The sequence below is a fragment of the Pseudarthrobacter sp. AB1 genome (assembly GCF_014926485.1).
Lineage (GTDB): Bacteria > Actinomycetota > Actinomycetes > Actinomycetales > Micrococcaceae > Arthrobacter.
Window position 1 is genome coordinate 1 of record NZ_PZKO01000031.1, and the last position, 102,946, is coordinate 102,946.

Sequence of the window (102,946 nt, forward strand, 5' to 3'; positions counted from 1 at the left end):
CGCCTACAACCGCACCGAACGCTTCGCCGCCGGCGAATTCCCCAACCAAGCCACCGGCGCCGACGACGGCCTGCACATCTGGACCCAAGCAGACCGGAACATCGTGGACCAAGACCTCGTAGTCTGGTACACCTTCGGCATGCACCACGTCGTCCGCCTCGAAGACTGGCCCATCATGCCCCGCCAAAACATCGGCTTCATGCTCGAACCCCACGGATTCTTCGACCAAAACCCCACCCTCAACCTCCCCACCAACGAAAACCGAACCCAAACAACCAACACCGAAACATGCTGCACCACCGACAAATAAGCCCGGACCAGCTTCAGGAAAGCAAAGAACCAGGCATCTGAGCTAAAGCTGGAAAAACGAACAACCCTCAAACAGGCGGTCCCCGGTGCTGTAACCAAAGCACCGGGGACCGCCTGCACCTAACCCAAACCCTGTAGCGAGAGTGTGATCCGCGTGTTCAATATCCCCGCAATTACCTGGACCCTCACAGCCGTCCTGCTGCTCAGCGGAAGCTACCACCTCCTGCAGGCCACCAAACCCGACCAATTCATCGAACGGGTCAACAACAGCCTCCACGCCCTCATGAACCTCCTAATGGCCGCCATGCTCTGGAACCTCGCACCCTCCACCGTGCTGGCCCAGATCGCCGTCCTCACCGGCGCAGCGCTCTGGTTCATTATCCAGGCCGTCGCCCGGCCCGAATTCAAAATACTCTGCACAGGCAGCCTGAGCCGCCTGAAATGCGTTTACCACAGCGTCAGCATGGCCGGCGCCGCACTCATGATCACCATGATGACGAGCCACATCACCCCCGGCGCCGCAGAAACCATGCCATTGCCCAACGCCCACCACGCAATGCCCCAGCTACCCCGCGCCACTGCCACCGCAACCCTCGATCATCTACCCAGCCTCGCCACCCCGCTGACAATCATCTTCGCAACCGCGGCGCTGATCTTCATCGCCCTTCTTTTGCGCACCCGGAAACCGGCAACCACGGAGCCCAAAAAGACCGCTCACTCCCCCCGGGAAAAACACAGCCTCGAAGCCCTCGGCGCCGCCATCATGGCCCTCATGTTCGCCACCATGGCTTAGGTGTTGATCCCCAGTGAACACTGCGGGAGGCCCCGGTACAAACCCACGGGGAGGTTGATCTTGAGACTGACTTCCGGCCCGGCCACCCGCCGTCGGGTCCTACAAGCGAGGCCAAAGGATCTGTTATGTCGTGGTTAATCCTCATTCTTTCCGGGTCGATGGAGGCCGTCTGGGCCGCCGCCCTGCACCGGACCTTCCAATCTTCCGGCCGGCGCCGTGTCCCGCCCGCGCTCCTCTTCCTGGTCTCCGCCGTCGCCAGCATGGGCGGACTCGCCCTCGCCATGCAGTCCATCCCTACCGGGACCGCCTACGCCGTCTGGGTGGGCGTAGGCGTGGTGCTGACCTCCGCCTACGCGATCATCACCAAAACGGAACGTCCGACGACGGCCCGCCTCCTGCTGCTCACCGGCATCGCCGCGTGCGTGGTTGGCCTCAAGGTGGTGGCGTAATGACCAAGCGTTCCGTCGCCTGGCTGCTGCTCCTCGCCTCCGCCGTACTGGAAGCCGTGTGGGCCACGGCGTTGGGCAATTCCGATGGTTTCACCCACCTGCTGCCCACCTTGGTCTTCGCGGTCACGGCCACCCTGAGCATGACCGGCCTCGGCCTGGCTATCCGCAGCATCCCGCTCGGCACCGCCTACGCCGTCTGGGTGGGAATCGGCGCTGCGCTGACGGTGGGCTGGGCGATGGCCACCGGCGTCGAACCCTTCAGCCTGTTGAAGGTACTCTTCATCGCCGGGATTGTGGGCTGCGCGGCGGGATTGAAATCCCTGCCGGCAGTCGCCACATCCCCTGCCGACCGTTCCGACCGTTCCGACACCAAGGTGCCCGCCTGAGGCCGCGCTGGTTCAGACGCCGGCTTTGAGGAGAAGTGCGTCAATCATCATAAAGAACTGGGCGCGATGATCGGCGGCCTTCGGGTCGGTCATGTATTGAATGGCCGCTCCGTCGTAAATCATCAAAAAAATCCTGACCAGCGTAGCGAACTCCATGAGGCACTGTTCGCCGGTGTTCTGGGCGGCGGAAGCGAACATATTTCCGAGTTCCACTTCATAGGCGGGATAAATCCTCCCGGCCAGCGGGCTGACGGCGGCATTGCGTGTTGCCCACAAAATGAGTTCAATCTCAGAAAGTATGCTTTCGGGCTCTTCCTCAAGGGCGCGCCAGTAGCCTTCGGCTACCTGTTCCACAGCCTTGCGAAGGCCTAAATGGACCGGGACGTCGCTTGAGAAGCGGCTCAAGTTCTTAAACCAAGCCTCGGCGGCCGCCTCCATCAGCTCCTCTTTGTTGCTGAAGCAATAGTGTGCTGTAGCCAGTGGAGCGTTAGCCTCCTTGGCAATGGCCCGGATGGTCACGGACTGAACGCCCTCACGACGCATAAGTTCAACTGTCGCTGAAATCAGCTGTTCTTTTCGATCTTCAGCGGATACCCGCATAGCTCACTCTCCAGTCTCCCGATTTCGGCCCGTCAGGGACACTTCCTCAAGACTATTGCCTGCGCGTTCGAAAAAAGGCCCAGGCCCCTCTTCACGAACGGTTGACTTGAACATTCGTGGTGTAACAGTCAAGCTTCTTCCTTCTTGCGTGCCGACATAGAGCAAGGAGTGCAACCAGTAGGGCGCGCCTCAGCGGACCCTTCGCCGCTGCTCCTGCACCCAGCCCCATCCACGCCGGGCCCAGTCCGAGGGTTTGCCCTCGATCAGCAGCTTTCGCGTGTGGATGTCCAGGACCAGGAGGTAGAACGTGAACAGCAGCGCCGTCACGAACGCCAAAGACGACGCGTCAATGGCCAGCTCTACAAAGGACCAGACCGAGAGCTGGTCTTGCGCGCCGAACACCACAAAGAACGTCACACCCACGTAGAGGCACCGGATCTGCCAGTCGTTCCGGATGCCGGTGGCAGCCAGGAACGGCACAAACCAGAGAATGTACCAGGGCTGGATGATGGGCGAAAGCATCACAACGGCAGCGAACGCCAGGGCCAGCCGGCGCACCGCCCGCGAGTAATCGCCACGGAACATCAGCAGCAGCACCAGGCCTATAGCCGCCCACTTCATGCCCGTCCGCAAAAGGTCCGCGATAGTGCCGCCCGGCAGTCCCAGCACATTGCCGAGGAACTCGACCTGCTGCCCCAGGAACCCCGACGGCGAATACCCGGTGTACCCCGGCGTCGGGTCCATGATGGCCCACACCCAGCCCAACCCGAGGTTGTAGGGGATCCCGCTGACGGCCAGCACGGCGAAACTAATTCCCGCCGTCGCGCCCCAAATGAGGAACTTCCGCGTCCACGAGGCGGCGGGCCCAGCCCACATCACCCCGATGAACGGGAGCAGCAGCACGGTGATCGGCTTGATCCCGATGGAGGCGGTGACCAGCAGGATGCCGGCCAAGTAGCGCTTCGTCGCGGCGAAATAGACACCGGCGACGGCGAGGCCCACCATCAGTGCGTCGTTGTGGGCGCTGGCCACGAAGCTGATGAGGAACAGTGGGTTGGCCACCGCGATCCAGAGCGCCCGCGCGCCGTTAATACTGTGCAGTTCTGCCAGCTTCGGCACGTAGATGACGCAGAGCAGAACCCCGAAGCCGGCGATCAGGCGGAAAAGCAGCACGGACACGTCGGGCTGGGCCCCTGTCAGCTGCACAACACCGCGGGCGAGCCACAGGAAGTAGGGCCCGTAAGGGGTCCTGTTCTCTGCCCAGGCCGGGTCCGCGCCAAGGGCGAACCAGTTGTTGAGTGTGGAGATGCCCACGGTGTAGGGATTTTGCCCCTCCATGACCAGGCGGCCCTGGCCGGTGTAGGCGTAGACATCGCGGGAGAAAATGGGGACGGCCAGCAGGAGCGGCAGGGACCAGGCGGAGATGGCTATGACCACCGACCGCAGCGAGTGTTCGCCCCAGTCACCCAGCCGCTGGCCCAGCCTGAGCCAGGACCGCATCAGGAGCATGGCCCCCACCGTCAAAAGCACGGTGGACAGCGTCACACCCCAGCCCTCGGTCCGCAGGGCGATGACCACCGGCTGGCGGATCATGGGTGAGCCGTTGGCGATCCAGCCCGTTCCGATCGAGCCAACAAACATCATGAGCGCGCCGAGGAACCCCTGCCCGGTGGCGACGTATACCCGGGGCTTCGTGGGGGGAACTGCAGCGGTAGCAGCCGACTTCGGGAACTCCGCGCCGGCGGCTGTCTTTTTCGACGGACCGGGGAAGTTCTTCGAAGTGCTGATGTGCGAACCGCCTGCCGTCATCTCTTGTGTGGTCCCCTACTTATGTTACGGCGCTGGCTGGACTAGCTATAGGCCGGTCTACAACCCAGCCATTTTAGCAGTTGGGCCGCGGCCTGCCCCAGCATGCTGGGGGCGGACGGACCCCCTGTTACGCAATGAGGCGTCGCGCCGCCCTTTGCACGCCGCAGCGGGAAATGATGCTTGGTCGCATTGGGTTCGGAAGGCACCGCGAACCTACTCCCGGTTAGGCTGGACCCACCACGTACACAGAGCGTGACCTGGGAGCAGCGGGCAGGGTTGTAATGAGCTGGCAGAGCCACCATGCGACCGAAGGATGCCCATGACTCACCACCAAAAGACCGCTCCCAGCACCGCTGGAGCCACCCGATGATGGCTCCAGGCAGCCTCACATCCTCTCGCAGGAGGAAGAACCGGATCCGCCACCCGAGGTTTGTTGTCGGTGAGCAGGTCAGCTTCGTCGAAGGAACACTCACCGGCACCGGGGTTGTGGATGCCGCCACGGCGGACTTCTCCATCATCTGGGTCTGGACCGATCACGGTGGCGGCCGAAAAATGTTCCTTCAGGGCCACGGTGCGATCGTTAAGTCCGCAAAGATCGGGTCACCTCAAAGTTCCCCTGACGACGGAGCAATGCACGCCGAATACGGAACCGTTACTGGCCCGGCGTGCGGATAATTCGCCGCTGCGTGCCCAGGGCGATGGCGGACGTCCGGTTGTCCACGCCGAGCTTGCCGTAGATGTGCACGAGGTGTGTTTTGACGGTGGCTTCGGAGATGAAGAGCCGCCGGGCGATGGCGCGGTTGGTCAAGCCGGTGGCCAGCAGTTCAAGGAGCTGGACCTCACGGGTTGTGAGGGCGGTTTCCGGGCTGCTGATCCGAGACATCAACAGTGCCGCAACCTTGGGCGCCAGCGCCGTCTGGCCGGCCGCCGCTGACAACACCGCCTGGCGGATCTGTTCCGGCGGGGCGTCCTTGATCATGTAACCACTGGCGCCCGCCTCAACGGCAGCCAGGATGTCCGCCTCGGTGTCGTACGTGGTCAGGATCAGGACCGGTGGCGGGGATTCCAGTTTGCGGATCGCTGCCGTGGCGGTAACACCATCCATCCCGGTGCCCATCTGCAGATCCATCAGCACCACGTCCACGCGCTCCCCCAGCGTCCGCAGCCGTGCGAGTTCGCGCAGCGCAGCGTCCCCGTCGGCGGCCTCGGCAGCCACGCTGAAGTCCTCGAATTCGGTCAGCATGGCGCGCAGGCCCGCGCGGACCACAGGGTGGTCATCCACCAGCAGAATGCGGAGCTCCCCCATCAGTTTTCCCCTCCCGGGCCGGGCAACTGCTGCCCGGGTATCGCCCCGCCTGTGAGCGGCAGCCGGACGGCGATGACGGTCCCCTCGCCCGGCGCCGTCTCCACGTCCACCGAGCCGCTCAGCTCACCCACCCGGGCAGCAAGCGAACGCAGCCCGAACCCACTGCCGTCCGCCCGGCCGGCCACGCCGGAACCGGGCGCCTCCGGCACAAAGCCCGTGCCGTCGTCGTACACGTCCAGTGTGACCTCGTCCCCGAGGAACGCGAGGGTGACGACGGCGGTGCTTGCCTTGGCATGAAGCCGGATGTTGGACAGGCTGGCCTGGGCGGCCCGGAGCAGGGTGACGCTGTACTGTGGCGGCAGCTCCGCGGGGTTGCCCACCAGCTCGAAGAGGCAGCGGAGTCCGTCACCGCGGGCGGCCGCCATGGTTTCGGTTTCGGCGCAGAGCCGCTGCAGGCTCTCCGGTAGCGACGACTCCTGGAGCTGCGGCGACGCGAGGCCGCGGACAAAGCTGCGGGCCTCCGCGAGGTTTTCCGACGCCGTCTGCTGCACCAGCGCGAACCGCTCGGCGGCGGCGGCAAGATCGCCGCTGGCCAGGGACTTCTCCGCCGCCCGCGCCACCAGGACGATGCTGGACAGGCCCTGCGCGAGGGTGTCGTGGATTTCGCGGGCCAGGCGCTCACGTTCAGCTGCGACACCGGCGTCGTGCTGGGTTTTGGCCAACTCGGCCCGGGTGCGCCGGAGTTCGTCCGCGGCCAGCCGCTGCGCCTCGCTCTCCTCGTAGAGAGCGCGGTATGCGAGCCCGGTGACTACGGCGAAAACGGCACCCAGCCCCGGTCCCAGGATTATGGGGAGGGTGGGTAACGGCAGTCCGCTGGCCACCCACTGCGAGGCAACAACGGCGGCCGTCATCGCGGCTATGGTGAGCAGCGCAATTCGTCGCGGGAGGACATGCAGGTGGAGGAAGAAAAGCGGAAAGGCGACCCAGGAAAACTCGGCGCTGCCCGCGAGGAGGATGCCCCACAGCACCGTGACAAGGCCCAGCCAAGGGGCGGCGTAGGGGTGCGGGTTGAAGCTGGAACGGCCGGCGGCGAAGCGCTTTTCCAGGATGGTGCCGGCGAGATACGCGGCCGCCAAGGCAAGTGCGAGTAGTGACCAGGCAAGGCGCTGGCTGGCTGCCGCGCCGTCCGCGCCAGCCGCCAAATGGAGCCGCAGGATGGCAACCAGCAGCAGCACGGCAAAACCGACATGAAGCGTCACCCGCAGGAACCGCAGGATGGCAGCCCCCGACGTGGTGGTCTGTGGGTCAGCGGCAGGCATTTGCTCAGCTTATGCGCCGGCGGGGACGTACGGATCAACCAAAAGGTTGACCGCCCCGTCAGCCCTTTGTCCCGCCCGGCTCAACCAAGTCCCCGATGCGGGTTGGGCGGATGCGCCGGAGAGTGGAATCAGAAGGAAATCCACCCCACTGAAGGAAGTACAACGTGTTTCTCGCTATTCGCGATATCCGGTTCGCCAAGGGCAGGTTTGCCCTGATGGGCGGCGTGGTGGCCTTGGTGACACTGCTGTTGGTGCTGCTGTCCGGGCTCACCGCCGGGCTGGGCGACCAGTCCACGTCCGCCATCGGGAAGCTGGGTGCCGGGTCTGGTCCTGGCTCCGGCGCTGAGGCCAAGCCGGTGGACAGCATCGTTTTTGGCGCCCCGGGCGCCAACCAGCCCACGGCGTCCTTCACCGAGAGCGAGGTGACGGCAGCGCAGGTGGACAGCTGGCAGGGCACCGCCGGGGTGGCCCGGGCCGAGGCCCTGGGTATCAGCCAGTCCCGCCTCCAGGGCGGCGACGGCGGCACCACCAACGTGGCGGTGTTCGGTGTTGCCGAGGACGGGCATCTGGCTCCGTCGCCGGTCAAGGCGGGGTCGGTGGTGATCGGCGCGACCGTCGCCGCAGATCTCTCGCTCGACGTCGGAGACAGCGCCACGGTGGGTGGCACTGAAGTGACCGTCACCGCCGTCGTGGATGACCAGTGGTATTCGCACACCGGCGTGGTGTGGACAGCGCTGCCCACCTGGACCGAGGTGGCGCACCTGGCTCCGGCTGCCGGCAGCACGCCGGGGAACACGCCCGGGAACACGCCCGTGGCGACCGTCGTGGCGGTCACCTTCCAGGACGGCGCCGAGGTGGACCAGGAGTCGGCCAATGCGATGGCGCAGACTGTCAGCACCACCCGCACAGGATCGTTCCAGGCGCTGGGCTCCTTTAAGAGCGAAAACGGGTCGCTGATGCTGATGCAGGCATTCCTCTATGGGATTTCGGCGCTGGTGATCGTGGCGTTCCTGACGGTCTGGACGGTTCAACGCACCCGCGATATCGCAGTCCTCAAGGCCATGGGCGCGTCCGGAGGTTACGTGCTCCGCGACGCCATGACCCAGGCCGCCATCGTGCTGCTGGCCGGCGCTGGCCTGGGCGGGGCGGTCGGAATTCTTGGCGGGTTCGCCGCAGCCCAGGCGGCGCCGTTCCTGGTCACGCCAGCCACCACGCTGCTGCCCGTGCTGGGAATTGTGGCCTTGGGCATGGCGGGTGCCGCGCTGGCAGTCCGCAAGGTGACCACCGTCGATCCGCTGATCGCTCTCGGCGGCAACTAACTCCTTTTTCACCCTCCGAAAGGTACTTCCCATGTCTGTCACACCTGCACTCCTGGCCACGCCAACTGCCGGCCCCGTCCTGGCCCGCCCGCCGCTGGCCCTCACCAACGTCACCCTCGAATACCCGGACGGCGGCGGAACCGTTAAGGCCCTGGACAGCGTCAGCCTCCAGGTCGCGGCAGGCCGGATGGTTTCGCTGGTGGGCCCGTCCGGCTCGGGCAAATCCAGCCTCCTGGCCGTGGCGGCAACCTTGGTCCGCCCCACCAGTGGGGACGTGGTCATTGACGGGACCAACACGGCGGGACTGAAGGACAAGGAACTGACCGCGCTGCGACGGGAGAAGGTGGGCATCATCTTCCAGCAGCCCAACCTCCTGGCCTCCCTGACCGCCGTCGAGCAGTTGATGATCGGCCACCACCTGCGCGGCAAGTCCCTGAAGGCCGCGCGTTCGCGCGCCGTGGAACTCCTGGATCTGGTGGGCCTGACCGGGTCCGCGGACAAGCGTCCGCATCAGCTCTCGGGCGGGCAGCGGCAGCGGGTGAACATTGCCCGGGCCCTGATGGGCAGTCCCAAAGTACTGCTGGTGGACGAGCCGACGGCGGCGCTGGACCACGCGCGCAGCGCCTCCATCGTCGGGCTGCTTCGCCGGGTCACGGACGAGTTCAAAGTGGCCACCGTGATGGTCACACACGACACGGAATTCGTGCCGCTGACCGACGCCGTCGCCGCAATGCGCGACGGCGGTTTGTCTGCACCGGCCGTACCCGGCGCCTTGCTTAATGCCTTACCCAGTGCCGGGGGCGCGGAGTAGGGTTCCGTCATGGACATCATCCTGGTACCCGGTTTCTGGTTGGACGCCTCATCGTGGGAGGAGGTGACGCCTGCCTTGGAGGCGGCCGGGCACACAACCCATCCGCTGACGCTGCCCGGCCTCGAATCTGTCGATACACCCCGGGCCGGCATCAGCCTTCAGGACCATATTGCCGCCGTCGTAAATTTTGTTGATCGCCTCGAGGGAAAAGTGGTCCTCGTGGGGCACTCCGGCGGGGGCGCGATCATCCACGCGGTGGCGGACGCGCGGCCAGACCGGGTGGCGCGGAACATCTACGTGGACAGCGGACCCCTGGGCGAAGGCGGCGCCATAAATGACGAGCTGCCCACCGACGGCGACGACGTGCCGCTGCCGCCGTGGGACGGATTCGAGGACGCCGACCTGGTGGACCTCACCGACGAGCTCCGCGCATCTTTCCGGGCCCGCGCCATTCCGCAGCCCAAGGGTGTGGCCTACGGCCGGCAGCGCCTGCATGACATCCGCCGCTACGACGTCCCCGCCACGGTGATCGCGTGCGAATTCCCGTCATCGCTCCTGACCGAATGGATCGACACCAGCCACCCCTTCACCGAGGAATTGGCTCGCATCCGCGACATCGAGTACGTGGACCTCCCCACCGGGCACTTGGCCCCAGTTCACCAAACCCGTGGAGCTTGGCCAGGCGATCCTGGCGGCGGTCGAGCGGGCGGGGTGACTTACATCCGGCCGATAACACCTGGACCACGCCGCCTGCTGACCAGCCCGAGGCAAAGGACGGCCGCTGCCGCGGAAACGGCTGCAACTATCCCGAACGGAACGGCGTCGGTGGCGCCGCCGATGCCCACCAAGGGAGCGGCGATCCCTCCGAAGGCGTACCGGGCCAGCCCCAGCAATGAGGAGGCCGTCCCGGCAATGTCGGGATAATCCTTGAGTGCCAGCGAGGTGGCCGGCGGGCTGGTCACAGCAACCCCGCTGACCATAGTGAAAAGGGACAAAATAATTGCACTCAGCGGCAGGTGCAGGAGCGCCGTCGCCAGCAGCCCCAGGGCGCCGGCCGCAGTCATAATCAGGCCCACGGTGAGTGTCCCCCGTTCGGACCACCGTTCGGCGAGCCGGCCGGCCATGAACCCGAAAACCATAAAGCCCAGTGAATTCAGGCCGAAGGCAAACGAGTAACCCTGCGGGGAGAGCCCATACGTGCCCTGGAGTATGTATGTTGCCCCGCTCAAATAGGCGAAGACCGCCGAGTACGTGAACCCGGTGATCAGCACGGCGCCGACGAACACCGGGTCGGCAAGAAGCCGGCGGAAATCCTGGATGGTATGGGAGAAGCCTCCGGTCACCCGCCGTTTCGCGGGCAGGGTCTCCTTGAAGATCACCAATGACGCCACCAGGACCGCGACCCCGACGGCGGCGAGGAACAGGAACACTCCGCGCCAGTCGGTCACGGTGGCCAGTTGCCCGCCAATGACCGGACCAATGATGGCGGCCAGTCCGCCGAGAACCGTGAGGCGGCCGTAGTAGCGGATCAGCTTGGCGCCCGAGTAGACGTCCCGTCCGGCGGCCTGCGCAATGACAATGCCCACGGCTCCGGCCAGACCCTGAACGAACCTCGCGATGATGAGCGTCTCCACGGTCGGGCTCAGCGCACAGAGAACCGAGGTGACTGTGTAGGCAACGACGCCGATCAGCAGCGGCATCCGCCGACCCAGCCGGTCGGAGAGGGGCCCGGCCACCAATTGACCGATGGCGAGGCCCAGCAGACACGCGGTGATGGTCAACTGGGCCACCGACGTCGTGCTTTGAAGCTCAGCGGTGAGCGCCGGGAGGACCGGCAGGTAGAGGTCCATGGAGATGGGACCGAAGATGGTCAGCAGGCCAAGCACAATCGCCAGGGGGCGGCCGACTGCCTGCTCGCGTGCGGGAATCGTGGTTTCGACGGCGGTCACGCTGGCTCCGTTCTTGGGGTGGGGGCAGGACTGGGGTTCACGTTCAATACAACCCGTCCATACCGGACCTAGCGAGGGCCCTCCCTATCAGGGGCCTGCCAATACCTCCCTCCGCTGCACCCGACGGGCGTGGCGGAGCGTCATTTTCGCTCTAATAGCGCTTATGTACGTTTCGGCGGATTGGGACTAAAATACAGTCATGAGTGAGATGACTGTGACCGACGCACGCAGCCGGCTTTCGGAAGCGGTCGATACCGCGCGGGTGAATCATGAACCGGTGTACCTGCTACGCCGGGGACGCCGCGTGGCCGCTTTGATCGACGCCGAGGATCTCGCCCGCTTGATCGAGGCTGCCGAGGACCTGGCGGATCTCCGCGCGGCGAGCTCTGCGCGGAACGAAATGGCCGAGACGGGCAACGGCCCCGTGCCTTGGGAGGAAGTCAAGGCGGAACTGGGCCTGGCGTGAGCTATGCCGTGCAGCTTGCTCCGGCCGCTGTCAGGCAGTTGCGCAAGCTTCCGCCCGACGCACGCCGACGCCTCCAAGCCGCCATCGAACTGCTCGCCGCGACGCCGCGTCCCCCAGGAGCCAAGAAGCTCTCCGGAAGCAGCGGCGACTGGCGTGTCCGTACCGGCGACTACCGGATCATCTACGAGATCCGGGACGCACAGCTGATCGTCTTGGTCGTCGCCATGGGCCACCGGCGCGACATCTTCCAACATCAGGTTTAAGAGCGTGCGCCCAACTGCGTCCGGGGCCGGGCCTGGACGGCGTGGATCACGCCCATAGTGTGCAACGCTGGTTGCATGGACCTGGAGGTATCGCCCGCGCTCACGATTCCCGCGTCGGAACTCCGCTGGCGGTTCTCGCGCTCGTCCGGGCCAGGCGGTCAGCACGTCAACACGACGGACAGCCGCGCCGAACTCTCGTGGAACATCGCCGGCTCCGCCGCCCTTTCGGATGACCAACGGCAGATGCTGCTGAGACGTCTGGGACCACGCCTCGTTACCGGAATCATCACCGTGGCTTCCTCCGAACAGCGCTCCCAACTGCGCAACCGCGAGACCGCCCTGGCCAAGCTCACCGAGCTGGTGGCAGAAGGCCTGGCACCCGAAGGCCCCAAGCGCCGGGCGACCAAACCGACCCGGGGTTCGGACCGCCGCCGCCTCGCCGCCAAGGAACAGCGGTCGGCGACGAAACGGCAACGGCAACGGCCGTCAGCCGAGTAGCGCCGCCCAACGGTCCCGCTGGCGGGACCAAGCCGCGATCCCGCCGTCGGGCCCTATCCCTGCGGGTTTGCGCCCGTTGTGGCTGAGGCGGATCCGCCGGCGCGGCGGACCCAGGTATACGCAGCCCAGATAAACAGCAACAGCGCCACGAGGACCAGCCCGGCGTGGCCCAGGTCGAGCTCAGCCAGGAAAGTGGTCACGGGGTCGGTGAGCCCGAGCATCGCGTGCAGTACACCGGCGATGGTGATGACCGAGATGAACAGGGCAGAGGCTGCGGACACACCGGTGATGACCATGTTGAAGCCGATACGGCGCCGGGGGTCCACAACGGCGCTTCGGTACATCTTCATCATGGCGACGCCGTTCACCGTATCGCACAGCGTCATCGCCGCCATGAAGCCGAAGGGCAGGGCCATCAGCGCGACCGGCGAGATGCCGGCGAGGGCGGCCGTCGCCGTGAGGAGCAGGAACGCGATGGTCGAGGCCGTGTCGAAGCCGAGGCCGAAAAGGAAGCCCAGGACAAAAATGTCGCGTGGGCGTTTTACCCGGGAGAGCGGCTTGTCGAGCAGGCGGGCCACCAGACCGGTCGGCGCGAGCGCCTCGCGGGTGACGGTTGCACCGTCCTTGACCCGGCGGTACAACAAGGCGGTACGTCGGCACGCGGCGGCGTTGTAAACGCCGATGGTCAGCAGGAACAGCCCCGAGACGGATGCCCCGGTAATACTCAAAACCATGTTCGCGGACGATCCGTCATTAAGTGCATCCTGAATGATGCCGGCACCGCTGACCACAAGGACCCCGGCGAGCACAACCACCATGCTGTGGCCCATGCTGAAGGCGAAGCCCACGCTGACGGGGCTGCGGCCCTGGGCCGCGAAGCGGCGGGTGGAGTTGTCGATCGCCGCAATGTGGTCCCAGTCGTAGCTGTGCTTCACACCGGCAAGGTAAGCGGTGATGAGCAGGCCGAGCACCACAGGGTTGTGGTTTGTCCGCAGGGAATCGGCCAGCAGCGCGAGCATCACCCCGTGAAGGGCGGCGACAGCCGCGAAGGTCACCGCCAAGCGGCGGGCCGTCGGGAGGGCTTCCCGCTCGTGGTGGTTCAAGACGGCTTTCATTTAGTACTTTCGAAGGTTAAGGCGGGGCTGGCCGTGCCAGCGGAAGCGCAGGAAATCGATGCCGGCGCGGATGACGGCGTCCAGCGGCTCGGTGGCGTGGGACAGGGCCCGGATGGCCAGGCCGCCGTCGAGCAGTGACATGCCCAGATTGCACGCGCCGGCCAGCGGCAGCAGCTGCTCATGCAGCTCGTTCAGGAGCGCGGCATCGACACGGGCATCCATGACCAGGAGGGAACCGACGTGGGTGTAGTCCTCGAGGAAGGCCATGCCGTCCAGCGGGGCGGCACCGGTCAGCGGGCGGATCAGCAGGTTGTCGAGCACCGCCAGGCGCCCGTTGACCGAGATCTCGTTCCGCAGACGGATCTCGTCGTAGCCGAACAGGGCGCCGTCCGGCGACCAGCCCGGGGTGACGATCTCGGCCATCACCAGCGAGGCGCTGCCGTCCATCTCAATCACAGTGGCCTGCCGGTAGGTTGCGCCGCGGTAGGCGATCAGCGGGTCCGGCACGGATTCCAGGCTCGCGTTGGGGCCGAGCCGGATGTGTGTCCGCTGCTCGGCCCGGTTCCCGGGCGTGCGGTAGACCTTCGTCGCTGACTGTGTGGTCAGCAGGAGCCGGGCCCCTGTCTCCACGGCGATGTCGATTTCATACTCGTCGCCACCGACGTACCCGCCCCCGGGATTGATCACCACGTAGCAGACCTGGCCGGTGTCATCGAGGTAGTGCGGGCGGAGAATACGCAGCGCCCCCTGGTGGTACTGGCTGGTGGCGATGCAGCGGTCGCCTCGCACACCCACGGTGAGGGCGAGCGTACCGGCGAGTTCGACGGCGGCGCGGCGCACCGGGAGTTCCGGCGCGGGTGCACCCGTCACTGGCGGAGATCAAGCATAAGCACGTCGCGCCTGATCCAGTTGATGACGTGCTCCAGGCCTTCGTCGGTTTTGAGGTTAGTGAAGCAGTACGGCTTGTTGCCGCGGAACTCGAGCGTGTCCGCTTCCATCACGGAGAGGTCGGCGCCCACATACGGGGCCAGATCCTTCTTGTTGATGATGAAGAAGTCGGACTTGATCATGCCCTGGCCGGCCTTGCGCGGGATCTTCTCGCCCTGCGCCACGTCGATGATGTAGATCGAGAAGTCCACCAGCTCCGGGCTGAATGTGGCCGAGAGGTTGTCTCCCCCGCTTTCGATGAAGACGACTTCGAGGCCGGGGTGGCGAAGCCGCAACTCCTCCACAGCGGCCGAATTCATCGACGTGTCCTCCCGGATGGCCGTGTGCGGGCAGCCGCCGGTTTCGATTCCGATGATGCGGTCCAGGGGCAGGATCCCGTTGGCCGCGAGTATCTTGGCGTCCTCGATGGTGTAGATGTCGTTGGTGATCGCGGCCATCGAAATCTCGGCGCTGAGGTGGCGGGTCAGGCGTTCCACGAGCTGGGTCTTGCCTGCGCCGACAGGACCGCCGACGCCGATTTTGATGAGTTTCATGGTGCTCCTTGCTATGTATTGGGTGCGGCGAACCGCGGACTGCTAAGACATAAACATGCGGACGCGCTGGCGTTCGTGGCGCATCTGGGCGATTTCGAGGCCGGGGGCCGTGATTCCGAAGTCGTCGGCATCGAGTGCCTGGATCCGGCGGACTGCGTCCATGATCTTCGGATGCGTTCCCAGCAGGACACGCTGCCCGGCATCCTGCCCGATGGGGATGGCCCGGATGGCATTTTGGGTCAGGGACGTGACTGCCGTGAAGAGATAGCTCGCCAGCAATTCCTCCAGCGGGACGCCCAACTGCCGGCCGGCAACGCCGAACGCGACAGCCGGATGCCCGGCGCAACGCCCAGATTCGACGTCGACCGCGTAGTCCGCGAGCCGTGTACCCGGCGCCACGGTTCCGGCGATGGCCAGCATCCGTGCGCCCATCTTGGTCCCTGCTTCGCGGACCTCCCGGGGCAGTGCCGCCGCGGCGATCATCCGGTCGACCCTGGCAATCCCGTCCACTGAGGACGCCTCGAACGCGAGGCGCAGGGCGAATCCGTCACTGTAGGTCAGTTGGATGCTCACAAACTGGCCCAGCCAGCTGGCGAAGCTCGCTTCGCCGTCGATGAGCCCGCGTTCCAGGAACGTCTCCATCCCGAAGGAATGACTGAACCCGCCCGTGGGGAGCGCAGAGTCAGAGAGCTGCAACAGCGGCAGCAGGTACGTCGGCGGCTCGTTCACGCGCTCAGTGGGTGTGTCCGGCATGGCGGAACGGCACAGGCACCACACGTTCCTGGCGCGAGTACGGCACGCCCGCGTGGATCAGGTAGTCCTCGATCGTGTGGTCGTACTGCACCACCATCACGTCGGCGCCGTACTCGCCATCGGCGTCGAAAAACTGCGCCTGCATGTGCCGGTTGCCGAGGTTGTGCGCCACGACCCCCATTTCACGGATGCTGCGGGCGGCAATAACAAGGACGTCCGTTGCCAGGGCTGTCACCACGATGACCGTTTTGTGGTCGCGGAACAGGATGTCGCCGTCGCGGAGATCCCGCACCGGGCCTGCGGAATCGCTGAGTCGGATGCCCAGCTCACGGCCGTGGTCCGTGGTCACACGCTGGATTTTTTTGACGAGTTCCGCGCTCGGCAGCAGGACCTGCTCCTCGTGGAGGCCGGCCAGCTCGCCGTCGGGGAGATCGTGCCGGTTGGCGATGATGTGGTCGATGATCATATATGCCCCCTTAGGGATATGTGTCTAAAAGAGGAAGTAGCGCTGCGCCATGGGCAGCACTGTCGAGGGCTCGGCCGTGATCGGCTCGCCGTCGACAGTCACCGAGTAGGTTTCCGGGTCGACCCCGATATCCGGTGTCGCCCCGTTGTGTTTCATGTCTGTCTTGGTGAGGGTGCGGATCCCGCTCACCGGCCGGATCACGCGGCGCAGGCCCAGCTCTTCGGGGACTCCGGCAGCGATGGCGGCCTGGGAAAGGAAAGTGATGGACGAGGTGTGTACCGCGGTCCCGAGTGCCCCGAAGTTGCCGCGCAGGGTGCGTGGCTGCGGGGTGGGGATCGAGGCGTTGGGATCCCCCATAACGCTCATGACCGTTTGCCCGCCCTTGAGCACGAGCTCGGGCTTGACGCCGAAGAACATCGGGTCCCAGAGCACGAGGTCGGCGAATTTTCCCTCCTCGATGCTTCCGACCGAGTCCGCGATGCCGTGGGCGATCGCCGGGTTGATCGTGTATTTGGCGACGTAGCGTTTGAGTCGGACGTTGTCTCCCACCTCGGGGTCGCCGTCGAGCTTTCCGCGTTGGCGCTTCATGGCGTCCGCTACCTGCCAGGTGCGCAGGACCACCTCGCCCACGCGGCCCATGGCCTGCGAATCGGAGCTGGTGATGGAGAAGATGCCCATGTCATGCAGCACGTCCTCCGCCGCGATGGTTTCCTTGCGGATCCGCGAATCAGCGAAGGCCACATCTTCGGGGATGTCCGGGCTCAGGTGGTGGCAGACCATCAGCATGTCGAGGTGTTCGTCGATGGTGTTGACCGTGTACGGCAGGGTGGGATTGGTCGACGCCGGCAGGACGTTGGGCATCGCCGCGATCCTGATGATGTCCGGAGCATGCCCGCCGCCGGCGCCTTCGGTGTGGAACGTGTGGATGACGCGGCCGCCGATGGCCCGAATGGTGTCTTCGACAAAACCGCACTCGTTGAGGGTGTCGGAGTGGATGGCCACCTGCACGTCATACTCATCGGCAACACGCAGCGACATGTCGATCGAGGATGTGGTGGAGCCCCAGTCTTCATGCACCTTCAGCCCGATGGCGCCGGCCCGGATCTGCTCCGCGAGGGGCTCGAATGCACTGGCGTGGCCTTTGCCGAGCAGGCCGATATTGATCGGCAGGTTCTCCACCGCCTGAAGCATGCGTGAAATGTGCCAGGCGCCCGGCGTCACAGTGGTGGCCTTGGTCCCTTCGCTCGGTCCGGTACCGCCACCGATCAGGGTGGTAACCCCCGACGCCAGCGCCACCGGCACCTGATCGGGACTCACAAAGTGCACGTGCGTATCAATGCCGCCCGCGGTGAGGATCTTGCCCTCGCCCGCGATGATGTCGGTGGCAACGCCGATGGTGATGTTCACACCCCGGGAAATCTGGGGGTTGCCGGCCTTGCCGATCTTGAAGATGTGCCCGTCCCGCAGGGCCACGTCGGCTTTGTAGATGCCGGTGTAGTCGAGCACGATCACGTTGGTGATCACGGTATCCGGGATGTCGTCGTCGCGGACCAGCTGCCCGTTCTGGCCCATGCCGTCACGGATGACCTTGCCGCCGCCGAACACCGCCTCTTCACCGTAGTTGGTGTGATCGTACTCAATTTCGAGGAACAGATCCGTGTCGGCCAGGCGAACGGCATCGCCCGTGGTGGGGCCGTAGAGGTCCGAGTACTGTTTGCGGCTCAGTTCGAAGCTCATTTGGTGTCATCCTGAAGGGAGATCAGTCCGCGGCTCGGCTCGAGCGGTCCGTTGATGCGGTCCCGGAACCCGTAGACCGCACGATCGCCCGAGAACGCGAGCAGGTTGACTGTCTTTTCATCCCCGGGCTCGAACCGCACCGCGGTACCTGCCGGGATGTCCAGCCGGAAGCCGTAGGCCGCCCCGCGGTCGAACTTGAGGGCATCGTTCACCTCGAAAAAATGATAATGGGAGCCCACCTGGATGGGGCGGTCGCCGCGATTGATCACGGCGAGCGCGCGGGGAATGAGGCCCGCATTGCAGGTGATGGGCTCCGGGCGGAGGATGTATTCGCCGGGTTTCATGGGGTTCTCCTTCGCCTAGCGAATGGGATTGTGCACGGTGACGAGCTTGGTGCCGTCCGGGAACGTCGCTTCGACCTGGACGTCCTGGATCATGTCGGCGACACCTTCCATGACATCGTCCCTGGTCAGGATGGTGGTGCCATAGCTCATGAGGTCAGCCACCCGGCGTCCGTCGCGGGCGCCCTCGACCAGCTCGTACGTAAGAATCGCGACGGATTCCGGATGGTTGAGCTTGAGTCCGCGCTTCTGCCGCCGTCGTGCGAGGTCGGCAGCAACCACAATCATCAGTTTTTCGCTTTCGCGTGGCGTCAGATGCATTAAAGGCTCCCAATCATTCGCGATAAATCGCGAGCTCCCACTCGTTATCTACAACCGGTCAAAAGGCGACCGGGAGGCCCGTGGATGACTGAAGACTATCAGAATCCCGTAGGGAAACGCCCCGGGCGACCGCTGTCGAATCAACGTCACGCATTGTGACCAGGTTGAGCGAATTCCTCCTGCCGGGTTTTCCTGATTAAGCCAGGCAGGCCCGAACGGCTCAGCCGATGATCGCCAGCACAGCCCCGGCGCTCACAACGGCGCCGGCGTCTGCGCGGATCCCGGTCAGCGTACCGGCGCGGTGCGCGGTCACCTGGGTCTCCATCTTCATCGCCTCAAGAACCACAACGGCGTCGCCCGCCGACACCTCGGCGCCCGGCTCCACGAGCCACTTCACCACAGTCCCGGCCATATCTGCCCGCAGCTCGCCGGGATCAGCGGCGCCAGCCCCGCCGTCGGCAGCGCCATCCAAACCAGCCCCATCCAAATCAGCCCCGTCAAGGGAAACACCGGCCGGAACGGCCGCACCGGAGCGCGCCCAGCCGTCCAGCAGGTCAGCGGGAAGGCCGACGGCGAGGCGCCGGCCGTCGATGTCGACGGTAATGGTGCGCCGCTCACCGTCCGGAACGGACGTGCCGAACTCCGGATCCGCCGCGATGGAATCCGCGAAGTCAGTCTCGATCCAGCGCGTGTGAATGCCGAGCGCGGTTTCGGAGGTGAAGTCCGGCGCCCGAACAACGGCCCGGTGGAACGGCAGGACGGTGGCCACACCGGTGATCTCCATTTCCGCGAGGGCGCGGCGGGCACGGCGCAGTGCCTGCTGGCGGTCGGCTCCGGTGACGATCAGCTTGGCCAGCAGGGAATCGAACTGCGGCGCCACGATGGAACCGGAGCGGACCCCGGTGTCCAGGCGGATGCCGGGACCCGTCGGGCCGCTGAAGGTCGCGATCGTGCCGGGCGACGGAAGGAAGCCCCGGCCCACGTCCTCGGCGTTGAGCCGGAATTCAAACGAGTGGCCGGACGGCGTGGGATCGGCGGTGAAGCGCAGCGGCTCACCTGCGGCAATCCGGAACTGCTCCTGGACCAGGTCCACGCCGGTGGTCTCCTCGGTGATGGGGTGCTCCACCTGCAGGCGCGTGTTCACCTCGAGGAACGCGACGGTACCGTCGGCGGCCACCAGGAACTCCACCGTCCCGGCCCCCGAATAGGAGGCTTCGCGGCACACTGCCTTGGCGGCGTCGTAAATCTGTTGGGTCTGCTCTTCGGTCAGGAAGGGTGCGGGGGCCTCTTCCACGAGTTTCTGGTGCCGGCGCTGCAGCGAGCAGTCGCGGGTGCCCACCACCACCACGTTGCCGTGCTGGTCCGCCAGGACCTGGGCCTCCACATGGCGGGGCCGGTCCAGGTACCGCTCCACAAAGCACTCGCCGCGACCGAAGGCCACCACCGCTTCGCGGACCGCGGAATCGAAGGACTCCTCGATCTGGTCCATCTCGCGGACCACTTTCAGCCCGCGTCCGCCGCCGCCGAAGGCCGCCTTGATGGCAATCGGCAGGCCGTGCTCCTCGGCGAACCTGCGGACCTCCGCGGCCGAATCCACCGGGCCGTCGCTGCCGGCCACCAACGGGGCACCGGCGCGGACGGCGATCTCGCGCGCCGTGATCTTGTTGCCCAGCTGGAGGATGGCCGCCGGGGTGGGTCCGATCCAGGTCAGGCCGGCGTCGAGGACGGCCTGCGCGAATTCGGCGCTCTCGGACAGGAAGCCGTAGCCGGGGTGCACCGCGTCCGCCCCGGACTCCGCGGCCACGCGCAGGAGGTTGGGGATATCGAGGTACGTTTCCGACGGCGAGTTGCCGCCCAGGGCGTAGGCCTCGTCCGCGGCGGAGACGTGCATGGCGTCGGCATCGACGTCGGCGTACACCGCCACGGACTCCAGTCCGGCGTCTTCGCAGGCGCGGGCGATGCGGACGGCGATTTCTCCGCGGTTGGCGATCAGGACCTTACGCATCAGATGCTCACTTTGTCTGGGGAATGTTCGGGGATGCTTCGGAAAAGCTGGTGGGCAGCCCGTAGCCGGGAGCCCAGCGGAACCGGATGGACCCGCCGATGGGAACCTGGGCTGCGAGGTCCAGCTGGGAGTCGACCACCACGGCGATCACCGGATAGCCGCCGGTGATCGGGTGATCGGCCAGGAAGAGCACTGGGAGCCCTTCCGGCGGGACCTGCAGGGCGCCGGCGACGGTGCCCTCGCTGGCAAGTTCGCCTTGGCGGGTGCGCTGCAGCGGGGTTCCCTGCAGGCGCATGCCGACGCGGTTGGACTGCGGATTCACTTCCCAGTCCTGGCCGCAGAAGGACGCCAGCGCTGCGGCGTCAAACCAGTCGGCGCGCGGGCCGGGAACGACGTCGAGCACGGTGACGCCGGCGCCCGGGAAGTCCGGCTGCAGTTCCGGGTGCCCGACGACGCCGGATTCGGCCTCCCCGCCAGCGGCGAAGAGCTGGCCGGCAGCCAGCGGTGCCGGGCCGATCCCGGACATGGTGTCGGTGGAACGGCTGCCGAGCACCGGGGCGATGTCCACGCCGCCGCGGACGGCGAGGTAGCTGCGGAAACCGCTCTGCGGCGCGCCAATGGTCAGCGTTTCGCCGTCGAGCAGGGCGAAGGGGGTGGCGATCGGGACGGTGCGCCAGGCCGGCTCGAGGTCATCCCCGGACGGCGACGCGATGGTCAGGTCCGAGGGGGCACCGGCGACGGCGAGGACCTGGTCCCCGACTGCCTGCACCGCGAGGCCTCCCGCGACGGTTTCGATGGCGGCGGCCGACGGCGCGTTCCCGACGAGGCGGTTGGCCCGGCGCAGCGACGCCCGGTCCAGCGCGCCGGCGGCGGAGACGCCCAGGCCGGAGTGGCCGTACCGGCCGAGATCCTGGATCAGGCTCTGCATGCCTGGCGAAACGACCCGCAGGCCAGACGTCATGTCGGAAGCAGCAACCTCGGCGGGGCGTCCCGGGGCCAGCGACACGGCGTCCCGGACCGCGCGGAACTGGACGCGGTGGCCGGGGGCGGCCAGGGCGGGCTGCTCCCGGTCCAGGTCCCACATGGCGGCGCCGGTGCGGCCGATCAGCTGCCAGCCGCCGGGCGAGCGTCGCGGGTACACGGCGGAGTAGTTGCCCGCCAGCGCCACCGATCCGGCGGGGACGGCGGTGCGCGGCGAGCTGCGCCGCGGCACCTCGAGGGCCTGGTTCTCCCCCACCATGTACCCGAAGCCGGGGGCGAAGCCGGCGAAGGCAACGGTCCAGATCTGCCCGGTGTGGGCTGCGATAACGCCCTCGGTTCCGAGGCCGGTGAGCTCCCCCACTTCGGCGAGGTCCTCGCCGTCGTACACGGTGTCAATGACCACCAGCCCGCCGTCCCGCTGCACAGGCGCGATGAGGTCGAACCGGAGCAGCCGCGCGGCGATCCGCCGGGCCGAGACCGGCGAGTCCGCCGTGACCAGCACCGTCTCGGCCGCGGCGAGGACGTCCAGCTGGCCCGGCAACGGGTTCTCCAGAAGCAGCGCCTGCAGTGCCAGCACGTCCTGGGTTCCGGTGAGCTCGGCGAGCACCGCGCGGGTTCCCACCGCCCGCACGGAACGGACTTTTTGTACTGCCGCTTTTTGTACTGCCAGGGTTTCCCCCGCTGTCTCAATCATCAGCTACCTTCATCGTTGCCGGTGCTTTGGTCTGGATCCGCGTCGCTTAGGCGTGGGCGAATGCGGCCGTGCCGATGCCGGCGGCGGTCAGGGCCTCGCGGACTGCGGCGGCCATGGTGACGGCTCCCGGGGAGTCGCCGTGCACGCAGATGCTCTCTGCGCGGATCTTCAGGATGGAGCCGTCAATGGTGCGGACGGCGGAATCGGAGGCCATCCGGAGGACATGCTCCGTGACCTCCGCGTGGTCGTGCAGGACCGCTCCGGGCAGCGTGCGGGACACGAGGGTGCCGTCCGGGTTGTAGGCCCGGTCCGCGAAGGCCTCGGTTACGGCGCGGAGCCCGGCGGCCTCGGCCAGGCGGAGCACTTCCGAGCCCGGCAGGCCCAGGATGGGCAGGTTAGGGTCGACGGATTTTACGGCGTCGACGACGGCTTTCGCCTGCGCGGTGTGCGCCACGATCGCGTTGTACAGGCCGCCGTGCGGCTTGACGTAGGTCACCTTGCCGCCTTCCGCGGCGGCCAGGGCCTGCAGCGCGCCGATCTGGTAGACGACGTCGTCCGCGAGTTCGATCGGGTCGATGTCCAGGAAGCGGCGGCCGAAACCCGCGAGGTCGCGGTAGCCGACGTGGGCGCCGATCACGACGCCGGCGGCCACCGCATCGCGGCAGGTCTTCCGGATCACGCTGGGGTCGCCGGCATGGAATCCACAGGCCACGTTCGCACTGGAAACCGAGCGGAACATCGCCGTGTCGTCTCCCAGGCTCCAGCGTCCGTAGGATTCGCCGACGTCACTGTTCAGGTCGATGGTTGCCATTTGTGATCCTCGTCTCATGGGGTTCCTCTATCTAGGATGCACCAAATCCCGGAATTGTTCAACAATTCTTCAATTCCACGATGTGACGATCGTGTAGATTCGCATCTATGACGAGCGCCGACTCAGGATTCCCTGGCATTCCCGGCTCAGCCCCCGCCGGAAGCAGCAAGGCCTCCGGCAAGGCCAGCGCGACCCTGGGGCCGGCGGCCCGACTGCGGGTGGCCACCCCCTCCGTGGCGGACCGGGTCGCGGCCGAGCTGCGGCTGCAGCTGGCGGAAGGGCTGCTGCTGCCGGGCGCGCGGCTGACCGAATCGACCATCTCCGAGGAGCTGGGCGTTTCCCGCAACACCATCCGCGAGGCCTTTGCCGAGCTCGCGGCCGAGCGGCTGGTGGTCCGGCATCCCAACCGGGGCGTGTTCGTCGCGACCCTGGGGCCGGGCGAGATCCATGACGTCTACACCGTGCGCCGGTTCATCGAGGTGACCGCGATCCGCGGCGGCGGAAGCCCCGAGCGGGTGGCCGCTGTCCGTGCGGCCGTGGAGGAAGGCAGGGCCGCGGCGGCAGCGGACGACGAGGAGGCCCTCGGTAGCGCGAACCAGCATTTCCACGGGGCCATCGTGGCGCTGGCCGAGAGCCGGCGCCTCAACTCGATTATGGCCCAGGTGCTGGCCGAGATGCGGCTGTTCTTTCACAAGGCCACCGTGGATGCGCACTTCTACCGCAGCTACCTCGACGATAACGAGGAAATCTTCAAGGCCCTGGAGGCCGGCCAACTGGACCGCGCCGGGGACCTGCTGCTGGCGTACCTGAATAATTCGGAGGAGAAGCAGCGCGCCGTCCACGGCGACTGAGCGACCTTACCCCAGGGCCGAGCAGTTCGCCGGGACCGGAACAGTGTCTTTATAATTGTTGAACAATTCCTTGCGCAGATTGTTCAACAGTCGGTACAGTTGCGGGAGACAATCGTTGTGACGCCAGTCACCCAACTGTTGGGACCCCCATGGAATCCACCACCATCAAGGCCGCCCTCAAACCGGCCGCCCGGCGTTCCGCCCTGCTGGGCGCCATGTTCCTCATGGCCACCAGTGCCATCGGCCCGGGGTTCATCACCCAGACCACAGCCTTCACCGTCCAGCTCGGCGCCGCCTTCGCCTTCGCGATCCTGGTCTCCATCCTGGTCGACATTGCCGTACAGGCGAACGTCTGGCGGATCATCGGCGTCTCCGGCCTGCGGGCCCAAGAGCTCGGCAACAAGGTCCTTCCCGGCGTCGGCTGGTTCCTCGCCGCGCTCGTCTTTGTGGGTGGGATCGTCTTCAACATTGGCAATATCGCCGGAACCGGGCTCGGCACCAACGCCATGATGGGGCTGGATCCCAAAATCGGCGGGGCCGTGTCTGCCGTCCTGGCGATCCTGATCTTCCTCAGCAAGAGGGCCGGCGTTGCCCTCGACCGGATCGTGGTGATCCTCGGTGCCCTGATGATCCTGATGACGCTGTATGTGGCAGTGGTTTCCGCGCCGCCGCTGGGTGAGGCCCTCAAGAACACTGTGATGCCCGAGAAGGTCGACTTCCTGGTCATCACAACCCTCATCGGCGGAACGATCGGCGGCTACATCACGTATGCGGGTGCCCACCGTATGCTGGACACCGGCGTCACCGGCGTTGAAAACGTCAAACAAATCACACAGAGCTCGATCGTGGGGATCCTGGTCACCTGCGTCATGCGCATCCTGCTCTTCCTGGCCATCTTCGGCGTCGTCGCCGGCGGTGTGGCCCTGACCGGCAGCAACCTGGCCGCCTCCGCGTTCCAGGCCGCAGCGGGAGATATCGGCATGCGGGTCTTCGGTGTCATCCTGTGGGCTGCCTCCATCACCTCCGTGATCGGCGCGGCGTACACCTCGGTCTCCTTCGTGACGAAGTCCAGCACCAAAGCCCGCACCCGCTCCCTGATCACCGTCGGCTTCATCGGTTTCTGCACCGTGGCCTACCTGCTGATCGGCCAGGCCCCGCAGCAGCTCCTCATCTTCGCGGGTGCCTTCAACGGCCTCATCCTCCCCGTCGGTTTCGGAGTGCTGCTCTGGGTGGCCTGGCGCCGCCGGGACCTCATGCAGGGCTACGTCTACCCCAAGGGCCTGCTTGTCATTGGCATCGTGGCCTGGCTGCTGACCTTGTTCCTTGGCTACAGCTCGCTGACCAGCCTGGCCAAGCTGTGGGCCTAGAACCCCTGAAACTACGTGAGGTGAACGTGCCGTCCACCGTCAGCCATCCCGCAAACCCGGCAGGGCTGCTCCCGGCGGAGGCGAGGGCCCTGTTCCGCGGCGGTCTCGTGACGCCCACCTCCGGCTGGAGCAGCGGTTACGCGCAGGCCAACCTGATCATCGTGCCCAAGGCGCAGGCTTTCGATGTTCTGCTGTTCGCGCAGCGCAACCCCAAGCCCTGCCCTGTCCTGGGCGTGCTGGACGCCGGCGCGACCTCCGGTGCGCTGCTGGCCGGAGGGGATATCCGCACCGATGTGCCCAAGTACGTGGTGTACCGGGAGGGCCGGAAGGTCGACGAACCAACCGACATCACGGACCACTGGCGCGATGACCTCGTGACATTCATTGTGGGCTGCAGCTTCACCTTCGAATCCGCCCTCCAGGACAACGGCATCCGGGTGGCCCATATCGACCAGGGAGTGAACGTGCCCATGTACCGCACGTCGGTCCGCTGCGAACCGGCCGGACAAATGGCCGGCCCTCTGGTGGTCTCCATGCGGCCCGTTCCGGCCTCCCAGGTGGCCGACGCCGTCCGCATCACTTCCCGCTATCCGGCCGTGCACGGTGCGCCGGTCCATGTGGGCAACCCCGCCGAACTGGGCATTGCGGATTTGGGCCTCCCGGACTTCGGCGACCCGGTTCGGATCCCGGACGGGCACATCCCGGTCTTCTGGGCGTGCGGGGTGACACCGCAGGCTGCCGTGATGGAGTCCCGGCCGGCACTGGCCATTGGCCATGCCCCGGGGCACATGCTGATTACGGACGCACGGGACACCTCGTACCAGGTGCCGTAGGCTACTGGGCTCCGATTTGCGCCAGAAGTTCGTGCTCGGCAACATCCAGGTACAGGCGCAACTCTGCCGCGGCCTCTTCCCGGCGGCCGGCGTGCAGCAGCGCTACGAGGGCGGCGTTGCGTTCCACGTACTGGCTGTGGAAGTCCGACGTGGTTGCCATGGCGTGGAAAACCAGCCGCATCTGGGCGAGGACCTTGTCCATAAGTTCATCTACTGACGCACTCCCGGAGAGCGCCACCAGCGCCTTGTGCAGGTCCTGATTGGCATCGGCCATCTCCGTAACGGCCCCCGCGCTCAGGGCGGCGCGGGCCCGGTCGATGATGGCATCGAGGGCATCCAGGGTCTGTGCGGGGCATTCCCCCCACAGCACGGCCGCCGGCTCGATCAGCCGGCGGACCCGGTAGATTTCACGGACATCCTCGGCCTGGGGCGCGGACACGAACACGCCGCGATTGGGAATGCGCTGCACCACGGACTCACCGGCGAGGACCGTGAAAGCCTCCCGCAGCGTATTCCGTGAGACGCCCAGGACCTCGGAAAGCTTCTGCTCGGACAGCTTCGTTCCAGGGGCGATTTTGCCGGCCGAGATACGCGAACGCAGCACCGCAGCCACCCACGATCCGGTGTGGGCGTGGGTGGCCTGGACCTCGTCGGAGATCCCTTCGAGCGCGGCATTCATCGGCATGGATCCAATCTACAGAAGAAGCGGGGACTCCCCGCGCCGCTTGCACCGCCGGCGGCGCATAGGGGTGCTGAGGCGGAGGGGTACGGAGTTATGTCTGCACACGCGAACGGCCGCCGCGCCTCTCCGTAATGGCAGAGTCGCAGCGGCCGCCGGCTGGCTGCAAGTGGGGCTACTTGGTCGTAGCCGTGGTGGTCAACCAGGCTCCGGTGGCGGGGTCGCTGACCGCGGCGATCCGCACCAGGTATTCGGTTTTCCCGAGGAGTCCCGTGATCTTGGCACTCGTCTCGTCACTGACACCGTCACCGAAGGTCTTCCAGTTCACGCCGTCGGTGGATGTCTCAATCAGGTAATCGGTGATGGGAAACCCGCCATCGGAGGCAGGTGCGGTCCAGGACGCCAGCAAAGACTTGCCCTGGACCTTTCCTTTACTACGGCACCGCGGGGGGCCTTGGCATACGCGTATGGCGCGTAATCGTCGGCGACCGCTGTGCGCGCCGCGTCGGTGTCGGTGGGACCAGTCGGCAGTGCGGCGACGGAGAGGTACCCCTTTCCGTCGAGGGTGCTGCTCAGTTTCGTCCCGGAGACAGTCCAGGCCGCGCCGGTGGGTGCGAACGCGACGTAGTCCCCGCCGCCGGAGCTGAACCCGATGCGCTCTCCATCTTGGAGCCAGACGCGCAGGTCGGCTCCGGCGGTGATGAGGCAATGGCGACCGAAACCACAAGGTTTATCTTTGGAATGCGTTCGGGAGGCTGGTTCAGTACCGGTTTCCGGCGCTGCTTCCGGGTTTGCCGCCTCCGGCTCAGGCGGGGCCTGTTGTGCTTGCGCGAACCACGAGTTGGGCCGGGTAGATCACGGGTTCCAGCCGTAATTCCGGGTTCTCGATCCCGCAGATCAGCAGTTGCCCGGCCGCCACGGCCATATCCACCATCGGCTGGGTCACCGTGGTGAGGCTGAGGCCGTTTGACGCCGTAAGCGCGTGGTTGTCGAAACCCACCACCGCCACGTCCCCGGGCACGTCCCGGCCCTGGCCACGAACAACTTCGATCACGCCCAGCGCCATGAGGTCCGACGCCGCGAAAACGCCGTCCAACTCCGGCATGTCCGCGAGCAGGCGTCGTGCAGCGTCCGTGCCGCCCGCCGTCGTGAAGTCCCCGTGGATGACGGGGCCGGCCTGCAGGCCGGCCTCAAGCAGTCCCTGCCGCCAGCCATCCAAGCGGTCCGCTGCAGCGGGCATGTCGGCCGGGCCGGCCACGGTTCCAAGCCTCGTGCGTCCAATGGACGCGAGGTGGCGGGCTGCCAGGCGGCCGCCCTCAAAATTGTCCAGGTCCACAAAGGGAACACCGAGCTTGTTATCCCAAGGCCTGCCAATGAAAACAGTGGGCAGGCCCGTCGTGCCGAGGGTCTCCGCCCAGTCGTCGGCACGGTGGTGGGAGACCACAATCGCGCCGTCCACGTGTCCGCCGCGCAGGTACCGGAGGGTCCTGGCCGAGTCGTCACCTGCCCGGGACATCAGGAGCACCAGCTGCATGTCGGTGCTGCGGAGCGCTTCATTAACGCCGGTAATGACAGCAGCGAAGAAGGGATCCATCATGACGCGCGCATCCGGCTCGGGAATTACCAAGGCAATTGACGAGGTCCGGCGGGTGACCAGGCTGCGTGCCGCCCGGTTAGGGGTGTAGGCAAGCGCTACGACGGCGGCGTCCACGGCCGCTTGGGCTTCCGGGCTGACCCGGGAACCGCCGTTGATGGCCCGCGAGGCGGTCGAGCGGGACACGCCCGCCGCCTTCGCAAGGTCTTCAAGGGTAGGGCTCGGCCTCGCCGGTTCTGGCCGGACACCCCGGTGGATCTGTTCGCTCATCACTTTGAGAATACGACATCCCCGGTCATCCCACGTGCGAGGCCACCTTGCCGCCCTGTATGGCGTTCGACGCCGCCACCTGCGCGTACCAGAGGCCACTGGCCTTGGGGATCCGCTCCAGGGTCTCGTAGTCCACCCGGACCAGTCCGAAGCGCTGGTGGTACCCGTAGGCCCACTCGAAGTTGTCCAGCAGGGACCACGCGAGGTAGCCGCGGACGTCCACGCCGGCGTCAATCGCATCCCGCACCGCGCGTAGGTGTGCGTCAAAATAGGCCAGCCGGTCCTGGTCGTCGACGAAGCCGTCGGCGTCGGGGGTGTCCGGGTAGGCGGCCCCGTTTTCCGTCATGTAAATCGGGACGCCGGCCGGACCCGTGTACTCCCGCTGGAGCCGCGTCAGCAGCCGAAACAGGCCCTCGGGCTGGACCTCCCAGCCCATGCCGGTCACCGGCAGCCCGCGCGGCACCGAGTGCACGCCGTCAGCGGAGACGAACGGTGACGCCGGGGTCCGGACCTCGGACTCCGGCGCGGCCTGTGCCGTGGTCGTCACGGTTTCCGGGCGGCCCGTGTGGTCTGCAGGGGACGCCGTCCTGGTGAGGGCTTCGCCCTGGTAATAGTTGACGCCGAGCAGGTCCAGTGCCGCTGAAATGACGGCCAGATCGCCTTCCTGGACAACAGCGTCGAAGCCGAGCCCGGAAACATCGTCGAGCACGTCCGCGGGGTATTCACCGCGGAGGAGCGGATCCAGGAAGATCCTGTTGTGCAGCCCGTCGATGCGGCGGGCCGCGTCACGGTCGATGGCGGAGTCAGGATCGGCCGGATCCGCAACCGTGAGATTCAGGGTGATGCCCAGTTTTGCGGCCGGGTCGCGCCGGCGCAGTTCGGCAACCGCGAGCCCGTGGCCGAGCAGCAGATGGTGGGCGGCGGCGAGCGCGGCTGCCGGTTCCTGCCGGCCCGGCGCGTGGACACCGGCGGCGTAGCCAAGGAAAGCCGAGCACCAGGGTTCATTGAGCGTGGTCCAGATCCGCACACGGTCGCCGAGGGCCTCGTGCATGACGGCGGCGTAGGCGGCGAAAAGCCGGGAGGTCTCCCGGTTGGCCCAGCCGCCCTCGTCCTCCAAGGCCTGCGGCAGGTCCCAGTGGTACAGCGTCAGCCAGGGGGTGATGCCTGCGGCCAGCAGTTCATCCACCAGGCGGGAGTAGAACGCGATCCCCTCCGGGTTCGGGGTCCTGCCGTCCGGCATGCAGCGGGCCCAGGACACGGAGAACCGGTACGCCCTGAGATGCAGCGATTTCATCAAGGCGACATCCTCGGCAGTGCGATGGTAGTGATCGCATGCGACGTCGCCATTGTGGCCATCGGCGACCGCTCCGGGAACCCGGCAGAAGGTGTCCCAGATTGAGTCTTTCCGGCCGCCGAGGTGGGCGGCCCCTTCTATCTGGTAAGCGGCAGTGGCCGCCCCCCACAGAAAACCCTCGGGGAATGAGAGCGGGGTGGTGTTCATCCTTTTACTGCTCCTTGCATGATTCCGGAAACGAGCTGGCGGCCTGCGGCGACAAATAGCAGCAACAGCGGAACGGTGGCCAGGACTGCTCCAGCCAGGACCACCGAGTAGTCCACAAAGTGTGCGGCCTGCAGCAGCTGCAACGCCACCGGCAATGTGGGATTTGAGGGGTCAAGGACGATGAACGGCCAGAAGAAGTTCGTCCAGGTGGCTACGAACGTGAACAGCGCCAGCATGGCAGCGGCCGGCCGGGCGGCCGGGAATCCTATGTACCAGAAGGACTGGATCATCGAAGCGCCGTCCATCCGCACCGCCTCGATGAGCTCGTCCGGGAGGGCGTCCCGCAGATACTGGGTCATCCAGAACACGCCAAAGGCCGTGACAACACCGGGAATGATGACAGCCCACAGCGAGCCGGTCCAGCCGAGCTTGGACATCACGATGAACAGCGGGACGACGCCCAGCTGAGTCGGGACGGCCATAGTGGCGACCACAAAGACCAGCAACCCCTTGCTCCCCCGGAACCGAAGCTTGGCGAAGGCGAACCCGGCGAGCGTGGAGAACACCACGACGGAAGACGCCGTCACGCTGGAGACGATGAGGCTGTTGCCCATGGCCTTCCAGAACGGGATGCTGTCGAAGACCTTCGCCGCGTTGGCAAGGAAGTTCCCGCCGGGCAGCAGCGGTATGCCGCGGCTCAGGACCGTGTTGTCATGGCTGCCAACGAGGAAGGACCAGTACAGGGGAAAAAGGGATGCGAGCAGGACGGCGCCGAGGAAACCGTACGTCAGGAAACCAGGCCGGCGGACGCTGGAGGAGCCCGTTTTACGCCCGACGCCGGGACCCCGCCGCGCCGCGGCCCGGGCGGCGGCCTTCCCTGCACTTTGTTCGATCATGGGGATGGAGCTCATTTGCGGCCTCCCTGGCTTGCTATGCGCTTGGATATGATGAAATTGAGCAGGGCGATGAGCACGATCATCACGAAGAGCAGCCACGCCACGGCGGAGGCCCTGCCAAAGTTCCGCTGGCCCCAACCGAGCTCCCAGATATACATAGTCAGGGTCTGCCACTGCCTGTCCGCCCCGCCCAGCCCGGACTGGTCGAAGACACGCGCCTCGTCGAAGATCTGCAGTCCGCCGATGGTGGACGTGATGACGACGAAAATCACCGTCGGCCGCAACATGGGAACAGTCACGGAGAAAAACTGCCGCAGCCTCCCGGCACCGTCGATGGTCGCGGCCTCGAACACGTCCCGCGGGATTGCCTGCATGGCCGCGAGGAAGATGAGCGCGTTGTAGCCCGTCCAGCGGAAGTTCACCATGGTGGCGATCGCCGTATGGCTGGCGAGCGAATCAGAATGCCAACGGACCGGGCCAAGCCCCAGTGCTTTCAAAATCTCGTTGATCAGGCCGAACTGGTCGGCGAAGAGATTGTTGAAGATCAGGCCCACCGCTACAGGTGCGACGACGAACGGCACCAGGATCCCCATCCGCCAGAATGTCCTGGCCCTCAGATTCGCGTCCAGCACCGCCGCTATTACCAGGGCAATGACGACCTGGGGAACGGAGGACAGGAGGAAAATGCTGAGCGTATTGCCAACAGCGTTCCAGAAGTAGGGCTGCGACAGGACGAAGCCGTAGTTCTCCAGTCCCGTGAACTTCCCCTGCCCGCCGATTAGGTTCCAGTTGTGCAGCGAAACCCAGCCTGTGTAAATCAGCGGAAAAAGTCCCGTGATGGCAAACAGGATGAAGAACGGGGAGATGTACAGATAGGGGGAGAGTTTCACGTCCCACTTGGAGACCTGCTGGGAGAGCGCCAGACGCCGGACGCTTTTGCTGCCGCCCGGCGGCGGTGGCACATCGCCTGCGCTCCGGGGCTTGACCTGGTCCGTGATCGTCATGGCTTACAGGGACTTTACGGCGGTGACGAACTTCTCCCAGGAGGAGGCGGCGTCGTCCGTCTTGTCGACGTCCACGCGGGTGAGGGCCTGCTGCATGGCGTCATTAATAGCGAAGAACTTGGTGCCCTTGAACGGGGTTACCTCAACGGCCTTAGCACGTTCGGCGAAGATCTGGCCCGTGGGTGCGCCGTTGAAAAAGGTATTCGTCTGGCCCAGCAACTCGCTGCTTTCCAGTGCCTGCTTCTGGCTCGGGAAGGTGCCCTTGGCAGTGAAGGCCTTGACCTGCTGCTCGGGGGCGGTCAGCCAGCCGGCCAGTTTCTTTGCCTCGGCCTGGCTGTCACTTTGTGTGGGGACAGTAAGGTAGGAGCCGCCCCAGTTGCCGCCGCCGCCGGGGAAGACGTTGGCGACGTCCCAGCCGGTAACTCCGGCCGCGTTGCCTTCAATGACACCGAGCATCCAGCCCGGGCAGAGGGTCGTCGCGAAAGCGCCTGTCTGGAATCCGGAGGCCCAGTCATCGCTCCACTGGCCGAGGTGGGCTGAGAGCCCGTCCTCCGCGGAGGCTTTCAGGACCTGGTTGTAGGTGTCCTTGACCTTCTGGTTTTCCGTGGCGATGACGGTGCCGTCCTCCTCCTCATAGACCTTCTTAAGCTGGTTGCTCATGCCCTGGTAGATCGCCCCGGCGGAGTCGAACCAGGCAGAGTCCGGGTTGGCTGCCTTGAACTTCTTGCCGGCCTCAAAGTAGCTCTCCCAGGTCCCGCCCAGCATCTTCGCAACTTCCCCGCGCTCGGTGGGCAGGCCCGCTTTTTTGAGCAGCTCGGCGTTGTAGCAGACCGCCTCGGGCCCGGAGTCGGTGCCGTAGCCCAGAAGCTTGCCGTCGGCGGTCTTCGCAGCGTCGGCCTTCCAGTCCAGCCAGCGTCCTTCGACAGCCGGGTCGGTCAGGTCGGTGAAGCGGTCGGGATATTGGAGCAGCTCGGGCAGCCAGTCCACCTCAACGGCTTCAATATCGGACAACCCGGACCCGGCTGCCAGCCGGGTGGTGAGGTTATCGCGGGCTTCGTTGGTGGTGGCCGCCTTCTTGTGCTCGATCGTGACGTTCGGGTTCAGCGTTTCGTATTCTTCAAAAAGCTTCTCGTAGCCGAACTCATTAAACGTGCCAACGGTCAGGGTCACCGGCTTGGAACCGGTGGCCCCGTCGGCGCCGGACTTCTCGGGGGCGGATGAACCGCAGGCCGTCAGCGATAGGGCCAGGCAGGCGGCCGCAGCGGACAGCACAGAGAACTTGTTTGGGTTTTTCACAGGTAAGACTCCTTCGTCAAGATTCCATCCGGTTCACAGCGCCGGAAGTCGCCGTGGCCGGAGAGGGGTCAGCCGCACCGTCTGCGGGCTGGGCGATCCGCGTGGGAGCGCTCTCACCGACATGGTGTCCCACCTCACATCGGCTTGTCAAGGCCGGGCTCCTCCGGGGAAACAAACCCTTGCCCGAGGCCTGGGGCGATGTTACGCTCCAGTGTGGGAGCGCTCCCACTATGGTGGTGACCCAGTCGGGATCAACCGTCTTTGCCGCCGAATGCGACGAAACCCGCCCTCAGAGAACAGGACCAGCAATGCCGCTAGCCCATTTCCCCGCTCGTTCAGCGGGCACCCCAGCCGACGTTCCGCAGCAGCCGCGTCTCCGGATCCGGTCCATTGCCGGCACTGCCGCACTCCTCATCGGCCTCATCGGCAGCGGCGGCGGCGTTGCGGCTGCCTCTGTGGCGGGAGCGCCGCAGACCCCCACGCCCGCACCCCGCCAGGCCGCCCCGCAGGCGGGCGACCCCGGCTTCGGCCCCAATGTCCGAATCTTCGACCCCAGCATGCCGGTGGCCGATATCCAGGCAACTGTCGACGCCATAGCGGCCGCACAGGTCGACGACGAAATGGGTTCCAAGCGGTACTCCCTTTTGTTTAAGCCCGGCACCTATGGCACCGCCGAGGAGCCCCTCATCGTCCAGGTCGGCTACTCGACCGAGGTCGCGGGCCTGGGCGCTTCACCCACGGATGTCACCATCAACGGGCACGTTGATGTGTACAACCGGTGCCTGACCGCGGACAACTGCATCGCGCTGAACAACTTCTGGCGCTCCCTGTCCAACCTCACCATCAACGTCACCGGCCTCGACGGCTGCCGGAGTTCGGCCAACTTCTGGGCTGCCTCGCAGGCCTCCCCCATGCGGCGGGTCAACATCACCGGCGGCAACCTGTCCCTGATGGACTACTGCACCGCCGGACCGCAGTATGCCAGCGGAGGGTTCATTTCCGACTCCAAGACCGGCACCGTGATCAACGGTTCGCAGCAGCAGTATTTCGTTCGTGACAGCAGCATCGGCGATTGGTCCAACGGGGTCTGGAACCAGGTCTTCTCCGGCGTGGACGGTGCCCCGGCGCAGTCCTTCCCGAATCCGCCCTACACCAACCTCGCGGGCACCCCGGTCAGCCGGGAGAAGCCGTACCTCACCGTCGACGCGGCGGGCCAGTACGGCGTCTTCGTTCCCGGGGTCCGCAGGGACTCTGCCGGAACCACATGGGAAAACGGTCCGACGGCGGGCCGCAGTATCCCGCTTTCCGACTTCTTCGTGGCCAGACCCGGCGATTCGGTCAAGACCATCAACTCCCAGCTGGCTCGCGGCAAAAACCTGCTGCTGACCCCGGGGGTCTACGACATCGACCAGAGCATTGAGGTCAAGCGTGCCAACACGGTTGTGCTCGGGCTCGGCATGGCCACCCTCACCGCCGTCAATGGCGCCGTGCCGCTGACAGTCGCGGATGTCCCCGGCGTCGATATCGCCGCCGTCACTGTGGATGCCGGCGAGGTGAACTCGCCCGCTCTGATGCGCATCGGCAAGGTCGCGGATTCTGCAGGCGGCGGCGGCGCCCAGAAGTCACTGAATCACAGCGACCCTTCCAACCCCACCACGCTGCACGACGTGTTCTTCCGCATCGGCGGACCGCACGTGGGCAAGGCTTCGCTGAGCCTGGAAGTCAACAGCGACAACGTGCTCCTGGACCACATCTGGGCCTGGCGGGCGGACCACGGCAACGGTGTCGGCTGGACCACCAACACGGCGGACAACGGCGTCATCATCAACGGCGACCACGTCACGGCCACCGGCTTGTTCGTGGAGCACTACCAGCAGTACAACGTCATCTGGAACGGTGAGCACGGCAAAACGGTGTTCTTCCAGAACGAGCTGCCCTACGATGCGCCCAACCAGGCCGCCTGGCAGCATGACGGAGTCCTTGGCTGGGCAGGCTACAAGATCGCTGATTCGGTCAAGACCCATGAACTCTGGGGCGGGGGGAGCTACGTCTACAACAACGTGGATCCAACGATTCACGCCACCCGTGGCTTCGAAGTACCGGTCACGCCCGGAGTGAGGCTCCGTGGCCTGCTGACCGTCAACCTCGGCGCAGGAACGCTGGACCACGTCATCAATGACACCGGTGCGCCCGTCTCGACGGACGCCGTCGGGGTGCCCAGCTACGTCGCCAGCTTCGGCTAAGACCACGCCGGCGGGCGGGATCCCATGTCCCGCCCGCCCGAGGGCCACGCCTGGCATGCTCTTTTGGCCACCCCCGACGACACGCCTTCTACTCCGCGCGGCGCTAAGTTCCTGCCGCTACCGGAGTACCGGCGCGCCAGGAATTTAGCGCGTCGTGGAAAGGTATCCGCGTCGCGGGCGTGACGTGGGCAGCCGCCCGCGCACGGAGGCCACTCCCCAGACCGTCAGCAGTCGCGGACGCAGATGGGACGGCGGTCTTCAGCCGGTCAAACGCCCGGCAGGCGCCGGCAGCCGGTCCGCGGCCAGCTTCCGCTCAGGAGCCCTTGTTAGGGTGCGTGGATGAAACTTCACCTCGCCGCCCTGTCCGCTGCCACCCTCATGATTGCCCTGACCGGTTGCGGCCAGGTGCAGGACGCCGCGAACAAGGCCGTCAGCGACGGCGCCTCCCAGGTCGCCACGGCGGCCGGCAGTGAAGTGAAGAAGCAGGCCTGCGCCCTCGTCGAGGACGGCCTGATCAGTGTCCAGGACAAGGAACTGCTGGGCGGTCTGGTTGCCGGCGCGGAGACCGCGGGCGCCCCCGCCGAGATCACCACCCCGCTGCGCCAGATCGCCGACTCCGGCGACCAGGTTCCGGCCGACTCCGTCAAGGCCCTCCAGGACGCCTGCGCCAAGTAGAGGCCCAGATCCTGGGGCAGCGCTTTAGCGCTTGCCCTTCTTCCGGGAGCCTTTGCCGCGGCCCTTGTCCGGATTCGGGGCGTACCGCTGGGCCACCTTCGGCTTCTTAACCGCGGGGCCGCGCCGGTCCGGCTTCGGTTCCTTCTTGGGCTTCTCCTGCTGGGCCGAGGGCTGCCGGGAGCTCGCCGCCGTGCGGCCGCGGACAATCCCGATGAACTCCTCGATGATGTCGTCCGTGGAATCGCTGGGCCAGGCCAGCGCGATCTCCGTGCTCGGGGCGCCTGTCAGCCGGCGGGCCACAGTGTCCTTGACATTGAAATGCCGGGCCACGGACATGGGCAGGATCACCAGGCCAGCGCCGGACGCCACCACCTGCATGGCCGCTTCCGGGCCACCCAATTCGGCGACATCCAGGAAAGACTCTGCCGACAGGTCGCCCAGTGCCACTTCCTCAAACACTGAAATCTCGTGCCCCTTGGGCGCCACCACCACGGGCTGCTCCTCATACAGGGGAATCACGTTGAGGCCCTCACGCTCCACCGGAAGCCGGACAAAGCTGAGGTCCGCAGAACCGTCACCTAATACGGAAAGCTGGGCGCCGTCGTCGGACATAAACGACTCCAGCGGGATGTCCAGCACGCGCTCTTCCCAGCGGCGGATCCACTTGCCCGGGGTCACGCCGGCCACATAGGCGAAGCGGAGCACGCGGGGCGCCTCCTGCTCCGGCGATTCGTCGGGACTGGCGTTCTGCGGGGATTTATTGTCTGCGGGCACGTCTTCACAGTACCGCCCGCGCGGCCCCGCAATACCGGAACTGTTGTTGAAATGGGGCGGGACTGGTACTGAGATGGTGCAGTATTGGTGCCTTTCAGGCGGGCAGCCGGATACCCTTGAATCATGACCTCTGCAAACTCCCAGTCCATGAAGCCGGCCACCGTTGCCAAGAAGCTTGGCATCTACCTGCCGGCAACACCGCAGGAGTTCCAGGATTCAACCATCAGCCGCGCCGATTTCGCCGAACTCCAGACCAACCCGCCGGAGTGGCTCGCGGAACTCCGCCGCAACGGCCCGCACCCCCGCCCGGTTGTGGCCCAGAAGCTGAACGTCTCCATCAGCGGCCTGGCCCGCGGCGGTGTTGAGGAAGCGCTGACGACGGCGGAAATCACCGCGCTGCTGCAGGCTCCCCCGGCGTGGCTGGTCACCGAGCGCTCCACCCACGCCGCCGTCCGTACCGAAGCCCAGCGGGTCAAGGACGAGGCAGCCAAGAAGGCCCGCGCCCAGGCCGAGTAGCCGCGCCGTTCATAGGCTTGTTCGCGGATCCGAACCTTGACTGTCCGGATCCGCGGACAAGCCTTTGTTGTTTTTGGGGAACGTCAGTCCTGGTGCAACTGCACGAAGTTGCCGCAGCCATCGTCGAAGACTGCATTGATCCCGGACGGATCCTCTGATGGTTCGCCCTGGAAGGTCACGCCTGCGGCCACCAGCCGGCCGTACTCGGCCTGCACATCCGGAACCCCGAATGTGATGGCCGCGATCCCGGCGTCGTGCAGGGCGTTCATGTAGGTCGCACCGATCGGGTTGTCACTGGGCTCCAGCAGCAGCCCCACGGACCCGGCATCGGCGCCGGGATCCTTGATGATGAAGAGGTTGTACTCGGGCATCGCCATCAGCGTCTCGAACCCGAGGGTCCCGGTGTAGAACGTGTGGGCTGCGGCCGGATCCTGGACATGGATGCTGCACATTTTCAGTCTCATGGTCCCAAGCTACCGGCCCGCGGCAGGGGCGGGAACCTCCGGCACGAATCCCGGAAGGCGGCGCAGAAGGTCCCGCCATTGACCCCGGCGTCCGGAGGGGTTGCAATGGAAGGAGCAACCCGGAATCCTGGGCCGGGTCTGACGCGGGGAGGTGTCGCAGTGCCGGCATTCGCAGAATCCGTCCTGTTTGGAGCCTTGCAGCTGGGCTTCTGGGGTGCAGTGCTGGTGTGCGCGGTGGCCGCCACTGTCCTGGCTGTCCGCCGGCATTCGACGCCGGACCCTGCCGTCCACGCCCCTGACCCCGTATTCTGGGACGTTTTTATGGGGTCTGCCGTGGCAATCCCGGCGATCCTCATTCCCACACTTGCGTCACCTTGGTCCGGCGCACTCCTGGCTGTGCTGGGGACAGGGGCGGGCGTGGCCGCGTACCGGGGCAGCCCCCAAATCCTGGCGTGGCAGGAACGCCGCCGCCAGCAAAGGCAGGACGGGCCCGTGCACACCGCCGCGCAGGCTGAACATGACGCACTTCTGGCCCGGTGGAGCCGCTACGAACTGGACCCCGCCTGCTGCATCGACTACCCCGCCATGACGGACGTCCGGCTGCCCGAGACGTCCGCGCTGATCCGCGCCATGAGGGAGGCGGAACAGCTGCGGACCGTGCCGCACCAGGGCTACGCTCCCGCCGTCGTCCGCTTTGGCCTTGCCCTCGCTGCGGCGGAACGGGCTGCCGGGATCCCTGCCGGACTTCCCGCCGTCGGACGTTAACTGCTGTGTCGCCGTCGCTGGAGTCCTGCGGCGGGGCGCCGTAGCATCCGAGGATGGAACCCACAGAAGCGGAAATCCGTGACCAGTTCGGCAGGCGCCTGGAGGATAAGGGGGCTTGGCGGCAAGCCATCACGCTGGCAGCGGCCGGGGAACTGACGGCGCGCTGGCTGGAGGGCAAGAGCGAGTACCAGGCGGCCACCTTTACTGTCCGCTACGACGCCGAAACGGCACCCATCGCGGCGGAGCTTGCCGCCCTGAACAGGAACGGGCTGTTCACCAAGGAATCCCAGCCCGGGCTGCGGACCGATGGCTCCGCCCAGCGGCAGTACGTGACCGGCTTCTGCAGTGCGGAGACGGCCGCGGAACTCCTGGCCCTCTCCACCCGGACTGAGCTGGTGACGGTGGCCCACGCCCCAGGCGAGGCCAGCAGCGGCGCCATCCCGGTTACGCTCGACGGCGGCGAGGTAGTTACCGTCCCGCAGCCGGACGAAGAAGTCGGGCACGTGCCCCCGGGAACCCTCGGTCCCGCGCGGCCACAGGAACGCGAACGGCTGGGACGCGACCCCAACGACATCCCGGTCATGGTCCGCCGAGAGCAGGAAGTCGCGCACCAGCAGGCTCTCGAACCCAACATGGGACCGGACCGTACTGGACCACCATCTGCCCTCGTAGTTCCGCTTGCCCGTCCACGAGAAGAACGCCCGCACGGGAAGCGCCGACTCAAGCCCGAGCGATGCAAGAGCCCCAGAAAGCGGCGTATTCGCCATACGCCCGTCCAGGCGCGCCAGCACACGGGTCCCGTCCGTCATGTTCGAAGGCAGCGCCCTCAGCGGCTTAACAGCATCCATGGTGGCCAGATTAACTGAGACAAACCCCAGAAATCCGTAGGTGGCCAGGTAAGTTGCGAAAATGGCCAACTAAATTGCGACAGGACAAGCGGCGTCGGAGGACAATCACTGCAGTTGAAGCTTCAACTGATTAACTTGACATAATTATGGTTATCGGCGTTCAAAGCACGGGAGTAGAAGTAGCTGCGAGAACTCCCGTTCCATGACTAATTCGGCGTTTTCGCAGGTCAGGCCGCCTTGCGGCAATGTATGCGTTCGGATGTCAGAACCCGAAATTGCTCCCGGATCGCAAAGCCACGGCTTGTGCAGAGTGCCCAGTTTGATTGAGAGCTTTTGTCCTGATTGCACAACGGGAAATCGCCCTTGTTCCTCTACGTTTAAGCAAAGCGTGGCGCGCATCACAGGCTCTTGCGGGCCCATCCGACGTCGGACCGCGCTACCAAATCACGAGCGAGGATGAAATGAAAGTCTCTCAACCTACACAAGTGCGGGATACGCTCCCACAGCATGCACAGCAGGGTACGTCCCTGCTGAAGGTCCTGGGCAACTGGGACGCCCTGGCGCTCGGTTTCGGCGCCATGATCGGTTTCAGCTGGGTGGTTCTCACCGGGGACTGGATCGCCGCAGCCGGCACCATGGGTGCGGTCATGGCGATGGTTACCGGCGGTGTAATCATGATGGTGGTGGGGCTGACCTACGCCGAACTGACTGCGGCCATGCCCCTTGCGGGCGGCGAGCACAACTTCCTGCTCCGCGGGATGGGCCCGCGCTGGTCCTTTATTGGATCCTGGGCCATCACCGGCGGCTACATCTCGGTCGTTGCCTTCGAGGCGGTCGCGCTGCCCCGAACGGCGCAGTACCTCTTTCCTGACCTGAGCCAGATCCCGCTCTGGGAAGTGGCCGGATACCAGGTGCACCTGACCTGGGCACTGGTGGGCGCCGCTGCCGCCGTGGTGATCACCGGAGTCAACATCCTGGGCGTCAAGCTCGCCGGAGTCGCCCAGACCTTCGTCGTGGTGTTCCTTCTGATCATTGGCCTCATGCTGGTTTTCGGTTCCTTCGTCGGTGGCTCGGCCACGAACATGGAGCCCTTCTTTACCGGCGGCCTCAACGGCTACTTCGCCGTCCTCGTCGTGGTCCCCTTCCTGTTCGTGGGCTTTGACGTTATTCCCCAGTCCGCGGAGGAAGTGAACATCCCGGCACGCCAGATCGGCAAGCTCGTCGTCGTTGCCGTCCTGCTCGCCACGGTCTGGTACGTCATGACCATCCTGACCACCTCCTCGGCCATGCCGGCAGGGGACATCGCCAAGGCGGATATTGCCACCGCCGATGCCATGGGTGCGCTGTTCGGCAGCGACGTCATGGCCAAGATCTTGATTGCCGGCGGTATTGCCGGGATCCTGACCTCGTGGAACTCGCTGCTGATGGGTGCCTCACGCCTCGTGTACTCGATGGCGCGCTCCGGAATGCTGCCGGCCTGGTTCGGCAAGCTGCACCCCAAATTCCGCACCCCCGTCAACGCGCTGCTGTTCATCGGCGGACTGTCGTTCCTGGCACCGTTCTTCGGCGTCAAGATGCTGGGCTGGCTGGTCGATTCCGGTGCACCGAGCATCGTCATGGCCTACATCCTGGTGGCCGTGGTGTTCGTGCTCCTGCGCCGCCGCGAACCCAACATGGACCGCCCGCTCCGCATCGGCGGCAAGGGCAACGGCGGCATCGCCATCGGCGTCACCGCTGTGGTCCTTTGCCTTGGACTGCTCAGCCTCTACCTCCCCGGCATGCCGGCAGCCCTCACCCCGCCGCCGTGGATCCTCTTCGGGCTCTGGTGGGTCCTCGGACTGGTCTTCTACTTCCGCATTCCGTCCGGAATCGCCCCCGGCGAGGACGCTGAGCACAGGCTGCTCGAACGCCTTGCGCAGCGGCGCGGCGCCACACGAGCCTGAACCTCGGCGGCCACCTGCCGCAGGAATATTCATAGCAAGAAAAGAAGACGGCCCGGCACTCCCAGCAGAGTGCCGGGCCGTCTTTGCTCGCTGCTGGCACGTCAAGTGGTGGATTGCACGGCAAACGGGCCCCAAAGTTGGATGCTTCATCGCCGGTAGTGGCCGCCCACGGATTCCCCGTCGCCGAGGCTCCTCGCATGGATGCCAAGAAGAACCGCGGTGTCGGTAAAACCGATGCCTTGGACGCCCACCGGATGGCCATTGCAGTTCTGTCGTTGCCGGTTGAGAAACTGCGCCGCCCCCGTCTGAATGAAGGGATCCGCCAGGGCTTGCGGATCCTGGTCACCGCCCGCGAGTCCATGACCAAGGGCCGTACCCGTTCGATCAACGCATTGAACGCTTTGGTACGCAGTAACAGTCTCGGAATTGATGCCCGCAGGAAGCTCACCCCAGTCCAGATCGAGGAGATCTCACGCTGGCGTGAACGCGAGGAAGAACTGGCTTTGAGTATCGCCCGCTCCGAGGCGGTCCGCCTCGCCAAACACATCCTGGACCTCGGTGAGCAGTTGAAGTCCAACGAGCAAAAGCTGGACGAGCTGGTCAAGGTCAGCGAGGCCGCACCCCTGCTCGAGGAGAAGGGCTTCCAGGCGGTCGCCGCGACGAAATGTTTGGTGGCGCGTGGTCGCACGAGGGACGGGTCCGTAGCGAAGCTGCCTTCTCCTGTCTGGCCGGCGTGAATCCCATCCCTGCATCGTCCGGGAACACCGTTCGACATCGGCTGAACCGTGGAGGCGATAGAAGGCTCAACAGTGCCCTTCACATGGCTGCGATCACCAGGATGACCTACGACTCTGAAACCTGCGACTACGTCGAGAAACGACGTGCCGAAGGTAAAACCGACAAGGAAATCCGACGTTGCGTCAAGCGCTATCTGGCCCGACGGGTGTTCAGAATTCTGACTGTCTCGGCTCAGGCCAAAAAGGTGCAGGAAACCGCTTGACAGACATAGAAGAGTCAACGAACGCCTGCACTCCGCCCTGGATCACCAGACGCCAGAGGAATTTGAGCAGACATATTATGATCTACAAACCGGCTCGTTACCCGACGACGCCGCCAACAAACAGGCGGCATGATTTCCCCGGACGGTTCAAGCAGATGCTTCCGTGCATGTGGGGCGGCGACGGCGGCCCCAACGAGATCACCAGCCGCGCCCTCGTCGAAGGTGAGCGCGGCCGCAGTGGAATCATCCTTCTGGCCAGAAGAAGATCATTCCTTTAGAGCTGCAACCGGCCGATGTGTGCCACATGGATCAGCTGAAGAATTAGGAATGAAAGGACCCGGAGGGGCGGGTCAACCAGTCACCACTTCTGCAGCATCAGGAGGCTTGTCATGAAGCGGATAGCTTTAGTGAACAGCGGACGTGACCGTCAGCCGTCCACTGAGAGCCTACGGTCACTACGACCGAACCAGAAATTGAATCCTGAGGACTGCCCGGCCTGCCGCTCCTCCCTCGACTTCCTCGGCTGTCCCTTCTGCTGGGGATCCGGGTCAGAAACACGGCCACCCGCTACGTTGTCCGCGGCCTGAGTAAGTCAGAGCGACGGGACCACAAGTTCCCGACCTCACGTCACAAAACAGACGCAACGTTCAAATTTATTGGCTAGTTGATCGCTTCAGAGAGGAAGCCATCATGGCCATCGACCTCACGACCGATCTGATTCGTCGGAATCTCGCCGTCACACTCCTGCCATCCCGGACCGCGCCCCGCCGTCACGCCCCGGTGAGCCTCCCGATCGCTGACGAACCCTCCCGGGATGAATACGTCCCTGGAGTGACTTCAATCCCAGCCCTGCCACCCATGCCTTCCTCGACATCATCAAGTAAGCAGAAACGGCGCAACTCCACAGCACGAATCCACCCAACCCCGGGCAGGTTATGGGGAAGCGTGGGGTGCAGAGGCCCAGTTCTCAGCCGAAGACGGCGCAGTCCTGCTGCGCAGGCATCTCATGGCGGCCCATCGGCAGTAGTAGTGGTTTTCGGCAAGGACGCATCGTACATGCGCAGTACTTCGAGTGCAAGGCGTTGGCATTGCCGGCAGCAACGGACGGACTTGTCCCCACTTGTAACTACCAGCGAAGAAAGCCGCGGCGTATGGCTTGCGCGACGGCGGAGGCCCGGTCGGAGACGTCGAGTTTGTCGTAGATGTGCTGTAAATGAGTTTTGACGGTCGTTAGGGAGATGTGGAGTTCACTGGCGATCTTTTGGCCGGAGTGCCCATCGGCCGCTAGACGGAGAATTTCGACTTCGCGGGAGGTCAGGATTGGTTTTTCGGTTGTGTTCTGGCGAGTACGGAGTTCCCGAGCAAGAACATCCTGCGCAAAAGGGGCGATGATGGTTCCGCCGGCGCCAATCTGCAGGACGGCTTCCGTGATCTCACTAAACGATGCTGCCTTCTCGAGGAATCCCCGAGCGCCGTGAGTCAAGGCCCTGTAGACGGTTGTACTGTCCATGTAGGCAGTTAGCACGAGGACACTGGTGGGCGAGTCCTCCGCGAACAGCAACTCCAGGACCTGCATGCCATCGAGTTCGGGCAGTTTCAGGTCCATGACGGCCACGTCGGGTTTCAACTGCCGGATGGCCTCGAGGGCACTTTTGCCATCCCCTGCCGAGCCTATGACGTTGATCTGTGGCACGCCCTCCCAATTCTGGGCGAGGCCTTCCCGGTAGACGGGGTGGTCGTCAGCAATGAATACGTTGATGATCTTCACGGCAGCGCCAATGCGCTGCGGATCGTGCGCGCGAAATGGTCGATTTCGAAAGGTTTGGTGAGGTAATCCAAGATGCCTATACCGCGCAGCTCTGCGATGCGGGCAGGAGTGGCATCTGCGGAGATAATGATGACCGGGACCTGCCTTGTGCGCTCGTCCTCCTGCAACTGTTTCACGACCTCGACCCCCGACATGTCGGAGAGGTTCAGGTCGAGCAGGATGAGTTGGGGCGACGCTGTTTGTGACAGAGCAATTCCTGATTTGCCGCTGGTTGCGGAGATCAGATTTAGCCCACCCATCCCCGCGATGATGTTCTCCACCAGGCGAATATTTGCGTGCGTGTCTTCAATGTGGAGGATTGTTGCATCGCGTCCACTAGGGATGGTTAAGGTTCCCGCACCCGGCATGGGCGCTATGGCATCAGCTTCTGGAGCCGACGCAAGAGGCATCTCAACAAAAAACGTCGAGCCCTCGCCGGGAGCGGTGTGTTCGATGCCCAGAACACCCCCCATTTCTTCGACGAGCTTCCTGGACAGCGCCAGCCCCAGGCCGGACCCTTCGACCTCAGCGGACTGGGGTAGTCGCACGAAGGGTGTGAACAATCGCTGGACATCGGCTTCGGCCATCCCGGGACCCGTGTCCATGATAAGGAATCGAAGGGAACCCTCTCTGAGTTCGCACCAGACGCGGACTACACCCTGCGCGCTGTTGAACTTCACCGCGTTTCCGAGCAGATTGAGGAAGACCTGCCGGAGCCGTTGTGTGTCAGCTAGAACGTAGAGGTGGAGGGCGCCATGGAGATCGCTGGCGATTTCGATGTCCTGCGCAGCCGCGAGCGGGCGCATGAGTTGGAGAGCTTGGTGTATGGATTCAATGGCAGGCACAGGTGCCGTGGCGATGCCAGGAGCCCCGGCTTCGATCCAGGTGATGTCCAGGACCTCGTTTACGAGTGACAGCAGATGGTTGCCGGCGTCGAGAATATGACGGGCACTTTCGGCTGCCGTGGGACTGAGTGGAAGGTTTTGAAGCAGCTGGGCGAATCCAAGGATGGCATTCAACGGCGTCCGCAGCTCATGGCTCATCCTGGACAAAAATTCGTTCTTTGACCGATTGGCACGTTCTGCCTCATGCATTGCATCGCGGGCTGCCCTCTCGGCGCGCTTGCGGTCGGTTATGTCGGTGGAGATCGCGCCGAGAGCGTAGGGGTTGCCCGCGTCGTCGAGGAGAGGGAATTTGATGGAGAGCCAGCGGCTGTCTTCGTCCGGGTCAGTCAGGTCGCCGATGGTGACCAGGGGTTCCTCGACTTCGATAGAAGTGGAGGTTCTGATCACCATGTCGTCGTTCTTCGTGTAATGGTCTGCGATCGGTTTGGCGAACAGATCGTAATCGGTAAGACCGAGGATTGATTCCGAGCTGACGCCAAAGCGTTGGGCGTAGTAGTGGTTGGCGATGAGGTACCTCCCGTCAAGGTCCTTGATGTACATCAGCGCAGTCGAGTTATCCAGAAGATCTTTGAGTTGCCGGACCGTTGAGTGCAGATCACGTTCCGTAGAGTTTTGCTCGCTAAGCGCCGTCAATTGGACTACCAAGTATTCAGCCGGATCCCCCGGCACACGGAACGGCTTGACCCGCGGACGGAAGGCTTCAAGATGATCACCCAGGTGGACGACCACGGTGAAGGGGTCGGACGTAGTGGAAAGTGAGGCGGTTACCAGCCGGGAAAGGGCTGCCCCGAGCTCCCCCTCTGTGCCTTGGTTGGGACTAGCGTTGCCCTGGACGAGCGAACCGAATTCGCTGTTGCCTCCAAGAAACACAAGCCGTTCGGAGGTCTCCCTGCGAAAGATGGCAGTCGCCAGCGGCGCCGCGTCGAAGGCGCCTTGTTTCAGCCTGCTGAGGGCTTCTGCGGAACTCACGGCAATAGTCTTTCACAACGGCATAGTTCATGAGCAGGCGCCCCTTTGTCACGAGTGCCTGATCCGTACTCGCAGGTCGGTGGTTGACCAGCGGAGAACCGTGATCCGGTACTACTACTGGACGGAAGCGCTTCAGTGGGCGGCTTTGACGCGGACATGAGCCAACAGACAATTTAAGCATTGGAAACCCGGGCCCTGCTGTGCGCGTACCTGTGCGGAGGCAACCAACTCCAGTGATACGAGGTGCCGGCAAAGCCGCGGGCACGTCAGGCTCGAGTTTAGGCGCGGCCGCAGCGGCATCATCCTTTTGGTCAGAAAAAGATCATTCCTTTGGAGCTGCAACCGGCCGATGTGTGCCACAGGGATCAGCTGAAGAATTAGGAATGAAAGGACCCGGCGGGGCGGGTCAACCAGTGGTACCCAATCCGCAGCATCCTGGAGGAACATAGATGTCCAATCTCAGAGTCGCCGTCGACGTCGGGGGAACATTCACTGACGTCTGCATTTTCGATGAAGAAACACAGCGCATGCGTGTCACCAAGGTCCCGTCGACACCAGCTGACCCCATGCTGGCGATATTGAACGGGGTGGAACGCGCCGAGATCAATCTGGCTGACGTGTCGCTGTTCTCACACGGCACCACGGTAGCAACAAACGCCCTGATTACCCGGAACTTTCCCCCCGCAGCCATGGTCACGACAAAGGGGTTCAGGGACGTCATCGAGATCAGGGACGGTACCAAAGACGACCTTTGGGACGCCTACAACGACGTGACCGGCCCCTACATCCGCCGCCGCGACAGGTTCGAGGTGACCGAACGTGTTGACTACGCCGGCAACATCGTCGCTCCCCTGGACGAAGAAGAAGCCCGCCGCCTGGCCGCGGTCCTCCGTAAGCGCGGCGTCACCACCATCGCCGTCTGCTTCATCAACTCCTACGCCAACGCCGAGCACGAAATCCGGATGCGGAAAATCCTGGAAGAGGAACTTCCGGAAGCCACGGTCTCCACCTCAGCCGAGATCCTGCCCGAAATCTTCGAGCACGACCGCTTCAACACCGCCGTTTCCAACGCCGTGCTGGGACCCCTGGTGTCCGGCTATGTCAGCCGTCTCGCCGAGGAGCTCAAAACCGGCGGTTACGACGGCGACCTGCTGCTCCTTCACTCCGGCGGCGGTTCCATGACCCCCCGCATGGTCAAGCGCTACCCCGTGCGCCTCGCAGCGTCCGGCATCGCAGCCGGCGCGATCGCAGCGAAACACATCGCCCAGCAGTGTGGCTTCGAAAACGCCGTGAGCCTGGACATGGGCGGCACGTCTACCGATATTGCCCTGGTCTCCGACGGTGAGCTCCGCATCACCAAAGAATGGCAGGTTGAATACGGCCACCCCATCGTCTTCCCCAGCATCGAGGTCCTCACCATCGGCGCCGGCGGCGGCTCGATTGCGCACATCGACATTGCCGGTTCGCTGCGCAACGGCCCGCAGTCCGCGGGCGCCGATCCGGGACCCGCCTGCTACAACATGGGCGGCGAAGAGCCCACCAACTGCGACGCCAACGTGGTCCTGAACAGGCTCGGATCCACCCTGGCCGGCGGCGCGAAGACGCTGGACCGCGGGCTCTCCCAGGCCGTGATCAAGCGTGCCATCGCTGAACCGCTGGGCATGAGCGAAGCCGAGGCCGCCCACGCCATCCTCCAGGTCGCGAACGCCAACATGGCTGACGCCGTCCGCCTGATCTCCATCCGCCGCGGCTATGACCCCCGCGACTTCGCGCTGCTCGCCTTCGGTGGCGCCGGCGCCCTGCACGGCGTCGAGGTGGCCAAGGAACTGAACATTCCCACCGTCGTCGTACCGCCCAACCCCGGCGTCACATCCGCGCTGGGCTGCCTCCTGGTGGATATCAGGCACGACCTGTCCGCGATGTACACGGCTGTTGCCGCCGACGCCGATCCGGAAGACCTGGAGAGCAAGTACAAGGCCCTCGAAACGGAGGCCACCGCCCGGCTCCGCCACGAAGGCGTATCCGCGGAGAATTCGATCCTGCAGCGGATCATCTCCATGCGCTACCAGGGACAGTGGCGTTCATTGGCCGTCAATATGGGAACCGGCGACGGTGCTCTGGAAGAAGCCATCCAGAGCTTCCACCAGCAGCACGAGCGCGAATTTGCGTTCCGCCAGGATGACCAGCCCGTGGAAATCTACCAGCTGCAGCTCTCCGCTGTCGGCAAGACGCCCAAGCCCTCCTTCGCTCCGGCCACGGAATGGGTATCCGAGCCTGGCGAACCCGATTCGGTCCGGCCGGTGTACTTCGGTGAGGACGGCTGGGTCGATACGCCCGTCTACGACCGCACCAAGCTCGGCGCCGGCGCGACTTTCCAAGGTCCCGCCATCATCGACCAGCTTGACTCCACGACGGTCGTGCCCCCGCGCACCACCGCCGAGATCGACGAGTGGCTCAACATCCGGATCCACCTCACAGAGTTCAAAGACGAGCAGGAAGCCTAATCATGACCGACGTGATCACCATTCCAGATCTCCATGTCGCCCACACCGATGCACGGCAGGCATCAGGCCTTGACCCCGTAACGTTCGAGGTGCTGAAAAACGCCTTCGTCACCAGCGTCGACCTGATGAGCGAGCAGATTCTCCGGACCTGCTATTCCTTTGTTATTTACTCCCGCGACTTCTCCTCCGCTCTCTGTGACGCGAACGGAAACACCGTCATGCAGGGCAGCGGCGACATTGCCGTCCACGTCGGTACCCTGCACTTCCAGTGCAAGGCCGTCATCGAAGAATTCGGCAAAGACATTCATCCGGGGGACGTGTTTGCCATCAACGACCCGTACCGGGGCGGCACACACTTCAACGACGTCAGCTTCATTCGACCGATCTTCTCCGACGGTGAGGTGATCGCCTTCGCCCAGAACAAGGGCCACTGGGCTGACATTGGCGGCAACGTTCCGGGTTCATTCGATGTCAACGCCAAGGAACATTTCGGCGAAGGCCTGCGGATCACTCCCGTGCGGATCTGGAGCAAGGGTGTCTTCCTTCACGACGTCGCCCAGCTCCTGGTGTCGAACACCCGGGCACCGCGCCAGGCGATGGGTGACCTGCAGGCCCAGTCAGAAGCGACTGCCGTGTGCGAGCGTGAAGTCCTCCGCCTGGTGGACAAATACTCCAAATCGACGGTCGTCGCCGCGATGCAGGAAACCCAGGACTACGTTGAACGGATCGTCCTGCGCCGCCTGGAATCCCTGCCGCAGGGAGTGTGGGAGACCACCGATTACATCGACTTCGACCCGGGCAAGGGCGAGGGCCTGGTGCCCATCAAAATCAAGCTGACACTGGACGGCAAGGGCATCCACTACGACCTGACCGGTTCCGCGCCCGCCGTCGAAACCTTCCTTAACTCCGGTTACGGCACAACCCACTCGGCCATCTACGCCGGCACCAAGACGTTCTTCCCGGACGTTCCGCTGAACTCCGGCTTCTACGCCGCCGTCGATGCGGAAATCGGGCCCGAGGGCACCGTGGTCAATGCCGGGTGGCCCTACGCGGTCACCGGGTTCTGCTCCGGTCCCTACGAAAAGCTCATGAACGGAATCTTCGAGCTCTGGTCCCAGATCATGCCCGAACGCGCCATGGCCTGCGCCTTCAACCTCGAGTACCTCCTGGTCGGTGGCCGCGACGGCCGCACCGACGATAACCCCTACTTCATGTGGTACGACTGGATGGCCGGCGGCTGGGGCGGACGAGCCTCCAAAGACGGAGCCAGCGCCACCGCCCCGGTCTTCGGACCCGGTTTGGCCGTCCAGCCCATCGAAGGTCAGGAGCGGCTGTCGCCGGTCCTGACCACCGTGCACCAGATCGGTACCGACTCCGGCGGACCCGGACGATTCCGCGGTGGCCTCGGCATCGAAAAGGGCGGCACCCTGGTCGACGCGACGAAGACCGTGATGAGCTACTGCTGCGACCGTGCACGCTCCATCACCTGGGGCATCGAAGGCGGCCTGCCGTCCATCCCGCACGGTGTCTGGATGAACAAGGGAACCGATCAGGAAAAGTTCCTCGGTTCCAACTTCTCCGCCGTTCCGCTGCACTCCGGGGACTCGTTTACCCGCCCGTCCGCTGGTGGGGGCGGCTACGGCGATCCCCTGGAACGCCCCTTCGACGAAGTCCTCGAAGACGTCATCGACGAGTACGTGTCGATCGAACGCGCAGCGAAGGACTACGGCGTCATCATCCGCGAAATCGATCGCGAACTGGACCAGTTTGAGATCGATCAAGCAGCCAGCCTCGAGCTGCGCCAGCAGATCCGTGGCGACCGCCTAGGGTGGCTGACCGCCGATCCGGTCGCCGTGGCGGAGAAGTACCGCGCCGGAGAGATGGACATGCTCGACGTGATCCGCCGCCACGGCGTCATCCTGGACTGGGGCACCGGGGAACTGTTCCCGGAGACCACCTCAGAGTTCCGCAAGAGCATGGAAAAGCGTTCGTCGGCCCACTGGCACTAAGCGCATTCTGACCAACACCGGGTCCGCCGGCGCTGATCGCGTCGGCGGACCCGGCATCGTCATTGCCCTGCAATCGCGACAGATCCGTGACCACGGTGAGGGAAGCAACTCAATTTGACAGGGAGCTAACGCCGGCACGAACCCGGAGGAGCCATGGCGGCTCCTCTCGAAACGATCTCCGGCCAAGCATCCCCCTCCCTGGCTTCTTCAAAGACTTGAAAGGTGCAAAATTGTCGTACTCAAATTACGTTCTACCCGCCACTGAGCGTGCCGGAAAATGGTCACTCACCATGGCTTGGTGGGCGGTATTCTCCGCCATGTTCTGGATCTACGTAGCTGTGGCCTCAGCAGGAGCAGTCGGTGTCGTGAACACCCTGATCGGAATGGCGCTCACCATTGTCACCTACGGTGCCATCAACACGGTTCTGTCGCGCTACGCGGCGCGGACAGGACTCACAGTCAGCCTCTTCTCCCGCACACTCTTCGGACTGGTCGGCTCCGCCCTGGCATCTCTGATCTTTGCAGCCACGGCCATCTACTACGCAGTGTTCGAAGGATCCATTATCGCCGTCGCATTCCACGAGTACTTCGGCGGCAGCATGGTCGTTTGGTATGGCATCGTGGTGCTCTACGCCATTCCCCTGGCCCTGGGGGGCGTACAGAACTGGCTGGACAAACTCAACGGTGTCCTGCTCCCGCTCTATGTTGCCGGCCTGATTGCGGTGGTCGTCGCCGCTACTCTCATCCGGGGAGTACCCACAGACTGGATTGGCCAGGCCGCCGTCTCATCGGCCCTGCCCGGCTGGCTCACTTCGTACCTTATCTACATGGGCGTCTACATCATGATGATGTACACCTTTGACTATGCCCGGCTGGGACGACAACAAGACGAAAAATTCCTCGGTACGGTGACATTTGGATGGGTCTTCTACGCATTCACGTTCGGGCTCAACGGGCTGGTCGGCATATACATCATGAGCGCATGGCGAATTGAAGCCTCAGAAACCGGGGTCGTCCAAGCGTTTATCTCATCGCTCGGACTGGTCGGCCTGCTCGTCATCCTTATCTCACAGACCCGCATCAATACCGCCAACTACTTCCTGGCATCCGAAAACCTCTCGGCATTTGCCAGTCGGGTATTTAGACTCAACCTGCCCCGCTATGTATGGGTTATCGTCTGCGGCGCTCTGGCCTTTTTGCTCATGCTCACCGATGTTCTGAGTTACCTTCTCAAGGCCCTGGCCTGGCAAGGCGTATTTGTAACCGCCTGGGTTGCCATCGCACTGGTATTTATTGCACTGAACTGGAAAACGCAAGATCTTGTCCCTGATATCCGCCCTGGAAATCTCAAAGCGGTCAGCCCCGGAGCAATCGCCTGGGTATTCGCTTCAGCAACCGGAATTGCACTCACTGAACAAACAGCGTGGCCGGTAATCTCCCAGCTTACGCCTTTGATCACCATGGCCTTGGCTGCAGGCGTCTATTACGGTGCCTATAAATTCTCCCCGCCGCGTCTAATCAATTCCGTAGATACGATTGACCCAGCCGATGAAGAATTGGATCCTGCCATTTCGCATCCCACCAGCTGAAGCCAAATCGCTAGCACGTGCGGCCGAACTCCATCGGACAAAGTTGTCCGGTGGAGTTCGCCCACGCCTCTGTTATCGTCCAAGCTCTTAGAGAAGACCCACAATTCCGCAGAGAAGCCGATCCAGCACCTCGGGAGGCACGCCATAGACCTGAGCCCGGTGAACGATGAACCGGCCAAGACTTGCCTTATGGGTAATAGCTCCGTAAACCCATCCGGTGCCGGGGCCGGGACCCAGACGTTGTCCAGTTGCCGGAAAACCTGCAGTGGCAGGTTCGACCCACTCCTGCGTCGTATGTCCAACCCGGTGCCACCGCTCGTTACACACAGCGGGCCTTCGCCGTGGCCTTCCTTGAGCTCAGCCCAGGTCATGCCCCCTCCGAAGGGCATCGTGGTCGCTCGTGTCACAAACCTCTTGTCGCCCGCTTTGCATGTCCGGGACTGTGTCGTCGACATCCGGCGCACTATCTGAAGCACCAACGCCGTCAAAATCCGTCAACGTCCCGCCCGGCGCGCGGTCAGGGTCAGAGTGATACTTCCCGACTGGGATGGCGGTCCGGAATGCCCTTATCTGGCCATTGACCACACAGACAAAAGGCAGGGCACGACGGGTACCGTTGGAAGCCTGCCTTGAAGGCCGTCGTCATCACATTCGAAGGAAAATCACCTAGTATCAAGCCGAATCCAACGCTAGACAAACACTCGCGGTCAGCCGGACACAAACTTTGTCTCCGCGCGATTTAGTGCTGGTACTCATGGGGTACCTTCGCGGTGACGGTCTGGCGGCGGTATGCCGCTTTAATAAAGCGTTCTCTTTCGGCGGGGGTCGTTGCTGCGCCGGCGATTGTCCAAGCCAGGGCGGTTGCTGCCTCGAACATCACGCTGTACGCCTCAGGGGAATCGGCAAATACTGCGAACTCGTGTGAGTGGATTGGTACATTCGCCCCGGGGATACTCAGCCAGGGATGCAGGGTGGGAATTACCTGGGAGACGTTGCCCATATCAGTTGACCCACCACTCATGTCGCCGGACGTAGATGTGTCCTTGCCGAACGTGAACATCGCGTCAGTCCAGTGTGCAGCCAGGGCGTTGTCTTGGAGTAACGGCTCATATGCGGGTTCTGTCGCCTCAATGATCAGCGTTGTTCCGGTGGCCAGGGCGGCCCCTTCAAAACAGCCGCGGACGCGCTCAAGCAGGGCTTCATATTCCCTCAAAGTGAATGCCCGGCACTCAAACTCGACTACCGCCCGTTCCGGGATGATGTTCGTGGCGTGCCCCGCCTCAGCGACAAATAGAGCTATTCGGTGGTCTCCAGGTATCTGCTGACGCAGTAACCCTACGGCGACTTGGCTCAGCACAGCTGCATCTGCAGCGTTTACGCCCAGGTGGGGGGCTGCTGCCGCATGGGCGGCCCTCCCAACGAACGTCGCCTTGTACCTGCCCATCGCCTGGGCGCTGGTACCTGCCGGGTTATAGGTCACCCCATCCTGGACAGGGTGAACCATCAGGGCGAGGCTGATACCGTCAAACGCCCCACGTTCAAGAAGAAGCGCCTTGCCGCCACCGTTTTCCTCAGCAGGGGTTCCAATGGCCTTCAGTGTGATGCCGAGCTCGTCTACATAGGGTCTCAGGGCAAGGGCAGCGGCGACTGACGCGCCAGCAATAAGGTTGTGCCCGCACGCATGTCCAATGTTTGGAAGCGCGTCGTATTCCACGCACAGTGCCACCTTTAAGGCACCGCTTCCGGCGGTAGCTGTAAAAGCTGTCGGAAGACCACCAGTGCCCCGCTCAACTGTGAAGCCGCCTTCAGCCAGGAGCGCCGCTGCTGCCTCCGACGAGCGGACCTCCTCGAAGGCCACCTCGGGGTTGGAATGAATTTCGTGGGCCATGGCCTGAACCCGCGGTTTCCACTCCTTGACGCCCTCCGCGAGGGCGGTGCGCACACTTGCCATAACGGTTGCTGTGCCTCCTGGTTCCATGAGTATCGCCTGCTTAGCAGGACATAAACGAGTCGGCCCTGGCTGCCTCGGGAAGGTCCGATCATCCGACTTCTAAGTGGGCTCGCTGAAGTGGCGACCATAGTCGTTCCTGAGCCTATACCTGTGAGGGCAGTACCACGGGTCAGGCGTTGGTGGGCAGGAGGTACTTACCGCAGGAAGCTGAGCGTTTTCATGACTTTGTTTAGGTATCCCCGGGCGCGGGAACCCGGGCCTCTAAAATTTGCACGCAGTTACTTCTGGACTGGATGGACTTGTCCGGGTCATCTCAACCCTCCATAAAGGGACTGTATCAAGGCCCGGGAAGGCGAAGACCAGCTGTTTCGGCGATCAGTACAGATAAAAGCGGAAGTCTTGACGAAGTGTACGGTGACTCGCGTGTGGGGCGTCCCTACGATCAGGGGACAGCCTGATTCTCCAAGCGGCATTCATGTACAGGCCTTCATTGTCAGGACCACGCCGAAAAAAGGGGCATCCGTGCTGCAGCTTCAGGTGAACCGCTCGAACAGTTCGACTATCAACGCAAGAACAGGGCACCACGCGCCTTGTAGTGGCTGGTGGGGACCCGAGGGTGCTCCTTTGCCCGTACGTTACCTGCAGCAAGGAGAAGTTATGCCACCGCTGCACGGCTCCCAGACTGTATGGACGCTCGTTCGCTTCGTATCACCGTCGATAAACGCGAACTCCCGAAGCACTTACTCCTGACGTTCAACGTCTTGCAGTTGCCCCTTTCGTTTACAAATTTTGAGAAGAGCAAAGCTCATGAAAAGCAGGATCCTCGTTCAGAGCAAGAACACCTCCCGGCGCCTCGGGTCCCCTGAAGAAGTGGTTGGAACTTCCCCGTCGGTTGCCGGTGTCCAGCAGTCCGGGTGGGTAAGCTCAGCACGTCAGCAGGAGCGCGCCGACCGGCGGTCAGTTGAATCGACGCACAGGGTCTCATACGGCAGTCAGAACCGATAGTAGAACTGCGCCGGACTCAAGAGGCCTGTCGAGCCGGGCGCATTCCCGCGGCCGGCAAGAGAAATCTCAGATGCCAATCACTTCGATTCTGCATCAATCAACAGCAACGACGGTGTTGGTTCGCCGCTCTTGTGGGGAGTGCATGGAGAACCAGCCTTCAGCGCCGTGTCACATCGCCGGAAGCTGGGTTTGATCTCAGTAGGAGCGGACGCTGAGCGGGGTGATCCGTCTCCCCTGCTGGCAACTATATGTCGTGGCCGTCGTGTCCGGAGAAGATGATGAGGACCTTGACCCCTACGGTTGCACCGACCAGTGTCTCCACGCCGCGTTCGGCGATGAGCACGTAGGGGTGCGCCGGTGGAGTGTGCGGAGGTGATGTTTCACGGAGCGCTGCTCCTCAGCCAGTCGATGACAGTCTCCCCTGGACTAGATCCAAAGCTCGCAGCCGAGATCTTTGTGGAAGTACTCCCGGCGGTCAGCGGCATCGGCTGCCAACCATAGGCCTGAACCGTCCGGCATTTCTTCTTCGACGATCCCCCGGCGAACAACGCGGTCGTTGGAGCGGATCTCTACGATGTCGCCCACATGGTCCTGCCAATCTACTGTTCGGCGGAGGTGTGTAGCGGTGTGCCACTGCTCGAACATCAGCGTTCCAGGAGCAGGGCGTCGCCCTGGCCCCCGCCTCCACATAGTGCAACGGCGGCCCGGCCCGTTTCGCGGCGGATGAGTTCGTGCACGGCAGTGACAACCAGCCGGGCTCCTGAAGCACCGATTGGGTGTCCGATGGCAACTGCGCCGCCGTGTATGTTGATCCGGTCCTCGGACACGCCGAGCAGTTCCCTGGAATGCGATGCAACTGAGGCGAAGGCTTCATTGATCTCGATCAGGTCGAGTTCTTCGGCTGTCCAGCCTTCGCGCAACAGGGCGGCGCGGATCGCTTTGGCGGGCTTGTCCGGCAGGGATGTGTCAGGCCCGGCGATTTGTCCGTGGGCCCGAAGGACTGCGAGGACATCCCACCCATGCCTCTGGGCGGTCTCCCGGGTGGTCAGTACAACTGCCGCGGCGCCATCGGTCAAAGGTGAGGCGTTGCCCGCAGTCACCGTCCCATCCGGGGAGAAGGCGGGGCGCAGACGGGCCAGCGACTCCTGTGAAGCATCGGGGCGGATGCCTTCATCCTCGGTGATTTCGAGGACGCCCTTTCGTGTGGGCACCTTCACAGGGATGATTTCCTGGGCCCACACTCCTGAATCTTGGGCTGCGGCTGCCCGCAAGTGGGAGGTGACGGCGACGGCGTCTTGGGTTGCCCGCGAAATGCCCAATGCCGAGTTGGCGCGGTCAGTGGCCAGGCCCATGGCCTCGTGGTCGAATGCGTCTGTTAAGCCGTCCTGGGCGGCTGCGTCCACCAGAGTGAGCGCTCCGTACGCATTCCCGGTCCGGGTGCCTGCGACTAGGCGGGGGGCTTGGCTCATCGATTCCTGGCCGCCGGCGACGACGACGGCTGCGTCGCCAAGGCGTAGCATTCGGGCGGCCTCGATTATGGCCGACAGTCCCGAGAGGCACACTTTGTTCACTGTCACGGCGGGTGCGCTCAGGGGAATTCCCGCGGCGACCGCGCTCTGCCGGGCCGGGTTTTGTCCGGTCCCTGACTGGAGAACTTGGCCCATGATGACGGCATCGACGGTATCTGCCGGGACGCTGGCCCGTGAGAGGGCGCCAGCGATGGCCGCTCCGCCCAGTTCGACGGCGGAAAGTGGTGCCAATTGGCCCAGCAGTCGTCCCTGAGCGGTGCGTGCTGCGCCGATAATGACGACATCCCTCGGGTCGGGTAGTCGGAAGTTAGATTCTGTTTTCACTGCGGTTGCTCCGGGATTTGTTGGTGGAGACGGCTCGAACTTACTTCGATTGGCCGTACCTCGTTTTGAACGGTTGTGCATGTTACGTCGCGAGGAGGCGTGTCAGGCCGCCTGTCGGGAAGTTGGCGCCGAGAGTCATGCAGCGGTTGATGTCCTCCCAGGTTGCGACGACGCCTTCGTCCAGCATGAGCTGGGCTTCTTGGGCCAATGCATGGCGGACGCGCAGCCGTACCCGGTCCGGGTCCACTCCGTGCGGCTCCGGGGGTAGGGTCCGTGCCGCGGGAGGAACTTTGCCGTTTTCGTCGAAGAAGCCCGGCAGTCCGGCTTTTACGACTGCCGTGAGAGAGGCTGACCGGTCGAAGCGGGCGGGGTAGGCGCGGTGCAGTGTGTCACAGATGTGCTGTTGCACCGAGGGGCCTATGTAGCCGATCAGGTGAAGGGGTGTCATGGGCAGATCCCACGGTGAGAGGGAACGGTCTACGGCAACGGGGTCCCCGCCTTTGTCGATTTCAGCGAGTATTTCGTTAAACAGGCGCGTGAGGAGTCGGTTGACGACAAAGCCGGGCGTATCAGTGACAGGTATGGCGGTCTTGCCGAGACCCGCGGCGAGGCTCCATGCTGTGGCGAGAGCGGTATCGGATGAGAGGGGGGTCCGGACCAATTCGACGAGCGGGAGGACAGCGACTGGATTGAAGAAGTGGAACCCAAGCACCCTGTCTGGGTGCTTGAGGCCACGTGCCATGTCGGTGACCGAGAGCGAGGAAGTGTTGGTGAGCAGGAGGGCATCCGGATCGATGTGCTCCTCGAGCTGCCGGAATACGCTCCGTTTATTCTTTTGGTCCTCGAAGACCGCCTCGATTGCGGCGTCGCACCCGCTGAACCTCGACGGATCGGTGGTGCCCCGGATTAGCCCGGCGATTTCGGCTGCCTCGCCTGGTCGGAGCTTGCCTTTGGCCTCCTGCCGGTCAAGATGTCCGCGCATTCGGTGGAGGGCCGCGGACACCCGGTCGGTGGAAAGATCGCTGAGGAGGACCGGGATGCGGAGCTTGTCCGCGACCAGCAGGACGAGCTGGCTTGCCATAAGGCCCGCGCCAACGACGCCGAAGGTTTGGATGGTTTTCGGCTGCCTCGCGTTAGCGGCTGATACCGCTAAGGGGTCAGGCGTTTTTGTAAGAGTGTGAGCCATCTGATCCTTCTTCGTTCCTACCCGCGGAGGTAGACCGTTGTCGTGTGTGTGTAGAAGTCTTTGGCCGCGCCGCCCTGTTCCTTGGGACCGAAGTTGCTCTTCTTTGATCCGCCGAACGGCACATGAGGATCTGAACCGGCAGATTCGGAGTTGAGCTGAAGGATTCCCACATCGAGGGCTTCGATTGCTTCCAATGCTGTCGCAAGGTCACGGGTGAATAATGCTGCAGACAGGCCGAACTCGGACTCTTCGGCCAAACCGAATGCTTCCTGGGTGGTCGCGGCCCGGCGGACCGCCAAGACGGGACCGAAAAGTTCTATTCACCAGGCGAGGTTGGTTGATCCGGCCTTGCCAGCAGGGAGCTGCAGCACAGTCGGGGGGATGAAGCCGCCGGGAGTACCGGCATAGGAATTGTCAGCAGATGTTCCGGCGATGGCGACGGCGCCCGTCTCTACGGCTGTGTCGATTCCGCTCATGATGGACCTGCGCGCTGCCTCACTGATTACGGGCCCATCTGTACTTTTGAGTCAACAGGGTCCCCGGTCTGCCAAGCGCTGAGTCGGAGCGTGAGGCGCTCCAGGAATTCGTCCGCGATGGGGTCCGCGAGAATGAGCCGTGATGTTGCGGTACATTTCTGTCCGGTGGAGCGGAACGCCCCCGAAAAGCACCTGTTCCGAAGCTAGGTCCAGATCAGCATCGGCCAGAACCCGTGGCGCGTTCTTTCCTCCCATTTCGCCTTGCATGGGAATTCCCCGGACGGCAGCTTGGGCCGCCAGTGCACGTCCGACCGCTGACGAGCCGGTAAAGGACATGGCGTCCACGCCAGGGCTCTGAACAAGAGCAGTTCCGAGAGAGCCGGGACCAACGACAAGGTTAAGTACCCCCGCGGGCAGCCCGGCGGCAACGAGCGCTTCGGCAAAGCGCATGGCGAGAAGAGGGACGGTGGAAGCCGGCTTCCACACCACCGCGTTACCGTGCACCAGGGCGGGAGCGATCTTCCATGCCGGGATGGCGATCGGAAAATTGAACGGGGTGACGATGCCAACTAAGCCCAGCGGTTTACGGGTTACGAGGATACGTTCCCCGCGCCGGGGCGAAGCAAAGCGCTCCCCGGCCACACGGTCGCCCTCTGCGGCGAAGTAGCGCAGGATTTGAGCTGCACGCAGCACCTCTGCCCTTCCCTCGGTGAGGGTCTTGCCTTCTTCGCGGGAAAGTTCGAGGCCAAGTACGTCGGCTTGCGACTCCAAGGCTGCGGCGGCCCGAACCAGGACGGCGCCGCGTTCGTGGATCGGGGTGCGGTTCCATGCCCGTTGTGAGGCGCGCGCTGCCAGGACGGCCCTGTCGAGATCGGCAAGGACGGCGGTGCCGCCTTCGGCGGCGATCTCCTCCGGGCGGCTGGGATTTACAGAGGTGAGGTGGCCGCCGTTGCCTGGTACCCAGTCCCGGTCTATGAGGAGCCCGAGCTGCACCGTCCCCGTCGCACCGGGGGCGGTGCCTGACGTGGCCGGCACATCAAGGGCGGCACTCACCGAAAGGCACCTATGCCTGTCAGCTTCTGGCCAAGGATGAGGGTGTGGACCTCGTCAGTGCCTTCGTAGGTACGAACGGATTCAAGGTTGTTCGCGTGGCGAAGGGGCGAGTGTTCGAGAGTGATCCCGTTGCCGCCGAGGATGGTGCGTGCTTCGCGGCAAATTTCGATCGCTTCGCGACAGTTGTTCAGTTTGCCCACGCTGATCTGATGATTTTGCAGCTTGCCGGCATCTTTGAGCCGTCCCAGGTGCAGCGCCAGAAGGAAACCCTTGTTGATCTCGAGTGCCATGTTCACGAGCTTCTGCTGAGTCAACTGATAACCGGCCAATGGCCGGTCGAACTGCAGCCGATTTTTGGAGTAGTCCAGGGCATCTTCGAAGGCGTCACGCGCGGCTCCCATGGTGCCCCAGGCAATGCCATAACGTGCCTCGTTGAGGCAGGCGAAAGGGCCGCGGAGGCCAGTGACGTTCGGCAGGACAGCGTCGGCAGGCAGGCGCACGTCTTTCAGAGTGATTTCACACTGAACAGAAGCACGCATTGACAGCTTCGGCTCGATCGGGGTGGCTGTGAAGCCCGGAGCTTGGGTTGGTATGACGAATCCGCGCACTCCCGCCTCCGTCTGGGCCCAGATCACTGCCACCTGTGCCACGTTCGCGAGTCCTATCCACCGCTTGATGCCGGTAAGTATCCAGTCCTCGCCGTCGCGGCGGGCAAAAGTGGCCATGGCAGAGGGGTCTGAACCGGCGGTGGGTTCCGTGAGACCAAAGCATCCGATGGCCGTGCCGGCTGCCATCTGGGGAAGCCATTCCTCTTTCTGTTCCTCGGAACCGTGCTTGGAGATCGCAGACATGGCCAGAGAGCCCTGGACGGACACGAAAGTGCGTATGCCTGAGTCACCGGCCTCGAGTTCGGCAGCAGCCAGCCCATAGTCGACTGCGGTTCCCCCGGCGCAGCCGTATCCTTTCAAATGCATTCCGAGCAGGCCGAGTTTCGCGAGATCAGGCACGATTTCCAGCGGGAATCTGGCCTCTTCGTACCACTGGGCGATGTTCGGTTTGATCTCGTCCCGAACGTAGGTCCGGACCCGGTCGCGCAGTGCGATTTCCTCGGCAGTGAGGAGAGTGTCGAAGGAGATCAGGTCCGAGGGGTCGGGTGCAGGAGTGGCCTCGATGTCGGCGGAACTAGGGGCAAGAGTCATGATGTGGTCCCTCCTGGGCATAAGTGATTTTGGGAATGGGCGGCACTTTGAGGGGTGCAGGTAAACGTCTTGCTTTGGGGGTGTTGCCGCAGCCAGTCCAGCACCGCCCCGGTGTGCTCACCGAGGGCGGGTGGGGCTTGGGTGCGCGGTGGCAGCGCCGGCGTCCATGTGATCGGATGGCGGAGTTGGCGGCCGGTGACGTTTCCATCCTTGTCATGGACTTGAATGGTCGGTTCCAAACCCAGTGACTCGGCGTATGCAATGCCTTCACCTATGCCGGCGACGCGGCCTGCCGGTACTCCCACGGAAACCAGCTGGTCCTGCCATTCCGTCGCTCCAGCGCCCGCGAGCCCGGCTTCCAGCAGTTGGACAAGTTCCCGGCGGTGCTTTACCCGCGCTGAATTGGTAATAAACCGGGGATCCTCCGCCAGCTCCGGATTACCGATAGCGCGGCAGAGCTTGGCGAACTGTGAGTCGTTACCCACAGCAACGGCCAGCGGGTCATCACGTGTGGCAAGAAGCTGGTACGGGACGATGGAAGGGTGGTCATTGCCCAGTCGCGTAGGAGTAACACCGGCGCCGAGGTACGCCTGGCCTTGGTTGGCAAGGGCGCCCTGCAGGCTTGAGAGGAGATTGACCTCGATCCGTCTTCCCCTACCTGTGGAATTGCGCTCTGTGAGGGCGGCGAGGATGCCGATCGTGGCATCTTTCGCTGTCAGTACATCGACCAGTGCCACACCTACTTTGTAGGCGTCGCCCTGCGGGTCCCCGGTAATACTCATCAGTCCCCCGACGGCCTGAACTATGAAGTCGTACCCAGGCAAATCGCGTCCGCCTTCGGAGCCGAAACCCGAAATCGATGCGTACACCAAGCCTGGGTTCTCCTCGGCCAATGATTCATATCCCAGGCCCAGTTTGGCGAGCCCGCCGGGTTTGAAGTTCTCCACCAAGACGTCGGCGCGGCGTGCCAGTTCCCGGGCAAGCTCCAGGTCCTCGGGGTCCGTCAGGTCAAGGGTGACGGATTCCTTATTCCGATTAACGCTTTCGAAGTAGGTCGCACCTGTCTTTGAGGAAGGTGGTGCCCATTCCCGCGTGTCATCCCCGGTTCCGGGCCGCTCCACCTTGATGACCCGAGCACCGAGATCAGCCAGGGTCATGGTCGCGAGCGGACCGGCAAGCACGCGGGAGAAGTCGGCGACGACAATCCCCTCAAGTGGCGCGCCGGATTCCGCTCCCGACCTCATAACTGACCCCGCCCGGTCCACCTTCCCCGGAAAGTCATGACAGTGCCGACCGAATGGATGCCTCCAGTACCGCCAGGCCCTCGTCAAGGACGTCGGCTTCGATGACGAGCGGAGGCAGCAGCCGGATGATATTTCCATTGGTCCCGCACGTAAGAGTCAGGACACCATGGGCATTGGCTGCCTTCGCTGCTGTGGTGGCGAGGTCTTTGCGGGGTCCGGAGGCGTCGCTGAACTCGATCGCCATCATCGCACCCCTGCCGCGAACGTCCGCGACACCGTCCAATTTGACGAGCGGCTCCAGACGACGCCGCACCGCGGTTTCGATGGCAACGGCGTTCTGCAAAAGGGCGCCGTCTTCAAGGAGCTCGAACACGGCCAGAGCGGCTTCACAGGCTACGGGGTTTCCAGCGTACGTTCCGCCAAGGCCACCGGTGTGGACAGCGTTCATGAGCTCAGCGCGGCCGGTAGCGGCCGAAAGCGGCAGGCCGCCGCCGAGTGCCTTAGCGGTCAGTGTGATGTCGCCGGCAATTCCGTCGTGCTCGGACGCGAACAGCGTGCCGGTCCGGCCCATGCCTGCCTGGATCTCGTCGATGACCAGAACGATGCCGTGGCGGGTAGCGATTTCACGAAGACCTTGGAGGAACCCGGGGGCCTGAACAATAAAGCCGCCCTCGCCCTGGATCGGTTCGATGACCATGGCTGCGAAGGTTTCCGCACCGTTTTCGGCGAGAAGCGCCTCGATCTGCTCAAGTGCCTTACCCGGTCCGTCAGGAGAGGTGTGGGCTGGGGCGGTCGGTCCCCGGAAAACTGAGCCCGGCAGGGGCCCGAAGTTGAGCCGGTATGGGTTTTCCTTTGCCGTCATCGCCATCGTGAGCTGGGTGCGCCCGTGGTAGGCCTCGTCGAAGACGAGAATGTTGGGGCGTCGAGTGGCGGCTCGAGCCACTTTGATGGCGTTTTCAACCGCCTCCGCTCCGGTGGTGAACAGTGCGGTCCGCTTTTCGAAGTCGCCCGGGGTGTTTTCATTGAGCCACCGGCAGACCTCGACAAAGGACGCGTATTCGGTCACCATGAAGCAGGTATGGGTGAACCGCTCCAGCTGGGCGGCGGCACGCTTGGCCACCTGCGGGTTCGCGGCGCCAACACTCGTCACGGCAATGCCTGAGGCGAAGTCGATGAGATGGTTTCCGTCAACGTCTACGAGCAGCGCACCCTGCGCGTGATCGATGAATATGGGCAGGGTGATACCAAATGCGTCGGTGACGTGCTGGCGGCGTTCGGTCTCCAGCTCACGGGAACGCGGTCCCGGGAGCTCGGTGAGCAGGCGGCGTGCTGTGGCTTTAACGCTGGCCGGATCGTTGGCCTGGTTTGTTGTGAGTTCTGATGTGACAGTCATAGGTCCTCCTCGTGTGGTGAAATCCACCATAGGGACAGTCCGATGACGTGTCGTTGGACAATACATCCAAAGATATTCCTTTTACGGTCTCAGCGTACAAAACCGATCGCCTATGATTTACCCATGATTACCCTCGCAAGGCTTGTTGAGGCTGCAAAGCGTGACCTGGCGCCCTACTGGCCCATACCGCTCCCCCGTGTGGAACTCACGGGCGTGCACGTCTCCGAGCTGGAGGATCCAACGATGTTCCTCTACGGCGGCGAGCTTCTCCTCACCGTCGGATTGCAGCTCACCGGCCTGGACGGAGACGCACGTCAAGAGGCCGCTAAAAACTATGTGCAACGCTTGGTGGAAGGTCGCGTCGCTGCCCTGGGTCTTGGCCTGGGCTCCGGCCATGCCATGGTGCCGGACGAACTGCGGGCCGCCTGCGTTGAGGCCGGCCTTCCCCTTCTGACCATTCCCCGTGAGTCCCCCTTCCTGGCCGTATCTCGCGCCTATTGGGAACTTGTCAGGCAAGGGGGCGAAGCTGAACTCACTGCTCTGTTAGGACTCCAGGTGGCGTTGACGCGGGCCGCGGCCCAGGATGATGCGGAACCGGAGATCGTGCGCGAATTGTCGCGCGCCCTGGGAACCTGGGTGGCATACCTGCCTGAAGGTGACGGGACCCCATCGTCCGCCGCCAGCGGTGCTGAGTTTCCACCCGGACTGCTGGCGGAACTGACACGGGAATCTGCCATCTTGCGGAACGCGCGCCGAGGGGCCACGGGCAATATTCAACTGGCATCCGGTGTTGCTTCCCTCTACCCGGTATCTGACGGTCCAGCGGCTTCCGGGTATCTTGCTTTGGGCAGAAGCGGGCAACTGGCTGCTGCCGAGCGGCACTTGTTCCTCACCGCATCCACGCTCCTAGCCGCCAGGGCAGCCGGACAGCGCAACGCCGCGGCTGAGCGTCGACGGGCTGAAGGCATGCTCGCGGCGCTGGTCCTGGAAGGACATGACGATGCAGCGCGGCTCCTTGCAAAGCAGATGGACTCCGATCCGCTACCGGAAACAGCATTCGTCGCGGTCCTGCCCGATACCGAACATCTGGCTGCGCGGCCCGCCCTGTCCGGGCTGGTCCTCGAACGTTCCGGTGTCACGTTTGTGCTGCAGTCAGCGTCGAGCCCTTATCCAAGGCTGCCGAAAGGTGTCCGCGGTGCATGGGGTGGGCCCATGCCTCTACGGCGCCTGCACGAAATTGGAGCACAGGTGGCCGAGGCCGCTGCCTCAGCACCCGCCGGACAGCTGATACGCATAGGACACGGCCTCGACCTGCCGGCAGATGAATGGGTGGATGAACTAACTTCCCACAGCGGTCAGCTCCTTGAAACGGTCCGCGCATATCTGGCCCACCGCGGGCAATGGGAGGCCGCCGGCCGCGAACTGGGCGTACATCGGAATTCTGTTCGTTACAGGATTGCCCAAGCCAAGGAACTCTTGGGGGTTGACTTGGATGACCCCGACGTTGCAGCGCAGCTATGGCTCGCCCTTAGGGGACGGTCCCAGGCACCACATTAGGCGTGAAACCCTGATTTCGATGCCCGGCGACCGAAGAATTGGCGGAATTCATTAGGGCAGCTGATTCGCCACTCTGGCCTTCATTCCCCTCGCCTAACTGCCGCGGGTCCATGCCGCTCAGGCGATGTCGCCTGCACGCTTGCCACGGTTACGTGGCATGGGCGGACCGTTCCGACACTACCCAGACGCAGGTGGGACTCAAGTCCTCAAAAACTCCTCCTATTTGACGAATCGTACAAAGAAACGTCTGGATATCTACGTTCTGCATGGTGACGAGCGGGATTCGGCTGCCTACTCTCAATGGACAGTCCGTCGTCGGAGGAACGATCCCCGAGGGGATGAGCACACCCGTTGCAGGAGGAACGATGAGAACAACACGAGCCAGCACGCTTGGTGTTGCCGGCGCCGCACGCTCCCTCCCACAAGACCTTCCCTCTGCACAGCTCCACCGCACCACTGAGAGGACAATCGTGACGATCCAAGATACGAACTCCATAGCAAAGACAACCACCACCAGGACCATACGCGGGGCGGTACTTGAGACCATCGGGGCAGAGCGGCCCTACGTTGATACCCGTCCCATCCATGTGGAAAACCTTGAACTCGAAGGACCCGGCACGGGCGAGATCCTAGTCCGCATCGAGGCAGCGGGCGTATGCCACTCCGACCTTTCCGTAGTCAACGGCAACCGGCCGCGGCCGGTCCCCATGCTGCTCGGCCACGAGGCAGCCGGCATCGTGGAGGAACTGGGCGAGGGTGTCACCGACATCTCCCTGGGCCAGCGCGTCGTAATGACCTTCCTCCCCCGCTGCGGTGAATGCGCAGGGTGCAACTCCAACGGCAAAACGCCATGCGTGCAGGGCAGCGCTTCCAATACGGAAGGAACGCTGCTGGGCGGCAACCGCAGACTCTCCCGCGAGGGTCAGCCCGTCCAACACCACCTCGGAGTCTCCGCATTCGCCACCTATGCAGTGGTCTCACGCCGTTCCGTGGTGCCCGTGGGCGCGGACGTTCCGGCGCACATAGCCGCTTTGCTCGGGTGCGCACTGCTCACCGGAGGAGGAGCTATCCTCAACGTCGCCAAGCCCGCACCTTCCGCCCGGGTAGCCATCGTCGGTCTCGGCGGAGTAGGTATGGCGGCACTCATTACGGCCATCGCCACCGGAGTCGAACACGTCGTCGGTATCGACACCTTGCCGGCAAAACTGGAAGCCGCGCGAAACCTCGGTGCCGCTGACGCCTTGACCTCTGCTGATGCCCTGAAACGCGGCGAAAAGTTCGACGCCGTCATCGAAGCAGCAGGACACCCGCGCGCTCTGGAAACAGCGGTCGCACTGACAAAGCCGGGCGGCATTACCGTCACCGTCGGACTGCCCGCACCCGGCCAGTCAATCAACATCGACCCACTGACCCTTACAGCGGAGGCACGGTCGATCGTGGGCAGCTACCTCGGCTCGGCGGTCCCGGAACATGACATCCCGATCTACGAACAACTCTGGCGATCCGGCCAGCTGGCCGTTGAAGGCCTGGTCTCAGACACCATCCCGCTGGAAGAGATCAACCGCGCCATGGACACGCTCGACGGCGGCCACGCACTGCGCCAAATCATTACCTTTTCCTGACCACCACACTTCCAGCTCCGAAGAGAGAACATCATGACCTCCACAAATGACCACATTTACAGCGCGATCATCATCGGCGCCGGCTTCGGCGGCCTAGGCCAGGGAGCCCAGTTCGTCCAGGAAGGCATCGACGACTTCCTGATCCTCGAGCGCGGCAACGATGTGGGAGGCGTATGGCGCGAGAACACCTATCCCGGCGCCGCATGCGACACCCAGGCGCTTGTGTACTGCTACAGCTACTTCCTGAACCTCAAGGTTTCCCGCATGTATGCCGGCCAGGAGGAACTCCAGGGCTACCTGCGTTCCATGGTTGAGGAATTCGGACTCGGTAAGCACCTCCACTTCGGCCAGAACATCACCGCGACTGAATGGGACCAGGACCGCCGCCTCTGGACCGTGCACACCGCCGACGGCTCGGAGTTCCTGACCCGTTCCGTGGTGGCTGCCTGGGGCCAGCTGAACGAACCGAACATCCCCAACTTCCCCGGCACCGAAACATTCGAGGGCGCGGTGTTCCACTCCTCCAAGTGGCGGCACGACCTTGACCTGACCGGCAAACGCGTCGCGTCCATCGGTTCCGCCGCAACTGCGGTTCAGTACGTGCCCGAGGTCGCCAAGATCGCGTCGAACCTGACCGTATTCCAGCGCTCAGCCAATTACATCCTCCCCCGTGACCAGTACATCTTCACGGAGGAAGAGAGCGCCTGCTTCCAGGAAAACCCGGACACCTACCGTCAGCTGCGTCAGGAAATCCACGAATTCCGCGAAGCCGGATTCGAACGCACCCGCCGCCACACCGCAGCTTCCGAGGAAGGAGTCGAGCTCGCCCGCCAGCACCTCGAGACCCAGGTTTCTGACCCTGAACTGCGGGCCAAGCTCACTCCCGACTACGACTTCGGCTGCAAGCGGATCCTGCGGAGCGATGATTTCTACCCCGCCCTGACCCGCGAGAACGTAGAACTCGTGACAGAGGCAATCACGGAATTCACTCCCCGTGGCCTCCGCACCGCTGACGGGGTCGAGCACGAGTTTGATGTCATTATCTACGCCACCGGGTTCAAGAGCCACGCCTTCATGGGATCCATGCGCGTTTCAGGACGCGACGGAATCGGCCTCGACGAGCGGTGGGGCAACGCCCCCGAAGCCTACCTGGGCATCGCCGTCGACAACTTCCCCAACCTCTTCCTGGTCTACGGTCCCAACACCAACCTCAACCACAACTCGGTCGTATCCATGCTGGAGGCCCAGCACCGCTACATCGCCCAGGCTGTGCAGTACATCGCAGCCGATGAATCAAGGTTCCTGGAAGTGGACCGCGCGGTAGTTGAGAAGTTCAACGCACACGTTCAGGAAGAACTCCAGAAGTCCGCGTTCTCCTCCGAATGCTCCTCCTGGTACAAGAACGAGGACGGCCGCGTTATCAACAACTGGTCCGGAACCGTCGAAGAATACCGGTCCCACACCCACGACCTCCAGCTCGAGGACTACCTGCAGCTGGCCGAATCCGGACCCGGAAAGTGACCAAAACCGACCGGTTCAGCGGGAGGCCCATAGCACCGGACGCTGCAGAGGTGCTGCAGAAATTCCGGGCCTCCGGTGGACGTCCGCTTCACTCCTACTCCGTGAAGCATGTGCGCGAGCTCTACGAGAACGGTTGCGCTGCCAACGGCCTTAGCGGTGATCCGCTGGCGTCGGTCACTGACTTCAGCCTGGATGGATTCAAGGTGCGGGTCTATGACCCCCGCACCGTTGGAGGCCCCACCCCCGCCGTGCTGTTTTTCCACGGCGGGGGGTGGGTCATGGGCAGCCTCTCAACACATGACGGACTGTGCCGTCGCCTGGCCTCCCTCACGAACCTGCCGGTCATTGCTGTGGACTACCGGCTTGCCCCGGAGCACCCCTACCCGGCTGCGATTGACGACAGCCGCATGGCCATGCACTGGTTGTTCGATGCCGGCAACGAGCACGGCCTGGACGTAACCGAGGCTGTGCTCGTCGGTGACAGCGCGGGAGGACAATTAGCCGCAGTCCTAGCCAATGAGAACGCCACGACCACAGATCCCCTGCCTGTAGTGGCCCAGGTCCTCATGTACCCCATGGTGGATCTGACCATGTCCTCGCCTTCCTACAAACGCGTCACCGAGGGATTCCCTCTGGTTGCTGACACCATCGCCTGGTTCGCTGACCACTACCTGCCAGAGGGCGTGGACCGCGCTGCACCGGATATCAGTCCTTCCCTAGCCCAGCTCCCCGCAGGGCTGCCACCGGCTTACGTGATCACTGTGGACAACGACCCGCTGGTTGACGAGGGGGCAAACTACGCCGCCGCCCTGGCCTGTGCAGGCACGGAGGTCCAGTACCAGCACCTCCCTGGGTACGCCCACGGATTGTTCACCTCCGCGGGACGTATCCCCCGTGGAGAACAAACAGTCGGCCAGGTCGCTGCCTTTATCAGGGACCGCACTATCTAACTGAGATGGAGTACGTCCCGCCATCACAGGACCGATGTGGCAAGTCGCTTCCGGCGCTTGAGCCCGTCGGGCTGATCAATCAAAGGACGGAGATAGCCGTCCACTCTCATGGTGGGTTATCACCGTCACTTACTTTCTTTAGGAATCTTCATGACTACTGCCCTCGTTGATCCGATTGCTGTCTCACGCCAGCGTGAGGCTGAGCTCCTTGCCTCTGTCCCTACCGGTTTGTTGATCGGAGGTCGGTGGCGGGACGCGTCCGACGGCGGCACGTTCGATGTCCATGACCCCGCCACGGGGGAGGTGCTCGCTACCCTCGCCTCCGCCACGAGTGAGGACGCCGTCGCCGCGCTCGACGCGGCCGATAAGGTCCAAGCCTCCTGGGCACGCACTGCACCGCGGGAGCGCGCCGAGATCCTGCGCCGGGCCTTTGACCTGGTGACCGAACGCGCCGAGGACTTCGCGCTGCTGATGACCCTGGAAATGGGCAAGCCGCTGACCGAATCGCTTGGGGAAGTCGCTTACGGGGCGGAATTCCTCCGTTGGTTCTCGGAGGAGACGGTCCGGGACTACGGCCGCTACCTCACCACTCCGGAGGGCAAGAACAAGATTCTGGTCCAGCACAAACCCGTGGGTCCGTGCCTGCTCATCACGCCGTGGAACTTCCCGCTCGCCATGGCCACCCGCAAGGTAGCCCCTGCCATCGCCGCAGGATGCACCATGGTCCTGAAACCGGCGAAGCTTACCCCGCTGACATCCCAGCTTTTTGCGCAGACCATGATGGAGGCCGGCTTGCCCGCAGGTGTCCTCAACGTAGTGTCTTCCTCCTCCGCGTCGGGGATCTCCGGGCCGCTGCTGCAAGATTCGCGGCTGCGGAAGGTATCCTTCACCGGGTCCACCCCCGTAGGCAAACAGTTGATGGCCGACGCAGCGCAGAACGTCCTGCGGACCTCCATGGAACTCGGCGGCAACGCCCCGTTCATCGTGTTCGAAGACGCGGACCTGGATAAAGCCGTAGAAGGCGCAATGGCCGCCAAAATGCGGAACATGGGCGAGGCCTGCACCGCGGCCAACCGCTTCCTCGTCCAGGAAACCGTCGCCGCGGAGTTCACCCGGAAGTTCGCCGCAGCCATGGGCGCCCTAGCCACCGGCCGCGGCACCGAACCCGCCACCCAGGTAGGCCCCCTGATCGATGCCGGTGCCCGCGACAATGTGCACGCACTGGTCAGCGCCGCCGTCGACGCTGGAGCCACCGCCGTCACCGGAGGCTCGCCAGTGGACGGAGCCGGGTACTTCTACCAGCCCACCGTGCTGAGCAACGTCCCCAACGACGCCGAAATCCTCAGCCAGGAAATCTTCGGCCCCGTCGCACCCGTCACTACCTTTGCCACCGAGGAGGACGCGATCCGGCTGGCCAACGCCAGCGAATACGGCCTGGCCTCATACCTTTACAGCCGCGACTTCAACAAGCTCCTGCGCGTGGCCGAGCAGATCGAATTCGGGATGGTGGGCTTCAACGCCGGCATCATCTCGAACGCTGCCGCACCCTTCGGCGGCGTCAAGCAGTCCGGGCTCGGCCGCGAAGGCGGCTCCGAGGGTATCGCCGAATACACCACCACCCAATACATCGGCATCGCCGACCCCTACACCGCAGGTATCTGACAGGGCACCAATGGCCAGGGCGGGACGCACACTCTACGGCCGTGCACTACACGGACCGACGACACCGAACCCACCACATCCATGAGCGATCTCCCTGGTCTCCGACCTCAAAGGACTCTTGATGAGAAGCATTCTCTATCAGCAAGCACAGCGTAAGGAACGTGAAACAGCGACGCGGCCACGGACGGGTGCTCATTCCCCTGCAGGCGTGCCCGGCATTCTGGACCGAGGAGCTGCCCGCCTGCTCCCCTGGCCGGCAAGCACTACCCTCCGGAATTGGTCTGCATCCTCCAGCTTAAGGATGGATGCAGCCATGTCGCAGGACGGCTGCGAAGAGGACTGCCACTACTGCAACGGACCGGAAACGGACTGAAATCTGGATAAGCCGGCACGTAACCCCCGCCAGCGCGGAGCCAAGCGCTTAGCCACTGGTGGATCCCCAAACGCCAGACCGGGGCAGTTCAGGTGGGTGGATCCTGCCGCCCTGCAGGGCGGAACCTTTGAATCCTATGTTTTACACGACCGCAGCACTTAGGAACTACGAGGCCATGATGCCAGCCGCAAATCAGCACGTGCACCAGCACCAGGACGTCCGTGCCACCGCCACAAGCGGTGACCCTGCGCCAATAAGCGGTTGGTGGCGGCCGGCCGACGACCCCATGCCATTTCGCTACCTAGAGCATGGGGAAACCGTGCCACAACTGGGCGAAACGCAGACCCACTGGACCCTTGTGTTTGACTTGGCACCCTCAGCGAGAGCCCATTTTGCCAAGCTGCGGCCTTGACGCGCTGAGAGGCCCAGACTCCCAGGTCCAGAAAATGCGACTACCTCTACTGGCCGGCTCAGCGGCCCCGAAGCAAACCAGCCGCCCTGCCCCCTCAGCACATCCGAAGGCAGGACAGCAACCCCATGAAGCAAAGACATTGGAAGAAATTCAGAAACGGTCGTACCCGACGGATCCCAGCGATAAAAGCCGTTGCAAGCAACTCGCGATCCGCATCCCTATAACCGGGCGCACATTATTGAATCGGCTCCCCTGAGCACACCGATAGTATCCAACAGCCCTGAACGAATAACACTGAACAACACCCGGTCTTGACGATCGAATGGGAGGGATAGAACCATGCAAACGATCATCGCTGATCTATTAGTCCAGGACCCCGCCGACAAGGAAACCCAGCTGACATTAGCGCGGGAAACAGCTATTCAGGCCGCCAAATTGGAAAAGCCTGTGGCGTGCTCGTCACCCGACATCATTACACTAAATTCACCGTCGCCGTATCTCCGACGGTGCCGTACGGGCAAACGCATAACTGGACCTGGCCGCCACCTCGGCGGTCTGGCCTAAAGCCCGCGGCAGCTGGGCGTCTTCTGCGACACTTTGGAAGCCAATGTGGACCCCAGCGGCTGTTGCCCCGACCCGAACAAGACGACGGCGAGGGACACCCACAGGGTGATGGTTTCGCCGTTGAGCCTAGAGTCCCTGCTGCGGTGCCAGTAGACGGCCTCCATTCGGAACCTCGATGACCTGCGTGCGCTTGTCCAGGGCCTGACACACAATGGCGTCCGGGTGGAGTTCGTCAAAGAGAACCTGTTCCTCACCGGGAAGTACTCCCCCATGGCCAACCTCATGCTCTCCGTCATGGGTGCCTTCGCCGAACCGAGCGCTCCCTCATCAGGGCTCTCACCGGAACGGTCCGCCGAGCTGACCCAGCGCGCCGGCAACGGTGTACCGAAAGCCGTCCTTGCCCGTGACTACGGGATCAGCAGGGAGACCGTTTACCAGTACCTGCGCCACGCCCAGCTGGAGTGAACCGCTCCCCCACCGGCGCCGTCGTTGTGCTGGTAGCCCCTGTGGCCGTAGCTTGACGGAAGGGCCACTATCGGCATCCTGCCTTGGTCGTGGTAGTTGCATGAGTAAACCCTGCATCTTATGGCTCGGCAGCGTTCCAAAGTGGCTCGGGAGAAGCCCCCGGGAACCGAGCTCGCCCAGTTCAGCCACCCGCCAGTCCGACGGTACCGCCCTGAGATTAGGGTGAGGAGGTAGCAGAACAGTCCGCCGCATCTTCCGTATCTTCACCCGGTTTGCGACATATGATGGCCAAAAGAGTGTCCGAACAGTCACGCCGCACGAAAGGATGCAGATGGCAGGCAGGCCGAGGCAGGAGAACGGACAGGCCCAAGGAGCTGCGGCGTCGCTGTTGAATGGTCTCGCTGTGCTGGAAGCCTTTTCCGTTCAAAAACCGGTTCTTGGTGTGACCGAGGTTGCTCAGCGCGTTGGCCTTCACAAGAGCACCGTCTCACGCATTCTTGCCGGTTTAACGGAAGCTGGATACGTCCAGCGGGATGAGGAGACGGGACGGTATCGACTCGGGCTGGGCCTCCTTGCGTTGTCCGGACCTCTCCTGGCAGACCTGGATGTCCGCCGCGCTGCGGTTCCGTACTTGGAGCAGCTAACTGAGAGCACTCAAGAGACCAGCGCAATCTCGGTCTGGAACGGTCACGAGGCCATCGTCGTGGAGCAGGTTCCCAGCCCGTACCAGGTCAAACACACTGCCACCATCGGAACCCGGTACAACAAATTCGAGAGCTCTTCGGTGCGGGTTTTCCTGGCGGAGCTGGCGCCGGCCCTCGCGACCGAACTGATCGAATCCGGGCGGATTCTACGCACAGCGGGAGATGGATTGCCCTTGGACCACACCCGCCACCTGCAGGAAGTCGCCCGTCAGGCATACGCCGTTAACGACGGTTCGACTAACGAGGAGGAGTTTGGGGTCTCCGCCCCGGTTCGGGATTATCGAGGCAAGGTGGTTGGTTGCATCACGGCATCCGCTCCCCGTTCCCGCGTGCACAAAGACGCCGCCAGGGACACTCTGGTTCAAGCCGTACTGCATGCTGCATCGGAAGTATCATCCCGCTTGGGCTGGTCGGCTTCCCTTCCGGCCTGATTCACGCACGCTTTTTAGGCGAACGTCAGCATCGTGTTGCCGACGGCATTTCTGATCGGAAGGCCCTGACGGCCCGCTGTAGCACTTGGATGAAGTTTTTCAGAAGAAGCACCTGCCGGCCAGCTAGGGGTGGCCTTCCTGAAGTTCCGTCTGTCCTGCTCTCACAGACCATCGAAGAAAACGGCTCGCAGACCCATCGGATCCTGCCCGGGCGCATCCTTCAGACTTCCCTCACACGGGATGCTGGATGCAAAGGCCGGGTCTGTTTCCCCAGAGGAGAGCCGTCGTGGCCGTCAGCGCGCTGGAGGCGTCTCCCCCGGAAAGCTGCCCAGCCGAGTCGACACGCGCTCAGCGGCCTGTAGCACGGCTTCGCGGAGGGTCGACTGACTCTGCTGGTACTGCACTCGGGACCGGGGCGCGCTGGCTGTGATGCAGCCGACGACTGCACCCCGGTAGTCCCGCACAGGGGCCGACACGCCGTATTCCTCGTAGGTGGTTTCGCCGTCGTTGACGGCGAAGCCGTGGTCCCGTACGCCGGCGAGCTGTTCGTGGGCCGGGTCAGCGAGACCCCGATAACCCTCTCGCAGGACCGTGCTGCCGGCCAGCAGACGGTCGGTCTCCTCGGTCGGCAGTTCGGCGAGGAACACTCGGACGGAGGAGCTGGCGAACTTGTTGTAGCGCGTCCCGATCGCCGCGCTGTGCTTGACCTGGTGCGGGCTGGCCGTCTGTTCCACAACAATCGCGTTGGTGCCGTTCCAGACGGCGATCGCGGCCGTCTCACCGGTGGCCTCTGTGAGTTCTTCGAGGTGCGGCAGGGCGGCACGGCGGACGCCGAGCTCGGCCAGCAGTGGTCCGGCCAGGCCGATCATTCCGAGCCCGAGGCGGTATCGTCCGGTTTCGTCGTCGCGCTGCACGTATCCGGCTTCGTCCAGGCCGGTAAGCATTCGGGAGACCGTGCTCTTGTGCAGGCCTACGAGCTCGGAGATCTCTGTGACGCCCAGGAGGGAACGCCTGGCGACGGAGAAGGCTTCGAGAACTGTAAGACCGTTGAGCAGCGATGCTGCCGCCCCTTGCGGTTTATCAGTGGTTGTTTGTGGGTCCAGCATGGGTTCTCCCTCTCCAGGGGCTAAGCGCAGTCACTGTAGCAGCCATCGTACGGTGTGCCCATCCAAGCTCTTGTGGGAGGACCGGTCACGCCTCTCCCGGCACGCTGCAGCGTGGCCAAGGAGATCCCGCGACCGCGCTGTGGGATGAGGATATGCCCAGGCCACGACGGCTGGTGGCGACCGGGATCGCCGAGGTCGGAACAGTGTCGGCGAAGTCGGGCGTGTTGTTAAGGTACTGGATGTCGTTCTCCGGCGGATGGACGTCCACGGCGACAGCCGGCACCCGCTGAGGGGTGCCGGCTGTCGTCGGGTCGGCCCGGGGATGCCGGACCGCGGGGCTCCGAGAGTGCGGTGCGGGTTAGGCCGGATCTGCGGGGCACGCCACCTCGGGCTGGGGATCCGAGAGGGTCTTGGGGACCGTGTCTTCGAACTGCGGGAGGCGGTTCAGGTAATCCACCACCGAATCCGTGGACTCCACGTCACCGAACTTGTTGTCGATGTCGTAGAGGTTCCACTGCACGACGCCCGGGACGCGGTCGCCGATGGTCTCCCTGGGGATGATCGGGCGGAAGCCCTTCGCGATCGCGTCCTCGACGGTGTGGCGCACGCACCCGGCCGCGGTCGCACCGGTCACAATCAGGGTGTCAATGCGGTTGGAGGTCAGGAAGAGCTCGAGGTTCGTCCCCGGGAACGCCGAGGCGCGATTCTTCTCGATTACGACCTCGCCCTCCGCCGGCGCAATGCGGTCGTCGATCTGCGCCCAGTAGGAATCCGCCGGAAGGGTCTCCGTGGGGATCTTCGAGTACCACAGGCCCATGTCGTTCGTCCCGGAGGTGGCGTCGCGGTTGCGGTACACGTTCGTGGTGTAGAAGACCGGGACGCCCTTGGCGCGCGCGGCCTCGTTGATCCGCTGGACGTTCGGGATGATGGTCTCCATGCCCGGGCAGCTGAACGGGTGGCCCGGACGGGTCCAGGCGTTCGCGAGGTCGATGTGGATGACGGCGGGGCGGTTGCCGTAGCCGATCCGACGCTTGAAGCCTCGCTCGTTGTAGATGTCCGTGCCTGCTTCGAACGCCTCCTCCAGCACTGCGGCAAGACGGGCTTCGATGTCGTTGAACGTCTCTGTCTCTGCTGTCATGGTTCTCTCCACTCTCTCGATCTGTTGTGTTTCAGGAAGCAACAAGCTTGCTGCAGTGGAGCATTTTGTTGCTGTGCCATCACACTAGTTGCTGTTTGTGCAACATACAACCCCTCTTCTGAGATTGCCGGAATTCGCTTCCAGGCCCGCGTCGGCCAAGGGAACCACGGCCGCCGCCTTCTGAAAAGCATGAACTCGGAGCAAGGCGAATTATCCAAAAGCGAGTGGGGGTCAACCTTTGACCACCCGCAGCACCCGGCCTGCAGGCAAAGGGGGCGCCTGAAAAAAAGATTCGCCAACCATTGCATGTTGTTCATAAAGGAACTAAATTGCTTACTAAGCAACGATGTGAGCTGAAGCACATCGGATTGCGGGACCGGACCCCCGGCCCAGCGGACTAGCTTCCAATCCCGGGTGAGAGCGGGCCAGGCAAAGAGGCCCCCGCCTTTCCCTTCAACCCAGTCCTGAACCAAACTTTCGAAAGGACCCCCTTATGAAGCGCATCGGAGTAGACGTCGGCGGTACATTCACCGACTTGTATTTCTCGGACGACACCCAGCGCATCGCCGTTGTGGAGAAGGTTCCGTCCACCCCGCACGACCCGTCTGAGGCCGTAATCAACGGCATCAAGAAGCTCTGTGAGAAGGCCGGTGTCTCGCTTGCCGAGATCGACCAGCTGGTGCACGGGACCACGGTGGCTACGAACACCGCGCTGACGCACACAGGTGCGGAGGTCGGGATGATCACCACCGAGGGTTTCCGGGACATCCTGCACATCGCCCGTCATAAGAAGCCGTACAACTTCTCGTTGCAGCAAGAGCTGCCGTGGCAGACCAAGCCCCTGATCAAGCGCCGTCATCGGCTCACGGTCAAGGAGCGCATCACTGCTCCGAACGGCGACGTGCTGGTTGCCCTGAACGAGGACGAGGTCCGTGAGCGCGTCCTCGAACTAAAGGCGGCCGGAGTTGAGGCCATTGCGGTCTGCCTGCTGCACTCTTACCTGAACCCGGACCACGAGAAGCGGATCGGGGAGATCGTCGCGGAAGAATTCCCCGAAGCGTACCTGTCCCTGTCCAGCGAAATCGTGCCCCTGTACCGGGAGTATGAGCGATTCTCCACCACAGCGCTAAATGCCTATGTCGGGCCCCGGGTCTCGAAATACCTCTACCGCCTGCAGGAGCAGGCCGAAGGATTGGGATACAAGCGGGAGATCCTGCTGATGCAGTCCTCCGGCGGCATGGTTCCGATCAAGGAAGCCGCTAAGCGGCCCGTCACCCTGATGATGTCCGGACCGGTCGGCGGCCTGATCGGCGGCATGTGGGCCGGTCGCCAGTCCGGCTTCGAGAACGTCGTCACCCTGGACATCGGTGGTACGTCGGCGGACATCGGTGTGGCCTACCAGGGTGAGCTGCGCATGCGTCACCTGCTGGATACCAAGATCGGCGACCACCAGGCCATGGTCCCGATGGTGGACATCGACACCATTGGTGCCGGCGGCGGCTCCATCGCCTACGTCGACGCCGGCGGGGTTTTCCGCGTCGGTCCCCAGTCGGCCGGCGCCGTCCCGGGACCGGTCTGCTACGGCCGCGGCGGCACGGAGCCGACATCGACCGACGCCCAGGTGCTGCTGGGCCGCATGCGCCCTGACCGCGTCCTGGCAGGCTCAGGAATGGACATGGATCTCGAGGGCGCCCGAAAGGCCATGGAAGGGCTAGCAGAAAAGCTCAGCATGTCAGTGGACCAGGCCGCCCTCGGCGCGCTGCAGATCCAGAAGTTCGGCATGACCCAGGCGATCGAGCAGAACTCCGTACGCCGCGGCTACGACCCGCGCGACTTCACCCTCGTCGCCGCCGGTGGTGCCGGCGCACTGTTTGCCTGCGAGATCGCCGCTGAACTGGAGGTCCCGAAGGTGCTGATCCCGGCCCACCCGGGCATCATGGCCGCCACAGGCCTGCTGGCTACCGACGAGAAGTACGAGTTCGTCGCGACCCGGCGTTTCACGTTCGCCAACGCGGACGCTGCCGCCATCCAGGGCTCCTACGAACAGCTGGAGCGCGAGGCCAACGCCCAACTCGATTCCGAAGACGTCCCGGCCGCACGCCGCAAGCTCGAATGGCTCGCCGACGCCCGCTACGAGGGCCAGGGATACGAGATCCGCTTCACCGCCCCCGCCGGACCGGTCAACCAGGCATGGCTGGAAAAGGCCGAGGCAGCCTTCCACGACGCCCACTTCGAAGAGTACGGACACCGCTTCAAGAACGGCACCGTGGAAGTCATCAACATCCGTGTCGAGGCCAGCGCCCTAATGGATGACCTGCCCACGCCGGAAGCGATCAAGTCCGGTTCCCTCAAGGACGCCCTGGTCGAAACCCGCCCGGTGACCTTCGAACAGGATGGCAAGCCGGTGACCCTGAATACCGGCTTCTATGACCGCGACAGGATGGGCGTGGGAACCACCTTCGCCGGCCCCGCCATCATCGAGCAGTACGACTCCACCACAGTCATTCCGCCGGGATTCTCCGGAACGGTGGACCCGGCCGGCAACCTCGTCGTCGACTGCCCGGCCGCCGCCCAGAGCGCCGAGAAACTGGCCACCCCGATCCTGATGCGCGTGATCGGCGGCGCCCTGAACTCCGCAGCCAAGGAAATGGCCTCGGTGCTGTTCCGCATGGCCTACTCCTCGATCATCCGCGAGTCCGAGGACCTCGGTGCGGGCCTGTTCGACAAGGACGGCAACGTGCTGGCCGAGTCCGACTCCACACCAATGTTCATGGGCTCCATGCCCAAGATCGTCAAGGGCGTGATCTCGGTCCTGGGCGATGACATTCACGACGGTGACATCATCCTGCACAACGACCCGTACCTGGGCGCCACGCACTCCCCCGACGTGGCGATCATCGAACCGATCTTCCACGCCGGGGAACTCGTCGGCTTCGCCGGCGCCTCGGGCCAGCTCATCGACAACGGCGGGGCATACTCCGGGCTGATGGTTGACATCCAGGACATCCAGTCCGAAGGCACCATTTTCCGGGCGGTGAAGATTTCCGAGAAAGGCGTCCGCCAAGAATCGCTGATCCGGCACATCCTCAACAACACCCGAACACCCACCTCCAACGAGGGCGACTTCCAGGCGATGATCGCCGCCTGCGAGCTGGCCAAAACCCGCTACACCGCCCTCATCGAGCGGTACGGATTCGGCGCGGTCCGCGAGGCCGGCCAGAGCTGGATCGACTACTCGGAGCGGATGCTGCGCCAGGAGATCGCCAAGATCCCCGACGGCGTCTACGAGACCGAAGTCGGCTACCTGGACGACGACGGCCGCAACTACGGCAAGAAACTGCCGATCGTCGTGAAGGTAATCATCGAGGGCGACGAGATCACCTACGACCTCACCGGATCCTCCGAACAGGTGCCCACCGCTTATAACTGCGCCTTCGAGGGGACCACCGTCTCGGCATTCACGTTCATCACCCGGATGATATTCCTGGACGAGGTCGCCTTCCCGGTGTTTGTGCCCCAGAACGAGGGCATGCTAAAGCCGCTGAAGGTCATCGCCCCGGAGGGCACCATCTTCAACCCGACGTACCCGGCGGCGACCTTCTCGCGGTTCTCCCAGGTACAGCGCGCGGTCGACCTGGCGCTGCGGGCACTCGCCCCGGTCATCCCCGAGCGCGTCACCGCCGGCAACTCCGCCCACATCCACTTCATCTCCTACTCAGGATGGGACGAGAAACAGGGCGAGTACTGGGTCTACCTCGAGGTCAACGAGGGCGCCTACGGTGGCCGCGCGGCCAGCGACGGGCCCGACTCAGTGGACAACCTCATCGCCAACACCCGCAACAACCCGATCGAGGAGCTCGAGTGGCGGTTCCCGATGCGCACGGACCGTTACGAACTGCGTTCCGAGCCGGGGGCGGCCGGCGAGTTCCGCGGCGGCATCGGCATCGTCCGGGAGAACACGTTCCTGACCGACACCGCGATCACCTGCGAGGGTGAACGCCACGAGTCGGACGTTCCGTGGGGCGCCTTCGGCGGCCATGAGGGCCTCAACGGCTCGCTGGTGAAGAACGTCGGCCGGGCGGGCGAGGAGTCCTGGCCGTCCAAGGTCACCGGACGTCAACTGCTGGCCGGTGACTCCCTGCAGATCACAGTGCCCAGCGGTGGCGGCTTCGGTGACCCGCACAAGCGGGACCCGCTGAAGGTCCTCGAGGACGTGCTGGACGGTTTCACAACCGCCGAGGCAGCCGACCGGGACTACGGCGTGGTCCTCAAGCAGGTAAACGGCCAGCTCGCGGTCGACCTGGAGGCCACCGCCGGACGCCGTGAGATCCCGGTTTCCGAGCTCAGCACCGTCAGCTGATCTACGAACACCTGCGTTGAGGGGGCGTCTGCAGGCCAGGTTTGCGAGTCTGGCCTGCAGACCGTCCCCTCTTTCAGTACTCATTACATCCTCATCACACCACCCACCCATCCCCGTGAATTAGGAACCGCCATGTCCACTGCCCCACTCTCCAGATTCGTCGAGTCAGACGTCACCCCCAAAGACGTCCGGCTGGCCACCTGGATATGCTTCTTCGCCTGGACCTTCGCCGTCTACGACTTCGTCCTGTTTGGAAACCTCCTGCCGGTGCTGGCCGCAGACCTGGGCTGGAGCGCGGCCCAGTCCACGGGGATCAATACCTGGGTCACCGCCGGCACTGCCCTCGTGGCCTTCGCGATCGGCCCGATCGTCGACCGGATCGGCCGCCGCAAGGGCATCCTGATCGCCGTCGTCGGTGCCGCCGTCGCCTCCCTGCTGACCGCCACTGTCGGCTGGGTTGTCGGCCTCGCTGCCGGCCTTGGACTCGTCTTCCTGGTCCTCGTGCGTTCACTGGCCGGCCTCGGCTACGCCGAGCAGGCCATCAACGCGGCCTACCTCAACGAAATGTTTGCCCACCAGAGCGATCCCGCCAAGGCCCGCCGCCGCGGTCTCATCTACTCGCTCGTCCAGTCGGGCTGGCCGGTGGGCTCCGTCCTGGCTGCCGGGTCTGTCTACCTGCTGTTCCCCATCGGCGGGTGGGCGCTCTGCTTCGTCGTGGCCGCCCTCCCCGCCATCTTCATCGTCCTCGCCGGACGTTGGCTCAAGGAGAGCCCCCAGTTCGCCCACCGTCACCAGATCGACAAGATGATCAAGGACGGCCGGGTGGAAGAGGCACAGCAACTCGGTAACAAATACGGAATCGACGTCTCGGAGAAAGCCAGCCCACTCGTCTCGGTCTTCCGTGGGGAGTCGCTGCGGTCCACCCTGACGATTGGCGGGGCCTTCCTCCTGAACTGGCTCGGCGTCCTTGCATTCGCGATCCTCGGCACGTCGCTGCTTACCGCAGCGGACGGCAAGAACATCGAGTTCGACAACGCCCTGCTGGTCCTCATCATCTCCAATGCCACGGCCTTCGCCGGCTACCTGTTCCATGGCTGGCTCGGCGACCGGATCGGGCGCCGCAACGCGATCGGGATCGGCTGGATCCTGTGCGCCGCCTCCTTCTTCACCATGCTCCAGGCACCGAACGGGAACTTCCCGCTCATCATCGCGCTGTACAGCGCCGGGCTGTTCTTCCTCATCGGACCCTTCTCCGCCCTGCTGTTCTTCACCGGCGAAAGCTTCCCCGTCCACACCCGGGCAACGGGCGCCTCCATCATCAACGCCTCCGGCCAGGTCGGAGCGATCATCGGCGGCCTGCTCATCACCGCCGCCCTCGCCTCCGGAGCCGGATGGATCAACGCCACCCTATGGTGGGGCGTCCTCCCCATCCTTGCCTCCGGCCTGCTCATCTTTGCCGCCCGGAACGTGGACCCCAGCAAGGTCCGCACGGACTGACAGGGACCAACCCGCACCACAAACACCATCCGCACGGCGGGAACTCCATGAAACCCAGAGAGTTCCCGCCGGGCGGATGACTTCAATAAGCAGGTTGCACCTCTTCCCCGCCTTGCTGAGCAGAAGGTGGCATGCCGAGGTTGCCGAAGAGGGCTGACGGGCCGCTCGTTCCGCTAAGCTTCCTTGCGCAGCTTGGCCTGCTCCACCAGCTCGGTCATCCACGGCCGGTGCCCGCGGTGCAGCGCCATGCCCTCGGGCAGCCCTTGGACGGAGGTGGTGGAACCGGAAATGTCGATGGTAATCCGGCCACCGGCCATGGGGGCATTGGTGATGTGCAGGTCGCCGTAGGCCTCCGGCAGTACCGGGTCCAGCCACAGACCGCCACGGGATACATGCGCGTCATAGCGCATCAGGCTTGTCACCAGCAGGATCGGCGCCGTCGCGGCCCATGCCTGCGGCGAACACGCCGTCGGATAGGGCACCGGCTGGGTGAACCGTTCCCTGTCGAAGCCGCAGAAGAGTTCGGGCAGCCGGCCCTCCGAGTACCGGGCCGCCTCCAGCAGGGCCGTAGCGATCCGCTGCGCTTCTTCCACGAAACCATAGCGCACCAGGCCGGCCGCAATAATTGCGTTGTCGTGCGGCCAGACCGAGCCGTTATGGTAGCTCGCAGGGTTGTAAGCCCCCATGTCGGAAGCCAGGGTGCGAACGCCCCAACCGGAGAACATCTGCGGGGACATCAGCTTCTCGGCTACCAGCGGTGCCTTGTCCTCATCCACCAGACCGAACCAGAGGCAGTGGCCCATATTAGAGGCGCAAGCATCCACCGGGCGCTTGTCCTTATCCAACGCGATCGCGTAGTACCCGCGATCGGGCAGCCAGAACTGTTCGTTGAACCGTTTTTTCAGCTCTGCCGCCCGGGCGGTGAGCTCGTCACCCACCGCCGTGTCGCCGGCGTCGTAGGCCATCCACGCACGCGCCATGTACGCCGAGTAGACGTAGGCTTGGACCTCGCACAGGGCGATCGGCGGCTCTGCCAAGGTGCCGTCGGCGAAGTTGATCCCGTCCCAGGAATCCTTCCAGCCTTGGTTGATCAGCCCCCGATTATTAAGGCGTTCATATTCGACGAAGCCGTCGCCGTCGCGGTCCCCGTAGTCCCGGATCCAGTCCAGTGCCCGGTCCGCGTTCGGCAGCAGGGCGGCTATGGTCTCCTTGGCGAAGCCCCAGCGGCTGACGGCCCCGAGCACGCTCACAAACAGCGGGGTCGCGTCGACGCTGCCATAATATTCCGGCTTGCCGCCCAAGGACAGTCCGCTGGAGACGCCGAGCCGGACCTCGTGCAGGATCTTACCCGGTTCCTCCTCGCTCATCGGGTCCAGCACCTGGCCCTGGCGGTCGGCCAGCGTCTGCAGCGTGCCCAGGGCCAGGGACGGGTCTACCGGCAGAGCCATTTCCGAGGCCCAGAGTGAGTCGCGGCCGAACAGGGTCATGAACCATGGTGCCCCGGCGGCGACCACCACCCGGTCCGGGTGGTCGGGGTCTTCGATCCTGAGCGCGCCCAGATCGTCGTAGCTGCGCTGCAGGGTGCGTTCGATGGAACGGTTGCCCATCTGCAGCACCGGAATCCTCGCCACCCACTCCATCCGGCGCCGGTCCCGGGGAGAGATATCGCCCGGTGCCGGATGAACAAACGGTGCAGCCGGGCCGGTTCCGTCCACGGCAGGCATCACGCTTAGCACGGTGCTCCAGTGGCCGTGCGGCGGGACAACTGTGCGATATGCCAGGGCGTCCGCACCAACGTAGTCGGCGCCGTCCGCGTTGATGACGATCCCCTTGCGGGCATCCTGCCAAGTGCCCCTGATCGTCAGCGAACCTGCGTCCGGCTGCCGGGTTTCGTCCCAGTGCCGGAGGATGCGCGCCTCCTTGACCTCGAACAGATCGGCGAAATCCGCTTCGACGCTGAGCGAGACCACGCATTCGACCGGATCCAGCGAGTAGTTCCAGACCGTAATCTCCTCTGTAATGCCGACACCCACCTCGCGCAGCCGCTCCACAAGCAGCGGGCTGTCCGCATACCCGTCAGAACGGGCAACACGGCCCGCAAACAACGCCCGGTAAGGTTCCTTCGTTTCCGCCGCCAACGGCTCCAGCAGCTGGCCGTTGACGGTAAGGCTCCAGCGGGACAGGATACGCGTGTCCTGGAAGAAGACCCCGTGCGGCAGCTCGGGTTGGATGTCCCCATTCGGCAGCGAGATGCAGAAAGACGAACCTTCCACCAACGTGATCGTCCCGGCGCCCAGCGGCCCGGCCGCCGTATCAGCATTCCATCCAGCCATTTCCGGCTCCTCAAACGGATTGGCACCATACGGCCAGCGTGCCGGTCCCTGGTCAGGCTACGACCGCCGCCGTCGTTCAATTCGAACGCTACGCCCGTCGGTTCACGGTTGCCAGAGCAGGGCCTCCAAGGGTCACGAAAGAGTTGATCACCGCTACGACGCGCGCAACGCCACGCAGATGCCTTTTCTCCCGTCGACCAGGATCCTGTGACCGCGAAGGCCGTGCTGGCGTTTCTTCACGAACATGACCGCGATGAGAAAGAAGATGACCGCGTTGAACAGGCCAGGTTTACTCAGAAAACTGACCAGCCAGAATCCCTCAATCACCCGCCGGTACGGGAAAATTGGTGGCCCTGAGCCGTTGCCACACTTGGAGCCCGGGAGCCATTCGCTTCAGCCGGAGATCATTGGCGGCATGAACACCTCCCGCTCTACCGGCCCTCGCCGACCGCCCATGTCATCCACCGGCGGATCTGTGCCATCGTGATCGGCCCCGGCATTCCGCCCCAGCCCGGTCAGCAGCCCCCCCGCTTTGGAACTGATGTTAGAGCGCACCCCACTGAGCCTGGCCCGCACTTGGGGTTTGGGCGTTCAGTGACGACTTCACGGACCGTCAGGAGTGCGGCTTTTCTACACCGGTCCGCGACTACAGAGGAGCCGTCGGGGGTGTATTCGGCTGTCGGCGCCGCACGGCCGAAATCTCCCCGGACCAGCGCCGGACTTGGGCAACGTCGTGTGCTGGCCGCGACGAAGGTCACCGACCGGCTGGGCGGCAACCGCGACTAAAAAGGGACGGCCGGCCCGCTGTCCGGACCCGGGCGGGTCCTGACATTGGGCCGGCCATTTTCGTCCTCTCGGACCTCAGGCCCCCGGCACCGTCTGGGAGGCCACGGCGCGCGCGGGCTCGGCGGGAACGGGGTCGTCGTGGTAGCGGCGCAGGGGTCGTCCGGCGGTCTCGGGGATCAGGAACGTAGCGACGAGGAATGATGCGACGGCGATGGCTGCGACGTAGATCGCGGGGGAGAGCGAGTATCCGGTCCCGGCCACCAGCCAGGTCGCCAGGAAGGGTGCCGTGCCGCCGAACACCGCGTACGTGATGTTGTAACAGGTGCCCGATGCCGCGAAGCGCACGTCGGTCGAGAACATTTCCGACATCAGGACCGAAGTCACCACATTAGCGGTCACGGCGCCCAGTCCTATGAGCAGCTGGCTGGCAACGGCGGTTGCGAACGTTCCCTGTTCGGCGATCATGTACGCCGGAATGGTGAGGACAGCGACCAGGCCAGCCGCGGTCTGCATGGTGCGGCGGCGTCCGATGCGATCCGAGACGCGGCCCATGACGGGGGCAAGCGCCGTCGCCAGGGTCAGCGAGATCAAGCTCGAGAACAACGCGAGGTGCTGGGGCAGGCCGACAACCTTGATCAGGAAGGTCGACATGTATGTGGAGTAGATATAGAAGGAGACGGCCGTGAGCATCACGAACCCGCCCAGGCGCAGCATCGCGGGCCACTGAGTGCGGAAGACCGCTCCCAAGGACGGGGACGGCCGGGAGGCGGAATCATCGATCATCGCCTGGAACTCAGGGGACTCATGGAGCTTGGCACGGATATAGAAGGCGATCAGGCCCATCGGCACGGACAGCAGGAAGAGGATGCGCCAACCCCAATCACCCATGGCCTCGGCAGGCAGGAAGAAGCTAAGCAGCGCTCCGAGTCCAGCCGCGAGGGCGAACGAGGAGAACGTCGCCGCGGACATGGCGGACGAGTAGCGGGCCCTGCGCCTGTCGGGGCTTTGCTCGACGACGTAGATAGTGGCGCCCGCGTATTCGCCGCCGGCGGAAAAGCCCTGCAAACACCGGGCAAGCACCAACAGGACGGCGGCCCAAATACCGATCGTCTCGTGGCTTGGGATAAGCCCGATAGCGGCCGTAGATCCGGACATGAGCAGGACGGTCAGCACCAGGATCTTTTTACGTCCAAGACGGTCGCCCAGCCGTCCGAAGAAGATTCCGCCCAAGGGCCGCAGCGCGAACGCCACAGCGAACACGGCGAACGTCTCCAGCAGACCCGTTACCGGATCCTTGGATGAGAAGAATGTCGCGGCAATATGAGTTGCCATGTAGCCGTAGATGGCAAAGTCAAACCACTCCACCACCGTCCCCGCAAAAGAGGCCCGTACCACATCGCTTTGGCGAAACAGCGCGGCGCCTACAAAGGACGGCAAAAGACCCTCACACCGGAACGAGCCGCCGAACTGGTCCAACGCGCCGGCACCGGCATTCCGAAAGCCACCCTTGCCCATGACTACGGCATCAGCAGGAAAACGGTCTACCAATACCTGCGCCACGCCAAGGTCGAGCAAACCACTCCCCTGCCGTGCGGCCACCACGTCTTGGCTGGGACCGCGGCAGCTAGACGGAAGGTCCGCTATCGGCGTTCAAACAACAGAAGTGGAAGTAACTAAAGGTTTCCTTGGCGAAGCACACCCAAGTCGGCAGGTTCTCGCCGTATAACCAGCTTGCCCGACCCTCAACTTAGAAAACTCTTTGACACTGAAGAGGTAACGCGGGTAACCTAGATCACGCGCGCTCAGTAACGCGGGTTACTAGGAACACCACTACAAATCTCTCCGTACTGGCATCACCCAGTTCAACGAAGACCACTGGAGTATTCAATGGCGGAAACCACTATTGATCAGGGATCCGAACCGCTCTCCGGCGTTGCTCACCGGGCAGCTGTTGGGCGTTTGCAGGGCGTCCGGGAGGCCTTGGCCGACGCGGGCCTGGAGCTTGATCCGGAGCTGGTGGTGGCCGGGTATGCGACGGCCATGGGCGCCTACGACGCCATCAAGGAACGCGGTCTGGCCATCCCCGGGGACATCGCCGTGATCGGCTTCGACAACCAGGAACTCATTGCCGCCTACCTCAGGCCCAAGCTGACCACGGTTGCGTTGCCGTTCGAAAAGATGGGCGCTCTGGGAGTCCAGACGCTCGCCGCCCTTACAGCAGGACAGCCGATCACTGCCGACCAGCAGTTGGTCGACTGTCCGCTGCTAGAACGCTCTTCGGTCTGACCGCGAAATCAACGTCGAAGAGCAAACCCCCACCCACCCTTCACCTTGCTGATGAAGACAGGAAAGAGATAACCCATCATGACACAACCCAAATTCTTCAAGTCCGCCCGCCAGGAGTACGCCCAAAAATGAGCTCCTGAACAACTGTCTCCTGCACCCCTGCCCCGGGGCAGCCTGTCGGAGACCGGGCTACTCCTGCACGCCAATGCACGCCTCCACAGGTCCGCGGACCTCACACACGGCCATGAAACGAGAACAATGAACAGCGTCACCTCCACCCGTGAGACCTACAGGCCAGCCATGCACTATGCCGCCAGGGACACGTGGCTTAACGATCCCAACGGACTGGTCTTCCACGAGGGCATCTACCATCTGTATTACCAGAACAACCCCTTCGGAAACGTCCACAGCAACATGTCATGGGGCCATGCCACCTCCACAGACCTGGTCAGCTGGAAGGAACAACCGGTGGCGATCCCCTGCGATGACACCGAGGAAATCTACTCCGGCAGCATCGTGGTGGACACTTACAACACCAGCGGATTCGGCGCGGAGGGGAAGGCCCCCCTGGTGGCCATCTACACGAGCGCGTACAAACCGGGTTCCCCCCACCAGGGCACCCAGGCCCAGTCAATCGCGTGGAGCACCGACGGCGGCTACACCTGGACCAAGTACGCCCACAACCCGGTCCTGACCAGGCACTCACCGGAATTCCGGGACCCGAAGGTCTTCCGCTACAGCGGCCCGGCCGGCAGCTACTGGGTGATGGTGGCAGTGGAAGCACATGACTTCAGTGTTCTGCTTTACCGCTCGGAGGACCTCAAGAACTGGGAATACCTCAGCACCTTCGGCCCCGCAAACGGCACCGGTGGGATCTGGGAATGCCCGGACCTCTTTGAGCTGCCGCTGGACGGTGATGCTGCGGCCATGAAATGGGTCCTAACGGTGAACATGAACCCGGGGGGCCCAAACGGCGGATCAGCAGGCCAGTACTTTGTGGGACAGTTCGACGGCGTCACGTTCAGCTCCGAGACAACCCTCACCGAGGGGATGCAGGACCCGGAGCGCGTAACCGACTACCTGTGGCTGGACTGGGGCCGTGATTACTACGCCGCCGTCTCGTTCAGCAATGTCCCGGACGACCGGCGGCTGATGATCGGCTGGATGAACAACTGGCAGTATGCCAACCACATTCCCACCTCGCCCTGGCGCAGCCCCATGAGCCTCGTCCGGGATGTGTCCCTCGTTTCCGTGAACGGGCAACCCCGGCTCGTGCAGCAACCCGTGCCGGAAGGGACAGCAACTTCGGAACCCGGTCCCGTGCAGCGGGTAATCGTAGACGGCCCGACACCGATTGAGGGCGGCGCGGCAGTGCAGCTCGTTGACATCACCTTCACACCCGGTAGTGCCGAGGAATTCGGCCTTGTGGTACGGGGGTCAGCCGACGGCACGGTCGGGACACGGATCGGGATCCGCCCCGGAAACGGAGAACTCATAGTGGACCGCACCAACTCCGGTGACACGGGCTTCCATGAAGCCTTTCCCTCCACCAGCCGCGCCCCAATTACTGCTCAACCGGACGGGAGCTACACCCTGCAGGTCTTCGTTGACCACTGCTCGGTGGAAGTCTTCGTGAACGCTGGGCTAGTCACCGTGACCGAACTGATCTTCCCCGGTGCCGCCCAAACATCCCTCTCCCTCTACTCCGCCAGCGGCACAGTCGACGCTGCGCTCCAACTCACCGACCTTGGAAGTGAAAAAGCCTGATGGAACACCGCAAGCTGGGATCCTCCGGCCTATACATAAGCGAAATCGCCTACGGAAACTGGTTCACTCACGGTGAGCAGATCAATCAGGCCGCTGCGACGCAATGCGTCAAGCAGGCACTGGACCTGGGCATCACCACTTTCGACACGGCCGATGCCTATGCCGGCACCCGGGCCGAGGAAGCGTTGGGCGAGGCGCTAAAAGGAACACGCCGTGAAAGCGTGGAGATTTTCACCAAGGCCTATTTCCCCACCGGGGAGGGCCGGAACGACCGTGGCCTGTCCCGCAAGCACGTCATGGAGTCCATCAACTCATCGCTTCGCCGGCTCCAAACCGACTACGTCGATCTCTACCAGGCTCACAGGTACGACTACGAGACCCCCCTGGAAGAGACCATGCAGGCCTTCGCCGACATCGTCAGGGCCGGGAAAGCGCACTACATCGGGGTGTCGGAATGGACGACGGACGAGATACGGTCCGGAGTGGCCCTTGCCAACAAACTTGGCGTCCAGCTCATCTCCAACCAGCCGCAGTATTCCATGCTCTGGCGCGTGATCGAACAGGAGATCGTTCCCCTCAGCGAGGAACTGGGCATCGGGCAGATCTGCTGGTCTCCGCTCGCCCAGGGAGTGCTCACGGGCAAGTACGCCCCCGGTGCGGCAGCTCCGCAAGGCTCCCGCTTCCGTGCCGACAACGGCGACCTCAAGAACGACCACCGTTTTCTCAGCGAGGACATCCTTAACCGTGTCCAGCAACTGAAACCCCTGGCCGAAGAGACCGGACTGTCAATGGCAGCCTTCGCTGTCGCATGGGTACTGCAGAACCCCAACGTCTCAGCAGCCATCGTCGGAGCATCCCGGCCCGAGCAGCTTGTAGACAACGTCCAGGCCGCAGGAGTCAAACTCGACCCTGAACTGCTCCAGAGGATCGAAGACATCCTCGGCCCCGTGATCGAAAGAGACCCGGGCAAAGTCGAATCCTTCAAGAACCGTCCCTGAACCGCCCTGCGGGCCCACCAGGGACGGCGGCGCTGGATGTTCCGGCTTAGCCGCACTCCGTAACCCAAGCCCACACCCATCGACACGAAAATTTGTTGACACCCGGAAGTAACGCGAGTAACTTGGATCACAGCCCGCTAGTAACGCGGGTTACTGCGGCAAAACCGACAGACTCTAAACCCGTTAGTACTGGCATCACCCAGCACAACGACCGAACACCGGAGCATTCAATGGCGAAAACCACCTCCCCAAACAAGGCCGGCACTGCAAGGCAGCGTGGCGTCACCATGAATGACGTCGCCAAGCATGCCGGAGTGTCCCGGACGGCTGTTTCATTCGTGCTGAGCAACCGCGAAAACGCCAGCATCTCGGAAGAGACGCGGACCCGCATCGCCGACGCGGTTCAGACGTTGGGTTACCGTCCAAATGCCGGGGCGAGGGCGTTGGCATCCCAGCGCAGCGACTGGTACGGAATCGTCACCGAGATCGTCACCGCACCCTTCGCAGTGGACATCATCAAAGGCGCCCAGGACCAGGCCTGGATTGACCGCCGATTCCTCCTCATCGCCCCATCGGACCAGGGTGTTGAGGCCGGCCCCAACCAGGGCATGGAGGATGCCGCCGTCGAGAAGCTGCTGGAACAGCGGGTCGAAGGTTTGCTGTACGCCGCAACGCACCACCGCGGCGTACATGTTCCCCGAAGCGCCCACGAAGTGCCCTCGGTGCTTATCAACTGTTTCGACCTGGACGGGAAGCTGCCTTCGATCGTCCCTGACGAACGGGCGGGCGGACGGGTCGCCGTCGAACGGCTCCTCCGGGCCGGCCACACCAGGATCGGTGTGATCAACCTGGATCCGAGCATCCCGGCAGCTGTTGGGCGTTTGCAGGGCGTCCGGGAGGCCCTGGCCGACGCGGGCCTGGAGCTTGATCCGGAGCTGGTGATGGCCGGGTATGCGACGGCCGACGGCGGCTACGACGCTGCCTGCCACATCCTTGACCGGTACCCCGCCAAGGACAGGCCAACCGCCCTTTTTTGCCTCAATGACCGCATGGCCATGGGCGCCTACGACGCCATCAAGGAACGCGGTCTGGCCATCCCCGGGGACATCGCCGTGATCGGCTTCGACAACCAGGAACTCATTGCCGCCTACCTCAGGCCCAAGCTGACCACGGTTGCGTTGCCGTTCGAAAAGATGGGCGCTCTGGGAGTCCAGACGCTCGCCGCCCTTACAGCAGGACAGCCGATCACTGCCGACCAGCAGTTGGTCGACTGTCCGCTGGTAGAACGCTCTTCGGTCTGACCGCGAAATCAACGTCGAAGAGCAAACCCCACCCACCCTTCACCTTGCTGATGAAGACAGGAAAGAGATAACCCATCATGACACAACCCAAATTCTTCAAGTCCGCCCGCATTGCCGCGGCCGGACTGGCGGTAGGCGCGATGCTGCTGACCGGCTGCTCGGCCACCGGCAACAAATCTGGCGGCACCGACGCCGCGGCTAACGCCAGCGCGTTCCTCACTATCCCGCGTGAGGACATGGGCACCTTCGTGCAGAACTTCAACCCGTTTGCACCGACGGTCAACCCGATGGTCCAGCAGTCCATTTACGAGTCTCTCCTGATCTTCAACCCGGCCAAGGGAGACACCGTGCCGTGGCTGGCCACCGACTGGAAGGCAGCCGAGGACGGAAAGTCCATCACCTTCACCTTGCGTGACGGGGTGAAGTGGTCCGATGGCCAGCCGTTCGTTGCCGACGACGTGGCTTACACCTTCGAGCTGCAGAAGAAGCTTAAGGGCGGCTACGAGTACCTCGACGGCGTTACGGCAGCAGGCAACAAGGTCACGTTCAACTTCAACAAGCCATGGTCCCCCGCGCTGCACGACGTCGGCCAGCTCAGCATCCTGCCCAAGCACATCTGGTCCGCGCTGGCCGATCCGGAAAAGGACGCCAACGCCAAGCCGGTGGGCACCGGACCGTACACGGAGGTGGACAGCTTCCAGGCCCAGTCCTTCGTGCTGAAGAAGAACCCCAACTACTGGCAGCCGGAAAAGCAGAAGATCGCCGGCATTAAGATGCTCGCATTCGCAGGGAACGACGGCGCGAACCTCGCTGCCGCGAACGGCGACGTGGACTGGGCTCCGCAGTACATTCCGAACATTGAAAAGACGTTCGTCTCCAAGGATCCGGAACACCGTCAGTACTGGTTCCCGGCCACGGGTGCCATGATCAACTGGCAGCTCAATACCACCAAGGCCCCATTCAACGATGTTGATGTCCGCAAGGCGCTGAGCATGGCTGTGGACCGTGATCAGGTCACTAAGATCGGCATGAGCGGCTATGCCAAGCCGGCCGACTGCACGGGACTCTCCGGCAACTACGAAACCTGGAAGAGCAACGAGGTTAAGGACAACTGCACCTGGACCAAGCTTGATGTACAGGCGGCAAGCGACCTCCTGGATAAGGCCGGCTACCCCAAGGGTGCTGACGGCAAGCGCACGCTCAAGGACGGCAAGCCGTTTGAGTTCAAGATTTCCGTGGGTGCGACGTCCTCTGACTGGTTGTCCGTGGCCAATGTGATCTCACAAAACCTTTCTGAGGTTGGCGTGACGGTCAAGGTTGATTCTCCGGACTGGGCTGCCGTGGTGGCTGGCTACGAGACCGGCGACTTCGACTCCGGCATCGTCTGGAGTGCCAACGAACCCAGCCCGTACAAGTACTTCAACACGTCCATGGGCACCGCAAGCGTTAAGCCAGTAGGCACCAAGACTTTCGACAACTACCACCGCTTCGGCGACACCAAGGCTGATGCCCTGCTGGCCGAGTTCGCGGCCGAGTCCGACGAGTCCAAGCAGAAGGACATCGCCAACAAGCTGCAGGAAGAGTACAATGACGCCGCTCCGCTGGTCCCGCTCTTCTCCGGCCCGGAATGGGGTGCCTTCAACGACACCCGCTTCACCGGCTGGCCCACCCAGGACAACCCGTACGCAACCCTCTCGGTCCGTGCACCCACCACTGTCCTGGTTCTGACCACGCTGGAACCGCGCAAGTAGCTACTCCCAGTGCGCTGGTCGCCGGCATCCCCGGCGACCAGCCCTGAACTGCACGCCCGGCGGCGCCTCGCCGCATCGAGGGTCAACCCCGCCGGGCGTGCCTCAAACTTTCCGCAATTCCCGAAATGGAGGGAAACCGTGCGCTTTATCCTTCGCCGCCTGGGTTTCTACCTGATCGCCTTCTGGGCATCGATCACCCTGAATTTCCTGCTCCCGCGCTTTATGCCCGGCGACCCCGTCTCCCGCATGTTCGCCCGCTCCCAGGACCGCATGCAGCCTGAACAGATCGAGGCGCTGCGCAAGCTGCTCGGCGTGGATGACCGGCCCCTGTGGGAGCAATACATCGGCTACCTGCACAACGTGTTCACGGGGCAAATGGGCGTCTCGATCTCCCGTTTCCCCACGCCGGTCACCGAGGTCATCTCGTCCCAGATCGGGTGGACCCTCCTGCTGGGCGGGACCGCGCTGGTGATTGCCGCCGTCGTGGGTAATCTGCTTGGCATCCTGGCGGCGTGGCGGCGGGGCGGCGTGATCGATTCGGCGCTGCCGCCGGTGCTGGTGTTCATCGGTTCCTTCCCCTATTTCTGGCTCGCGATGGGTGCGCTGTACCTGTTTGGCGTGGTGCTGGGCTGGTTCCCGATCCGCCACGCGTTCACGGCCGGTTTGGAGCCCGCGTTTACCTGGGAGTTCATCGGCGACGTCGGTGCGCACCTTGTACTCCCGGCGTTGACTATCGTGCTGGTATCCCTTGGCGGCTGGATGTTGGGCATGCGGAACACGATGATCGCCACGAACTCCGAGGACTACATCACCATGGCCGAGGCCAAGGGTCTCCGGCCGGGCCGCATCATGCTCCGCTATGCGGCAAGGAACGCCATGCTCCCGTCGGTCACGAGCTTCGGCATGGGGCTGGGCTTCGTGGTGGGTGGTGCGCTGCTCACCGAGGTGGTGTTCGCGTACCCCGGTGTTGGCTACCAGCTCCTCAACGCCGTCCAAGGCCTCGACTACCCGCTGATGCAGGGTCTGTTCCTGACCATCACCGCCGCCGTGCTGCTGGCGAACTTTCTGGTGGACATCCTCTACGTCCGCCTCGACCCGCGCGTGCGCAGCAACTGAGGGACCCATCATGACAACCGCAATTCTGAAGCAGCCCGTTGAGCCCACTGAGCCCGCAGCTGCCCGCAAGCCCAACCGCAGTTTCGTTCACGGACTTATCACCAACAAGAAGGCCCTGGTGGGCATGATCGTGATGCTCGTGTTCATTGCGCTTGCGTTGCTGGCCCCCGTGCTGTTCCCCGGAGACCCGTCGCGGATCACCGCGATGGCCTCGCTGGAACCGTCTCCGGAGCACTGGCTCGGCACCACGGCCAAAGGTCAAAACGTGCTTGCCCTGACTGTCCACGGCTCGCGCAGTTCCCTGTTCGTTGGGTTGACTGTTGGCTTCGCATCCACCTTCATCGGCATTTTGGTAGGCCTGGCCTCGGCGTACTTCGGCAAGTTCACTGACGAGGCACTGTCCCTGGTGACCAACGTGTTCCTGCTCCTGCCGGGACTGCCGCTCCTTGTCATCCTGGCAGCGTTCCTGCCGCCGGGTTTGGGAACCGTGATCCTGGTCCTCGTTGTCACCGGCTGGGCTGGGTCGGCGCGTGTATTGCGCTCTCAGGCGCTGTCCATCCGCTCGAAGGACTTTGTGGCCGCGGCTGTGGTGTCCGGCGAACGGGCGGGCCGGATCATGTTCCGCGAGATCCTGCCGAACATGGCCTCGATCGTCATGAGTACCCTGCTGGCCTGCGTGATCTACGGCATCGGCGCCCAGGCAGGCCTGGAGTTCCTTGGCTTGGGTGACGTCAGCACGGTCTCCTGGGGCAACAACCTCTTCTGGGCCGGCAACGAGGGCGCCTTGCTGACCGGCAGCTGGTGGGTCTTTGTTCCCTCGGGTGTCTGCATCGCGCTGGTCGCGTTCGCGCTGGCGCTCATCAACTACGCCGTGGACGAAGTCACTAATCCGCGGCTGCGGAAGATCAAAACCCCAAAAATTACCGAAAGGAGCGCCGCCAAGTGACAGTCTCCCAAGTTTCCTTCGGCTCCCACGAGCCCGTCCTGGAGGTCAAGAACCTCACCGTCAAGTACATCGGCGACACCCGCTCCACCACCGCCGTCGACCGTGTTTCCTTCAGCATCGGCACCGGTGAGGTGTTCGGGCTGGCGGGCGAGTCCGGCTGTGGGAAGTCCACCATCGCCAACTCGATCATGCGGCTCCTGAAGGATCCCGCGAAGATCGCCGGCGGCAGCATCTCCTTCGGCGGCAAGGACGTCCTGGCCATGAGCCCGGAGGAGCTGCGGCGCTTCCGCTGGCAGGACGTGGCCATGGTGTTCCAATCGGCCATGAACTCGCTCAACCCGGTGCTGACCATCGGCGAGCAGATCGTGGATATTTTCACCACCCATGCGGGCTACTCGCGCAAGGAATCGCTGCGGCGTGCCGGTGAGTTGCTCGAATTGGTGAGGATCGACCCCGCACGCCTCAAGTCCTACCCGCACCAGCTCTCGGGCGGCATGCGGCAGCGCGCCGTGATCGCCATGGCCGTGGCGCTCAAGCCGTCCCTGTTGATCCTCGACGAACCCACCACCGCGCTGGACGTGGTGGTGCAGCAGGAAATCATGGCCCAAATCAAGGAACTCCAACGCGAACTTGGTTTCTCCGTTCTCTTCATCACCCACGACATGTCCCTCATGGTGGAGCTCTCGCACCGCATGGCCGTGATGTACGGAGGCCGGATCGTGGAAACCGCGAAAGCCCAGGACGTCTACGCCAACCCCCGCCACCCCTATACTCAGGCGCTGATGGGCGCGTTCCCGCCGCTCACCGGTCCGCGGGTTCCGCTGACGGGACTGCCCGACGGCGTGAAGTTCCGGAACATCCCGGACCTCACCGAAGCAGCACCCGGCCATTTCGTGGCACCTGTCAGTGCCGACGCTTCAGCGGCTGACGCCGCCATCATGGAAGGAGCCGAACGATGAGCCACGCTGTACAGTCTTCATCACGTCCAGACGTTTCCACCCAAACGCCCGCCCTCGAGGTCCGCGGACTGGGAAAGTCCTTCCCCATAGGTGGCCTGTTCTCCCGGGAGTCCGTCCGGGCCCTGCACGGCATCGACCTGACCATTGGCCGTGGAGAGATCGTGGCCCTCGTGGGAGAGTCTGGTTCGGGTAAGAGCACCTTGGCCCGCTGCGTTGCCCGGCTGGAAAAGCCGAGCTCCGGCGAGATCCTGCTCGACGGCGTCGACGTCCTCAAGCGCGACCGTTTCCACGCCTCACGCATGTTTCGATCCCAGCTGCAGATGGTATTCCAGGACCCCTTCGGCTCCCTTAACCCCGCACACCGGGTCGAGCACTTCCTCCGACGGTCCCTCGTGATCCACGGCAAAGGCGGCACCGGCCAACGCGGTTCCGAAGAGCAGACCAGGCACCGCCTCGAAGAGCTCATGACTACCGTCGGGCTTCAAGCCGACATGCTCAACTCCTACCCCCATGAGCTCTCCGGCGGACAACGTCAACGAGTCGCGATCGCACGCGCCCTCGCCGTCGAACCGGAAGTCATCCTCGCCGACGAACCGACGTCCATGCTGGACGTATCCGTCCGCATCGGGGTGCTGAACCTGATGCGGAAACTGCGCGATGAGCGGGGCATCTCCATGCTCTACATCACCCACGATCTCGCCTCCGCCCGGTACCTCGCGGACCGGACGGCCGTCATGTTCGCCGGCGAAATCGTTGAAGAGGGCGAATCACTGGACCTGCTGGCCAATCCGGCCCACCCCTACACACAATTGCTGGTCTCAGCCGTCCCGGACCCGGCCCGGGCCGGGTCCTACGACCCCGTTCACCGCGCCACGCTCCGGCAGGCCGTCATGGCTTCCACTACCTGCGCCTTCGAGAACGACCCCGATCAGCGCTGCTCATCTGAGGAGCCGGTCCGGCACCAGGTGGGCGACCCCCTCAACGGCCACTGGGTCCGCTGCCACCTCTACCGCCCACGCGCCGGCGCCAGCGGCCACGCACTGGCGACAGAACCCCTGCCGGCACCACAACCTGCCGATGGCGAAGCTCTCCAGCCGAGAAGCAAACGCTGAACGAACTGCGCCCCGCTTCGCACAGGCACCCGCTACCGGCCGCTCCGGCCGCCCAGGCGCCGCAATCCAGCTGCTGACATTCCTGTTCCAAGAACGAGTCGACCCGTCTGTCATAGCGCGACCAATCACCCCATCAGATCCAAGCCAAAAGGGGCAACGCCCTGCGCTGCCCAAAATCATCAACATCCACGTAGTAGCAGCACCGAAGCTGCCCACCGAAAGGGAACCGATGGAAAATTCACCCGCCGTCTCTCGGCGTGCTCTCCTGACCGGAAGTGGGGCGGTTGCCCTCACCGGATCGCTCGCACTCTCCACTTCATACGCCGAGTCGGCAGCAGCAGCGCCCCCAAACACTCCCGAGACCGCGCCGGCCAACCCGCTCTCAAAAGGACCAACCCGTATGCGCCCGACCTATCACTTCAGCGTCCCCGACAACTGGAAGAACGACCCACAGCGGCCCATCTACATCGACGGCGAGTACCACTACTACTACCTCTACAACGGCGATTACCTTCAGGGCGGTGGAGGCACATCGTGGCGCCGTGCGACCACCACGGACCACGTCTCCTTCCGCGACCGCGGCGTCGCCATCCCAAAGTTCAGCAACGACAACGGCGACTGCTGGTCAGGATGCCTTGTCATCGACGAACGGAACACCGCCGGATACGGCAAGAATGCTGTGATAGCCCTCGTAACGCAGGCACCCCAAGGCCGCCAAGCCCAATACCTCTGGTATTCGACTGACCGTGGGCGCTCATTCCAACCCGGTGGCACAGCCCCGGTACTGCCAAACCCAGGTGTGCAGGACTTCCGCGACCCAAAGGTAATCTGGGACGCCGACCGGGGGCAGTGGTTCATGGTCAACGCCGAAGGGCAGAAGCTTGGCTTCTACACATCTCCCAACCTGCGCTCCTGGCAGCGCGTCGGCGAATTCGTCCGCACGGATCTAGGGCTGCTTGAGTGCCCCGACCTATTCCGCATCACCGCAGACGACGGTACTTCCCACTGGATCCTTGGCACCAGCGCCAACGGCAAAAGCCGGGGCCTGCCGGCAACCTACGCGTATTGGACAGGGGCCTTCAACGGCACCACCTTTACTCCCGACCACGCCGAACCGGAATGGCTCGACTACGGCTATGACTTCTACGGAGCAGTGACCTATCCCCATCACGACGCCTCCGGTGCAGAGGATGCCACCCTACGCAGGGCGCTCGGATGGGCGAACTTCTGGGACTACCCCCACAACACACCGACCCTGGCGACCGACGCGTATAACGGCGATGACATGATCGTGCGCGACATCCGCCTCAAGAAGGGAAGCGGAAGCTACCACCTCGTCTCAGCCCCCACAGCCGGCCTGGACAACCACGTCAAGCGCAGCCACCGCCTTGGTGACGTCACTGTAACAGGCACCCATGACCTCGATATCCGGTCACTGGCCTACGACCTGAACTGCGAGCTGGCATGGGACCCGGCCACACCGCCCGCCAACATCGGTCTCGAGATATGCCGTGCAGCCGGCGGGGGCCGGCACGTCGCCGCCGGTGCGTTCCTCCGCGGCCCTTTCGCGTACCTCAACCGGAGACCCACCATCAACCCAACCGGCGGCGAAAGCCAGACGCCCATCGACCCCTCAGCAGGGCGCCTCACACTCCGTATCCTCGTGGACCGCACAAGCGTCGAAATGTTCGTAGGAGACGGACGAGTCGTGCACTCACACCGGGTGTTCCCCCTTGAAGGGGACAACGGCATCCGTCTCTACGCACATGAAGGAACTGCCACTTTCCGCAACCTCACGATCAACGAAATCAAAGCGGCGCCTTAGCCCAACCCGAAACGTTCCCGGCAGGTCATTTGCCGCGGCCACCGGCCAGCAGAATCACCTGCCCGCTCCCCCTACCATCACCTGCCCGAGAGGCAAACATGGAAAACCTCAAAGCAGCACGGCATGACGCCCAACAGCCCCTAGATGTCGTCGTTGTCGGAGAAGCGCTGATCGATGTGGTCACCACCCCGAACAGCCAGGTGGAGCATCCCGGCGGATCGCCCGCCAACGTCGCCTACGGCCTCGGGCTCCTGGGCGTCACCACGGGCCTACTCACCGCCATCGCACCCGATGCACGCGGAACATCGATAGAAGACCACCTCCGCCGGGCAGGAGTAACTCTCCTGCCTGGATCAAAATCCCTCGCCCGCACCGCAACAGCCACAGCAACCCTTGGACCCGACGGGTCCGCCGCATACGACTTCGACATCTACTGGGACCTGCCACCAGCAACGCCGACCTCTTTCCCCAAAATTCTCCACACAGGTTCCATAGCCACCTTCCTTAATCCCGGTGCCAGTGCTGTCAAAGCCCTGCTCGAACAAGCCCATGAGCATTGCCTCATCACCTACGACCCGAACATCAGGCCATCCCTGCTTGGCAGCCAGGCCGAAGCGAAATCAACCTTCGAAGAACTCGTCTCCCTGACCGACGTCGTCAAACTCAGCGACGAGGACGCCCACTGGCTCTACCCCGGGAACACACTGGAGGAAACCGCGGACCATATCCTCCGACTGGGCACCGGGCTGACTGTGATAACCAAGGGGGCCGAAGGCTCCCAATTCACGTCCTCCGCCGCAAGCATCACCATCCCCGCAGTCAAAGCCACGGTCGCGGACACCATAGGCGCCGGAGACTCCTACATGGCCGCACTGATCCTGGGCCTCCTCACCCGCGGCACCGAAGGCTTCGCCCCCGCAGTCCTGGAGCAACTGGGACGCACCGCAGCCGCAGCGGCGGCCATTACTGTTCAACGAGCCGGAGCAAACCCGCCGACTCTGGACGAATTGAAATCTGCAGTCGAAGCACCCACGCCCCGGTCCCACGCAATCGCATAAAGTCGCGGCTTCGCACATCGGAATAAGCTCGATGGCTAGCCTTGCTGAGCTACACCCCAAACTGACGTCAGGCAGTCATTCAAACACCGTCAGAGTAGTGCGCAAGCTCGTATTCATTGGCATGAGCACAACGAAAGTCTTAGGTTTCAATCTGACGGTCTTGGCTTGGGAAGGACTTAGCGGCGGTCCGCGGATCGGGTACGTGCCCGATAGCACTCTGGGCCCGGGCCAGAAGCGCCGGCTCGACGGTGAGTCCGTGGCTAGGACCCTCAGCGATACGGCCTCCGGCCGGGACATTGCCAGGACACAACCGGGCGAACTGATGCGCTTTACACGGGACGGAACCATTGTGGTGGTCCACAGCACGGCCCGGCTCGCCCAAAACCTAGATGACCTGCGCTCGATCGTCCCAACTCTGACCAACAAAGGTGCGGGTGGAGTCTGGAAATTAAACGACCGAACGATCCCGTGCCGCGGACCCGTGCCACTTGTAATACAAGTTGGATACTTATATCCTAAGTAGGAGGGCAACGCAGCCCGGACAGCCTGCTTTCGAGGAGCAACCATGAGTACCGTCGACTTCATCCGGCACGTCAAACTTTCCACCGCGCGGCTGCCGCTGGCCGTCCCCATCAGTGACGCCAAGGTTTTCACCGGCCGCCAGAAGCCGATGACCGAAGTGGTGTTCCTGTTCGCGGAGATCACCACCGAACTGGGCTACAGCGGCATCGGCTTCAGCTACTCCAAGCGCGCCGGCGGACCCGCCCAGTACGCCCACGCCAAGGAGATCGCGCAGGGACTCATCGGCGAGGACCCCAACGACATCGGCAGAATCTACACCAAGCTGCTTTGGGCCGGTGCCTCCGTGGGCCGCTCGGGTGTGGCCACCCAGGCCCTCGCCGCCATCGACATCGCTCTCTACGACCTCAAGGCCAAGCGCGCGGGCCTCTCGTTGGCCAAGTTCCTTGGCGCCTACAGGGACTCCGTCCAGACGTACAACACCTCCGGCGGCTTCCTCAACGCCTCCCTCAAAGAGGTCAAGGACCGCGCCACCGCCCTCCTCGAGGAAGGCATCGGCGGCATCAAGATCAAAGTGGGCCTGCCCGATTCCGCCGAAGACCTGCGCCGCGTGGCCGGCATCCGCGAACACATCGGCTGGGATGTTCCCCTGATGGTGGATGCCAACCAGCAGTGGGACCGTGCCACCGCCCTGCGTATGGGCCGCCAGCTGGAGCAGTTCAACCTCATCTGGATCGAAGAGCCGCTGGATGCCTACGACTTCGAAGGCCATGCGCACCTGGCCAACGTCCTTGACACGCCCATCGCCACGGGTGAGATGCTGGCGTCCGTGGCCGAACATAAGAGCCTCATCAACGCCAACGGCTGCGACATCATCCAGCCGGACGCACCCCGCGTCGGCGGCATCACCCAGTTCCTGCGCCTTGCGGCCCTCGCAGACGAGCGCGGACTCGGCCTGGCGCCGCACTTCGCCATGGAGATCCATCTGCACCTCGCCGCGGCGTACCCGCGGGAACCGTGGGTGGAGCACTTCGACTGGCTGGATCCGCTGTTCAACGAACGCCTCGAAACGAAGAACGGCCGCATGCTGGTCCCGGACCGTCCCGGCCTGGGCGTAACCCTCAGTGACCAGGCCCGCGCCTGGACCACAGAGTCCGTGGAGTTCGGCGCGTAACCTTGAACGCATGAGCCGGAACCTGACCGCGGACCTCGCCGCCGACCTTCGCACCCGCATCGTGGACGGCGTCATCCAGCCCGGCGATAAGCTTCCCAGCGAAAACGCGCTGATGGGTGACTTCGGCGTCAGCCGCACCGTGGTCCGCTCGGCGCTGACGCGCCTTCAGGCCGAAGGACTGGTGGAAACCGAACGCGGGCGTGGCAGCTTCGCGCTGACCCCGCCCGACGACGGGCCCCAGCCAGTCCCGGGCAGCCGCCCCGTGGCCAGTGTGGAAGACCGACTTCACCTGCTGGAGTTCCGGCTGGGCGTGGAGGCCGAGGCTGCGGCCCTGGCCGCCCGCAACCACTCCGACCGCCAACTCAGGGCAGTCAATGCTGCCCTGGAACAATTCGCCGCAAGCGCCGACCACCCCGGACACGCCATGAAGTCCGACTTCGAGTTCCACCGGGCCATCGCAGCCGCCTCCGGCAACCCTTTCTACTCAGATTGCCTCGCCGCACTGGGCCAAACGATGATCGCGATGCCGCGCACCCGGCTGCTCACCGGCGTCGAACATTACGCACGGGACCACTTCGACCAGGTGGTGCACGAGCACCGCTCCATCGCTGCCGCCATCGCCGACGGCGATGAAACCGCCGCCTCGGCCGCCATGCGCAGCCACCTCGCAAATTCCCGACGGCGGTTCAAGGCTTCGGTTCGCCCATCCCCCTAGAAGGCTAAGTCGGCGAAGCCGTGATTTTTGGGTCGTGTTTTGGGTGGCTGGGTCAGATTCGTGTTTTAGGCGGCCAGTCCCGTGGCGTGGGTGAGGTTGTCGATCGCGGTTTGGTAGGCGCGAGTGGCGGCCCGCAGCCTCGTTGGTACCGGGGTTTGTAGGTCGGCCAGGCCGGTGGGGAGCAGTCGGTCGTGAACGGCGCTGATGAACATGGCGGTGGAAAGGCCGGTGTCGGTGACCCGGTAGCGGTGGGAGTGTGGGATGCGTTCGATGAGGCCGTGGTGGCGGAGTCGG

85 protein-coding genes and 9 pseudogenes are annotated in these 102,946 nt (G+C 64.0%); 50 read left to right on the top strand and 44 right to left on the bottom strand.

What is annotated here, in order from left to right:
* From DAD99_RS08220 to DAD99_RS08235, 4 genes and pseudogenes are all read left to right on the top strand, one after another.
* A pseudogene (locus tag DAD99_RS08220) lies at positions 1-310 on the top strand (tyramine oxidase); the annotation flags it as partial.
* Between the two features lie 153 nt (positions 311-463).
* Positions 464-1,102: a DUF5134 domain-containing protein gene (locus DAD99_RS08225; RefSeq protein WP_193341125.1), complete on the top strand. Its 639-nt coding sequence runs from the start codon at positions 464-466 to the stop codon at positions 1,100-1,102.
* A gap of 125 nt (positions 1,103-1,227) precedes the next feature.
* On the top strand, positions 1,228-1,551 hold the full coding sequence (locus tag DAD99_RS08230) for a multidrug efflux SMR transporter (RefSeq protein WP_193341126.1): 324 nt from the start codon (positions 1,228-1,230) through the stop codon (positions 1,549-1,551).
* A complete protein-coding gene (locus DAD99_RS08235) occupies positions 1,551-1,937 on the top strand; it encodes a multidrug efflux SMR transporter (protein WP_193341127.1) in 387 nt (128 codons plus the stop codon). The genes DAD99_RS08230 and DAD99_RS08235 overlap by 1 nt, the downstream gene beginning before the upstream one ends.
* Positions 1,938-1,949: 12 nt before the next feature.
* Here the strand turns inward: DAD99_RS08235 and DAD99_RS08240 are convergent, their stop codons facing one another.
* Positions 1,950-2,537 (bottom strand): TetR/AcrR family transcriptional regulator, encoded by a 588-nt coding sequence (locus DAD99_RS08240; RefSeq protein ID WP_185262129.1) that lies wholly within the window; start codon positions 2,535-2,537, stop codon positions 1,950-1,952.
* Positions 2,538-2,726: 189 nt separating this feature from the next.
* On the bottom strand, positions 2,727-4,346 hold the full coding sequence (gene mptB, locus DAD99_RS08245) for a polyprenol phosphomannose-dependent alpha 1,6 mannosyltransferase MptB (protein WP_193341128.1): 1,620 nt from the start codon (positions 4,344-4,346) through the stop codon (positions 2,727-2,729).
* A 300-nt stretch (positions 4,347-4,646) separates the two neighbouring features.
* On the opposite strand from mptB, the gene DAD99_RS21605 reads away from it, so the two are divergent.
* Complete coding sequence (locus tag DAD99_RS21605; RefSeq protein WP_227007807.1) at positions 4,647-5,021, top strand: hypothetical protein; 375 nt, start codon at positions 4,647-4,649, stop codon at positions 5,019-5,021.
* Here DAD99_RS21605 and DAD99_RS08255 read toward each other — a convergent pair.
* Positions 4,999-5,652 carry a response regulator transcription factor gene (locus DAD99_RS08255; RefSeq protein WP_193341129.1) on the bottom strand — a complete coding sequence of 218 codons (654 nt, stop codon included), beginning with the start codon at positions 5,650-5,652 and terminating at the stop codon, positions 4,999-5,001. The two genes, DAD99_RS21605 and DAD99_RS08255, sit on opposite strands and share 23 nt — an antisense overlap.
* Complete coding sequence (locus tag DAD99_RS08260) at positions 5,652-6,971, bottom strand: sensor histidine kinase (RefSeq protein WP_193341130.1); 1,320 nt, start codon at positions 6,969-6,971, stop codon at positions 5,652-5,654. The genes DAD99_RS08255 and DAD99_RS08260 overlap by 1 nt, the downstream gene beginning before the upstream one ends.
* Before the next feature lie 164 nt (positions 6,972-7,135).
* Between DAD99_RS08260 and DAD99_RS08265 the strand changes: the two genes are divergently transcribed.
* The 3 genes and pseudogenes from DAD99_RS08265 to DAD99_RS08275 all read left to right on the top strand — a co-directional run bounded on the left by DAD99_RS08265 (position 7,136) and on the right by DAD99_RS08275 (position 9,816).
* A complete protein-coding gene (locus tag DAD99_RS08265; RefSeq protein ID WP_193341131.1) occupies positions 7,136-8,290 on the top strand; it encodes an ABC transporter permease in 1,155 nt (384 codons plus the stop codon).
* 31 nt (positions 8,291-8,321) lie between these two features.
* Entirely contained in the window at positions 8,322-9,101 is a 780-nt protein-coding gene (locus tag DAD99_RS08270) for an ABC transporter ATP-binding protein (RefSeq protein WP_193341132.1), read from the top strand.
* A gap of 9 nt (positions 9,102-9,110) precedes the next feature.
* A pseudogene (locus DAD99_RS08275) lies at positions 9,111-9,816 on the top strand (alpha/beta fold hydrolase).
* Position 9,817: 1 nt separating this feature from the next.
* On the opposite strand, the gene DAD99_RS08280 reads toward DAD99_RS08275, so the two are convergent.
* Positions 9,818-11,050: a multidrug effflux MFS transporter gene (locus DAD99_RS08280; RefSeq protein WP_193341133.1), complete on the bottom strand. Its 1,233-nt coding sequence runs from the start codon at positions 11,048-11,050 to the stop codon at positions 9,818-9,820.
* 199 nt (positions 11,051-11,249) lie between these two features.
* Between DAD99_RS08280 and DAD99_RS08285 the strand changes: the two genes are divergently transcribed.
* The 3 genes from DAD99_RS08285 to arfB all read left to right on the top strand — a co-directional run bounded on the left by DAD99_RS08285 (position 11,250) and on the right by arfB (position 12,277).
* A complete protein-coding gene (locus DAD99_RS08285; RefSeq protein WP_193341134.1) occupies positions 11,250-11,516 on the top strand; it encodes a type II toxin-antitoxin system Phd/YefM family antitoxin in 267 nt (88 codons plus the stop codon).
* Positions 11,513-11,779 carry a type II toxin-antitoxin system RelE/ParE family toxin gene (locus DAD99_RS08290; RefSeq protein ID WP_193341135.1) on the top strand — a complete coding sequence of 89 codons (267 nt, stop codon included), beginning with the start codon at positions 11,513-11,515 and terminating at the stop codon, positions 11,777-11,779. Before DAD99_RS08285 ends, DAD99_RS08290 begins: the two co-directional genes overlap by 4 nt.
* 75 nt (positions 11,780-11,854) lie before the next feature.
* Positions 11,855-12,277, top strand: coding sequence for an alternative ribosome rescue aminoacyl-tRNA hydrolase ArfB (gene arfB, locus DAD99_RS08295; protein ID WP_193341136.1), 423 nt, complete (start codon positions 11,855-11,857; stop codon positions 12,275-12,277).
* Between the two features lie 53 nt (positions 12,278-12,330).
* Here arfB and DAD99_RS08300 read toward each other — a convergent pair whose 3' ends face one another.
* The 11 genes from DAD99_RS08300 to DAD99_RS08350 form a co-directional block, all read right to left on the bottom strand.
* Entirely contained in the window at positions 12,331-13,392 is a 1,062-nt protein-coding gene (locus DAD99_RS08300; RefSeq protein WP_193341137.1) for a HoxN/HupN/NixA family nickel/cobalt transporter, read from the bottom strand.
* Positions 13,393-14,262: an urease accessory protein UreD gene (locus DAD99_RS08305; RefSeq protein ID WP_309233226.1), complete on the bottom strand. Its 870-nt coding sequence runs from the start codon at positions 14,260-14,262 to the stop codon at positions 13,393-13,395.
* Positions 14,259-14,873 (bottom strand): urease accessory protein UreG, encoded by a 615-nt coding sequence (gene ureG, locus DAD99_RS08310; RefSeq protein ID WP_141138964.1) that lies wholly within the window; start codon positions 14,871-14,873, stop codon positions 14,259-14,261. The genes DAD99_RS08305 and ureG overlap by 4 nt, the downstream gene beginning before the upstream one ends.
* Positions 14,874-14,915: 42 nt before the next feature.
* A complete protein-coding gene (locus DAD99_RS08315; RefSeq protein ID WP_193341138.1) occupies positions 14,916-15,626 on the bottom strand; it encodes an urease accessory protein UreF in 711 nt (236 codons plus the stop codon).
* Positions 15,607-16,092, bottom strand: a complete 486-nt coding sequence (gene ureE / locus DAD99_RS08320; RefSeq protein ID WP_193341139.1) for an urease accessory protein UreE — start codon at positions 16,090-16,092, stop codon at positions 15,607-15,609. The genes DAD99_RS08315 and ureE overlap by 20 nt, the downstream gene beginning before the upstream one ends.
* 24 nt (positions 16,093-16,116) lie before the next feature.
* A complete protein-coding gene (gene ureC / locus DAD99_RS08325; protein ID WP_193341140.1) occupies positions 16,117-17,829 on the bottom strand; it encodes an urease subunit alpha in 1,713 nt (570 codons plus the stop codon).
* Positions 17,826-18,173, bottom strand: coding sequence for an urease subunit beta (locus tag DAD99_RS08330; protein ID WP_193341141.1), 348 nt, complete (start codon positions 18,171-18,173; stop codon positions 17,826-17,828). Before DAD99_RS08330 ends, ureC begins: the two co-directional genes overlap by 4 nt.
* A gap of 15 nt (positions 18,174-18,188) precedes the next feature.
* Entirely contained in the window at positions 18,189-18,491 is a 303-nt protein-coding gene (locus tag DAD99_RS08335) for an urease subunit gamma (protein ID WP_193341142.1), read from the bottom strand.
* Positions 18,492-18,711: 220 nt separating this feature from the next.
* Positions 18,712-20,496 carry a biotin carboxylase N-terminal domain-containing protein gene (locus DAD99_RS08340; RefSeq protein WP_193341143.1) on the bottom strand — a complete coding sequence of 595 codons (1,785 nt, stop codon included), beginning with the start codon at positions 20,494-20,496 and terminating at the stop codon, positions 18,712-18,714.
* Between the two features lie 7 nt (positions 20,497-20,503).
* Positions 20,504-22,171, bottom strand: a complete 1,668-nt coding sequence (locus tag DAD99_RS08345) for a 5-oxoprolinase/urea amidolyase family protein (RefSeq protein WP_193341144.1) — start codon at positions 22,169-22,171, stop codon at positions 20,504-20,506.
* 46 nt (positions 22,172-22,217) lie between these two features.
* Positions 22,218-22,982, bottom strand: a complete 765-nt coding sequence (locus DAD99_RS08350; protein ID WP_193341145.1) for a LamB/YcsF family protein — start codon at positions 22,980-22,982, stop codon at positions 22,218-22,220.
* 107 nt (positions 22,983-23,089) lie between these two features.
* Between DAD99_RS08350 and DAD99_RS08355 the strand changes: the two genes are divergently transcribed.
* The 3 genes from DAD99_RS08355 to DAD99_RS08365 all read left to right on the top strand — a co-directional run bounded on the left by DAD99_RS08355 (position 23,090) and on the right by DAD99_RS08365 (position 26,033).
* Entirely contained in the window at positions 23,090-23,833 is a 744-nt protein-coding gene (locus tag DAD99_RS08355) for a GntR family transcriptional regulator (RefSeq protein WP_193341146.1), read from the top strand.
* A gap of 149 nt (positions 23,834-23,982) precedes the next feature.
* Positions 23,983-25,200 carry an NRAMP family divalent metal transporter gene (locus tag DAD99_RS08360; RefSeq protein ID WP_227007808.1) on the top strand — a complete coding sequence of 406 codons (1,218 nt, stop codon included), beginning with the start codon at positions 23,983-23,985 and terminating at the stop codon, positions 25,198-25,200.
* 20 nt (positions 25,201-25,220) lie between these two features.
* Complete coding sequence (locus tag DAD99_RS08365; protein ID WP_375372192.1) at positions 25,221-26,033, top strand: putative hydro-lyase; 813 nt, start codon at positions 25,221-25,223, stop codon at positions 26,031-26,033.
* A 1-nt stretch (position 26,034) separates the two neighbouring features.
* Here the strand turns inward: DAD99_RS08365 and DAD99_RS08370 are convergent, their stop codons facing one another.
* The 7 genes from DAD99_RS08370 to DAD99_RS08400 form a co-directional block, all read right to left on the bottom strand.
* The gene (locus DAD99_RS08370) at positions 26,035-26,718 is read right to left on the bottom strand and encodes a GntR family transcriptional regulator (protein ID WP_185262108.1); all 684 of its coding nucleotides are present in this window, start codon (positions 26,716-26,718) and stop codon (positions 26,035-26,037) included.
* A 169-nt stretch (positions 26,719-26,887) separates the two neighbouring features.
* Positions 26,888-27,439 (bottom strand): fibronectin type III domain-containing protein, encoded by a 552-nt coding sequence (locus DAD99_RS21610; RefSeq protein ID WP_309233227.1) that lies wholly within the window; start codon positions 27,437-27,439, stop codon positions 26,888-26,890.
* 78 nt (positions 27,440-27,517) lie between these two features.
* Positions 27,518-28,576 carry a LacI family DNA-binding transcriptional regulator gene (locus DAD99_RS08380; protein ID WP_193341148.1) on the bottom strand — a complete coding sequence of 353 codons (1,059 nt, stop codon included), beginning with the start codon at positions 28,574-28,576 and terminating at the stop codon, positions 27,518-27,520.
* A 25-nt stretch (positions 28,577-28,601) separates the two neighbouring features.
* A complete protein-coding gene (locus DAD99_RS08385; RefSeq protein ID WP_193341149.1) occupies positions 28,602-30,077 on the bottom strand; it encodes a glycoside hydrolase family 1 protein in 1,476 nt (491 codons plus the stop codon).
* The gene (locus DAD99_RS08390) at positions 30,074-30,988 is read right to left on the bottom strand and encodes a carbohydrate ABC transporter permease (RefSeq protein ID WP_193341150.1); all 915 of its coding nucleotides are present in this window, start codon (positions 30,986-30,988) and stop codon (positions 30,074-30,076) included. The genes DAD99_RS08385 and DAD99_RS08390 overlap by 4 nt, the downstream gene beginning before the upstream one ends.
* Positions 30,985-31,977 (bottom strand): carbohydrate ABC transporter permease, encoded by a 993-nt coding sequence (locus tag DAD99_RS08395; protein WP_193341151.1) that lies wholly within the window; start codon positions 31,975-31,977, stop codon positions 30,985-30,987. Before DAD99_RS08395 ends, DAD99_RS08390 begins: the two co-directional genes overlap by 4 nt.
* 3 nt (positions 31,978-31,980) lie before the next feature.
* Complete coding sequence (locus tag DAD99_RS08400; RefSeq protein ID WP_185262102.1) at positions 31,981-33,273, bottom strand: ABC transporter substrate-binding protein; 1,293 nt, start codon at positions 33,271-33,273, stop codon at positions 31,981-31,983.
* Between the two features lie 308 nt (positions 33,274-33,581).
* On the opposite strand from DAD99_RS08400, the gene DAD99_RS08405 reads away from it, so the two are divergent.
* Together DAD99_RS08405 and DAD99_RS08410 are read left to right on the top strand one after the other, a co-directional pair.
* The gene (locus DAD99_RS08405; protein WP_227007810.1) at positions 33,582-35,516 is read left to right on the top strand and encodes an adenylyl cyclase; all 1,935 of its coding nucleotides are present in this window, start codon (positions 33,582-33,584) and stop codon (positions 35,514-35,516) included.
* A gap of 339 nt (positions 35,517-35,855) precedes the next feature.
* Complete coding sequence (locus DAD99_RS08410; RefSeq protein WP_193341152.1) at positions 35,856-36,191, top strand: hypothetical protein; 336 nt, start codon at positions 35,856-35,858, stop codon at positions 36,189-36,191.
* A 24-nt stretch (positions 36,192-36,215) separates the two neighbouring features.
* Here DAD99_RS08410 and DAD99_RS08415 read toward each other — a convergent pair whose 3' ends face one another.
* On the bottom strand, positions 36,216-36,965 hold the full coding sequence (locus DAD99_RS08415; protein WP_193341153.1) for a LysR substrate-binding domain-containing protein: 750 nt from the start codon (positions 36,963-36,965) through the stop codon (positions 36,216-36,218).
* A gap of 123 nt (positions 36,966-37,088) precedes the next feature.
* Between DAD99_RS08415 and DAD99_RS08420 the strand changes: the two genes are divergently transcribed.
* Positions 37,089-37,481, top strand: a complete 393-nt coding sequence (locus tag DAD99_RS08420; protein ID WP_193341154.1) for a DUF5997 family protein — start codon at positions 37,089-37,091, stop codon at positions 37,479-37,481.
* Between the two features lie 83 nt (positions 37,482-37,564).
* Here DAD99_RS08420 and DAD99_RS08425 read toward each other — a convergent pair whose 3' ends face one another.
* Positions 37,565-37,945 carry a VOC family protein gene (locus tag DAD99_RS08425; RefSeq protein ID WP_193341155.1) on the bottom strand — a complete coding sequence of 127 codons (381 nt, stop codon included), beginning with the start codon at positions 37,943-37,945 and terminating at the stop codon, positions 37,565-37,567.
* 159 nt (positions 37,946-38,104) lie between these two features.
* On the opposite strand from DAD99_RS08425, the gene DAD99_RS08430 reads away from it, so the two are divergent.
* The 5 genes and pseudogenes from DAD99_RS08430 to DAD99_RS08455 all read left to right on the top strand — a co-directional run bounded on the left by DAD99_RS08430 (position 38,105) and on the right by DAD99_RS08455 (position 42,779).
* Entirely contained in the window at positions 38,105-38,710 is a 606-nt protein-coding gene (locus tag DAD99_RS08430) for a hypothetical protein (protein WP_309233228.1), read from the top strand.
* A gap of 53 nt (positions 38,711-38,763) precedes the next feature.
* Positions 38,764-39,576, top strand: coding sequence for a DUF6919 domain-containing protein (locus DAD99_RS22155; RefSeq protein WP_309233229.1), 813 nt, complete (start codon positions 38,764-38,766; stop codon positions 39,574-39,576).
* A 560-nt stretch (positions 39,577-40,136) separates the two neighbouring features.
* Positions 40,137-41,501, top strand: a complete 1,365-nt coding sequence (locus DAD99_RS08440) for an APC family permease (protein WP_375372193.1) — start codon at positions 40,137-40,139, stop codon at positions 41,499-41,501.
* A gap of 109 nt (positions 41,502-41,610) precedes the next feature.
* Positions 41,611-42,501 (top strand): annotated as a pseudogene (locus DAD99_RS21615) (transposase); the annotation flags it as partial.
* Positions 42,502-42,578: 77 nt separating this feature from the next.
* Positions 42,579-42,779 (top strand): hypothetical protein, encoded by a 201-nt coding sequence (locus DAD99_RS08455; RefSeq protein ID WP_193341159.1) that lies wholly within the window; start codon positions 42,579-42,581, stop codon positions 42,777-42,779.
* Positions 42,780-43,627: 848 nt separating this feature from the next.
* On the opposite strand, the gene DAD99_RS22160 is transcribed toward DAD99_RS08455, so the two are convergent.
* Positions 43,628-44,269 (bottom strand): response regulator transcription factor, encoded by a 642-nt coding sequence (locus DAD99_RS22160; protein ID WP_193341160.1) that lies wholly within the window; start codon positions 44,267-44,269, stop codon positions 43,628-43,630.
* Entirely contained in the window at positions 44,266-46,182 is a 1,917-nt protein-coding gene (locus DAD99_RS08465; protein ID WP_193341161.1) for a PAS domain-containing sensor histidine kinase, read from the bottom strand. The genes DAD99_RS22160 and DAD99_RS08465 overlap by 4 nt, the downstream gene beginning before the upstream one ends.
* A gap of 449 nt (positions 46,183-46,631) precedes the next feature.
* Between DAD99_RS08465 and DAD99_RS08470 the strand changes: the two genes are divergently transcribed.
* The 3 genes from DAD99_RS08470 to DAD99_RS08480 all read left to right on the top strand — a co-directional run bounded on the left by DAD99_RS08470 (position 46,632) and on the right by DAD99_RS08480 (position 52,284).
* Positions 46,632-48,686 carry a hydantoinase/oxoprolinase family protein gene (locus DAD99_RS08470; protein WP_193341162.1) on the top strand — a complete coding sequence of 685 codons (2,055 nt, stop codon included), beginning with the start codon at positions 46,632-46,634 and terminating at the stop codon, positions 48,684-48,686.
* A gap of 2 nt (positions 48,687-48,688) precedes the next feature.
* On the top strand, positions 48,689-50,695 hold the full coding sequence (locus DAD99_RS08475; protein WP_219729674.1) for a hydantoinase B/oxoprolinase family protein: 2,007 nt from the start codon (positions 48,689-48,691) through the stop codon (positions 50,693-50,695).
* Positions 50,696-51,060: 365 nt separating this feature from the next.
* Positions 51,061-52,284 (top strand): cytosine permease, encoded by a 1,224-nt coding sequence (locus DAD99_RS08480; RefSeq protein WP_255482222.1) that lies wholly within the window; start codon positions 51,061-51,063, stop codon positions 52,282-52,284.
* A gap of 739 nt (positions 52,285-53,023) precedes the next feature.
* Here the strand turns inward: DAD99_RS08480 and DAD99_RS08485 are convergent.
* From DAD99_RS08485 to DAD99_RS08520, 11 genes and pseudogenes are all read right to left on the bottom strand, one after another.
* Positions 53,024-54,262: an amidohydrolase gene (locus DAD99_RS08485; RefSeq protein WP_193341163.1), complete on the bottom strand. Its 1,239-nt coding sequence runs from the start codon at positions 54,260-54,262 to the stop codon at positions 53,024-53,026.
* 1,404 nt (positions 54,263-55,666) lie between these two features.
* Entirely contained in the window at positions 55,667-55,885 is a 219-nt protein-coding gene (locus tag DAD99_RS08490; protein WP_227007811.1) for a hypothetical protein, read from the bottom strand.
* Entirely contained in the window at positions 55,885-57,093 is a 1,209-nt protein-coding gene (locus DAD99_RS08495) for an acetyl-CoA C-acetyltransferase (protein ID WP_309233230.1), read from the bottom strand. Before DAD99_RS08495 ends, DAD99_RS08490 begins: the two co-directional genes overlap by 1 nt.
* An 82-nt stretch (positions 57,094-57,175) precedes the next feature.
* Positions 57,176-58,279, bottom strand: coding sequence for a 3-hydroxyacyl-CoA dehydrogenase (locus DAD99_RS08500; RefSeq protein ID WP_193341166.1), 1,104 nt, complete (start codon positions 58,277-58,279; stop codon positions 57,176-57,178).
* 17 nt (positions 58,280-58,296) lie between these two features.
* Positions 58,297-58,599: an aldehyde dehydrogenase family protein gene (locus DAD99_RS21630; RefSeq protein WP_309233232.1), complete on the bottom strand. Its 303-nt coding sequence runs from the start codon at positions 58,597-58,599 to the stop codon at positions 58,297-58,299.
* On the bottom strand, positions 58,600-58,755 hold the full coding sequence (locus DAD99_RS21635; RefSeq protein WP_227007813.1) for a hypothetical protein: 156 nt from the start codon (positions 58,753-58,755) through the stop codon (positions 58,600-58,602).
* Positions 58,756-58,781: 26 nt separating this feature from the next.
* Complete coding sequence (locus DAD99_RS22025) at positions 58,782-58,889, bottom strand: hypothetical protein (protein WP_255482439.1); 108 nt, start codon at positions 58,887-58,889, stop codon at positions 58,782-58,784.
* Between the two features lie 55 nt (positions 58,890-58,944).
* Positions 58,945-59,808 (bottom strand): annotated as a pseudogene (locus DAD99_RS08505) (aldehyde dehydrogenase family protein); the annotation flags it as partial.
* Positions 59,805-61,007, bottom strand: a complete 1,203-nt coding sequence (locus tag DAD99_RS08510) for an acyl-CoA dehydrogenase family protein (RefSeq protein ID WP_193341167.1) — start codon at positions 61,005-61,007, stop codon at positions 59,805-59,807. The pseudogene DAD99_RS08505 and the gene DAD99_RS08510, both read right to left, overlap by 4 nt.
* Positions 61,004-62,251 (bottom strand): CaiB/BaiF CoA-transferase family protein, encoded by a 1,248-nt coding sequence (locus DAD99_RS08515; RefSeq protein WP_193341168.1) that lies wholly within the window; start codon positions 62,249-62,251, stop codon positions 61,004-61,006. Before DAD99_RS08515 ends, DAD99_RS08510 begins: the two co-directional genes overlap by 4 nt.
* Before the next feature lie 34 nt (positions 62,252-62,285).
* Positions 62,286-63,644: an aminotransferase class III-fold pyridoxal phosphate-dependent enzyme gene (locus tag DAD99_RS08520; RefSeq protein WP_193341169.1), complete on the bottom strand. Its 1,359-nt coding sequence runs from the start codon at positions 63,642-63,644 to the stop codon at positions 62,286-62,288.
* Positions 63,645-63,767: 123 nt separating this feature from the next.
* Here DAD99_RS08520 and DAD99_RS08525 point away from each other — a divergent pair, with 123 nt between their 5' ends.
* From DAD99_RS08525 to DAD99_RS08555, 8 genes and pseudogenes are all read left to right on the top strand, one after another.
* A complete protein-coding gene (locus DAD99_RS08525) occupies positions 63,768-65,201 on the top strand; it encodes a PucR family transcriptional regulator (protein ID WP_227007814.1) in 1,434 nt (477 codons plus the stop codon).
* Between the two features lie 470 nt (positions 65,202-65,671).
* Positions 65,672-66,823 (top strand): alcohol dehydrogenase catalytic domain-containing protein, encoded by a 1,152-nt coding sequence (locus DAD99_RS08530; protein ID WP_309233231.1) that lies wholly within the window; start codon positions 65,672-65,674, stop codon positions 66,821-66,823.
* A gap of 33 nt (positions 66,824-66,856) precedes the next feature.
* The gene (locus DAD99_RS08535; protein WP_193341171.1) at positions 66,857-68,344 is read left to right on the top strand and encodes an NAD(P)/FAD-dependent oxidoreductase; all 1,488 of its coding nucleotides are present in this window, start codon (positions 66,857-66,859) and stop codon (positions 68,342-68,344) included.
* On the top strand, positions 68,341-69,294 hold the full coding sequence (locus DAD99_RS08540; RefSeq protein ID WP_193341172.1) for an alpha/beta hydrolase: 954 nt from the start codon (positions 68,341-68,343) through the stop codon (positions 69,292-69,294). The genes DAD99_RS08535 and DAD99_RS08540 overlap by 4 nt, the downstream gene beginning before the upstream one ends.
* Positions 69,295-69,444: 150 nt before the next feature.
* On the top strand, positions 69,445-70,956 hold the full coding sequence (locus DAD99_RS08545) for an NAD-dependent succinate-semialdehyde dehydrogenase (RefSeq protein ID WP_193341173.1): 1,512 nt from the start codon (positions 69,445-69,447) through the stop codon (positions 70,954-70,956).
* A gap of 1,514 nt (positions 70,957-72,470) precedes the next feature.
* A pseudogene (locus DAD99_RS22280) lies at positions 72,471-72,614 on the top strand (recombinase family protein); the annotation flags it as partial.
* A gap of 24 nt (positions 72,615-72,638) precedes the next feature.
* Positions 72,639-72,770 (top strand): annotated as a pseudogene (locus tag DAD99_RS22285) (helix-turn-helix domain-containing protein); the annotation flags it as partial.
* A gap of 331 nt (positions 72,771-73,101) precedes the next feature.
* Positions 73,102-73,905, top strand: coding sequence for an IclR family transcriptional regulator (locus tag DAD99_RS08555; RefSeq protein ID WP_227007815.1), 804 nt, complete (start codon positions 73,102-73,104; stop codon positions 73,903-73,905).
* 293 nt (positions 73,906-74,198) lie between these two features.
* On the opposite strand, the gene DAD99_RS08560 is transcribed toward DAD99_RS08555, so the two are convergent.
* Positions 74,199-75,011 (bottom strand): IclR family transcriptional regulator, encoded by an 813-nt coding sequence (locus DAD99_RS08560; RefSeq protein WP_193341175.1) that lies wholly within the window; start codon positions 75,009-75,011, stop codon positions 74,199-74,201.
* Positions 75,012-75,369: 358 nt separating this feature from the next.
* The gene (locus tag DAD99_RS08565) at positions 75,370-76,149 is read right to left on the bottom strand and encodes an N-carbamoylsarcosine amidohydrolase (protein WP_164204721.1); all 780 of its coding nucleotides are present in this window, start codon (positions 76,147-76,149) and stop codon (positions 75,370-75,372) included.
* A 493-nt stretch (positions 76,150-76,642) separates the two neighbouring features.
* On the opposite strand from DAD99_RS08565, the gene DAD99_RS08570 reads away from it, so the two are divergent.
* Together DAD99_RS08570 and DAD99_RS08575 are read left to right on the top strand one after the other, a co-directional pair.
* Entirely contained in the window at positions 76,643-80,509 is a 3,867-nt protein-coding gene (locus DAD99_RS08570; RefSeq protein WP_193341176.1) for a hydantoinase B/oxoprolinase family protein, read from the top strand.
* 132 nt (positions 80,510-80,641) lie between these two features.
* Positions 80,642-82,006, top strand: coding sequence for an MFS transporter (locus tag DAD99_RS08575; RefSeq protein ID WP_193341177.1), 1,365 nt, complete (start codon positions 80,642-80,644; stop codon positions 82,004-82,006).
* 173 nt (positions 82,007-82,179) lie between these two features.
* Here DAD99_RS08575 and DAD99_RS08580 read toward each other — a convergent pair whose 3' ends face one another.
* The 3 genes from DAD99_RS08580 to DAD99_RS08590 all read right to left on the bottom strand — a co-directional run bounded on the left by DAD99_RS08580 (position 82,180) and on the right by DAD99_RS08590 (position 86,520).
* Complete coding sequence (locus DAD99_RS08580; protein ID WP_193341178.1) at positions 82,180-84,339, bottom strand: amylo-alpha-1,6-glucosidase; 2,160 nt, start codon at positions 84,337-84,339, stop codon at positions 82,180-82,182.
* 153 nt (positions 84,340-84,492) lie between these two features.
* Positions 84,493-84,666, bottom strand: a complete 174-nt coding sequence (locus tag DAD99_RS08585) for a hypothetical protein (RefSeq protein ID WP_193341179.1) — start codon at positions 84,664-84,666, stop codon at positions 84,493-84,495.
* A gap of 534 nt (positions 84,667-85,200) precedes the next feature.
* Positions 85,201-86,520, bottom strand: a complete 1,320-nt coding sequence (locus DAD99_RS08590) for an MFS transporter (RefSeq protein WP_375372191.1) — start codon at positions 86,518-86,520, stop codon at positions 85,201-85,203.
* On the opposite strand from DAD99_RS08590, the pseudogene DAD99_RS21640 reads away from it, so the two are divergent.
* The 15 genes and pseudogenes from DAD99_RS21640 to DAD99_RS08660 form a co-directional block, all read left to right on the top strand.
* Positions 86,515-86,802: pseudogene (locus DAD99_RS21640) on the top strand (helix-turn-helix domain-containing protein); the annotation flags it as partial. The gene DAD99_RS08590 and the pseudogene DAD99_RS21640 overlap by 6 nt on opposite strands.
* Positions 86,803-87,069: 267 nt before the next feature.
* A pseudogene (locus DAD99_RS08595) lies at positions 87,070-87,411 on the top strand (substrate-binding domain-containing protein); the annotation flags it as partial.
* A gap of 258 nt (positions 87,412-87,669) precedes the next feature.
* Positions 87,670-89,178 (top strand): glycoside hydrolase family 32 protein, encoded by a 1,509-nt coding sequence (locus DAD99_RS08600; protein WP_193341180.1) that lies wholly within the window; start codon positions 87,670-87,672, stop codon positions 89,176-89,178.
* Positions 89,178-90,176 carry an aldo/keto reductase family protein gene (locus DAD99_RS08605; protein ID WP_193341181.1) on the top strand — a complete coding sequence of 333 codons (999 nt, stop codon included), beginning with the start codon at positions 89,178-89,180 and terminating at the stop codon, positions 90,174-90,176. The genes DAD99_RS08600 and DAD99_RS08605 overlap by 1 nt, the downstream gene beginning before the upstream one ends.
* A gap of 230 nt (positions 90,177-90,406) precedes the next feature.
* Entirely contained in the window at positions 90,407-91,477 is a 1,071-nt protein-coding gene (locus tag DAD99_RS08610; RefSeq protein ID WP_193341182.1) for a LacI family DNA-binding transcriptional regulator, read from the top strand.
* A 77-nt stretch (positions 91,478-91,554) separates the two neighbouring features.
* Positions 91,555-93,228 carry an ABC transporter substrate-binding protein gene (locus tag DAD99_RS08615; RefSeq protein WP_193341183.1) on the top strand — a complete coding sequence of 558 codons (1,674 nt, stop codon included), beginning with the start codon at positions 91,555-91,557 and terminating at the stop codon, positions 93,226-93,228.
* A gap of 138 nt (positions 93,229-93,366) precedes the next feature.
* Positions 93,367-94,344: an ABC transporter permease gene (locus tag DAD99_RS08620; protein WP_193341184.1), complete on the top strand. Its 978-nt coding sequence runs from the start codon at positions 93,367-93,369 to the stop codon at positions 94,342-94,344.
* 10 nt (positions 94,345-94,354) lie between these two features.
* Positions 94,355-95,290 (top strand): ABC transporter permease, encoded by a 936-nt coding sequence (locus DAD99_RS08625; RefSeq protein WP_193341185.1) that lies wholly within the window; start codon positions 94,355-94,357, stop codon positions 95,288-95,290.
* Positions 95,287-96,249: an ABC transporter ATP-binding protein gene (locus DAD99_RS08630; protein ID WP_193341186.1), complete on the top strand. Its 963-nt coding sequence runs from the start codon at positions 95,287-95,289 to the stop codon at positions 96,247-96,249. The genes DAD99_RS08625 and DAD99_RS08630 overlap by 4 nt, the downstream gene beginning before the upstream one ends.
* Positions 96,246-97,361, top strand: coding sequence for an oligopeptide/dipeptide ABC transporter ATP-binding protein (locus DAD99_RS08635; RefSeq protein ID WP_193341187.1), 1,116 nt, complete (start codon positions 96,246-96,248; stop codon positions 97,359-97,361). The genes DAD99_RS08630 and DAD99_RS08635 overlap by 4 nt, the downstream gene beginning before the upstream one ends.
* A gap of 400 nt (positions 97,362-97,761) precedes the next feature.
* A complete protein-coding gene (locus DAD99_RS08640; RefSeq protein WP_193341188.1) occupies positions 97,762-99,186 on the top strand; it encodes a glycoside hydrolase family 32 protein in 1,425 nt (474 codons plus the stop codon).
* Between the two features lie 98 nt (positions 99,187-99,284).
* Complete coding sequence (locus DAD99_RS08645) at positions 99,285-100,244, top strand: PfkB family carbohydrate kinase (protein WP_193341189.1); 960 nt, start codon at positions 99,285-99,287, stop codon at positions 100,242-100,244.
* Positions 100,245-100,365: 121 nt separating this feature from the next.
* Positions 100,366-100,767: a recombinase family protein gene (locus DAD99_RS08650; protein WP_193341199.1), complete on the top strand. Its 402-nt coding sequence runs from the start codon at positions 100,366-100,368 to the stop codon at positions 100,765-100,767.
* Between the two features lie 42 nt (positions 100,768-100,809).
* A complete protein-coding gene (locus tag DAD99_RS08655; protein WP_193341190.1) occupies positions 100,810-101,937 on the top strand; it encodes a mandelate racemase/muconate lactonizing enzyme family protein in 1,128 nt (375 codons plus the stop codon).
* Positions 101,938-101,947: 10 nt separating this feature from the next.
* On the top strand, positions 101,948-102,652 hold the full coding sequence (locus DAD99_RS08660) for a FadR/GntR family transcriptional regulator (RefSeq protein WP_193341191.1): 705 nt from the start codon (positions 101,948-101,950) through the stop codon (positions 102,650-102,652).
* Between the two features lie 65 nt (positions 102,653-102,717).
* Here DAD99_RS08660 and DAD99_RS08665 read toward each other — a convergent pair.
* Positions 102,718-102,946, bottom strand: a pseudogene (locus DAD99_RS08665) (hypothetical protein); the annotation flags it as partial.

Bases quoted from the DNA above. Each gene is read 5' to 3' on its own strand.
- DAD99_RS22155 (WP_309233229.1), top strand. From the start codon at position 38,764: ATGGAACCCACAGAAGCGGAAATCCGTGACCAGTTCGGCAGGCGCCTG.
- arfB (WP_193341136.1), top strand. From the start codon at position 11,855: ATGGACCTGGAGGTATCGCCCGCGCTCACGATTCCCGCGTCGGAACTC.
- DAD99_RS08330 (WP_193341141.1), bottom strand. From the start codon at position 18,173: ATGAAACCCGGCGAATACATCCTCCGCCCGGAGCCCATCACCTGCAAT.
- DAD99_RS08230 (WP_193341126.1), top strand. From the start codon at position 1,228: ATGTCGTGGTTAATCCTCATTCTTTCCGGGTCGATGGAGGCCGTCTGG.
- ureC (WP_193341140.1), bottom strand. From the start codon at position 17,829: ATGAGCTTCGAACTGAGCCGCAAACAGTACTCGGACCTCTACGGCCCC.
- DAD99_RS08565 (WP_164204721.1), bottom strand. From the start codon at position 76,149: ATGACAGCAGAGACAGAGACGTTCAACGACATCGAAGCCCGTCTTGCC.
- DAD99_RS08625 (WP_193341185.1), top strand. From the start codon at position 94,355: ATGACAACCGCAATTCTGAAGCAGCCCGTTGAGCCCACTGAGCCCGCA.
- DAD99_RS08645 (WP_193341189.1), top strand. From the start codon at position 99,285: ATGGAAAACCTCAAAGCAGCACGGCATGACGCCCAACAGCCCCTAGAT.
- DAD99_RS08255 (WP_193341129.1), bottom strand. From the start codon at position 5,652: ATGGGGGAGCTCCGCATTCTGCTGGTGGATGACCACCCTGTGGTCCGC.
- DAD99_RS08500 (WP_193341166.1), bottom strand. From the start codon at position 58,279: ATGGCTCACACTCTTACAAAAACGCCTGACCCCTTAGCGGTATCAGCC.
- DAD99_RS08300 (WP_193341137.1), bottom strand. From the start codon at position 13,392: ATGAAAGCCGTCTTGAACCACCACGAGCGGGAAGCCCTCCCGACGGCC.
- DAD99_RS08545 (WP_193341173.1), top strand. From the start codon at position 69,445: ATGACTACTGCCCTCGTTGATCCGATTGCTGTCTCACGCCAGCGTGAG.
- DAD99_RS08610 (WP_193341182.1), top strand. From the start codon at position 90,407: ATGGCGAAAACCACCTCCCCAAACAAGGCCGGCACTGCAAGGCAGCGT.
- DAD99_RS08485 (WP_193341163.1), bottom strand. From the start codon at position 54,262: ATGGAACCAGGAGGCACAGCAACCGTTATGGCAAGTGTGCGCACCGCC.
- DAD99_RS08270 (WP_193341132.1), top strand. From the start codon at position 8,322: ATGTCTGTCACACCTGCACTCCTGGCCACGCCAACTGCCGGCCCCGTC.
- DAD99_RS08260 (WP_193341130.1), bottom strand. From the start codon at position 6,971: ATGCCTGCCGCTGACCCACAGACCACCACGTCGGGGGCTGCCATCCTG.
- DAD99_RS08410 (WP_193341152.1), top strand. From the start codon at position 35,856: ATGAAACTTCACCTCGCCGCCCTGTCCGCTGCCACCCTCATGATTGCC.
- DAD99_RS08340 (WP_193341143.1), bottom strand. From the start codon at position 20,496: ATGCGTAAGGTCCTGATCGCCAACCGCGGAGAAATCGCCGTCCGCATC.
- DAD99_RS08315 (WP_193341138.1), bottom strand. From the start codon at position 15,626: ATGCCGGACACACCCACTGAGCGCGTGAACGAGCCGCCGACGTACCTG.
- DAD99_RS08515 (WP_193341168.1), bottom strand. From the start codon at position 62,251: ATGAGGTCGGGAGCGGAATCCGGCGCGCCACTTGAGGGGATTGTCGTC.
- DAD99_RS08525 (WP_227007814.1), top strand. From the start codon at position 63,768: ATGATTACCCTCGCAAGGCTTGTTGAGGCTGCAAAGCGTGACCTGGCG.
- DAD99_RS08235 (WP_193341127.1), top strand. From the start codon at position 1,551: ATGACCAAGCGTTCCGTCGCCTGGCTGCTGCTCCTCGCCTCCGCCGTA.
- DAD99_RS08650 (WP_193341199.1), top strand. From the start codon at position 100,366: ATGAGCACAACGAAAGTCTTAGGTTTCAATCTGACGGTCTTGGCTTGG.
- DAD99_RS08385 (WP_193341149.1), bottom strand. From the start codon at position 30,077: ATGAACACCACCCCGCTCTCATTCCCCGAGGGTTTTCTGTGGGGGGCG.
- DAD99_RS08580 (WP_193341178.1), bottom strand. From the start codon at position 84,339: ATGGCTGGATGGAATGCTGATACGGCGGCCGGGCCGCTGGGCGCCGGG.
- DAD99_RS08570 (WP_193341176.1), top strand. From the start codon at position 76,643: ATGAAGCGCATCGGAGTAGACGTCGGCGGTACATTCACCGACTTGTAT.
- ureG (WP_141138964.1), bottom strand. From the start codon at position 14,873: ATGAAACTCATCAAAATCGGCGTCGGCGGTCCTGTCGGCGCAGGCAAG.
- DAD99_RS08370 (WP_185262108.1), bottom strand. From the start codon at position 26,718: ATGCCGATGAATGCCGCGCTCGAAGGGATCTCCGACGAGGTCCAGGCC.
- DAD99_RS21605 (WP_227007807.1), top strand. From the start codon at position 4,647: ATGCGACCGAAGGATGCCCATGACTCACCACCAAAAGACCGCTCCCAG.
- DAD99_RS08535 (WP_193341171.1), top strand. From the start codon at position 66,857: ATGACCTCCACAAATGACCACATTTACAGCGCGATCATCATCGGCGCC.
- ureE (WP_193341139.1), bottom strand. From the start codon at position 16,092: ATGATCATCGACCACATCATCGCCAACCGGCACGATCTCCCCGACGGC.
- DAD99_RS08335 (WP_193341142.1), bottom strand. From the start codon at position 18,491: ATGCATCTGACGCCACGCGAAAGCGAAAAACTGATGATTGTGGTTGCT.
- DAD99_RS08425 (WP_193341155.1), bottom strand. From the start codon at position 37,945: ATGAGACTGAAAATGTGCAGCATCCATGTCCAGGATCCGGCCGCAGCC.
- DAD99_RS08360 (WP_227007808.1), top strand. From the start codon at position 23,983: ATGGAATCCACCACCATCAAGGCCGCCCTCAAACCGGCCGCCCGGCGT.
- DAD99_RS08655 (WP_193341190.1), top strand. From the start codon at position 100,810: ATGAGTACCGTCGACTTCATCCGGCACGTCAAACTTTCCACCGCGCGG.
- DAD99_RS08635 (WP_193341187.1), top strand. From the start codon at position 96,246: ATGAGCCACGCTGTACAGTCTTCATCACGTCCAGACGTTTCCACCCAA.
- DAD99_RS08475 (WP_219729674.1), top strand. From the start codon at position 48,689: ATGACCGACGTGATCACCATTCCAGATCTCCATGTCGCCCACACCGAT.
- DAD99_RS08350 (WP_193341145.1), bottom strand. From the start codon at position 22,982: ATGGCAACCATCGACCTGAACAGTGACGTCGGCGAATCCTACGGACGC.
- DAD99_RS08560 (WP_193341175.1), bottom strand. From the start codon at position 75,011: ATGCTGGACCCACAAACAACCACTGATAAACCGCAAGGGGCGGCAGCA.
- DAD99_RS21635 (WP_227007813.1), bottom strand. From the start codon at position 58,755: ATGAGCGGAATCGACACAGCCGTAGAGACGGGCGCCGTCGCCATCGCC.
- DAD99_RS08510 (WP_193341167.1), bottom strand. From the start codon at position 61,007: ATGACTCTTGCCCCTAGTTCCGCCGACATCGAGGCCACTCCTGCACCC.
- DAD99_RS08615 (WP_193341183.1), top strand. From the start codon at position 91,555: ATGACACAACCCAAATTCTTCAAGTCCGCCCGCATTGCCGCGGCCGGA.
- DAD99_RS08355 (WP_193341146.1), top strand. From the start codon at position 23,090: ATGACGAGCGCCGACTCAGGATTCCCTGGCATTCCCGGCTCAGCCCCC.
- DAD99_RS08285 (WP_193341134.1), top strand. From the start codon at position 11,250: ATGAGTGAGATGACTGTGACCGACGCACGCAGCCGGCTTTCGGAAGCG.
- DAD99_RS08640 (WP_193341188.1), top strand. From the start codon at position 97,762: ATGCGCCCGACCTATCACTTCAGCGTCCCCGACAACTGGAAGAACGAC.
- DAD99_RS08345 (WP_193341144.1), bottom strand. From the start codon at position 22,171: ATGATTGAGACAGCGGGGGAAACCCTGGCAGTACAAAAAGCGGCAGTA.
- DAD99_RS08660 (WP_193341191.1), top strand. From the start codon at position 101,948: ATGAGCCGGAACCTGACCGCGGACCTCGCCGCCGACCTTCGCACCCGC.
- DAD99_RS08395 (WP_193341151.1), bottom strand. From the start codon at position 31,977: ATGACGATCACGGACCAGGTCAAGCCCCGGAGCGCAGGCGATGTGCCA.
- DAD99_RS08605 (WP_193341181.1), top strand. From the start codon at position 89,178: ATGGAACACCGCAAGCTGGGATCCTCCGGCCTATACATAAGCGAAATC.
- DAD99_RS08520 (WP_193341169.1), bottom strand. From the start codon at position 63,644: ATGACTGTCACATCAGAACTCACAACAAACCAGGCCAACGATCCGGCC.
- DAD99_RS08455 (WP_193341159.1), top strand. From the start codon at position 42,579: ATGATCTACAAACCGGCTCGTTACCCGACGACGCCGCCAACAAACAGG.
- DAD99_RS08490 (WP_227007811.1), bottom strand. From the start codon at position 55,885: ATGTTCGAGCAGTGGCACACCGCTACACACCTCCGCCGAACAGTAGAT.
- DAD99_RS08470 (WP_193341162.1), top strand. From the start codon at position 46,632: ATGTCCAATCTCAGAGTCGCCGTCGACGTCGGGGGAACATTCACTGAC.
- DAD99_RS08240 (WP_185262129.1), bottom strand. From the start codon at position 2,537: ATGCGGGTATCCGCTGAAGATCGAAAAGAACAGCTGATTTCAGCGACA.
- DAD99_RS08420 (WP_193341154.1), top strand. From the start codon at position 37,089: ATGACCTCTGCAAACTCCCAGTCCATGAAGCCGGCCACCGTTGCCAAG.
- DAD99_RS08405 (WP_227007810.1), top strand. From the start codon at position 33,582: ATGCCGCTAGCCCATTTCCCCGCTCGTTCAGCGGGCACCCCAGCCGAC.
- DAD99_RS08380 (WP_193341148.1), bottom strand. From the start codon at position 28,576: ATGAGCGAACAGATCCACCGGGGTGTCCGGCCAGAACCGGCGAGGCCG.
- mptB (WP_193341128.1), bottom strand. From the start codon at position 4,346: ATGACGGCAGGCGGTTCGCACATCAGCACTTCGAAGAACTTCCCCGGT.
- DAD99_RS08555 (WP_227007815.1), top strand. From the start codon at position 73,102: ATGGCAGGCAGGCCGAGGCAGGAGAACGGACAGGCCCAAGGAGCTGCG.
- DAD99_RS08600 (WP_193341180.1), top strand. From the start codon at position 87,670: ATGAACAGCGTCACCTCCACCCGTGAGACCTACAGGCCAGCCATGCAC.
- DAD99_RS08440 (WP_375372193.1), top strand. From the start codon at position 40,137: ATGATCGGTTTCAGCTGGGTGGTTCTCACCGGGGACTGGATCGCCGCA.
- DAD99_RS08390 (WP_193341150.1), bottom strand. From the start codon at position 30,988: ATGAGCTCCATCCCCATGATCGAACAAAGTGCAGGGAAGGCCGCCGCC.
- DAD99_RS08575 (WP_193341177.1), top strand. From the start codon at position 80,642: ATGTCCACTGCCCCACTCTCCAGATTCGTCGAGTCAGACGTCACCCCC.